We start from the raw sequence: 115,343 nt of genomic DNA, 5'->3' as shown, positions 1-115,343 counted from the left end.
GAGAGACAGGAACCTTTTTCGTAGAAGAACCAAAGAACACATTTGTTGACAGAATTGTTGATAAGTCTGTGGAAAATGTTGAAAACTATTCTGGTTTTTCTGAAGAAAACACCACTTATCCAGAAAAAACAGCGAAAACGGTGGATAAGTTTGGTGAAAATGTTGATAACTTTGTAGAAAAAACAGTGGAAAAATCTGAAAAGAAAGAATTTCCCATTGTGGATAACATGGAGAAAACAAATGAAGAACAAGCAGATAAATCCGTAGAAGAGGATGAACAGATTTACGAGGAAGAATTGACACTCCACCCTGAATTTGATTTCACTCAAGGAAACGACAAAACATTAGAACAAGCCATCAAGAAATTAGAAACGGAAAAACCAGTACAACGTTTTCCTCAGTTGGAATATTTTGGACAGATGCACGGAACGTATCTTTTTGCCCAAAGTAGCGATGGGTTGTACATCATTGATCAGCATGCTGCCCAAGAGCGCATTAAGTATGAATATTTCCGGGAAAAAATTGGGGAAGTATCTGATGATCTGCAAGAATTGCTTGTTCCATTTGTGTTAGACTATCCAAACAGTGATGCTTTGAAATTAAAAGAGCAAAAACACTTGCTAGAAGATGCAGGGATTTATTTAGAAGAATTTGGTCAAAACAGCTTTATTGTACGGGCCCATCCTACTTGGTATCCCAATGGAGAAGAAGAATCGATTATTCGGGAGATGATCGATATGCTGCTGACAACTGGAAATGTGAGTGTAAAAAAATTCCGTGAAGCAACAGCAATCATGATGAGTTGCAAACGATCGATTAAAGCCAACCATTATTTGAATGAAGCACAAGCACGTGTGCTGCTGAAGGATCTGGCACGATGCGAAAATCCTTTCAATTGTCCCCATGGCCGTCCAGTATTGATTCACTTTACCAATTCGGATATGGAAAGGATGTTCAAACGAATCCAAGACCCGCATTAAGTCAAAGAGAAGAGGGAAAACATGAAGATTGTATTAGCATCCCAATCACCAAGAAGAAAAGAGTTATTGGCTCATATCGTTTCAGAATTCGAGATTGAACCTGCTGATATCGATGAAACGCCATTTCCAGACGAACAGCCCGTCGATTATGTTCGTAGAATGGCTGAAGAAAAAGCACGAACTGTCTGGGAACAAGTTGAAAAAGAAGACCATTTAGTGATTGCCAGTGACACGACTGTTGTTCTCAATCAAGAGATCATGGGTAAACCAGAAGATCTGGCTGAGGCTGAATTCATGCTGAAAAAACTAAGCGGGGAAACACATACTGTATATACAGCTGTTGTTTTAAAAACAAAGGAACGAGAAGAACGGATACTAGCAGAAGCACATGTCACTTTTTATCCTTTGACAGACGAAGAGATCAAACGCTACTTGGAGACGGGGGATTATGCGGATAAGGCAGGGGCATACGGCATCCAAAATGCTGCGAGTGTATTCGTCAAAGAAATTTCTGGAGATTATTACAGTATCGTAGGATTTCCGATTGGCGCTGTCAATCAGGCACTGAAAACATTCATTTAAACAAAAAAGCGGACTATCTGATTTTCGATTGAAAATCCATGATAGCCCGTTTTTTTTATTGAAAAGATTACTTATCTACTCTGACTAAGATTTTACTTCAGCTTTACCGACTGCTTCGCTCGGGCGAACAAGTCCTGATTGGTCAAGAGAAAGTCCTGCAACTTTTTCATTATTGGTCAAAGCAACAATAATGTCAGTTTTCTTGCCAGCTTGTTCTATTTCTGGCAAATCCATTTCAGCAATCAGGGTCTCTGGTGTGACAAGGTCTCCTTCTTTCACGAATACATTGAAAGGAACACCCTTTAGTTCAACAGTATCTAATCCCATGTGAACAAGTACTTCCAGCCCCTCATTAGAAAGAATACCAATGGCATGTTTTGTTTCAAAGACACTCGTCACTTTACCGTTTACTGGTGCATAGACTTTGCCGTTTGACGGTTCGACAGCATAACCGTCACCCATCATTTTTTGTGAGAAAACTGGGTCATTTACTTCAGTTATTTCCTTGATGGTCCCTGCAGCGACTGCGAATAATGTTTCTTTTGTTGCAACTGCCGTACCAGTTGCTGAAACAGGTTCGAAAGACTGTGGCGTTGCTGTTGCGCCATTTGCTGTTTGAAGTTGTACATCAGCAGCATTTTCAGGAACAGCAGGATCAATCTTATTCAAAATTCCCTGACGTCTAAAGATGATCGTCAAGCCAAATGGAATGATGACAGCAATGATCATTGCGATGATGAAAGGTACCCATGTTTCTGCTTGGATAGCTAGTATTCCTGGCAAACCACCTACTCCGATCGCGTTAGCTCGAACACCCATCAAGTTAGCAAACATGCCAGCTAATCCAGAGCCGACCATTGCAGCGACGAAAGGATAGACGTATTTCAAATTGATTCCGAACATAGCAGGTTCAGTTACGCCTAAGTAACAAGAAATCATTGCTGGAATCGAGATTTGTTCTTCTTTTTTATTCCCACGATGTAAGAAGATGATGGCTAAGACTGCAGAGCCTTGGGCGATATTTGATAAAGCAATCATCGGCCATAAATTCGTTGATCCGAAATCTGCAATAAGCTGCATATCGATGGCATTGGTCATATGGTGGAGACCAGTAATCACTAAAGGAGCATACAGGAATCCGAATACGGCACTAAACAACCAGCTGATAGAAGACGTCAATCCAGTATTTACGATATTTGAGATCCAGCTTCCGACTGTCCAGCCGATAGGACCTAAAATAACGTGTGCAGCTAAAACAGTTGGTAACAATGAAAACAATGGAACAAAAATCATCGAGATCGACTGAGGGATATATTTGCGGAAGAAGATTTCTAGATACGCTAACATAAACCCTGCCAGCATGGCTGGAATAACTTGCGCTTGATAACCAATCATCTGGACTTGAGCAAAACCAAAATCCCAAAATGGAATATCTGCTGCGGCTGTGGAAGCTACACTATAAGCATTTAATAATTGCGGAGAAACTAACGTAATTCCTAAAACGATTCCTAATATTTGTGTAGTACCCATCTTTTTTGCAATACTCCAAGTGATACCTACTGGAAGAAAATGGAAAATTGCTTCACCCGGTAACCACAAAAAGGCATTGACACCATTCCAAAACTTCGAGTGTTCAACGATTGTTCCACCAAGACTTTCAAACTGGATACCTTCAAGTACATTTCTGAATCCAAGGATCAATCCACCGACAATGATTGCAGGAATCAGTGGTGTAAAGATTTCTGCTAAAACGGCAATAGCACGTTGAACGGGATGAAGGTTTTGTTTTGCAGCTGCTTTTCCTTGTTCTTTGGAAACCCCTTCAACTCCAGATACTGCAACGAAGTCGTTATAAAAAGTAGAAACATCGTTTCCTATGATGACTTGGAACTGTCCTGCATTCGTGAACATCCCTTTTACGCTAGGTATATCTTCGATCGCTTTTTCGTCCGCTTTTCCTGGATCATTCAGGACAAAACGCATACGAGTCGCACAATGACTAACTGCAGTAATATTTTCTTTTCCGCCGATATCATGTAACAGCTTCTCGGCATCTGCTTGATATTTTGCCATATCAATAAACCCCTTTCTCTTAACTTGTCTATGCAAGTTGTTTCTTCATTTACTATACTTTTTTTCGGAGAAAATTGCAAGCGTTTTATTAAAAAGTACGAGAGAAAATGATATCGTTTTAAAAAGCTTAAAATAAGCTTTTCTTAAAAATAGGAACATTGAAATACAAAAAGAGCTGTAGTATAGTGAAGAAATGATGGAAGAACGAGTGAGGGAAAAAACATGAATAAGTTCAATGAAATTTTTTTAGATTTGGAACAGAAAATTTTAGCGAAAGAATATCCTCCGCATTCGCTTTTACCCAGTGAGAACCAATTGATCAAAATTTATGGTGTTTCACGAGAAACAATTAGAAAAGCGCTGAATCTTTTGACTACGGAAGGTTATATTCAAAAAAAACAAGGAAAAGGTTCGATCGTACTGGATCGGAATCGCTTCGACTTTCCTATTTCTGGATTGACTAGCTATAAAGAGCTACAGGAGACCCAACGTATTCCAAGTGAAACGATCATCCATACGTTAGAAGAAACAGAAGTGACAAAAGCATTGAACGAGATCACTGGCTGGGAGATCGGTGCGCCTGTTTGGCATTTGATACGCGAAAGAAAAATCAATGGCGAAGTAGTTATATTAGACACCGATTATCTATTAAAGGAAATCGTTCCTATTTTAACTCCAGCACAAGCACAAGGATCGATCTATGAATATTTTGAAAATGAGCTTTCTTTGACGATTGCTTACGCGCAAAAGGAGATCACAGTAGAAGAAGTAACGGAAATCATGAAAACAGCGATGGATCTTCACGATGACACTTATGCAGTAGTAGTCAGAAGCCTCGTTCATCTGGAAGATACCCGCTGTTTCGAGTATTCTGAGTCGGTTCACCGATTAGATAAATTCCGTTTCGTTGAGTTTGCCCGACGCCGAAAAGTGTAAATAGTTCAAAAGAAAGCAAATTGTTGGCATCTGTCCACTTTGGCGCTATGATAGGATCACAAAGGGGGCATTTTTAATGGATAAACCAATAAGACCAGAAAAAGAAGAACTGAAAGAAAAGTTATCACCCATGGCTTATGCAGTCACACAAGAAAATGCAACAGAACGACCATTTAGCGGGAAATATGATGATTTTTACGAAAAGGGGATCTATGTAGATATCGTCAGCGGTGAACCGTTGTTCAGCTCTGCAGAAAAATATGATGCAGGTTGTGGCTGGCCATCATTCAGCAAACCAATAACGAAAAGACAAGTGCGCGAAAAAGCCGACTTTTCTCATGGCATGCATCGAATAGAAGTTCGAAGCAAAGAAGCAGATTCTCATCTCGGACATGTGTTTACCGATGGACCAGTAGATCAAGGTGGTCTACGTTACTGCATCAATTCTGCCTCACTGAAATTCATTCCATATGAAAAGATGGATGAATTAGGTTATGGGGAATTCAAATCACTTGTAGAATAATGGAAATACACAAAGAGCGGTACAATACGGGGATTTACTCGATCGTCCGCTCTTTTTTTATTCAAGCGATTGCTATTTGAAAGAAACGCTCCCCAGACTCCTTTTTTCACAAGGTGAAATGTGCTACAATAAAGGGAACGTATGTGTGCAAAAGAAAGAGGACTAGAATATGTATGAATATCTGACAGGTGTGGTTACCTTTATCAACCCCTATTACATAGTAGTAGAAACCAATGGTATCGGCTACCAAATCGCACTAGGAAATCCTTACCGCTACAGTAGCAAACTAAATCAAAAAATAAAAATTTATGTCCATCAGGTGATACGTGAAGATGCGCATCTTCTGTATGGATTTGATTCGCTAGAAGAAAAGCAACTGTTTTTGCGATTAGTAAGTGTTTCAGGAATCGGTCCGAAAAGTGCCCTTGCAATCATGGCAAGCGAAGACCACTCCGGTTTGATTCAAGCAGTAGAATCCAGTGATGTCACTTATTTGACGAAATTTCCAGGAGTAGGGAAAAAGACAGCACAACAAATGATCTTGGATCTAAAAGGAAAATTCGGTGAGCTGAGTATCGATACACCTTTTAGTCTATTTGATGAAGCAAACACAAAAGACGCTACAGCTCTATCTGAAGCAATGGAAGCTCTCTCGGCTCTTGGTTACAGTGATCGAGAAATCAAACGTGTAGAAAAACAATTAAAAGAAGTCGATAATCAGACAACGGATGAGTATCTACGCCAAGCACTCAAGCTAATGATGAAAAAATAAGGAGGAGACCAAATGACAGATGAATACTTGTTATCACCAGAATCTGGCGAAAATGAACTGAGTTTGGAAAAATCTCTTCGACCACAGCTGCTTTCTCAATATATCGGACAGAGAAAAGTCAAACAAGAACTTCAGATTTACATCGAAGCTGCCAGAAATCGGGAAGAACCTTTAGATCATGTTCTGTTGTACGGACCTCCTGGATTAGGAAAAACGACGATGGCCATGGTCATTGCTAATGAGATGACCGTAAATATTCGTACGACGAGTGGCCCTGCTATCGAACGTCCGGGTGACTTAGTAGCAATCTTGAATGAACTGGAAGCAGGGGATGTCCTGTTTATCGATGAGATCCATCGATTACCTAGAGTGGTAGAAGAGATGCTTTATTCAGCTATGGAAGATTTCTATGTAGATATCATGGTAGGACAAGGGCCAACCGCACATCCGGTTCATTTCCCTCTTCCTCCCTTTACTTTGATTGGCGCGACGACACGGGCAGGTATGCTTTCTGCACCTTTACGAGATCGATTTGGCATCATTTCTCATATGGAATATTATGACGAACAGGATCTGCAGGAGATCGTTTTACGTTCTTCGGATATTTTTCAAACAGAGATCATTGAAGAAGGGGCATTGGAAATTGCTCGCCGATCACGAGGAACGCCTAGAATCGCTAATCGCTTGCTCAAACGGGTTCGTGATTTTGCGCAAGTCCAAGGAGACGGGAAAATCGATCGTCCTATAGCGGATCAGGCACTTACTTTGCTACAGGTCGATCAGGCTGGATTGGATTATGTTGACCAGAAATTGTTGCGAACAATGATCGAGTTATATGGCGGCGGACCAGTAGGGTTAAGTACGCTTTCAGTAAACATAGGAGAAGAGCGTGAGACGGTAGAAGATATGTATGAACCGTATCTGATCCAAAAAGGATTTTTAAAGCGTACACCTAGAGGGCGAATTGCTACTGCTTATGCCTATGAACATTTTGGTTACGACTATCATATATGATTTTTGCTTTTAGATTGGAGGAAAATGAATGAGTGATACAACACGTACGAAACAATTGATCAAAAACGTATTGATTGATTTGTGCCAAACGCAATCTTTTCGAAAAATCAGCGTCCAAAAAATCGCAAATGAAGCAAAAATCAATCGACAAACATTTTATTATCATTTTACAGATAAATACGATTTGCTTCGTTGGGTCTATTGTGAGGATGCATTGCATTATTTAGATCCACAATGTCTTTCACTTGATAATTGGGAAGAGCAAGCATTGAAAATGCTGAAAGCAATTGCTGAGAAGAAAGAATTTTATGCAAATACTGTGCTTTCTGACCCAGAAATTTTACAAAAAGAGTTTTCTCAACTGATCCAAAAATCATTTATCAAGATTTTTGAACAAATGGATGAAGAAAGACAACTTTCTGCAAGAGACAAACTATTTTATGCTCGTTTTTTTTCTTACGGTTGCAGTGGTGTATTAGTCAATTGGATCACGAATGAATATGAAGAAACACCGATGGAAATCGCTATGCAGCTTTTCCGTTTAGCCAAGGATACGGAATTATATTCTTATCGTCTTTATGCAAAAGAAGAGTTGGAAGAACAGTAATAGAAAAATTTTTTGTTGGAAAAGCAATGATCGCTAAAAGGAGATGGGGAAATGACAAAAATTTTATTTGTTTGTTTGGGAAATATTTGCCGTTCACCGATGGCAGAAGGCTTGCTGAGAAAACGAATAGCATTAGAAGGAAGGGAAGCAGAATTTTTTGTGGATTCTGCTGCTACAAGCACGTATGAAGTTGGAAAGACACCGCACCCTGGAACGAAAAAAATATTAAACCAAGAAAAAGTAGATATGACGAATATGGTTGCTCGGCAAATCACACCCCACGATTTTGAAACTTTTGATTGGATCATTGGCATGGATCAAGAAAATGTAGAAGAACTGAAACGAAGAGCACCACGCTCAGCGCAGGGGAAAATCCATTTGTTTTTAAGTAGCATTCCTGGAAAAGAAAAAGAAAATGTTCCCGACCCATACTATACCAATAACTTTGATGAGACATATCACTTGATCACAGAAGGCCTGGATCATTGGTGGAATATTTGGATTGACGGAAATAAAATAACAAACAATTTGTAAAGTTAACGTTTTCTTTTTAAGGCGATGTTAGAGCATTTCCTTGTTTTTTTGTAAAATGTTAGGTAAAATAAAATTAATTAAGTAACACTTTCTTAGCTAAAGGAGGAGTGCATTCGATGAACGAAGAGACAGTATCACCAATGAAGAAGCTTACGAAGTTAGTTACTCATACCTCGTATCAACTTTTTGATTCTTTTGTAAATGACACTGAAGAACATGCTAAGAATGTACGATTGCAAGGAAAGTTTATTCTTGAGCTGCAAAAAGCTGCGACTGAACATAGTTTAGTTATCTTACAAGTAAGAGCGAATCGTTTGAGTAGCAAGTATGAAACAATCTCAGGTTGGGTGGCGACAAAAACGGTCGAAAAAGACCGAGTAATGATCCGCCTACAAAACGAAGAGCAGCAGATCCGCATGGTTCCCGTAGAACAAATTGAAAAAATAACAATCCTTTCACCAGCAGGGGAACAGGAACGTTTATCAAAATAATTTATACCAGATAGAAAAGCACGTATGAGCTTGTACCATCCATCATTACTAATCAAAAATAACCGAATGCTTTAAGCTGATATCAGTAAAACGGAACGTTTTAGGATGAGTATCACAGCATGACAGCATTGGGTTGATTAGTTGAATCGATTGGATGGTACAAGTTTTTTTGATAAAAAAAGGTCCTGCTAGCCGGGGAGCTAGCAGGATAAGGAGTTAAAAATGAAAAAGTGTTGTTAGGGTTGTTTGTTGGTATGCTTATATAATAGTCACTAGTTGTGAATATTTTGTGACGAAAGTTTTCGAAAGTTGTTAAGTTTTTTTGCGAAAACTATTTTTATATCATATATATGTCTAAAATCTATATTATAAAAGAAATGTTGTTCGATCAGCTACTCTTCGGTATTAGTTCAAAACAAAACGGCAAAGTATATGGAGCTACTTTGCCGTTTTGTTTCTCTAATACTCAGGTCAGTTTATAGACGCTCAATAAACGGTGTTCAAAAGCCAGTTTCTCGGTATTAAGTCAAATTTATGCAAAAATGTGAGAAGCCATTTTCACAAAATATTTCTTAATACTCGAAACTAAGCGGCTTTTTCACGACCTCTCAATAAACGGTGTTCAAAAGTCAGTTTCTCGGTATTAAGTCAAATTTATGCAAAAATGTGAGAAGCCATTTTCACAAAATATTTCTTAATACTCGAAACTAAGCGGCTTTTTCACGACCTCTCAATAAACAGTGTTCAAGAGACAGCCTATCGGCAATAAGGCACAATTTTGTAAAATATGAGAAGCTATTTTTCAAAATTACTTTTTATTGCTCAAGGCTGAACGTCTCTTTCACAACCTCTTTTATCAATCTGCTACTTCTTCTTTCTTAGCGAAACTCCAAATCAGTCCGATAACAAAACCGATAACTGCTGGTACGATCCACCCCATCCCCAATTTGAAAAACGGCAAGTAGCTTTCCGCAACATGTAAAAGATTTTGAACAATAGGTGTTTGTTTGATAGTTTCTGGGCAAGCGTTCAACCCATCAAAAATCGAAGCAATCAATGTAAAATAAGTAGTCATTCGATAAACAGCCGTACGCTGCTTAAACAAAGGACCAACTAACACTAGTAAAATCAGTGTCATTGCTAATGGATAGATGAACATCAAAACAGGCAACGAAAATTGAATGATATTCGTCAAGCCTACGTTTGCCGCTAAACAAGGAAGGATACTAGCAAGTGCAACAAAGAATGCGTAATTTCTTTGTGGAAACAAATCTGTGAATGTTTCTGCAAAAGCTGTAATCAAACCAATACCGGTCTTCAAACAAGCTAATATAACGATAAATGCTAATAAGATACTGCCATAAGTACCTAAATAATGATCAGCAATCTGAGCCAGCGTGATCCCGCCATTTTCACTTAGAGCAAAGCTACCTAAGCTCATAGCACCTAAATAAGCGAGCAAAGTATAAATGATTCCCATCAATATAATGCTGATCGCACCAGATTTGATCGTGTCTTTAGCGATTTCAGCAGGTTTTGTTACACCCATGTTTTGGATCGTCGTAACGATGATGATCCCAAATGCTAAAGCAGCAAGCGCATCTAATGTGTTATATCCTTGAGTAAATCCTGTGAAAAAAGCATGGTCTTGGTAATTTGGCTGAATAGGCGCTTGATCGACAGAGCCTAATGGATTCAAAAAAGCAAGGAGAAGCAAAGCACCTAATAAAACCAAAAATGCAGGATTCAGGAACTTTCCAACATAATCTAATATCTTTGTCGGTTTTCTTGAAAACCACCAAGCCAGCACAAAAAATACAATACTGAAAATTGCTAGATATAGCGTCTGTCTGCTAGGATCGATAAATGGTGCTAAACCAATCTCGAAAGATGTGGTTGCAAGGCGAGGTAAAGCAAAAAACGGTCCGATAACTAAGTAAAGCAAGATGGTAAAAACCATCGCATATGTTTGATTTATCCGTTTTGCTAATTCATATACACCTGAGCTTTTCGATACACCAATGGCAATCACCCCTAAGAAGGGAAGACCGATACCGGTAACCAAGAAACCTAGATTCGCCCAAAAGGTAGCAGCGCCTGCTTCTTGACCCAAATGAACGGGAAAGATAAGATTTCCAGCACCAAAAAATAGACCGAAAAGCATGGAGCCTATAAAAAGATAGTCTTTAAATGATAATTTTTTTGTCATACATAACTCCTTTACGGTTTTTTTAAAAGTAACAAAATTTCGAAAAATATGCAACAATTTTCAGAAAATTCCCTATATAAAACGATGGTTATTTAATAACGTAAGTGATAAAATAAAAGCGCTGAATCATCTGAGGAGGAATCATCGTGACAAAGTCGAGATTAGAAGCATTTACTGATGGAGTGGTAGCCATTGTTTTGACAGTTCTTGTATTAGAGATCAAGATCCCTAATCCATCTAGCTTTCATTCTTTATGGGTCATCCGAAATACATTATTAGCTTATACCATCAGCTTTATATTTGTTGCGGTGATCTGGGTGAACCATCATCGTATATTTCAGATGGCAGAACGAATTAATTACCGAGTGGTCTGGTCGAATATCTTTTGGCTCTTCTGGCTGACTTTATGTCCTTTTGTTACTAGTTGGGTCGGGCGTAACCCTGAAGCTTTTTGGCCTGAGATGGCTTATGTCTTAGTATATACGATGTGGAGTTTTTCTTTTGGTATCTTGATGAGGCAAATCATGAAAGCAAATAAACCAGATTCCCATGTCGTGAGAGTTTTGTCAAAGGACCGTCGAAGTCTTATCTCCATGATGATTAACTTATGCTTGATTGCCGGTGTCTTTTTTGTACCGTTGATCGGGTTATTCGGACGTTTTTTTGTATCTGGTATTTGGATTTTTTCCTATAAAAAAGCAGATGCCTATTATCAGCGGTTGTTTCCGGGGAAATAGAAAAGAGGCTGGGACAGAAGCTTTTAACTCTAAGAAATAAGAAGAAATTCACAAAAATTTAAGAAGCAATTTTCGTAAATTCCTTCTTATTTCTCGAAGCTGACCACTTCTGTCACAACTACTTTTTTACTTCTTACGTTCATATTTCATATGATAGATCAGTAATAGAAGCAAGAACCACACAGGTGTTAGTAATAAAGCGATTCTCGTATCTTTTCCTAGGAACAAGACGACACACACAAAGGCCATGTAAAGAAATACCAGATAATTACTAAATGGGTACAACGGCATTTTAAATGAATGAGCTTTTTTGCCGAGGATACTTTTACGATATTTCATGTGCGTGTAGACAAGCATACTCCAGATAAACAAGAAACAAGTAGTGGCAATACTGCTTACTAGTGTGAATACTTCACTAGGCATCACGTAATTCAAGATAACAGAAATGAAAATGACGATAGTAGAAAATGTCAAAGCATTCCCTGGCACATGATGTGTTGTTAACTTTTTGAATTTTTTAGGGGCACTGCCTTCTTGCGCTAAAGAACGAAGCATACGTCCTGTACTATATATTGCACTGTTGCAGGCAGAAGCTGCTGCACTTAATACGACTAAATTGATCAAGGAAGCAGCAATCGTGATCCCAATTTCCGAAAATACTTCTACAAATGGACTGTTATCTGGATTCAAGCTGTTCCATGGATAGATTGCCATAATGACAAAAAGAGATCCTAAGTAAAATAAGATGATCCTGATAGGAATATTATTGATAGCTTCCGGCAACACTTTTTCAGGATTTTCTGTTTCTCCAGCGACTAATCCAACTAATTCTATCCCAGCAAAAGCAAAGGTTACCATTTGGAAAGCTAAGATAAATCCTTTTGCACCAGTTGGAAAGAATCCGCCATGAGACCATAGATTCGTGATACTGGCTGTGCCAATATCTGTCGTATAGTGGGTGAGGATCATATAAGCTCCTACGAGGATAAAGGCAATGATCGCTACAACTTTGATCAATGCAAACCAAAACTCTAACTCACCAAACAATGAGACAGCCACCATATTCAAGCAAAGAAGAAGACCTAATGCAATCAGTTCAGGAAGCCACTGAGGAACACCAGGCGCCCAGTAGCGTACATACATTCCGATGGCTGTTAAATCGGCCATTGCAATCGATACCCAGCAGAACCAATACGTCCAGCCAGTGATGAAAGCCGCTTTTTTGCCAAGATATTCTGCAACAAAATCCAGAAAAGAATGGTTATTGGTGTTTGATAACAGAAGTTCGCCTAACGCACGCATAATGAAAAAACAGATGCATCCAGTAATAAGATAGGCGAGCAATATCGAAGGGCCAGCTAGCTGGATAGACTTTCCGGAACCTAAAAACAGCCCCGTTCCAATCGCTCCGCCAATAGAAATCAGTTGGACATGTCTATTTTTCAGTCCACGCTGCAGTTCTTGCTCTTCATTCATTTTTAAATCATCCTAACTAAAAAAGTTTAATTACTTCCATATTAAGAGAGTTTTCTGAAAAACACAACTAAGATTCCAAAATTTTCAGAAATTTACCTTTTATGAGTAAGTCATAAAAAAGAACTGCGGTAAATACCGCAGCTCCCTGTCCCAATCAGCTATTGATCCTAAGCATTTAAAATACGTGAAAGGAACTCTTTTGTACGTTCTTCTTTCGGATGGACAAAGATATCTTCTGGTGTACCTTCTTCTGCAATCACACCTTTATCCATAAAAATGACACGGTCAGATACATCTTTTGCAAATTCCATCTCATGCGTCACGATAAGCATTGTCAAGCCAGTATGTGCTAAGTCTTTGATCGTATTAAGCACTTCGCCAACCATTTCAGGGTCTAACGCCGAAGTAGGTTCGTCGAATAGCAATACATCTGGATTCATCGATAACGCCCGAGCAATTGCGACACGCTGTTTCTGTCCACCAGATAATTGTGCTGGTTTGGCTTCGATATAACGATCCATACCAACTTTTTCCAGATTTTCAATTGCTACTTTTTTAGCAGTTTCTTTATCACGTTTCAGGACAGTTGTTTGACCAGACATACAGTTTTCCAAGACGTTCATATTGTTGAACAGGTTGAAGGATTGGAAAACCATACCTAGATTCGTTCGATATTTAGGTAAATTATATTTAGGAGCTAATACATTTTCTCCATTATAAATGATCTCGCCGCCTGTTGGTTTTTCCAGTAAATTGATACAGCGCAAGAAAGTAGATTTACCAGAACCGGAAGAACCGATGATCGTCACAACTTCACCTTTGTTGACTGTCACGCTGATATCTTTCAATACTTCATTTTCACCGAAGCTTTTTCTTAGATGGTTGATTTCAATAATTTTTTCATTCATGATTCTTCCTCCTTATTCCTGCAAATTTGAATTGTCGATTTCTTCAAGCTTGGTATAAGCTGAAGGACCATCGATTTTCTTTTCTACCGCCCGCAGGATTCTGGTGATCGTAAAGGTCATGACTAAGTAGATGATCCCGACGATCGTAAATGTTTGGAAGAATTGGAAATTCGCACCGGAAGCAGAGTTTCCTTGGAAGAACAAATCAGCTACGCCGATTACACTTAAAACTGCTGTATCTTTGATATTGATAACAAACTCATTTCCTGTTGCTGGCAAGATATTCCGTAAAACTTGTGGAATAACAACTTTTCTCATCGTTTGGCCATGGGTCATACCAATGGCTTGCGCAGCTTCGAACTGCCCTTCATCTACTGCAAAAATCCCCCCACGAACGATCTCTGTCATGTAAGCTCCAGTATTGAGAGAGACAATAAACAAAGCGGCAATTGTTCGGTTCAATGAAATGCCAAAAGCGAGTGCCAGACCGTAGAAGATGACCATTGCTTGTACCATCATCGGTGTTCCGCGGAATACTTCGACATAGATAGAAAGAAGTGCATTTCCGATTTTTTGGAAGAAGCGAGTCAGTGCATTTCCTGATTCAGGTACCGAACGGAAGACACCAATCAGTAATCCAAGTGTAGTACCGACAACTGTCCCGATCAATGCGATGAACAAGGTAAGTCCAGCACCTCGTAAGAACATATTGCCGTATTGTTTCCAAATCGTAGTGAAATCAGAAATGATGCCAGGTTTTTCTTCACTATCAGTTGCAGCAGGCTGATCTTTGACTGCTTGGTCCATAATTTTGGTTCGTTCATCGTTAGAGATGCCAGAAAGAATCTGGTTTACTTTTTGGATATCCGGGTCGCCTTTACGCATACCAACAGAAATCTGAACATCTTCCGGGTTTGTCTGGAAGCCATCTGCACCGCTGAATTCAAGCATTTCCAAGTCTTTGTTCACACTAGTTGCCGTTACACCTTCCGGACGTTCGCTGACATAACCATCGATCATTCCAGAAGCTAAAGCTGTTCTCATTGCTGAGAAATTATCCATTGCTTGTTGTTTCTGCACATCTGGTATCTGATCGATCACAGTATAGTGGAATGTATTTAACTGAGCAGTGATCTTTGCTCCAGAAAGATCTGCTAAACTTTTTGCTTTTGCATATTTGCTATCTTTTTGAACTACTACTACTAATTGTGATTCGTAATAAGGATCGGTAAAATCAATTTCTTTTCGTCGTTCAGCAGTAGGGCTCATTCCGGCGATGATCGCGTCGATCTTGCCTGATTGAAGGGCAGGAGCCAGACCATCCCATTTCGTTTGGACGATGACTAATTTTTTCCCTAAACCATCTGCTACTTTTTTAGCGATTTGAACATCATAACCGCCGGCGTAACTATTTTGGCCTTGAATTGGCAAGGCATTATTCTCATCTGTTTGTTGAGACCAGTTGAAGGGTGCATACCCAGCCTCCATACCTACGCGAAACTCATCGCTCGGTGTTTTTTCATCTGCATTTGCCAGAGATCCCACACTGAATAGTGAGAAGACAAAAGCAAATAGTACGGCAACTGAAACCATATTTTTTTTCATTTTTTTCTCCCTTTCTGATTATATGATACACGAGCGGTCTAGATGAAATGCGGTAAAGCTTTATCTGAAAAAATAAAAAGCGACCGATTTATAGATATAAAAAGGCCGCTAAAATTCCATAAGGTGATAAACCTCTCACAAAACATAGCGCAACTTAGCATCACTGCTAAGACAGTCCGCAAGCTCTTAACTTGCGTCCCAACATACACTCCAAGCAAAAAAGTGCACATTTCGGCGATCCTCCCTATTCCTGCTTCTCCATGTTTGCTTCACTCCACAGGGTTAATGATTCTCGCGACCTCTACCTCATTGATTGAGGCATCTCGTATTCAGTTATTTATACAAAAAAAGTTTACGATACTCGAGAGGCTTTGTCAATCTATAACTGCTGTTTTTTGAAAAAATACTGATAAATATAGAAATCTTTACTTTTACCGAAAAAAGAATCAAAATGTGAATCATCTATCCATTGTAAACGATAGTATAATTATACACAAAAATGTATGTAATACAATAAAAAAAGAACTAGAACAGAAAATTTCCTGTGTCCAGTTCCATCTCGATCATTTAAGCTGCCGCTTTCTTTGGCTCGCGTCCTAGGATCGCTTGCAAAAGAACAACGACGCCATAAATGGCTAATATTAGATAAATCAAACTTGAGTATTGGGTGATTCCCCAGCCCCATGTTCGATATACGGCTAATGTAATGGCTAAAACAATTGCGGCAATCACGTTGAATAAAGCAAAAGCCCAAAGATTTCCATTTTCTTTGCGTACAAGATAAAAAACAGAGAAATAAACGCTTAACGCTAACCAGGCGATACAAGCCAGAATAACGCCCCAATAAATAAAGAATGGTAACATATCGATTCACCTCACTTTTATACAGCAGTATTGTAACACGTTTTCATTCTTTTGTCAGTGAACATTGTGATAAATTACTCAAATGCCCATAACACTTTTTTATTCCCATTTTTCTGACTTTTCAACAATAAATTTGTTCGAGTATGGGCTATAATGGAAAGTGAGGTGACAAAACATGAAACAATTAACAGTAGACGAAGCAGCAAAAGAGATATTAGCTTATCAGCAAATTACATTTTTGACCGGTGCAGGGGTATCCACACCTTCTGGAGTGCCAGACTATCGATCTTTGTCAGGAATCTACCACGGGATGGAGCAGCCGGAATACTTGCTGAGTCATCAAGCAATGGTGAATGAACCGGATAAATTCTATCAATTTGTCAAAAAGATTTATCATCCTGAAGCAAAACCCAATATCATTCATTTGGAAATGGCACATCTAGCGAAAGAAAAAAATGTCTGGGTCGTTTCCCAAAACATCGACGGGTTGCACGCAAAAGCTGAAAGCCCGCAACTCGTCAATTTTCATGGAAGTTTGTATCAATGTCATTGTCGAAAATGTCAACAAACGGTAGACTGGAAAGAATATCTTCACAGCGACAAACATCAAGCATGCGGAGGACAAATACGCCCAGACATCGTGTTATATGGTGAAGGGTTTCAAGATGGAGTCATGGAGCAGGCGGCTTATGCCGTCAGCCAAGCAGAGCTGATCGTCATTGTTGGAACGAGTTTTCAAGTTCATCCGTTTTGTGATCTGGTACAGTTTCGCCAGCCGTCAGCCAAAATCTTAGTAATCAATCAAACGCCTGTTTATTTAGCGGAGCCTTATACGTTTATTCAAGAAGACGGAGCGGTTGTTTTCAAAAAAATACAAGAATTAGGAGCAGATTATGACTGAATTCAAAACCGAAAAAGAAAAAATGATTGCAGGCGAGCTTTATTTTGCCAATGATCCTGAGCTGGTTGCCGACCGTATGTTTGCAAGAAGTCAAAGCCAAATCATCAACCAAGCAGAATCAGCGGAACTGCGATCCCAATTGTTGAAAGAGACTTTTGGCCGTACAGGGAAAAAAATCTATATGGAGCCAGTTATCAATTTTGATTACGGATATAATATATTTGTTGGGGAGAATTTTTATGCAAATTTCAATTGTACATTTTTAGATGTCAGCACGATTGAAATCGGTGATAACTGCATGTTCGCTCCGAATGTCCAGCTTTACACGGCAACGCATCCACTACATCCAGTGAAACGTAACAGCGGTCTGGAGTACGCAAAACCCATTAAAATCGGTAATAATGTTTGGTTAGGCGGAGGCGTTATCGTCACGCCGGGTGTCACTCTAGGGGACAACGTAGTAGTCGGCGCAGGTTCGGTTGTGACCAAATCTTTTCCCGACAATGTAGTGATTGCAGGAAATCCTGCTCGTATCATCAAGACAGTAGAGGAAGAACTAACAGAAGAGTCTCTTGAAACATTACGTCATAAGATCGATATGATCGATCGAGAGTTGGTTGCTTTATTAGAAAAAAGAATGGATACGGTAACTAAAATAGGACAAGTGAAAAAAGAAGAAAACCAAGCAGTTTATGATGCAAAAAGAGAGCATCAAGTATTGGATAAAGTTGCTAGTTTGCTGAAAAATAAGGGATATAAGGAAACAATAACAGACACGTATGTTGATTTGATGAAACACTCGCGCGAATACCAAAACAAAATGAAGGAGGAGTAAGTGTGATCGAAGGAGAGACACGTCGAAAACAAATCATGCAAACCTTGGCAAATACAGAAAAACCAGTGAGTGCTAGCAAGTTTGCGAAAACTTTTGGAGTCAGCCGTCAGATCATTGTAGGCGATATTGCTTTACTACGAGCTGCAGGTAAAAGTATCGTGGCAACAGCAAGAGGTTATATCCTCGAAACAGAAGAAACCAATACTGGGCACATCAGTAAAATCGCTGTCCAACATGGAAAAGATCAAACAGAAGAAGAACTGAGACTAATCGTTGAAAATGGTGGTGAAATCATTGATGTAATTGTGGAACATCCCCTTTACGGTGAGTTAGCAGGAACTTTGCACATCAAAACGCCACAAGATATCGATTCCTTTATGAGACGTTATCAAAAAAGTAATGCTACTTTGTTATCCGAATTAACAGGCGGCATCCATCTGCATACGATCCGCTACCCAGAAAAGCATATGCTGAAAAACATCAAACAAAAACTAGCTGAAGCAGGAATCCTCTACGAAGGATAACATCGTAGCTGCTACTTTTTATCCTAGAAACTATTCTATCATCTCTGAGATAAACACCCATATGGAAGAAATAAGAAAAAATAAGAAAAGATGCGTATCCAATACACAGAATTTTTTGGAATTGCGATTTCTAGATGTCTATCTAAATTTCGATTAGTGGAGAAACATAAAAAAGGGAAGTGCAGCTTTTGAGCACTCCCCTTTTTTATAAAGCTTTCTTGTAGCATAGTATCGAAGGAACCTGCCAATTCTCTACTCGATTACCAATACGCCTTCTTTTAGTGCAAATGGATTTTGATCGTTGATGTGGTCATAGAACATCACACCGTTGATATGGTCGATTTCATGTTGAACGACGATCGATTCATAATTCTTCAAACGAATCTTGTGTTTTTCACCATTCATATCATAATAAGACACAGTGATTTTGGCATGGCGAACAACATATCCTGGTACTTCTCGATCAACAGATAAACAGCCTTCACCTTCCCCTAAACAAGCATCTTGAACAGAATGGCTCAAAATTTTAGGATTATACATAACAGTACTTAGAGAAGGTCCATCTGCCTCTGGGTCAGGACTTGGTACGTGAACAGCAATGATTCTTTTAGAAATATCTAATTGAGGAGCAGCTAAGCCAACACCGCCTCGTAAGTGTAGTTCTTCAGCTTTGATTGGATCTTGGCTGTTTTTTAAGAACTCAAGCATCTCTTTTCCTAAAGAGATATCTTCTTCGCTTAATGGAAGAGAAACTTCTTTTGCAACTTCGCGTAAGGTCGGATTTCCTTCACGAATGATATCATCCATTGTAATCATGGAATATGTACCCCTTTCTTAAAAGACTGTGTTTCAAGTCTATTTTCGCATTATAGTTTACCACAAAAATGGAAAAGTAGTAGTAAGATTGTTTGAAAACTACCTTTTCTTAATGATTAACTACTTGATTTTCAACCCGGTTTCAGGTAAAGTATAGCTGTGTGCTCTAGGCACATGACCTGCCACTTGGTTAAGCGAATCACCAACGTTTTACTCAGTCGCAGGGGAATAATCGAAAGAGGTGAAAGAAATGGCAATTTCAAAAGAACGCAAGAATGAAATCATCAACGAATACGCTCGCCATGAAGGGGATACTGGTTCTCCAGAAGTACAAATCGCTGTATTAACTGAAGAAATCAACCACTTGAATGAACATGCACGCGTGCACAAAAAAGACCATCATTCATACCGCGGCCTAATGAAAAAAGTTGGTCACCGCCGTAACTTGTTAGCTTACTTACGTAAAACTGACGTTCAACGTTACCGCGAATTGATCAAACGTTTAGGCTTGCGTCGTTAATTTTAGTCAAAAAGAGTGGGATTCACATGAATCTCACTTTTTTTACTCGTATATCAATTAAGTAAAATTCCGTGATCAAGCTAGATGGACTCCTACTAACCAAATGAAAGCTGCTCAAAAGACGGCTTTCGGCAGTTTTCATTTGTTTAGTAGCGTCTTGCTTTCACGAGAAGGAAAAGGAGAAGTTATGTCAGAAAAACAAGTATTCAAAACGACATGGGGTGGCCGTCCCTTACAAATCGAAGTCGGTCAGCTAGCAAAACAAGCAAACGGAGCCGTTTTAGTCCGTTATGGAGATACAGTAGTCTTAAGTGCAGCTGTGGCCTCTAAAGAAGCAAAAGATACAGACTTTTTCCCATTAACGATCAATTATGAAGAAAAAATGTATGCAGCAGGGAAAATCCCTGGAGGTTTCATCAAACGAGAAGGCCGTCCAAGTACGGAAGCAACATTGACTGCCCGTTTGATCGACCGTCCAATTCGCCCGATGTTTGCAGAAGGCTTCCGTAATGAAGTCCAAGTAACGAACATCGTGATGAGTGTAGAAACAGACTGCTCGCCAGCTATGGCAGCAATGCTAGGTTCTTCTTTAGCACTATCAATCTCAGATATCCCATTTGACGGCCCAATCGCAGGCGTAGAAGTTGGTCGTGTAAATGGCGAGTACGTCTTGAATCCAACAGTAGAACAAGCAGAACAAACAGATATCGAATTGACTGTTGCCGGAACGAAACAAGCCATCAATATGGTTGAAAGCGGCGCGAAAGAAGTTTCAGAAGAAGACATGCTTGGTGCATTGCTGTTTGGTTTTGACGCTATCAAAGAGTTAGTTGCTTTCCAAGAAGAAATCGTTCAAGCAGTAGGGAAAGAAAAAATGGAAGTGACTTTACTGCAAGTTGATGAAGTATTGAAAAAAGAAATCTTTGATGCTTCTTACGCTACAATGAAAGCAGCAGTAATGACTGAAGAAAAACTTGCTCGCGAAGATAATATCGAGCAAGTGAAGATCGATATCCGCGAAGCTTATGCTGAGAAATTTGCAGGTCATGAAGATGAAGATCAGTTGTTGAAAGAAGTTAAACAAATCACAGAAGATCTTGAAAAAGATGTCGTACGTGAATTGATCACCATCGATAAGATCCGTCCTGACGGGCGTAAATTGGATGAAATCCGTCCATTGTCATCAGAGGTCAGCTTATTGCCACGTGTACATGGATCAGGTTTGTTCACACGAGGACAAACACAAGCTTTATCAGCTTGTACACTCGCACCTCTAGGAGAGCACCAAATCATTGATGGTTTAGGGGTGGAAGTCAGCAAACGATTCATCCACCACTACAATTTCCCTCAATTTTCTGTTGGTTCTACAGGACGTGCAGGCTCTCCAGGGCGTCGGGAAATCGGACATGGCGCATTAGGTGAACGTGCGTTAGCACAAGTAATCCCTTCAGAAGAAGAATTTCCTTATACGATCCGTTTAGTAGCAGAAGTATTGGAATCAAATGGTTCTTCTTCCCAAGCAAGTATCTGTGCTGGCACATTAGCATTGATGGATGCAGGTGTACCAATCAAAGCACCAGTCGCCGGCATTGCGATGGGACTTGTTTCTGATGGTGAAAACTATACGATCCTAACTGATATCCAAGGGCTGGAAGATCATCTTGGCGATATGGACTTTAAAGTTGCCGGTACAAAAGATGGTATCACTGCTTTACAGATGGATATCAAGATTCAAGGAATCACAGAACAAATCCTAACTGAAGCATTAACTCAAGCAAAACAAGCACGTATGGAAATCTTAGAAGAATTGACTTCAACGATTGCTGCACCACGTGAAGAATTAAGCCAATATGCACCAAAAATCGAAATGATCCAGATCGAACCTGCTAAAATCAAAGATGTTATCGGTAAAGGTGGCGATACGATCAACGGAATCATCGATGAAACTGGTGTGAAAATCGATATCGATCAAGATGGAAAAGTAAGTATTGCTTCAGCTGATGCAGAAATGATCAAAAAAGCTATCAAGATCATCGAAGATTTGACCAAAGAAGTCAAAGTTGGTGAAGTTTATCTAGGAAAAGTTGTCCGTATCGAAAAATTCGGTGCATTCGTCAACTTGATCAAAGGAAAAGATGGACTTGTCCATATTTCTCAATTGGCAAACGATCGTGTCAATAAAGTCGAAGATGTTGTTAAACTAGGTGATGAGATCCTTGTGAAAGTAACTGAAATCGATAAACAAGGACGCGTAAATCTGTCAAGAAAAGCAATGTTGAATGAAGATGGTTCAACGAAAAATGAAGAAAAATAATTTAATTCATAGGAATAATGTGACTTGTGATCGTGAAGGTGACAGGGGAACAATAATTATTCGAAAAAAGGGGACTGTGACAAAAGCCGTGTCACAGTCCTTTTTTTGTGAATAAACGGTGTTCAAAAGCTTGCATCTGCGGTAATAAGTCCAGCCAAGTTAAAAACATTAGGAGCTGTTTTTACTTGGCTGTTTTTATTACTTGATGCAGAACAGCTTTTTCACAACCTCTCCAATAAACGGTGTTCAATCAGCTGTCCCTCGATATTAGCTCAAAAAACGGCAAAATATGAGGAACTATTTTTCCGTTTGTTTCTCTAATACTCAGGTCAAACCGCTGATTTCACAACCTCTGATTCACGGTGTTCCAGAAGCAGCTTCTACGGAAATAAGCTGAACACTTTTGTCACAACTTCTTTTTTTCTGGAGTTTCTTTGCGCATATTTTTGGAGTCCTTCTGAATAAAGCGTAAAATAAAAGTGAGAAATATGGATAAAGGAGGGAAAGAAGATGCTGAATTTTTTATGGTCGTTATTTATCGGCGGTATATTAGGTTTGATAGCTGGCGCAATTTTAGGAAAGGAAGTCCCGGGAGGTGTATCTGGAAATATCATTATCGGTTTTTTAGGTAGTTGGCTCGGCGAATTTTTACTAGGACCACTGGGACCGGAACTCGGCGGTTTTTATTTGATACCAGCATTATTGGGTGCAATTTTTTGCCTTGCTCTTTATTCATTTGTGGCAAGACGTATCAGAGAACGTCCAAAGAAAGAATAATTTTATTCAAATAAGTTGACACTTCAGTGTGTTACTTGGATAATTAGAAGCAATTTAGGAAAGCGGGTGTCATGGATAAGAATATCATCTATCATTCAAGCTTACCTAAAGGATATCCATATAACAAGAAATGAGGGAAAAACGTGGCAACAACGCACAATACCAAAAAGATATCAATGGCTGGCCTGCTTGTAGCGATGGGAGTCGTCTACGGAGACATCGGGACAAGTCCGCTTTACGTTATGAAATCGATTGTTGAAGATAATGGCGGATTGTCAGGAATCAATCCTGATTTTGTTATCGGATCAGTCTCATTGATTTTTTGGACATTGACTCTACTGACAACAATCAAATATGTCGTGATTGCATTGAATGCAGATAACCATGGTGAAGGTGGAATTTTCTCACTCTACACACTTGTCCGAAAAGGTGGGAAATATTTGATCATTCCTGCAATGATCGGAGGAGCTGCCTTACTAGCAGATGGGGTATTGACCCCTGCTGTGACGGTAACGACTGCGATTGAAGGCTTGCGAGGAATTCCGCAGTTTTTTGACCGGTTCGGTAATAACCAGAACGTGATCGTCATTATCACTTTAGTTATTATTTTTGTTTTATTCATGGTCCAACGCTTTGGTACAGATATTGTCGGAAAAGCATTCGGACCAATCATGTTCGCTTGGTTTACTTTTTTAGGCGTAATGGGATTAATGAACTTCAGTCAAGACTGGACAGTTATCCGTGCACTGAATCCTTATTATGCTATCCAGCTGCTTTTTAGTGCAGATAACAAATTAGGCTTGTTCATTCTTGGAAATATTTTCCTGGCTACGACAGGTGCAGAGGCGCTTTATTCCGATCTTGGACATGTCGGCAAACGAAATATTCGTCTGAGCTGGCCTTACGTCAAAATTTGTTTGGTTATCAATTATTTTGGGCAGGCTGCGTGGTTGTTGAATGTTTATCAAAACCCTGAAGCACAGCAAATCAAGAACCTGAATCCATTCTTCCAAATGATGCCTCAAAGTTGGATCGTGATCGGCGTTGCTTTTGCAACAGTCGCTGCAGTCATTGCTTCGCAAGCATTGATTACAGGTTCGTTTACGCTAGTTTCAGAAGCAATCAAGTTGAAACTGCTGCCTCGGTTAAAGATCATGTATCCTGGGAACAGTATCGGGCAAATGTATATCCCAGCAGTCAATCTGATTTTATGGATCGCCTGTTCTCTAGTGGTTGTCACATTCCGAACGTCTCATCATATGGAAGCTGCTTACGGTCTATCGATCACTGTGACGATGTTGATGACAACAGCACTGCTTTACTTTTATCTTATCCAAAATGGGCATTCTCGTTGGCTTGCATATTTAGTTACCTTTTTCTTCGGTGCGATAGAAGTCGTTTTCTTTATCTCAAGTGTTGTCAAATTCTTCCGAGGCGGTTTTGTAGCCGTTCTGATTGGTTTGATCATCTTAGTCGTGATGTTTATTTGGGAACAAGGGAACATTATTCGCGAATCGTCAACCGAGGATGTGTCTTTGAGAGATTATATCCCGCAGCTTAGAGAATTACGTGATGATACTTCTTTACCAATCTATCAGACAAATGTGGTCTTCTTGGTTCCTGATATGGCTGAAGATAAAGTTGGCCGACAGTTCATCTATTCGATTTTAGATAAACGGCCTAAAAGAGCACGAGTCTATTGGTTTGTTCATGTGGAAGTGACGGATGAGCCATATACGAAAGAATATCAAGTAGATATGATGGGCACTGATTTTATTGTCCAAGTGAATCTGTTCTTAGGTTTCAGGGTCCAACAGGAAATCAACGTATATGTTCGCCAAGTCATCCATGATTTGATGAAACAAGGCCGTTTGCCAAAACAGCCACAAAGATACTCTCTGACACCAGGACGGGAAGTTGGTGATTTCCAATTTGTCCTGATTGATGAAGTAGTTTCCAATGTGACAACTCTAGGAAAATGGCAACGTCAAATCATGCAGGCAAAACTGGCAATCAAAAAAATCGCTACTTCGCCAGAAACATGGTTTGGGCTAGAGTACAGCGAAGTAAAACATGAAACTGTTCCGCTTATCATTGGAAATACTCGGAAAACATGGTTGAAAGAGCGGTTGTGAAAGTAGCGCTTTGACCTGAACTAATGCCGAATGTCAGCTACTTGAACACCGTTTATCAGAGGTCATGAAAAAGCTGTACTGCAACAAGCAGTAAGAACGAGCAGATAAAAACAGCTTCTCATGTTTTTCATCTGTTTGGGCTTAATGCCGCAGACGCAAGCTTTTGAATACCGTTTTTATCAGAGGTCATGAAAAAGCTATTTAGCAACAAGTAACGCAATGATTTTGAAGTGATAAGGAGATGTGGCTGAAAAATGCCGCATCTCCTTTTTTATTCCTAAATATGAATACGCATTATTTTCAATCTTTTTGTAGAAAAAGGGTACAATAGAAAAAGAGAAAGGCGGGAGAATATGGTTATCAATTTCATTATTTTATTTTTGATGATTGCAATTACTTCATTTTTTGTAGCAAGTGAATTTGCTTTAGTGAAAATCAGACGATCAAGATTAGAACAACTAGAAAAGGAAAATGTAAAGAACGCCAAGCTAGCTCTTCATGTTACACACCATTTAGATAACTATTTATCAGCTAGTCAATTAGGAATTACGCTAACCGGTTTGATCATCGGGTGGGTCGGTGAAGGATCTGTCGCGGCTTTACTAGAACCAGTGATCGGTAAACTACCTTTTAGTTCGGCTATTAGCAGTACAATCTCTGTGGCGCTGGGATTTATTTTAGTTACGTATATCGATGTGGTTATTGGCGAACTGCTTCCTAAGAGCTATAGTATCGTCAATACGGAGAAGGTCGTCTTGTTCGTAGTTAAACCACTTCATTATTTTTATAAAGTAATGTTTCCTTTTATTTGGGTATTGAATCATTCAGCTGCAGGGCTAGGGAAGCTATTAGGTGTGCGTCTCGTATCTGAAGGAGAAGAGACATTGTCTCAAGAAGAGCTGACATTAGTCGCATTGAATTCTTATGAAAAAGGAGAGTTGACCAAAGAAGAATATCATTATTTGGAAAACGTGTTTGAATTTGATGATACCTTGGCAAAAGATATACAAGTAGACCGTACGTCCATGCAAGTATTCGAAGCTTCAGAAACCGTCAAAGAAGCGATAAGAGCTTCGATTGAACAAGGACATACTCGCTATCCGGTTATCTTAGAATCAAAAGACAATGTTTTAGGTTATGTCACCTTGCCAGATTTGATCAAGCAATCTTATAAAGATGACCAGCTGACAGTAGAACATTTGATTGAAGAGCCGATCGTAACAACTGAAACGATCCCTATAAAAAAATTATTGACGATCATGCGAAAAAAGGGAAAGCATATTGCTATCTTAAAAGATGAATACGGAGGAACAAGCGGTTTAGTGACGATTGAAGATATTTTAGAAGAAATTGTCGGGGAAATCCGAGATGAGACAGATTTGGACGAAGCATTGATAGCGGAACAGTCAGATGGCTCTTATATCATCTCCGGCAAACTAACATTAGATGATTTCCAGCGTTATTTTCATGTAGAGATTCCAGAGTTTGAAGAAACGAATTTTACTACACTTGCGGGCTTTGCTTCTAGCCGATATAAAGAAATAAAAGCAGGAACAATCATTGAGATTGCATCATTTCGTTTCACGGTATTAGAATACCAGCATGCACATATCGATTATTTCAAAGTAGAGTCCACAGAAAGAAAAACAGAATAAAAGAAAAAAGGCTGTGACATTTTTTGTCACAGCCTTTTTGTTATCTAAAAAAACTGTTTTCGGTAAACGAAGAAGATATTTTCAATAAAAGTTTTCATTTTTAGCCGCAACGATTTCTTTTAATCAAGGCTATCTTGCTTCTGCATGTTCTAATGTGAAATGTTCCTCTTCACCCATGTGTTTCAATTGTTTCATCGAACGCATATAAGAGTAAAGCAACACGGCAACAGAACCGATCCAAGCTAAAGGAGAAGCTGCTGCTGCTCCTGGGTATCCCCACATTCCTGTAAGAACGATAGCTGCAAAAGAACGCATAAGCAATTCCATCATACCGGCGATCGTAGGGATCTTGCTTTGTCCAAGCCCTTGAAGTGTGTAGCGTAAAATGAACAGGACTGCTAAGATCCAGTAAAGAGACCCATTGATATTGAAGTAGGTTTGTGCTAATTCAAATACACGTGTTTCTGATGGGCTAACAAACAATTGAACAAAGAAATGACCGAAGAAAATGACGATAGCACCTGCTAAGAGACTAAATCCGACACTCATCAATAAAGTTTGACGTACCCCTTGCAAGATTCGGCCATATTCTTTCGCACCATAGTTTTGTGCAGTGAAAGTTGCCATTGCAATACCAAATGACATCATCGGCTGATTTGCAAATTGGTCGATACGACCAGCAGCGGCTTGAGCAGCTACGACATCTGTCCCTAGACTATTTAGTGCTGCTTGTAACACGATAGCACCAACAGCGATGATCGAAGATTGAAACGCCATTGGCAAAGCAGCGTTTAGGTGTACAGCAAACTCTTCTTTTTCAAATTTGAAATCTTTTTTGCGTAACTGTAACAAAGGCATTTTTTTCTTGATATACACTAGACACAGTACGCTGGAAGAAACTTGTGCGATTACTGTAGCAATAGCTGCACCTTCCACACCCATGCCAAAATAGATAATAAAGATCAAATCAAGTACGACGTTGATGATGACCGCAATGATCAGAAAGAATAGTGGTGTGCGGCTGTCACCAAGTGCGCGAATGACATTAGAAAGCAAATTGAAACTGACTGATGCAAAGATCCCTAATAAAATAATTGAAATAAATGTTTGTGCTTGATCAAGTATTTCAGGAGGAGTTTGCATCAATTGAAGCATCGGACGAATAAACAGGAGACTTAGGACAGTTAAAATCACAGTGACGACAAGACTAATGACAACACTAGCAGCAAAACTTTTCTTCAGACCCCGATAATCTTTTGCACCGTAACGTTGTGCGGTAATAATGGCTAAACCAGCTGTTAAACCTTGGGCAAAGCCAATGATCAAAAATGTCAGGCTTCCAGTTGCACCAACCGCTGCCAGCGCATTTTTACCTAGTGTCTGACCCACGATGATCATATCGATCATATTGTAGAACTGCTGAAAAACATTTCCGATCAGTAAAGGAACAGTGAACATCAAAATCAGTTTAGCGGGGCTTCCTTTTGTTAAATCGCGCATCTTTTAAACTCCTTATATCTTTAAAATTTAGTTAGTAGTATATAGCGTTTATCCTGAGAATACCAATTAGAAATCAATGATAATTTATGAAACTCCATAAAAAGAAGCCAAGAATTGAGTCAAAGAATCAACAACTTGGCCTGGTCTGTAAAATAAGGGACATCCACGTTTATCTATCACCTTAATATTGTCTAATCTCACTTGGTAAAAGGATCGTTTCTCTCGTACCGTCATCATAGGCGTATACTTGAGCAGGGAATTGGTTCGAATAGGCAAACGGCAAATCAATATCCATTTCCACATTGCTTCCTGCTTGAGAAAAATGCATCGTCACTTTTCCACGATTTTCGATCAAATCAAAGGTTAATATATTTTCTAATGGAATGACTCCCTTAAGATCTAGGTCAATAATAAACCATATACTGTCAATCAATTCATCTGGCAAACTTGATACTACACCAACTGAAGCGTAACGGTTGCGGCTGCTATCAAAACTTTCAAACATCTGGTTAACCTCCTTCGAATCAACGAATGTTTTTATTTTTATAATCAATCATAGGATAAACTAGAAATACTTACTTTAACGAGGGTTCATTCTAATAAAGAATCAGGAAAAATGCAACAATAATTGAATACTTTTTTTCAAAGTATAAATTTTTATAAAGGTACGATAAAAGTATGCGAGGAAAAGCTTGGTAAATTAGGATTTTTCGTTTGCAAAGCTATTTGTAAAAGTGGAAGCCTCATATGAAAATAAACGATTAGAAAGAAAAAAAGGCGTGTTAAAAGCTGCTGACCCGCCGCTTCTAACACCACCTGATTGTTTCAGTATTATTCTTCTGTTGAACCGATCACTTCTGGTTCGCCACCTTCACCTGTGCTTTCTTCTTCTTCACTTTGAGCGACTACAGCAGCGATTTGCTCTTCACTGTCGGTCACGAATTTGTAATCATCGTTTTTTGGAAGATCGGCTACTGTAATAGAATCACTTAATTCCAAGTTTGTCACGTCAACTTCAATTCGTTCAGGCAATTTGTCTGGTGTAGCAGATACGACTACTGTATACAAGTTTTGAGCTAACACTCCACCAGATTTAGCACCCACTGATTCGCCAACAAGAACGACTTCTGTTTCGACTTCTGTTTCTTCCGACATGTTTACAGATAGAAATTCTGCATGTTCGAAATGATTGGTAAAAGTGTTCGTTTGGATCTTGTGAACCAATGTATTGACTTTTTGTCCATCGATGTCCATCGTGATGACTGTGTTCGCTCCATGTTCACGCAACAATTTGCTTAGTGTCAAACCATCGAATGAGATAGGGGTACTTTCTACTTTATACCCATAAACAACAGCTGGAACTTTCCCTTCGTGACGAAGTTTGTTTCTTAATGAACGGGGACGTACTTCTCTTTTACTTACTTCTAATGATACTGACATAACCAAAATTCCTCCTTAAAATGTGACTGTCTGCTTTGGTAACGGACAGATTTTATTTAAGTGAATTCTAAAGGCTAATCTCGTGCACATCATCGAAGGCAGGGCGCTTAAAAAAGCGCAAAAGGAGAGATGCGCGCATCTCCCCTTAGAAAGTCAGGATTCAACTTTTCTCCACCAGGTCATTACGCTGTGTATGAGAAATCCAATTCACTTTACTATTTAACCGTAACGTGAACTGTTAATTAAGTCAAGGAATAACTATGATGATGTATTTGCAAGCAAGAATATTCAAGGTATAATTAATTAGTAGTAATAAGAAAGGAAACAGCATGCGTTTAGATAAATTAATAGAAGAAAAATTAGAAACGACACGCAAGGAAATGAAGCGGCTGTTTGCTTTGAAGCAAGTGATGATAGATGGCACAGTCGAATTTCGACAAAATCGAAATGTAGATAGTTTACTGCATCAAATCGAAGTAGCAGGTGAACGCTTAGAAACAAATGAGTCCTATTATCTTCTCAATAAACCTGAAAAAGCTGTTACAGCTGTATCAGATCCAGAAAAGACGACAGTAATCGATCTGATTGCAAGTGCCGATCGTTTCCAACCATTATATCCAGTGGGAAGACTAGATAGAGATACAACAGGACTATTGCTGATCACTTCGAATGGACAATTGGGATATGAAATGCTACTTCCAGAAAAAAAGGTTTCAAAGACTTATCAAGTAGTTGTGAACGAAAGGGTGACACCGGCAGACGTAACAGCATTTGAAAATGGAATCGTATTCGATGATGGGTATCAATGTAAGCCGGCTGATTTAAAAATACTCAAAGCAGACAAGCACCAAAGTACGGTTTTATTGACGATCCAAGAAGGAAAATTCCATCAAGTCAAAAAGATGTTCTTAGCCCAAGGAAAGAAAGTGACCGCATTGAAACGATTAAGCATGGGACCATTGGAATTAGATGAACAGCTGGGAGTAGGCGAGTATCGATCGTTGACATTAGCAGAGATGAAAAAGTTAAGTATTTATTTTAAATAGGAGGTCAAAAAGATGAAATATAAAACTTTATTGTTCGATGTAGATGATACATTGTTAGATTTTCAATTAACTGAAGCCAATGCTTTAAGTGCTTTGTTTGCAGAACAAGGAATCACGTTGACACCAGAAATCAAAACGAGCTATAAGGCTTTGAATCATCATTTATGGCAGGAATTTGAAAAAGGCAGACTATCACGAGAAGAAGTAATAGGCAGTCGTTTTGGGTTACTTTTCCAGCAATTTGGGAAAACAGTAGATAGTGATCAAATGGAAAAACGCTACCGCCACTACTTGAACCAAGGTCATGATCTTGTTCCAGGAAGTCTAGAAATCCTGAAAAAGGTCCATCCGCATGCTGAACTTTATATTGTGACGAACGGTGTGTCGCACACGCAACATCAGCGATTAACAGATGCAGGAATGCTTGATTACTTCAAGGATATCTTTGTCTCAGAAGCTGTCGGAGCGCAAAAGCCGATGAAAGAATTTTTTGATCATGTCTTTTCCCACATTCCTAATTTTGATAAAAAGCAAACTGTGATCATTGGTGATTCTTTGACTTCTGATATCAAAGGAGGAAATATGGCAGGGATCGATACGATTTGGTTCAATAGAAATAAATTACCAGAAATCGAAGAAATCCAGCCTACTTATCGAATCGATTCATTAGAGGAACTTTATTCATTATTGGAAATTGAAAAGGATTAATTTTCAGAAAAATATAGCATTTTCGTGTTTTTTCGCTATAATAGATTAGAATGAAAAAACGGATACGAAAGAGGTTTTAGTCAATGACAAAAAGCAAGCCAATTATCATTGGTGTGACGGGTGGATCCGGAAGCGGAAAGACAAGTGTCAGCCGTGCGATTTTCAACAACTTCCCGGACCATTCCATCATGATGCTTGAACAAGATTCTTATTACAAGGATCAGAGCCATTTGAGTTTTGAAGAACGATTGAACACAAATTACGATCACCCATTTGCCTTTGATAATGATCTGCTGATTCAGCATGTAGGCGACTTACTGAACTATAAAGCCATTGAAAAACCCGTGTATGACTATGTAGCGCATACAAGAAGTCAGGCAACGATCATTCAGGAACCAAAAGAAGTGATCATTCTAGAAGGAATCCTGATTTTAGAAGACGAACGTCTGCGTGACTTGATGGATATCAAAGTATACGTAGATACAGATGATGACATTCGTATCATTCGTCGTATCAAACGGGATATGGAAGAACGGGGACGCACATTGGACTCCGTGATCGAACAATATTTGACAGTTGTTAAACCGATGTATCATCAATTTATCGAACCAACGAAGCGCTATGCGGATATCATTGTTCCAGAAGGCGGAGAAAACCACGTTGCTATTGATTTGATTACAACAAAAGTAGCTAGTTTCTTAAACCATAAATAGTGCGCAGCGAAACAGTTGAACGGACTGCGACCGTTTGAAAAGCAAGGATTCTGCTTTTTGAACAGTCACCAGCCAACTGTTTTTTTATTTATAACAAGAGGTTGTGAAAACAGCATCTTGACCTGAGTATTAAAAAGAAGAAACGGAAAATAGCTGTTTATATTTTACCGTTTTTTGAGCTAATACCGAAGGTCAGCTGATTGAGCACCGTGAAGTAGAGGTTGTAAAAAAGCTGTCTTTGCATCAAGCGTTAAGAGCATCCAAATAAAACAGCTCCTCACGTTTTTTGTTGGGTTGGGCTTATTATCGTAGATGCAAGCTTTTGAACACCGTTTAACGAGAGGTTGTAACAGAAGTGGTCAGATGCAATAAATAAGAAGAAACTTACGAAAATTATTTCTCGAATTTGTGTGAGATTTCGACTTATTTTTTTGAAGAAGCTCTTTTGTAGCACCCCCTAAGGAGGCAGTTTTAATAAATGAAAAAAGATGTGGGGAATATAGATGTCTAAAAAAGGATCAGTTTTACAAAAATGTCTTCAGATCATGCCCATTATTGGTCTGTTTTTTTTCTTTGTGTTGATTCTTTATGCTTATCATCATGGGATTTTTCGATCGAGCACGTCTTTGCAAGCGTTTATCCAGCAATTTGGCAAGTATGCAGTGATGATATTTGTTCTGTTGCAAGTGATCCAAGTGATCATTCCTATTTTGCCGGGAGGGATCTCCTCAGTAGCGGGCATGCTGATGTTTGGCAATGGATTTGGGCTTTTATATAGTTGTATTGGCCTAGTGATTGGGGAAGCAATCGGATTTTTGCTTGTCCGTTACTATGGCGTAGCCTTTGTCCAGCTTATTTTATCGCCAAAAAAGTATCAGAAATTTGATGAATTGCTGACAAGAAAAACGAAAGATATTAAAAAAGTACTAGTTGTTACCTTGCTGCTTCCCTTTGCGCCAGACGACTTGATCTGTCTAGTAGCTGGTTTGACGAAATTATCTTTTAGGGAATTTATGCAGATTGTGATTTTCTTGAAACCATGGTCGGTGGGTGTGTATAGCATGATCATGCTCTTTTTATTCCATCAAGCGCAAGGTCATTTATAATGTAAAAAAGGACGTGGGTGTATGGAAAAAATAAAAGTAACAGAAAATGAACTGGATGAGCTGATGGCAGTCATACAAGAAGTATGGCCGGAAGCTTTTGTGCCGATCATTGGTCAAAAACAAGTGGATTACATGCTGAAAACTTATCAGTCAAAAAAACAGATTCAAAAAGAACTGACAGAAGGTGTGTCCTACTTTTTATTAAAAAGCGAAGAAAAGACGGTCGGTTACACTGCTTATGAAGAGATAAATGGAAAAATTTATTTAAGTAAATTATATTTGCTAAATAAAGTACGTGGTCAAGGATTGACTTCTTCAGTTTTTCGCTGGTATGAAGAACTTGCTGCGCAAACAAAGGAAAGAGAGATCTTTTTGCGAGTGAACCAGGGAAATCATCAAGCAATCGAGGTTTATAAGCATGAAGGATTTGAGATTACAGAAGAACTTGTTTCAGATATCGGTCAAGGATTTCAAATGGTCGATTATAAAATGAAAAAAGCTCTCGCATAAACATAGGAACTGTGTTAAAGTAAATTTATGCGACGGGTCGAGAAGGACTCTGGTTTACAGAGCTCCTAATTGATTTTGGAGGCACAGGATAATTGATTTCTATCTTTATCACCTGCCGGATGCAGGGGTGTCGGGCAAGACTTTTGTGGAGAAGGGCTTGTCTGCTTGAGTAATCAAGTACCGTAAAAATGCAGAAAGAAGCTTATGCTTCTTTCTGCATTTTTTTTTACAAGAATATATTCTGTAAAATTGGTTTATTTCCCCTTTAATGCTAAAATCGAAGAGCAGATTAGTTATAAGACTGTTTAAGGAGCCATTGTCATGTTCGAAAAACTCAAACGATTTGGGCGTAATTTTACACAAACAACGCCCTTTATCTTAAGTAACACGGTTATTTTTATTCCTTATCTTTTATTTCTGGGACTAACAGACTCGCATAATTGGCTGACGATTTTGCCATTTACGCTGTTTTATGCCTTTCGGATGACTGGACTATTTTTAGTCAACAGTCTACGATTTGGTCTAGATAGTTACACGTTGCTGATGATCGCTCTGCTGATTGGTGGTGCTGGTTCATTGCTTGGAATATTAGGCGTATTTTATTTTCCTTTATTTTATTTTTCAAGTGTTTTGCTAGGGCTGAGTGCAGCATGGCTTGTACCTGCTAATACCACGGTCAATTTTCACGAAAAGACGCAAGGTTTTATCAATATGGATGGGAAAAAGTACTTATTTGCAGCTATCTGGCTATTTCTCCTGTATCAAGCGATTGAGTTGCCTGCACCGACTCAGATTGCAGCAAGCTTTACTATTTATACACTTTTTTACGTCATGGCCTACCATACGGTTAGTCATTATCCGCGTTACGAACTGGATTTCAAAGACATCAAAAGAAATCTGGTAGCTACGCGAGAGCTTGTTTTATTTTTGATATTCTTTGGCTTATTGTTTCTTTTGAGAAATGCCCGATTGTTATTCGATGAAAGGCTTTTTGATCTTGCTATTTATGGTTTCTTGCTACTGTTCATCTTGTTCGTGTTTGTTTTAGGACACCAGAAGAAGGAATGGAAGTTGCCAAGCTGGCTAAATCTGTTTACTTTTCTAAATGGAATGCTAGGGAATTTCCTTTTTTTATTTAGCAGTTTTTATGTTGGCATACTGTACGGATTAGAAAAACTTTCGATTTTTATGTATTTGCCTTATGCAGCAGGCTTGATTGCAGCAAAAATAGTCGGACCATGGATTTTGAAACGTTTAACATGGTCTCCATTGGCTATGCAATTGCTTGGACTGAGTTCTTCTTTATTGGTCCTCTTGATTCCAAATGGTTTTGCGATAGGTGTCTTTCTGCTTAGTTTCTGGCACGTAGTAACAGGCAGCTGGCTAAATAAGGAATATTATCAAACTGATGCAGCTATTCCAATGGATCGCCGGATCGTTGTCAAGTATACTACTCAAAATAAAGGGAGTGTGATCCACCAGTTTTTATTGATGACGCTTTTGTTTGTTTTAGCAAAAGAAATGGGAGAGCCAATCCATCTATTATTGATCACGCTGAACCATGAATCAGTGCCGATAGAAAGTGTACAACTGCTTATCTTGGCAAAATGGATCAATGTTGGTCTCTTACTGAGCGGATTAGTAACTGTTTATCATTTATGGAAGAAGGCGAAAAAGAATGAGGCTATTCATTGATGGAGATGGTTCTCCAGTAAAAGAAGATGTCATAAAATTAGGAGAATCCTATGGTCTCGACGTGATTATCGTAACCAGTGTGGACCATTATACGACCAAAGAATACGCTAATCATGTCCAAATCGTCTACGTAGACCGCGGAGCTGATAGTGCGGATTATAAAATCGTCGGTATGGTTAAGAAGAATGACTTTTTGATCACGCAAGATTATGGTTTAGCTTCACTTGTATTGCCGAAGGGCGTCCGAGTGTTCCATCACTCTGGAAAAGAATTTGACGAAGCGAATATCGGCACGCTTCTAGAACAACGTTATCATAGTGGAAAGTTAAGAAAAGCTGGCATAAGGACAAAGGGTCCAAAACCCTTTACGGAGAAAGATCATATGTCTTTTCGTCAAGCGTTAAAAAAGGCAATTGACCAAGGTTTACCAAGTACAGAAGATAGTAGGTAACGAAGGTATTTTATTTATGCTCGAATACACCAAAAAAGGAACAGGGAAACAGGATAAATGTGCCCCATGTTCCTTTTTGATTGTTCTTATTACTGGGTGCAGAACAGCTTTTTCACATTTTTTATTCTCGGTGTTTCAGAAGTAGCCTCTTCGAAAAATAAGCCGAATTTTCACAAAAATTTGAGAAACAATTTATGCAAAATCCCTTCTTATTTCTTGAAGCTGATTCTTTCTGTCACAACCTTTTTCTACTTTTTCCTCTTCTTATACATTTGGATCAATGCATCGATTGCCAAAAAAATAATGACGAATGCGGCAATAGCATACGTAAATATCCCTAATAAGGAAACGACCTCTGCGTTTTCTACAGGTGCTGCTTGGACAAGCAGGGAGGACCCTACGATCAATGCAGCTAAAATCATACCGAAAACAAGCCGATTGATCATACTTTCGATCCTGCTCAATAATTTGTCTTGCTTTTTCAATTCCAAATTGACTTTTCCTTGTCCCGAAGTCCACATTTCTAATAGATGGTGGAGCTGTTGAGGGATCTTAGGCGCAGCCTTCATACCTTCCAATAAGTCTAATCCGCTTTGTTTCAATGTATCTTCTACATCCAGATGAGTGAGAAAATAATGTTGGGCAAAAGGCGAAGCGACTTCCATGAGGGAAACTTCAGGATCGAGGACGCGGATCACCCCTTCTAATGTCCCAAATGCTTTCAGCAAAAGCGTGATATCACGATCGAACTGCAGATTATTTTGATGACAAATCGTCACGACGTGTGTGAATACTTCTTGCAAGTTGATTTCATCAATAGGAGAATCATAATACTGTTCAAGAAAACTTGTCAGTTCTTGGTGGAACCGACTTTCATCAAACGAGCCTTCTTGCTGACAAAGTCGAAGGACCGCTTTTTCGATTCGATAAGCATCTTTCGTATACAGCGCTAAAACGGCTTGTGTGAGCTTTTGCCTAAGACCTGCAGAAAGATGCCCCATCATACCAAAATCGATGTAGTTGACGGTATATGGCGCAACAGGGTCTTCTGTAGAAGTAGAGGCTCGAAAAGTAAAGGAACCGAACTCTTTTTCATGGACTGTTTCAGTTTTTCGGCTAGCTTGTGTCTGTTCTTCTTTTGTTAGTACATGGAATAGCAGATTCCCTGGATGAGGATCAGCATGGAAAAAACCATCATCAAATACCTGTTTCATAAAGTTCTCAACTAAAAGCTTTGCAACTTCTTGTTTCAGCTGCTTGTTTTGAATTCCAGTGATAAAAGTTTCTGTTTTGTTTTCGGCGTTCATTAAATGATTCAAGTTTTCACCAGACATTTCTTCCATCACGATCACTTTTTTCGAACAAAAAGCGTCATAAATCTTGGGGCTGCGGATCTCTTTCCAACCATTGTTCTTTTGATAGAATTGTTCGCCATTTTGACTTTCTTTTAAGAAGTCCATTTCATTGATCAAGGAACGTTTCACTTCTTGGAGTACCCCTTTTAGATCAACTACGCTAGTTTCAGGAATGTATTTGATCAAAGGGATCGCTCGTTCAAATAGTTGAAGATCAAGTCGGATCTCTTCGGCGATGTTAGGGTGTTGGATCTTAACGACGACCGAGTCACCGTTCTTCAGCTTGGCACGATGAGCCTGCCCCATAGAAGCAGAGGCAAAAGGCGATTTGGAAAAATCATCGAATATATCTGATAATGAAAGAGAAAGTTCTGTTTCGATCGTCTTTTTGACTGTTGAAAATGTGTCGCTAGGTACACTATCTTGTAATGTTTTGAATGTTTGAGTGAAGGCAGAAGAAAGCAAATCTTCTCGAACAGAAAGCATTTGTCCTATCTTGATGAAGGTGGGGCCTAACTCTTCAAAGGCTTTTTTTACCTTTTCGGGATTTTTTTGCTGTACAAAGTTTGGCACTACATTGTAATTGATGAACACTCGAATGATTTCTGCCAAGCGGCTGCGTGGATTTGTTTGCGCCATCATCATCCCTCCTTTTCTTTATCATAACTTTTTATAAAAAACGGGACAAATAATCTAGCTGACAAAAAATAAATGACGTTTGTTCTTTTAGAAACCAACTCGTTTTTTTATAAATAAGTTATTCGTTTATTTTTGTTTTGTGCTAAAATATGAGAGTAAATCACTGAACGATTTAGAATACAGGAGGACAATCTTTTGAAGATTACTTTACTATATGGCGGACGCAGCGCAGAGCATGAAGTGTCCATTCTTTCCGCATTTTCAGTTTTAAATGCCATTTATTATAATTATTACCAAGTTCAACTCGTATTTATTACAAAAGAAGGACAATGGGTCAAAGGTCCATTGCTAACAGAAAAACCTGCCAGCAAAGATGTCTTGCATCTTTCATGGGACCCAAGTGGACAGACAGAGGAAGGCTTTACAGGAAAAGTGATCAATCCGGGCGAAATCAAAGAAGAAGGAGCCATCGTTTTTCCAGTTTTACATGGGCCAAACGGGGAAGATGGAACGATCCAAGGCTTCTTAGAGACATTGAATATGCCTTACGTCGGTGCAGGCGTATTGACCAGTGCATGTGCCATGGATAAAATCATGACCAAATATATTTTACAAGCTGCTGGTGTGCCGCAAGTTCCTTATGTACCAGTACTTAAAAATCAATGGAAAGAAAATCCTAAGAAAGTATTTGATCAATGTGAAGGTTCTTTGCTTTATCCGATGTTTGTCAAACCTGCGAATATGGGTTCTAGTGTCGGCATTACAAAGGCAGAAAACCGAGAAGAATTGCAAAATGCTTTAGCAACAGCCTATCAGTATGATTCTCGAGCAATCGTTGAACAAGGAATCGAAGCTCGCGAAATCGAAGTTGCTGTATTAGGAAATGAAGACGTTCGTACGACTTTGCCTGGTGAAGTCGTAAAAGACGTAGCATTCTATGATTATGAAGCAAAATATATCAATAATAAAATCGAAATGCAGATTCCAGCCGAAGTGCCAGAAGAAGTTTATCAAAAAGCACAAGAGTACGCGAAGTTAGCTTACACGATGTTAGGCGGAAGTGGATTGAGCCGGTGTGATTTCTTTTTGACAAATAAAAATGAATTATTCCTGAATGAATTAAACTCTATGCCAGGATTTACGGAGTTCAGTATGTACCCACTTTTATGGGAAAACATGGGCTTGAAATACGGCGATCTGATTGAAGAACTGATCCAGTTAGGAATGAATCGATACCATCAGCGTCAATCTTTTTTTGAAAAAAATGAATAAAGAAAAAATAAAGGAAGAAGCTGGAGTGAACGCGTAGCCGCGTTCATTCTAGCTTCTAAATACGAATAGAGAAATTTACTTGGAAGTGAGAGTCATGCGAACCCGCCGTTTAGGCCAAACGCTTTTTTCACAACCTTTTTTAGGAGAGATCTCAATGAATCTAACAATACAAGAAATTGCACAAGCCGTGGGCAGCGAATGCTCTGCACTGACAAAGATTACCAATGTCGAATTTGACAGCCGGAAGATAACCGAAGGAAGTTTATTCGTTCCTCTTGCCGGTATGAGAGATGGACATGAATTTATCCAGCAAGCGATCACAAACGGAGCATCTGCTTCATTTTGGAGTTTGCCCGTTGAACAAGCACCAAAAGATTTTCCAGTTATTCCTGTAGCTGATCCTTTGAAAGCCATGCAGCAATTGGCAACCTATTACTTGGAAAAAGTAGGTGCAGAAGTCGTTGCAATTACAGGAAGCAATGGTAAAACCACCACGAAAGATCTAACCGCGTCTGTCTTGTCTGAAAAATACAAAACATATAAGACGCAAGGAAATTACAACAATAATATTGGTCTTCCTTACACGATTTTGCACATGCCCCAAGATACAGAAAAGATCGTTTTGGAAATGGGCATGGATCACGCCAATGAAATCACGGAACTTTCACTGATGGCTCAACCAAAAGCTGCAGCAATCACAATGATCGGTGAAGCACACATAGAAAATCTTGGGTCGCGAGAAGGAATCGCCAAAGCAAAAATGGAAATCACTGACGGACTTGTACCAGACGGATTGCTCGTTGTGCCCGCAGATGAACCGTTGCTGCAACCTTTAACGGCAACATTAGAACAAAAAGTCACAACATTCGGTATTGGAAATGGCGATGTTCATGCGGAAGTGACAGCAAAAGGAAAAGCACAAACCGATTTTGTAGTAGAAGGAGAAACATTTACGATTCCGCTGCCTGGCAGTTATAATGTAACGAATGCCTTAATCGCGTACACGATCGGACGCTTCTTTGGACTGTCCATACCTGAGATACGCCAAGGGCTCGCCCATGTTTCTATCACTCAAAACAGAACCGAATGGCTAACGGCAGGAAATGGTGCAGCTATTTTGAGCGATGTCTACAATGCAAATCCAACAGCCATGGGACTGGTATTAGATACTTTTAAAAATCTGCCAACAAAAGGGCGCAGAATCGCTGTGTTAGCAGATATGCTGGAATTAGGGAAAGATTCTTTAAGCATGCATGCGCAAATGAGTGAACATATCGATCCTGAGAAATTTGCCATGATTTTCTTGTACGGGGAACAAATGCATGCATTAAAAGAAGACTTGAATCAAAAATACCCCCAACTACCTGTGTTCTATTTTGAAAAAGAAAAGAATAAATTGATTGATGCTGTAAAACAAAATCTTGAAGCAACAGATAGTATTATGCTAAAAGGCAGCAACAGCATGGGCTTATTTGAAGTGGTAGAACAGCTTCAGCAAATGAAATAAAAATCTGTAAACTTGCAGAAAACGAAAAACTATGTTAGAATAACCTATTGCCGAAAGATGAAGAGAAATTGGACTGGTTTTGCCATAGAAACAACTTGTTGAAGCCAGATGTCATAATAATGATAAAGCTGAACGCGACCCGTTTGGCTTTTCTAATGCCTAAACTTCGCAAAGTGATTTTTCGGTGGTGCCACAGGGGCTAAGAATGGATAAAAACGTGCGTGGCCACTGTCAAAAAGAAACAATACACTTTGACCGAACAAATCGACGGGGTAGCAAAAAAGCTACATCCTCAGTTAACAACCATATAGGAGGATTCATTTGAAATTTAAAGAACTAGAATTATCACCAGAATTGTTGAAATCAGTCGAACGCGCTGGTTTTGAAGAAGCAACGCCTATCCAAGCAGAAACGATTCCACTAGCATTAGCTGGAAAAGACGTTATTGGACAAGCACAGACAGGTACAGGGAAAACAGCTGCATTTGGATTACCAATGTTAGAAAAAATCGATCCAGATCGTCACGAATTACAAGGTTTAGTTATCGCACCAACACGTGAATTAGCTATCCAAACACAAGAAGAATTATATCGTTTAGGGCGCGACAAAAAAGTACGTGTACAAGCCGTTTACGGCGGAGCAGATATTGGCCGTCAGATCCGTGGCTTGAAAGATCGTCCACATATCGTTGTGGGTACACCAGGACGTATGCTTGACCACATTAACCGCCACACATTGAAACTTGGAACCGTTCAAACATTAGTTTTGGATGAAGCAGATGAAATGTTGAATATGGGCTTCTTGGAAGATATCGAAAAAATCATTTCACAAGTTCCTGATCAAAGACAAACATTACTTTTCTCAGCAACGATGCCGCCAGCTATCAAGAATATTGGCGTTAAATTCATGAAAAATCCACATCATGTGAAGATCAAAGCGAAAGAAATGACAGCTGACTTGATCGATCAATACTATGTCCGCGCAAAAGAATACGAAAAATTCGATATCATGACTCGCTTGTTTGATGTTCAAACACCTGAATTAACAATCGTCTTCGGACGTACAAAACGCCGTGTAGACGAATTGGCACGCGGATTAGAAGCACGCGGTTACCGTGCAGAAGGAATCCATGGCGATTTGTCTCAACAAAAACGAATGAGCGTATTGCGTTCATTTAAGAGCGGTCATTTAGATATCCTTGTAGCGACAGACGTTGCTGCACGTGGATTAGATATTTCAGGTGTCACTCATGTGTACAACTATGATATCCCTCAAGATCCAGAAAGCTACGTTCACCGTATCGGACGTACAGGCCGTGCCGGAAAAGGCGGTATGTCTGTGACTTTCGTTACACCAAATGAAATGGACTACTTGCATGTGATTGAAAACTTGACGAAAAAACGGATGACGACTTTACGTCCTCCAACCGAAAAAGAAGCATTCAAAGGTCAATTAGGTGCTGCAGTTGAACAAATCGAAACAAAACTTGCAGAAAATGGTCTAGATAAATACCTGCAAACAGCAGATAAATTATTAGAAGAATATTCTGCACAAGATTTAGTTGCACTTTTGCTAAAAACGACAGCAAAAGATCCAGCTGATGCAGTGCCAGTGAAGATCACACCAGAACGCCCATTGCCAATGCAGAAAAAAGGATACAATAAAAATGGCAAACGTGGTGGCGGAAACAACCGTAATCGTCGTGACGGCGGTAATTATCGTGGAAACAAATCAAAAGGCGGTTATAGCAAAAATAATAACAGCCAAAAAGATGGCGGTAAACGTCACAATGATAAAAAACGCGGATTTGTAATCCGTTCAAATAACGATTAAACATAAAATGAAAGTTTCTCTTTTTTAAGAGAAACTTTCATTTTTGTTATTTGTGGACTTATTTGTGGCAAAATGGTTATAATTTGGTAGAATGAGAGTGTTCTAAATTTATTGAAAAGAGAAAAGCATATGATAAAAGGAATTGGGATCGATGCAGTCGAACTTCCTAGGATCACTCGGCTGATCGAAGAAAAACCAAAATTCATTGCACGAATCTTGACCTCTGATGAAATGAAACTATTCCAGTCCTTGCCTTTTCATCGCCAAGTAGAATTTTTAGGCGGGCGTTACGCTTGCAAAGAGGCTTTCTCTAAAGCTTGGGGAACTGGGATCGGAAAAGTTACCTTTCAAGATGTTGAGATTTTAAAAAATGAAAATGGTCAGCCTGTTGTGACGCGTTCACCTCATGAAGGCAATGTATGGGTCAGTATTACTCATACAAATGAAACAGCTTTTGCACAAATTATTTTGGAAGACTAGAAAGAAGGAAAAACGATGGTTGTCGCTTGGCACCGCCCAACGAAAGCAGTGATACATAAAAAAGCTATAACTGAAAATGTAGCAAATGAAGTTGCAAGACTTCCGCAAGGAAAAGAATTGTTTGCAGTAGTAAAAGCAAACGGATACGGTCATGGAGCTATTGAAACAGCTGAGGCAGCAGTTGCAGGTGGAGCTTCGGGCTTTTGTGTTTCAAATTTAGATGAAGGAGTCGAGTTAAGAGAAGCTGGATTTACTCAGCCCATCCTTATCTTGAATATGGTTCCTTACGACGCACTGGCTGTAGCTGTTGCTCATGATTTATCAGTAACTGCAGGTACACGGGAATGGTTGCAGGTAGCAGCTGCTGTTTTAGAGAAAAGTAAGCTAGAGACGCCTCTTTCGATTCATCTAAAAGCAGACACTGGGATGGGTCGTATCGGATTTTGTACACCTGAAGAAGTAAAAGAGGCAGCTGCATTCATCAAAGAAAGTCGTGTATTAGAATGGGAAGGCTTATTTACCCATTTTTCTACAGCAGATCAGGCAGATGATACATATTGGAATCTGCAAAAAGAACGCTTTATAGAAGTGCTAAAAAAACTTCCCGAACTTCCTCGATATGTACATGTCAGCAATAGTGCAACGGCTTTATGGCATGATGAAACAATCGGCAATATGATTCGTTATGGAGTAGCAATGTACGGACTGAATCCCTCTGGGCACGCACTACCGGAAGTTTATCCATTGCAGCCAGCACTTGAGCTGGTTTCTGAATTGATTCAAGTCAAAAAACTCCCAGCAGGTGAAGGAATCGGCTATGGAGAAACATATATCACTCCTGAAGCAGAGTGGATCGGAACGATACCGATCGGTTATGCAGATGGCTGGCCACGAAAGATGCAGGGTTTTTCTCTATTGGTAGAAGGGAACTACTGTGAAACGATTGGGCGTGTATGTATGGATCAACTGATGATCCGATTGCCTCAAGAATTTCCTGTCGGAACAAAAGTGACGCTTATCGGCAAAAATGCAGACAAAGAAATCACTATGCAGGATATAGCAGATCAATTAGGTACGATCCACTATGAAGTGGCTTGCGGATTAGGACAGCGGATACCAAGAGAATATCAAGAATAAGGAGGATCCTATGGTAAAAAGAGGAGATATTTATTTTGCTGATCTTTCTCCAGTCGTGGGATCGGAGCAAGGCGGAACACGCCCAGTTTTGGTTATTCAAAATAATCTAGGTAACCATTTTAGCCCGACGATCATTGTTGCGGCCATAACGGCAAAAATGGCTAAACCTAAGCTTCCGACTCACATTGGGATCAAAGCTACTGGAACAGGAATAGAAAGAGACTCCGTTATCCTGTTGGAGCAGATCAGAACGATCGATAAATCAAGATTGAAAGAAAAGGTCTGCCATTTGGATCGACCCATTATGGCAGAAGTTGACCGAGCATTGAAAATTAGTGTGGGTATCGAAGCACTGACTCCTGTTACTAAATAAATATAGCGAAGTAACCATGCAGCCTTTACATATAAAAAAGGACCAACTGTGCGTAAAAAAAGATACGTCTGCTTCTAGTACCAGCATTTCTGCTAGAAGAAGCGAACGTATCTTTTTTGATGATCCAAGGAGTGGTCCATGCGCCCTCCTCCTTTACATTACAGCCAGACTTGGATTACCAGCTGGCTTTTTTTACTCCTGGAATCAAACCTTTATGTGCTAATTCACGGAATTTTATACGGGACATCCCGAATTTACGCATGTATCCGCGAGGGCGTCCATCGATCAAATCACGATTTTTCAATCGTTCTGGACGAGCATCTAAAGGAAGTTTGCGCAAGCCTTCGTAATCTTTTTGCGCTTTTAATTCCTGGCGTAAAGCAGCATAGCGTTCAATCGTTTCTTGCTGTTTTTTTGCTTTGGCAATCTTTGATTTTTTAGCCATCAACAAATTCCTCCAATTATTTTTTATTAGCGTAAATCGTAATCTTTACGCTTTTAGATAAATAATTTAACACGTTTCGCGAAAAAAGACAATTATTTTGTTTTGAATCATGCGCCAAAACGAAAAGACATTTTTTTTGTCAAAATAAAGGCATAAACGTAAACTTAAAGAAAAAGGGAGATGGTGACCATGCGAAGATTTGCAATTAACGGTTACGGAGAAGCACAAGATGTTTTTGAAGAAATCGATGCTCATCCCAGAGAAGTCGGTTCTGGACATGTTCGTGTAGAAATAAAAGCATTCAGTGTGAATCCTTATGATGTTGCCTTGCGTTTAGGAGAAATGAAAGAGATACGAACATTGAAATTCCCTTATGTACCAGGTAATGATGGCGCTGGTATTGTGACAGAGATTGGTTCAGATGTCACAACAGTTCATGTAGGTGATCGAGTAGCTGTCCATGCAGTCGGCGGGACTTACGGAGAAGAAGTCGTGTTGCCATCAGCAAAAGTAGCAAAAATTCCAGATAAAATGAGTTGGGAAGAAGCAGCCGGAATGGTCACGCCAGGAATTACGGCTTATAATCTAATCAACCATTTGACGGAAATCCAGCCGACAGATACTGTAATGATAATAGGAGCATCAGGTGCGGTCGGGTCAAGTCTGATCCAGCTTCTCCATGAAAAGGGAATCCGAATCTTAACCAGTGCATCCAGTAAAAGTGAGGAAAAGGTAAAAAAATTAGGAGCTTCAGCATTTGCTGCTTATGATAAAACAAATCCAGGTCTGCAATTTGCTGATCAGGCAGACCTTGTAATCGATGCGACGAAAGGAAGTATCAAAGGAGAAACCGGCATCCAGATCATGAAACCAGGCGGCAGGTATGTTGCATTAAATGACCTCCCAGATCTAGATTTGCGGCAAAAAAAGGAAGGCTTTTATGAATCGTTTGTTCCAAGAAAGGAATATCTAGATGCAGAAGCCTTTGCTGGCATAATCAAAGCCTACCAAAAAGGAGCTTTTCATGTTTTTATTTCAATGAATCTGTCTGCTTCACTTAAGCATGTCATCCAAGCACATCAGCTAGTTGAAGGACATCCTCCTGCTGGGAAAATCATCCTGTCATTCGAAAAATAAGAAATACAGGAATAAAAAACGAAAAAAGCTGAAACATTTTTGTAGGGGCAAAGACAAAAAAATGTTTCAGCTTTTTTGCGTATACGTATAATAGATAAAAACTTTGGCATAAAATTATCTTTCCCTTTTATTTCATGATAAAGTAGAGGCTGTAATCCTTAATTATTTCTCAATATGTAAGAGATTACAATGAGACAATTGCCGTGATATGTCCAAAAATTCGACTTTTTTGAAAAAAGCCGATTGAAAAAAGTATGAAATACATGGTAAAGTAATTCAGCTGAAAAAAGAAGAAGGGGGAGAACTATGCAGTCAATCAAAAATACGCTTCGATTATATTTGCTTGACTGGAAACGGATTTTCAAAAACCCGATTGCAACACTTCTGATCATCGCGATCATGATCATCCCTTCGCTATATGCGTGGTTTAACATCAAAGCATTATGGGATCCATATGGAAATACTGGAGAGCTGCCAATTGCTGTTTACAGTGCAGACAAGCCAGCAGAGTTTCAAGGTAAAGAAGTGGCCATTGGGGAGCAAGTCATCGAATCGCTTCATAAAAATAAACAATTAGGATGGCAATTCGTTGATTCAAAAGAACAATTAGAAGACGGAGTCCGTTCCGGAAAGTATTACGCAGGTATTTACTTGCCAAAGGATTTCTCAGAAGATCTGCTGAGTTTTACTAGTGGTGATATCAAGAAACCAAAAATCGAATATACAGTAAATGAAAAAATCAATGCGATTGCACCGAAAATCACCGATAAAGGAGCAAGTTCGATCCAATCGCAAATCACAAATGAATTTATCAAAACAGCCAGTTCGACTTTATTGAAAGTATTCAATGAGATAGGTTACGACATCGATACGAACCTAGTAAGTATCAATAAAGTCAAAGATATGATTTTATCAACAGATGAAAATTTGGACACGATCGACGGCTACACAAAACAAGTCCTCGAATTACAAAGTCAACTACCTGAAATCAAGGAAAAACTGAATAAAGCAAATGAATTCGTGGATTACATCCCTAAAGTAGATGAGATGGGTGAAAAAGTCGTTGCATTGAATGACAAAATGCCTGAGTTGAAAGACCAAGCAAAAATCATCCTTGATTTGCAAGAAAAAATCCCAGAGATCCAAAATGCCGGTAAACAACTAGCAGAGATCGACGGCGATTTTGCTTCGATCCAAGAGACAATGAACCAAGGAATCGATGAAGCAAAACAAGGCTTGACGATCATCCAACAAGTACAGGATATCTTGCCAGATGTGAAAAATTTAGAAAATCAGGCAAGTGATCTAGCAAACCAAACAAAATCAGGTGCCTCTCAGCTGAAAGATGCGATACCAAGCATCACAAACAGCGTAGATGTCACATTGAAGTCAATTGGACAAGTGGCAACAACGACAGGTTCGTTAATAGATACTGTAAGAACAGCTATTGAAGATGGTAAGCTGACTGATGATGAAAAGAAAAACATCAGCAATGTATTGAACGGCTTTATTGACGGAATATCTCAACAACAAAATGCAATCGATAAACTGGTCGAGTTCCTGACTAAATTGCAAACAAGTGCTGGAAATACGAAATTGCAGCCAATTATTGATCAGCTAAATCAATTAAAACCCTTGCTAAGCAATCTGCAAAACCGCCTATCTGCTTTGAACACAGCTGTTCAAAATGAAGACACGAAGGCTATTGATGAATTGCTAGATCAAATTGATGCCGTTGTTAATAATATCAATGGCATCATTGCTGGTATCAATACAGGTCAAATCAGTTCCACTGTCACTTCTCTATTAGACCAAGTCATCGATACGATTGGGACTGCACAAGGGGCGCTAAGCAAAGCGGACCAGATCGATTTTGAATCTCTGCTAAGCTCAACGAAAGCAACTGTAACGAATGCAGTGGCAATTTTAGAAAAATATCAAAAAGAAATGCCTGCAATTGGACAAGAAATCCATGATGCCAATACAATGCTGAATGGAAATATGGATACCATCGTCAATGGCATCAATGAAGGGGCAGACCTATACAACAATGAATTACCGATCCTTCAGCAAAAATTAGGATTGGCCGCTGATTTTATCCAAAATGATTGGCCAGCACTAAAAAATGAAATCACCGGTACATTGACAACAGTAAATGAAAAAATGCCAGAAGTCGAAACAGCTGTGAACGCTGCTGCGGACTTGATCAACAATGACTGGCCAAATATCAAAGCTGGTATCCAAAAAGCAGCAGACGCGATCCGAAAAGGCGAACAAGAAGTCGATCTAGGCGAAGTCATCAAATTATTGAAACTAGATGCAACAAAAGAAAGTGACTTCTTTACACAACCTGTTGAGCTACAAACCAATGCGCTTTATCCAATCGCAAATAACGGTTCAGCTAGCACCCCGTTTTATACTGCACTATGTCTGTGGGTCGGCGCTGTTCTTCTTTCAAGTGTTGCTACGACAGAATACTATTTAGGAAAGAAAGACCGAAACAATTTTACGAAACGAGAACAATTCGTTGCTCGTATGCTGACATTTTTGACAATGGCGATTGCGCAAAGCTTGATCGTTACATTAGGGAATATTTTCTTACTAGGAGTAGATGTCCAAAATCCGGTCTACAGCGTGTCATTTGCTGTCTTGATCGCCTTAGCGTTCATGATGATCGTCTATGTCTTGGCTGCATTATTCGATAATGTCGGTAAAGGGATCGCTATTATCATCTTAGTACTGTCGATCTCTGGCGGAGGCGGGAACTATCCGATCCAAGTCTCAGGGAAATTCTTCCAAATGATCAATCCGTTCTTGCCATTTACTCATGCGGTAAACTTGTTACGGGAATCTGCAGGAGGAATTTATTGGCCAAATGCTACGAAAGCAATCTGGATCATGATCGGTTTGTTTGTTGTCTTTGGAATCGTAGGAACGGCAATCTATCCATTCATCGAAGAAAAAATGACGAAATTCAAAGAAGCGGCGCATGAGAGCCATATTTTTCATTAAAAAAAGAGGTTGTGACAACTGCGCTATGCTTCGAGTAGTAAGAATGATGGGTAGAGAGCAGCCTTACATCTCTCTTTCAAAAGTTAAGATATCAAAAAGGATAGAACTTGATTTTCTAAGTCAAGTTCTATCCTTTTATTATAGAATTCAAAGAAAAAGCCCATAAAAAAATGTTAGATTTTTGCTGTATTAAAGCGTTTGAAAAAGCGCTTGATATTTTTCTGTTTTTTTCCAATTATTTTCTTAAAGTTTATTGACTTTTAAGGTCAGTGAGCGTACTATAACATCTTGTTTACTATAAATTTTCGACTATAAAACTTGAAGTAAAATTGTGTGTAAAGGAGTTTAGAAATTGGATTACTTAAAAAGGTTGTTAGTAGGTAAGCCTTTAAAATCTGCTGAAAATGATGAGCACAAATTAACCCGATTTGCTGCTTTGGCATTATTGTCGTCTGATGCGTTATCATCTATTGCATATGGTACGGAACAAATCGTTGTCGTTTTAGTCGCTTTGTCTGCTGCAGCCATCTGGTATTCGCTACCCATTGCCGCTTTTGTTATTATTTTATTGATTTCATTAACGCTATCATATCGTCAAATCATCCATGCTTATCCTCATGGCGGGGGAGCATATGTCGTCAGCAGTGAGAATCTTGGAAAGAATGCTGGCTTGATTTCCGGTGGCTCTTTATTGATCGACTACATGTTGACAGTAGCAGTATCTGTCTCAGCAGGTGCTGAAGCGATCACATCAGCGGTGCCAGCACTCTACGGTCATCAAGTCGCTATTTCTGTGACAATCGTTTTGCTACTGATGATGCTGAATCTTCGTGGGCTGAGGGAATCTGCATCGTTCCTATTATTTCCGGTGTACACATTTATCCTTGTGATCTCGTTACTGATCGTTGTTGGTTTATATAATATCGTGACAGGTGCTGTGCCATTGCAAGCTACTGCACTTCCAGGAGCGGCTGTGCCGGGTGTTTCTATCGCTTTGATTTTACGAGCATTTTCTTCTGGTTCTTCCTCTTTAACTGGGGTGGAGGCGATTAGTAATGCTGTACCATTCTTTAAGAAGCCAAGAGCAAAAAATGCCGCTGCTACGTTGACGATGATGGCATTGATCTTAGGTTTCTTCTTCGTGGGGATCACATTTATCAACTATTGGTATGGGATCGTTCCTGAAAAAGAAGTCACTGTTTTGTCTCAAATCGGTAAAGCTGTCTTTGGACATGGTATTTTGTATTACGTCCTTCAATTTGCTACAGCGCTGATTTTAGCAGTTGCTGCCAATACCGGTTTTTCTGCTTTTCCAGTTCTTGCATACAATCTGGCAAAAGATAAATTCATGCCTCACATGTATCAAGATCGTGGGGATCGACTAGGCTATTCCAATGGGATTATCACACTAGCGCTAGGTTCGATCGTATTGCTGTTTATTTTCCATGGCTCAACAGAACGCTTGATTCCGTTATACTCTATCGGCGTGTTCATTCCATTTGCTTTATCTCAAACAGGGATGGTCGTCAAATGGAAAAAAGAAGGAAAAAGATGGTTAAGCAAATCGATTGCCAATATTACAGGTGCGTTCATCTCATATGCAATCATTGCGATTTTGTTTGTCTATCGGTTAGGGGACATTTGGCCTTTCTTCATCATTATGCCAATCGTTATGTTCATTTTTTATAAGATCCATGATCATTATAAAAAAGTAGCAGAACAGCTTCGTTTAGAAAATGATGCAAAACTACATGATTATGACGGGAATACCGTTCTTGTATTAGTCGGGAATGTGACACGGGTAAATATCGGTGCGTTGAATTACGCACGTTCGATCGGTGATTATGTCGTTGCGATGCATGTTTCGCTAGACGAAGATGTCGAAAAAGAAAAAGAAATCGAAGCAGAATTTAAAAAGCATTTCCCAGATGTCCGTTTTTCAATCGTCCACTCTTCTTATCGCTCGATTGAAAATCCAATTATCCGTTATGTAGATATTGTAAGTAAAAATGCAGCGAAACAAAACTATACAACTACTGTGTTGATTCCTCAATTTGTACCAAACAGACGCTGGCAGAATATTCTCCATAACCAAACAAGTTTTCGGTTAAGATTGCGATTGTCTTGGCGTGAAAATATCGTTGTCAGCACCTATAGCTACCATTTGAAGAAATAAGTCCATCAAGAATCTGGGACACAAAGTAGTTTATTGAATATCATTTAAATAAAAAAGGTCGTAGCGCTCAAGCGCCACGACCTTTTTTTGTCTTGATTCATTCTGTCTGCGATTTTTTTGAAGCTGGATCTAGCCGTCTTTCCAAAATACCTAAAATCCAGTCCGTGATGATCGCCATTAATGCAGTTGGCAAAGCACCTGCTAAAATAATCGATGTGCCATCTGTTGCATTGGTTCCTCGGATAATGATATCTCCAAGACCACCAGCACCGACGAATGCACCGATCGCGGTTATCCCGATGGCAACAACTAACGCGTTTCTTATGCCTGCCATGATAACAGAAACAGAGAGTGGTAACTCTACCATGAATAGTCGTTGTCTAGCAGTCATCCCCATGCCTTTGCCGACATCAAGGATGTTTTTGTCTACTTGGATCATCCCGGTATACGTATTCTTGATGATCGGTAAGAGGGAATACAAAAATACAGTAACAATCACGACATTGACTCCCAGACCTAATCCGATGATTAAAATGGAGATCATGGCTAGAGAAGGGATCGTCTGGATGATATTCGCCAAACGAATCACCCAGTTTGCTAATTTACGTCTCCTAGAAATCATGATCCCGACCGGAATCCCGACAACTGCTGCAAAGAGGACACCATAGATAGAAATCAGGAAGTGACGGATAAATTGTGCAAAGATATAGGAGCCATTTTCCTGGAAATAATAGAAAAATTGTTGAAAGACATTCATTTTATCCAATTGCTTCACTTCCCTTCAAAATAGTGGTTTTCTTGTAAGAAACGTTGTGCTACTACTGATGGTTCCACTAGATTATTATCTGCTTCGTAGTTCAATTCCTGCATTTTTTCCGTACTGATGGTATGACCTAACTTATTTAAGGCTTCTTTTAATTGAGGCGTATCAGCTAATACCTTGTTGTCTACAACTGGAGCAGCATCATATGGTGGGAAGAATTGACGATCATCTTCCAACATGACTAGATCATAACTGGCGATCCGTCCATCCGTAGAGTAGCCAAGAACAATATCCATTTTTCCTGCTTCGACTGCGTCATAAACAAGTCCGATCTGCATAGGTAATATCGAATTGAAGGAGAAGCCATAAGTTTCTTGGAAGCCGTCATAACCGTCTCCTTTACGATTGATCCAAGAAGTATCTACACCAGCTACTAATTCATCCGCTACATTTTTCAGATCGCTGACTTTAGATAGATGGTATTTTTGTGCGGTGTCTTTTCGAACAAGAAAGACATACGTATTTTCAAAACCATAGGACGGGAACCACGTTTGATCGTATCTTTTCTCAAATTCATCTTTCACGGTAGCAAATGCTTTTTTCGGATCTTTTTCAGGAGGAAGGTTCAATGTAGTCGTTAAATCTGTTCCTGTGTAGCGAGCCGCTGAAATTGAAGCATCTCCGTTCATCATCGCTTGATGGTTGATAGTTGTGGTAGCCAGATTGTTGATGATTGCGGTATTTTTATCTGTATAATGTTCAACCATTCCGGCAACTAGGCTTGCTAAGATCTGTGCTTCTGAAGTGATTCCACCTGTGATCGAAATGGTGTCTTCATCTGTATTGCTAGCAAGTCCAGGGAAAGAACAACTCGCAAGTATAAGAAGGGAAAAAAGTATTATGGTCATTATTAATATACGTTTCATTCTTCATTCTCCTCTCTAAGTGCAATCGGTGTCAGGCGGTGTTCTAAAATACCTAAAAGCCAGTCAGACAAGAGTGCTAAAATCGTTACAGGAATGGTACCTGCCAAAATGAGATCTGGTTGGTAATTATTCAGTCCACTAAAAATCAAATCGCCTAAACCACCAGCGCCGATATAAGAGGCAAGTGTAGCCCATGCAATCACGTAAACGGCAGCTAAACGAATACCAGCCATGATCGTTGGCATAGCAATGGGCAATTCAACGGAAAAAATGGATTGGAACTCAGTCATCCCCATGCCTTTTGCCACATCCCGATAATTCCAATCGACATTTTTCATCCCAATGTACGTATTACGTAAAATCGGCAATAATGAATAAATAAAGAGTGCGATAATCGCAGGTAATTTACCTACGCCAAATAGCGGGATCATCAATGCCAATAAAGCAAGAGAAGGGATTGTCTGCAAGGCACTGGTTAAGCCAATCACAATCGTGGCAGCTTTTGGAAAACGTGTCAGTAAGACACCAAGCGGTACAGCAATGATGATACCAATGATCAAAGCAAGTCCCGAAATATAAAGATGTTCAAAACCTTTTGAGAGAATTTCTGAACCGTGCTGATGGAAAAACTGCTGCATAGGTCAGACCTCCTTAGATTCTTCAGGAGTAGCTGACTCTGCAACATCAGTAGTTGCGGGATCTTCTCCCCAAATCACATCGTAGACGATATCCACTAATGATGCACGAGTCAGGATACCTACGACTTTGTTCTGTTCATCAACGACCGGCACGTATTTCAGCCCGCGTTTTAAAATGCGTTGCAAGGTATCACGAAGATAGGCGGATTCTTTTACGTAAAAAACATGTTTATTCAAAATGTCGCCGACACTGGATACTTTTCCTCGTTTTTTATTCAACGTTTCTACATCGATAAATCCTTTTAATACATTCGAATTATCGGTAACTAACAACGTATCTACACGTTTTTCCCTCATCAGTTTGATTGCTTCTTGTAATGATTTTTCCGGTGTAATCGTGATTGCTGTATTTAGCATAACTTCGCCGACTCTTGTCGCATTTGGCTTGGCTTGTAGTAGGCGATCTTCTCCAATCAACTCTTCTACGAAATCGTTTGCAGGATGACGTAAAATATTTTCTGGTGTATCAAATTGGATCACACGGCCTTCACTCATGATGGCGATACGGCTTGCTAGCTTAATCGCTTCATCCATGTCATGGGTTACAAATACGATCGTTTTTCCCAAGCGCTCTTGTAAATCTTTGACAAGGTCTTGCAAAGAATCACGAGTGATGGGATCAAGCGCACCGAATGGCTCGTCCATCAAGATGATATCTTGATTCGCTGCAAGGGCACGAACGACTCCGATACGCTGCTGCTGCCCACCAGATAATTCATGTGGGTAGCGATCTAACATCTCACGGGGCAATTCCACAAGATCAATCATTTTTTCAGCTGTTTTATTCCGTTCTTCTTGACTGACTTTCAACAATTTTTGGACAAGAGTGATATTTTCACGGATCGTCATGTGAGGCATCAATCCAATACTTTGGATAACATAGCCGATCTGACGTCGCAATTCCACTGGATCAATTTCTTGGATGGATTTTCCATCAATCAAAATTTTCCCTTGTGTTGGATCAGTCATTCGGTTGATCATCCGCATCGTCGTCGTTTTTCCGCTTCCACTCGTACCGATAAAACAAATGAACTCACCCTTTTCAAATGAAAGATTGACGTCCTCTACAGCGACTTTTCCACCTTTATAAATTTTTGACACATTTTGAAATTCAATCATGGTGCCACCTCTTTTTCTATTTTCAATGAAGAACTATCTATTACTAGTATGCCTAAAACAATGAGAAAATACAAATAGGGTAGTTTTTTTATTTAGGAAAACAAAAAATAGAAGTGAAAAAGTGCTGATTTTGCCAACAGAACGAAAAACATGATAGAATGATGAAGCACATGATAGAAAGTGAGTGACGATATGTTAACAACAGAAGATTTTGATTTTGACTTGCCGGAAGAATTAATCGCACAAACACCATTAAAAGACCGCGATCATTCTCGTTTACTTGTTTTGGATCGGAAAACTGGAGAGATGGAAGATAAACATTTCCATGAAATCATTGAAGAATTACACCCTGGTGATGCGCTAGTTATGAATAATACACGAGTTCTGCCTGCTCGTTTATATGGAGAAAAACCAGATACTGGTGCGCATTTAGAAGTCCTTCTTCTAACGAATACACAAGGAGATACGTGGGAGACATTGATCAAACCTGCGAAACGTGCCAAAGTGGGGACAAGAATCTCTTTTGGTGATGGAAGATTGCAAGCAGTAGTGAAAGAAGAATTGGAACACGGCGGACGGATCATTGACTTTGAGTATGAAGGAATTTTTCTAGAGATTCTTGAATCATTGGGAGAAATGCCATTGCCTCCATACATCAAAGAACGTCTGGAAGACCCAGATCGCTATCAAACTGTCTATGCGAAAGAAAATGGTTCTGCTGCAGCGCCAACAGCTGGATTGCATTTTACGAAAGAATTACTTGATGAGATCGAAGCAAAGGGTGTTGAATTAGTCTATCTGACACTACATGTAGGGTTAGGTACATTCCGACCTGTCAGCGTAGATAAAATTGAAGAACACCATATGCATAGTGAATTCTACCGTTTGACGGAAGAAGCAGCTGAGCGATTGAACCAAGTACGTAAAAATGGCGGGAAAATCGTGGCTGTCGGAACAACTTCAATTCGAACATTAGAAACGATTGGAACGAAATTTAATGGAGAAATCAAAGCAGACAGCGGATGGACTGATATTTTCATTACGCCTGGCTATGAATTCAAAGTGGTAGAAGCTTTCTCAACTAATTTCCATTTGCCAAAATCAACTTTAGTCATGTTAGTTAGTGCCTTTGCAGGAAGAGAATTGACTTTATCTGCTTATCAGCATGCGATTGACGAGCGCTATCGTTTCTTTAGTTTTGGAGATGCGATGTTCGTGAAATAAGGTTATGAAAAGCCGCTAGTTTTGAATAACAAAAAAACTTTACAAAGATTTTATGACAAAGAAAAAGCCGAGCTCTCTATAAGCTCGGCTTTCTTGTACCTCGGAAGGATTCAAATAAACAGAAATGATTGTAACTTTCCATCATACATGCAAAGCACGGTGTTGAATTTCTTCATGTTAAACAAAAATTTTGTTTTCGTTACATCTTCAACATTTGAAACATCTCTTGTTCCTATTCAATTTTCAGACGTTTACGTTATTCAATTGTTACGTATCGCATTACTTCTTGTTTCGGATACTCCGTGATCCAAACATCCATACGCATTCACTATTTATAGGTTTGTACTCTACACGCATGTCTAGGTGAAACCTGTACTTCTAACAACTTTGTTTGCTTACACTGTTCTATCGAGAAATTCTTCTGTCTATTTGATGGTATCCTCCTTCCTTACATCTATATAATAGCATCCTTTGGTAGCGTTTGCAAATATAAACACTTTAGATTTTACGCTTTCTTAACAAATAATCGATAAGCCCTTTATTTGAAGTAAATAAAAAAAGGATGTTATAGTAAAATAAGTACCTTTTTTTGTACGAAGATTTTAAAGGAGGAATAGGATGGAAGAATACAAGCAGACAATAGAAGAAGTAAAGAAGGTAACAGAAGCAGATCCAGATACTGGGTTGTCTTCACAAGAAGTGGATGAACGGCGAAAAAAGCAGGGATTGAATAAATTCGATGAGGCGCCGAAAGAATCGATGATCAAAAAATTCTTTCGAAGCTTGTCGGATTTTACAACGATCATCCTTCTCGTAGCAGCGGTGATTTCCTTTTATACCGCATTTGCTACAGAACATGGGGATTTATTTGAAGGACTGCTGATCATCGCTATCGTTGTGATCAACTCGGTATTGGCGATTGTCCAAGAAGGAAACGCAGAAAAAGCACTGGAATCCTTGCAAGATATGAATAAACAAACGGCAACTGTCATACGAGACGGCAAAGTGACCACTGTTGAGTCAGAGCAACTGGTAGTGGGTGATATTCTTGTTTTAGAGTCCGGTGATGCTATTTCTGCCGATGCCCGTTTGATCGAAGCATCACAATTACGTGTAGAAGAATCGGCGTTGACTGGAGAAAGTGAAGCAGTTGAAAAAGATGCAGCGTTTATTGCTGAAGAAGATGAGCCATTAGGTGACCAATTTAATATGGTATTTAAAGGATGTACGGTTGCTGCAGGTCGTGGGAAAGCTATCGTCACTGCCATTGGTATGGCTACAGAAATGGGTAAGATCGCGGATCTTTTGAACGAAAATACTATGCAAAAAACACCTTTACAGGTCCGATTGAATCAGCTAGGCAAACGAATCAGTATGATCGCTTTAGCGGCTGCGGCTTTAGTATTTGTGATTGGTGAACTGCAAGGAGAACCACTCCTTGAGATGTTCATGACTTCGATTTCCTTGGCTGTTGCAGCTGTACCGGAAACCTTGACTGTTATTGTTACGTTGACACTTGCATACGGTGTGCAGAAGATGGCGAGGAAACATGCGATCATCCGACAGTTACCAGCAGTTGAAACGCTAGGAACCGCTAATGTTATCTGCTCAGACAAAACAGGAACGCTGACACAAAATGAAATGCGCGTCCGCCGGGTATGGAGCAAAGAAGATGAAGTAACGAATATCGAAGACTCAATGACGAACAGCGCGATGGAAATATTGAAAATGGCTGCACTATGTACAGATGTGACGGTCGAGCAAGAAGATGACGACCTTGTTATCAAAGGTAATCCAACAGAAGTAGCCATCGTTAGGGCTGTTGAAGAGAATTATCATACAAAAGCAGAATTAGAAGAAAAATATCCACGAGTAAACGAGCTTCCTTTTGATTCTGAACGAAAAATGATGACAACAGTTCATCAAATGGGTGAAAAATACATCTCAATCACCAAAGGAGCATTCGATGTTCTTGCTCCGCGCTTTAGTTCAGGCGATGTAGAACAAGCAGCGATCGTCAATGATCGCTTTGGTAAACGGGCGCTGAGAGTGATTGCTGTTGGTTATGCTACTTATGACGAAGAACCGCAAGATATTTCTTCTGAAGCACTGGAAAAAGACTTACGTTTGATTGGTCTGATCGGAATGATCGATCCACCACGTCCAGAAAGTAAAGGAGCAATCAAGCGAGCGAAAAAGGCTGGCATCAAAACAGTCATGATCACTGGAGATCATGTGGTAACTGCCAGTGCCATAGCGAAAGAATTAGGTATCTTAAATGATCCGTCAGAAGCACTTTCAGGATCAGAACTGCATCAATTATCAGACGAAGAATTAGATGAGCGTGTCAAAGCTCTCTCTGTCTATGCTCGGGTAACGCCAGAAGACAAGATCCGGATCGTCAAATCTTGGCAACGTACAGGTGCAGTCGTAGCGATGACTGGTGATGGTGTGAATGATGCACCAGCGTTGAAAGCAAGTAACGTCGGATGTGCTATGGGGATCACAGGAACAGACGTGGCGCAAAGTGCCGCAGATATGATTCTGACGGATGACAACTTTGCGACGATCGTAGACGCTGTCAGTCAAGGTCGTTCGGTTTATCAGAATATTCGTAAAGCTATCAACTTTTTGCTAAGCTGTAATATTTCGGAGATCTTTATTGTTTTGATTGCGATGCTGTTAGGCTGGGGAGCGCCATTCACAGCTGTGCAACTACTGTTTGTCAATGTAGTTGCCGATGGTCTTCCAGGATTTGCTTTGGGAAGAGAACCAGCAGAACACGGCATCATGGATCAGCCTCCTATTCCGAAAAACGAAGGGATCTTTGCTCGAGGTTTATTGCAAAAAATCGCCATAAACGCAGGAGTCTTCACCATCGTAACGCTGTTTGGTTACTATTTAGGTAGTTATGTCGATACTATTAGCCCATGGGTAGATGCAAGTCAGCATGTCGGTCAAACTGTTGCATTCTTGATCTTAGCTTATTCATCGATTTTGCATGTGTTCAATGTACGCAGCAGTCAATCGATCTTCAAAGTTAATTTAGCAACCAATAAAGCTTTGGTAGAAATGGCGTTACTGGCATTAGCTATTACAACGGCTGTTGCTTTGCTGCCATTTACGCAAGAACTATTCGGCCTAGTACACATCAGTTTGAATCACTGGTTCTTGGTAGGGATTTTGTCTATCGTACCAATCGCGGTCAATGAACTGATCAAGTTCCATCGATTACCGGAAGCAGAAGAAGAGGAATGATCAACTGTTTCTAAGTTGATTTTCTTTTTACTGGAACTATACAAAAAGGAGGTGTGACATAAATGTTGTCACACCTCCTTTTTGCTAATGGGCTGAATGTTTCTTTTACTACCTCTCGATAAACGGTGTTCTCCTGCCAACCCCTCGGTCACAAGTCACACTCTCTTTTAAATATCTTTTGGCAATTGTTCATAAAATGCTGCTTTTGTTGCGGAAATGTATGGGCTGAGCCATAGATAACCAATACCAGCAGTTGCTAATGCTAAGATATGCCAGCCGATAAATGAAAGATCTAACCAGAAAAGTTGTCCTTTATAACCATCCATCAATTTTCGACTTGCAGTGATTGTATCCAGTACTTTAGGTGTTTGTCCTGTTTCTTGGACGATATCGTAGTAGATAAAATAGCTTTGAGAATAAGAATAGCTTTTAATGATTCCAGGAATAACTAATAGCAAACCCCATAATGTTGTAAAGATCGAGATCAGCACAGCTAAGCCGATCACTCCGCCGATAAACAAACCTTTGAATCCACGAAATGCATCTTTGAATGGTTCGATCTGATCTTTTTGTCCACGTAAAATATCAAGATAAGTCCAAGAAATACCGCTCATGAACAAAGCGCTAATGATGCTGGAAATAATTCCGCCACCGCCTCCTGAACTACCGCCTCCTGAAGTTGTCGCATCTGAGACGCTCGCTGATCCATCATATATGGTGGTGGCAAACAAGATAATAGGAATCATAATAAGAAGAATAGCAGCAATACCAATCAATGTAGGGATTAGATTTAGTAAAACAGCTTGCCCCCAACGTCCTTTTAAACTCTCTTTTGCTTGGCGTTTTAGTTCTGCAGAAGATTGCATAATTTTTCCCTCCTTTTCTTTAATAACACCAATATACCATGTATAAAAAAATATTTCTGTCATAATGTTTTTCTTTTTTTTGTTATTCATAAAAAAAGGATAAAAAAAAGAATATTAAATAAAATAGAAGGAAGCCGAGGGAACTTGCAAAAAGCACTTGAAACGATTATGATGGTGGGAGTTGTCAAGATATTTTATATAGAAAGTAGGGAAATGAATGACGCAACCTGCCATTCGCTATCGTTTAATCAAGAAAGAAAAACATACTGGCGCGCGTTTAGGGGAATTGATCACGCCACACGGAACTTTCCCCACACCAATGTTCATGCCAGTAGGAACATTAGCAACAGTAAAAACAATGTCCCCAGAAGAGTTGAAAGAAATGGGTGCTGGCGTTATTTTAAGTAATACATATCATTTATGGCTGCGCCCTGGTGAAGACTTAGTAGAAGAAGCTGGCGGACTGCATAAATTTATGAACTGGGATCAACCGATTTTAACAGATTCAGGCGGCTTTCAAGTTTTTTCATTAAGTGATATGCGGAATATCGAAGAAGAAGGCGTGCATTTCAAAAATCACTTGAACGGTTCGCGGATGTTTTTATCACCAGAAAAAGCAATCAACATCCAAAATAAATTGGGCTCTGATATCATGATGAGTTTTGACGAATGTCCACCATTCGATGAAAGTTACGACTACGTGAAAAAATCGGTAGAACGTACGTCTCGATGGGCAGAACGAGGATTGAAAGCTCATGCTAATCCAGATCGTCAAGGATTGTTTGGAATCATCCAAGGAGCAGGATTTGAAGATCTTCGTCGTCAAAGTGCGAAAGATCTAGTCGGGATGGATTTCCCTGGTTACTCAATCGGCGGGTTATCTGTCGGGGAACCTAAATCAGAAATGAACCGTGTATTAGAATTCACTACACCGTTGATACCCGAAAACAAACCACGTTACTTGATGGGTGTCGGCGCTGCTGATTCATTGATCGATGGTGTTATCCGTGGAGTAGACATGTTTGACTGTGTCTTGCCTACTCGAATCGCTCGAAATGGCACATGTATGACTTCTCAAGGCCGTCTAGTAGTGAAAAATGCGAAATATGCCCATGATTTCCGTCCAATTGATGAGAAATGTGATTGTTACACATGTAAAAACTATACACGTGCATATATCCGCCATTTGATCAAATGTGATGAAACATTTGGCATTCGTTTGACTTCTTACCATAATTTATACTTCTTGTTGAATCTAATGAAACAAGTACGTCAAGCAATCATGGATGATAATTTGCTTGAATTTAGAGAAGCCTTTTTTGAAGAATACGGGTTCAATAAAGAAAACGCAAAAAGTTTCTAAAGGAAAATCTTTTAAAAATTAAGTAAAAAACTAGTGTTAACAGCATTTTTCTGCTAAAGTGTTTTTTGTAGATACAGAATTAGTGAGGTGAAAAAAATGGGATCATTACCAATGCTTGTGATGTTTATCGCGCTATTAGCAATGTGGTTTTTTATGTCACGTTCGCAAAAGAAACAACAGCAAGAACGTCAAAACTTGTTAGATAGCATGAAACCAGGTGATTCAGTCGTAACGATCGGCGGATTACACGGAGTTGTTTCAGAAATCGACAATGATAAACGGACAGTCGTTTTAGACTGCGAAGGGATCTTCCTTGAGTACGATCGTGCAGCAATCAAAACGGTCAAACCAGGGACTGTCGTAACAAATGATGCAACGACTACTGTTGAAACAACAGAAGAACCAGCTGAGACAGTTGAAGTAAAAACTGAAACAACAGAAACGCTGGAAGAGAAGAAAGAAAAATAAGTATCAAAGCTTATTTAAAGACGAGGTAGGGCAGAAAGATGTCCTACCTCATTTTTTATTCAAAAAAGAAAGAGATAAGAGTATAGGATATATTGCTCAATATTGAATAATCGGGTGTGTCATATAAATAATAATAAATAACTTTATATATTTTTCTATACAAACACCTGTAAATAAAGCAATTTTATATTTAAAAATAACTGTGAAAAAAATCACAAAAAAGTGTTTACATAGAAAAACAAATATTGTATGATATACATGTGAATGATTTAACAAATAACCATGACCCATTAGGAGGATAATGATGGCTAAAGTAATGGAAAAAGAAAAAACGAAGACAATTGACGTACAAGCAATGATTGATGATTTGGCAGAAAAAGCAAATGCAGCATTGAAAGAAATGGAAAGCTTTGATCAAGAAAAAGTGGACCATATCGTGCATGAAATGGCAATGGCAGCTTTAGATCAACATATGCCATTAGCGAAGATGGCTGTGGAAGAAACAGGCCGCGGTGTTTACGAAGATAAAGCAATCAAAAATATGTATGCGTCCGAATATATTTGGCATAATATCAAACATGATAAAACAGTTGGTGTGATCAATGAAGATGTCCAAAAAGGGCTGATTGAAATTGCTGAACCAGTCGGTGTGGTTTGCGGAGTAACTCCAACAACGAATCCGACTTCCACAACGATTTTCAAATCAATGATCGCGTTGAAAACAAGAAATCCGATCGTTTTTGCTTTCCATCCAAGTGCCCAAAAATCTTCTGCAGAAGCAGCACGAGTAGTACGTGATGCTGCTATCGCTGCCGGAGCTCCTGAAAATTGTATCCAATGGATCGAACATCCTTCGATCGAAGCGACTTCTATGCTAATGAACCATCCAGGTATCGCGATCGTCTTAGCGACAGGTGGAGCTGGAATGGTCAAGTCTGCTTACTCTACAGGAAAACCAGCTTTAGGTGTAGGTCCAGGTAACGTACCAGCTTATATTGAAAAAACAGCAAAAATTAAACGTGCAGTGAACGATTTGATCGTTTCGAAAACATTTGATAATGGAATGATCTGTGCTTCTGAACAAGCTGTGATCGTGGATAAAGAAATCTATGCAGCAGTAAAAGCAGAATTCCAAGCACACCAAGTTTATATCGTAAAACCAGATGAATTGCAAAAATTAGAAGATGCAGTGATGAACGAAGGAAAATATGCGGTCAATCCATCAATCGTTGGACATTCTGCGATGGAAATCGCAAAATTGGCAGGAATCAGTGTACCAAAAGGAACGAAAATGCTGATTGCTGAATTGGAAGGCGTAGGCCCATATTATCCGCTATCAAGAGAAAAACTTTCTCCAGTTCTTGCCATGATCAAAGCTAACAACACGGACCATGCGTTTGATTTGTGTGAAGGTATGTTGAATCTTGGAGGATTAGGACATACAGCAGTTATCCATTCAGAAAACGAAGAGTTGCATGTCAAATTCGGTCTTCGAATGAAAGCTTGTCGTATTTTAGTGAATACACCATCTGCAGAAGGCGGCATCGGTGATATCTATAACGAAATGATTCCGTCATTGACTTTGGGATGCGGTTCTTATGGTAAGAACTCTGTTTCTCGTAACGTCTCTGCTGTAAACTTAATCAATGTCAAAACTGTAGCGAAACGGAGAAATAACATGCAATGGTTCAAATTACCGCCAAAAATCTTCTTTGAAAAGAACTCTCTATTATACTTAGAGAAAATGGAAAACGTTGAACGTGTCATGATCGTTTGTGACCCTGGTATGGTCCAATTCGGTTACTGCGATACAGTTCGTGAAGTATTGGCACGACGTAAAAATGATGTGAAGATCGAAGTCTTCTCAGATGTTGAACCGAACCCATCGACAAATACCGTATACGCAGGAACGAAACTGATGGCAGACTTCAAGCCAGATACAGTAATCGCTCTTGGAGGCGGTTCTGCAATGGACGCAGCTAAGGGAATGTGGATGTTCTATGAACACCCAGACACATCTTTCTTTGGTGCAAAACAAAAATTCTTGGATATCCGTAAACGGACATATAAGATCGACAAACCAGAAAAAACACAATTCGTATGTATCCCGACAACATCAGGGACTGGTTCTGAAGTAACGCCATTTGCGGTCATCACTGACAGTGAAACACATGTGAAATATCCGTTAGCAGATTATGCATTGACGCCAGATGTCGCAATCGTCGATCCTCAATTCGTCATGTCAGTTCCAGCATCAGTCACAGCAGATACCGGGATGGATGTGTTAACACATGCAATCGAATCCTATGTTTCAGTCATGGCTTCAGATTATACACGTGGATTGAGCCTACAAGCAATCAAGTTAGTCTTTGACTATTTAGAAAAATCAGTAAAAACACCTGATATGGAATCACGTGAAAAAATGCACAACGCTTCTACAATGGCTGGTATGGCGTTTGCTAACGCATTCCTAGGTATTTGTCACTCAGTCGCACATAAAATCGGCGGGGAATACGGGATCCCTCATGGACGGACAAATGCGATTCTTTTACCGCATATTATCCGCTATAATGCAAAAGATCCACAAAAACATGCGATGTTCCCTAAATATGACTATTTCCGTGCAGATACAGATTACGCAGATATTGCAAAATTCTTAGGTCTGAAAGGCGAAACAACAGAGGAATTAGTCGAAGCTTTAGCAACGGCTGTTTATGAATTAGGAAAATCTGTCGGCATCAACATGAGTCTAAAAGCTCAAGGAGTCACACAAGAAACACTAGATACAACCGTAGACCGTATGGCTGAATTAGCTTACGAAGACCAATGTACGACAGCTAATCCGAAAGAACCATTGATCTCTGAATTGAAACAGATCATCATTGATGCTTACAACGGATAAGCAAAAGAAAGCGTAGAAAAAAGATAAGAAAATAGATGAAAAAGAACTTGGAAAACGTTGTTTCTCCAAGTTCTTTTTTTAATTTTCAAGTAACTGAAAGTTACTTTTGTTATTTAACATTTAGGTCAATTTTAGACAGTTTTTGTTCAAAAAGCGATATTTATAGTGGACGGTATTACTGCTATATTAAGGATATAAAATGAAAGCGTTTAAAAAGGTGGCGTAAAGATGATTATTAAAGAAGAGATTTTTGTACCTAAAGAATTAGTGAAAGAAAAAATTGACCTGCTCGTTGAAAACTTGACAACGATCAAAGACGATAATGGTGAATTTTTGTTGGACTTTGATGGACTGAAAGTAGATGACAAGAGCTGGACAGTGTGGAATTGGCCACAAGGTGTCGGTCTATATGGTATTTATAAAAATTACCAGATGACAAAAAATTCTCGCGCTTATCAAGTGGTCAATGAATGGTTTGAGGATCGTATGGAAGAAGGCGCTCCGCCCAAAAACGTTAATACAATGGCACCGCTATTGACTATGGCTTACTTGTATGAAGATACGAAAGATTCACGCTATTTGCCTTATTTAGAACAATGGGCAGAATGGGTCATGAATGACATGCCTCGGACAAATGAAGACGGGTTACAGCATGCCACATATGGACCGGAAAATAAGAATCAGTTGTGGGACGATACATTGATGATGACAGTGCTTCCTTTGGCAAAAATCGGGAAACTGTTGAATCGCCCAGAATATTTAGAAGAAGCTCGCTACCAGTTTATGATCCATATCAAATACTTGATGGATAAACGAACAGGATTGTGGTATCACGGCTGGACGTTTGAAGGAAATCATAACTATGCCGAAGCATTTTGGGCTCGTGGAAACTGCTGGTTGACGATTGCTATTCCAGAGATCATTGAAATCTTAGAATTATCGAAAGAAGATGCATTGCGCAAATTATTGATCGAAACACTTGAAGCACAAGTGCGTGCATTAAAAACTTATCAGTCTGAAAGCGGTTTATGGCATACGTTGTTGGATGATCCTTCTTCTTACGTAGAATCTTCTGCAACTGCAGGATTTGCTTATGGTATTTTGAAAGCGGTCCATAAACGTTATTTACCACAAGAATATAAAGAAGTCGCTTATCGTGCTATCCAAGGATTGCTTGAACAAATCGATGAAAAAGGAGAAGTTCAAAACGTTTCAATCGGGACAGGAATGGGGGACAGTTTAGATTTTTATCGGAATATCGGAATCACAGCAATGCCTTATGGACAGTCGTTAACGGTGCTTTGTTTGACAGAATTGCTCGTCTCTTATTGTTAAAAGAAAGGAAACCCATATGAAAAAAACATCACTGCTGTTTGCAGCAAGTTCGCTTAGCCTAGGTCTGCTAGGTCTAAGCGGCTGCGGAAATAATTCTAGTGTGGCAACTGTCGCAGATGCAGACGTAAATGAGATAGTTACCTTGCGCTTTGCTTATGCAAGCAACAGCCAGCCAGTAATTGATGCAATGAATGAATTTGGGCGTTTAGTAAAAGAAAAAACAGATGGTTCCGTACAGATCCAGTATTTCCCAGATGGACAACTGGGTGGAGAACGTGAACTGATCGAATTGACACAGTCAGGAGCAGTAGATTTCACAAAAGTAAGTGCCTCAGCGTTGGAAAGTTTCTCTAAAGATTATTCGATTTTTTCAGTTCCTTATCTATTCAATGATGAAGAACATTTCTTTAAGGTGATGGATAATGAAGAAATAATGGAACCAATCTACCAATCGACCAAAAATTTAGGATTTACCGGATTGACCTATTATGATTCTGGTCAGCGCAGCTTTTATATGGTAGACGGTCCGATCCATACGCCGGAAGATTTGAAGGGAAAGAAGATCCGTGTGATGCAAAGCGAAACCGCTATCAAAATGGTAGAGCTTTTAGGCGGTTCGCCCGTACCTATGGGAAGTGATGAAGTGTACACGTCTCTTCAATCCAATTTGATCAACGGATCAGAAAACAATGAATTTGTCTTGTATACAGCTGGACATGGTGGTGTGGCTAAATACTATTCCTATGATGAGCATACACGTGTGCCAGATATCATCATCATGAATGATGCCATCAAAGAACAGCTAACTGATGAGCAGGAAAAAGCCATTGAAGAAGCAGCAAAAGAATCAACGGTTTTTGAAATTGAAGCTTTTGCAAAAGCAATTGAAGAAGAAAAAGCTTTAGCACAAGAAGAACATGGAGTCCAATTCAATGATGTAGATAATACACCGTTTCGAGAGGCAGTTGCACCACTTCATGATATATTCAAAAACGATCCTACCTACAAAGACCTTTATCAAAAGATCCAAGAGCAAGGAGCGTAGCTGTGATGAAAATGATTTTAAACAAGGTATTAGAGATCCTGGGAGCTGTTTTGCTTGTTGGGATGGTCGCTGTTGTTTTATGGCAAGTATTTTCCAGAACGATTTTAGGAAATCCAAATACGGTCACGGAAGAGCTTGTTCGATTCGGTCTTGTCTGGTTTGCTATGTTGTCTTCCGCGTATGTTGTGGGACAAAAAGCACATTTAGCTGTAACGGTTTTAAGTGAAAAATTAACTGGCAAAAAAAGTAAAATTTTAGAAGTTGTTGTTCAAAGTTTATTTCTGGTATTTGCTGCGATGATCATGGTGTATGGCGGATGGAATGCTGTCACATTGACAATGGGGCAGATCTCGCCTTCTTTAAGTATTCCTATGGGATATGTTTATCTGTCAGTACCTGTATCGGGGGTACTCATCATTATCTATAGCCTGATCAATCTAATCGATACATTAAGCAACAAGCCAGCAATTCAAGAAAAAATATAAAAATGGAGGAATAAAATGGCAATAGAAGCCGGATTAGTGTTATTTTTTGTATTTGTTGTGTTGCTTGTATTAGGGATGCCGATTGCTATAAGTATTGCATTCTCATCAATGATGACTTTATTGTTAGTTATACCGTTTGATGTTTCTGCTTTTAGTTCAGCTCAAAAAATGGTGGGAAGTATCAATAGTTTTTCGCTGATCGCTATTCCGTTTTTCGTTCTCTCGGGCATTATCATGAATAATGGAGGGATAGCTAAGAAACTAGTGGATTTTGCGATGTTGTTCGTCGGGCGCGTGCCGGGGGCTTTGGCTCATACGAATGTGTTAGGGAATGCTTTATTTGGTTCCATCTCTAGCTCGGCCATTGCCGCTTCTACCGCGATTGGTGGAGTGTTGATCCCTCAGCAAGTGGAAGAAGGATATGACCGGAAGTTTGCGACAGCGGTCAATATCGCGTCAGCTCCGACAGGTATGGTCATTCCTCCAAGTACTGCTTTTATCATGTATTCACTTGTTGCTGGTGGTGCTTCGATCTCTGCTTTGTTTATGGGAGGTTATCTCGTAGGGGCTTTGTGGGCGCTAGGAATCATGCTAGTAGCATTCATCGTTGCTAAAAAGAATAAATACCCTGTTGTCGAAAAAGGACAGATGGCTCATGCTGGAAAAATAATAAAAGAGGCGATTCCTAGCCTTCTATTGATTGTCATCATTATCGGTGGTATCTTGACGGGGATATTTACAGCAGTAGAAGCTTCAGCGATAGCTGTCATTTACTCCCTGTTGATTGCTATGTTTTACTATAAAACGGTAAAACTAAAAGATATACCTAATATGTTGTTTCAATCAGTAGCAATGTCAGGGACGATCATGTTCTTATTGGCTACTTCTTCCATGATGTCTTTCGCCATGGCGTTTACCGGTATTCCTCAGGCAATTAGTTCGTTGATTATGGGCGTAACGGATAATAAATTTATTATTCTGTTATTAGTCAATCTTGTGTTATTACTGGTGGGTATGTTTATGGATGTGGCGCCTGCTATCTTGATTTTTACACCAATATTTTTACCAATCGTCACAAGTGTAGGGGTTGATCCTGTACATTACGGGTTGTTTTCAATCATGAATCTGTGTGTAGGCTCCATCACGCCGCCAGTAGGTACAGGACTATATGTCGGTGCAAGTGTAGGAGGCGTAAAAGCAGAGGCAATGCTGAAACCGCTTCTTCCTTTTTATGGGGTTATCTTAGTCGTCTTGTTTTTGATTACTTACTTCCCGCAAATCGTCATGTGGCTACCCAATATGCTGAGTTAGGAGAATAGTTATGTTGAACATTACAATTAGAGGACATGATCTTTCCGAAGTCCAAACGATAGAAGATCTTGCAGAAAAAACAAAAGAACAAGGGATTCATACACTGCAGCTCGCCTTAGGTCTTTCGTTTCCTGAAATACCTTCTGGCACAAATGAGATCAATTCTGGGATGGGAAATTATGTCAAACGAGTTTTAGAAAAGCAAGAAGTGACCGTAGGAATTTTAAGTTGCTATATCAATATGATTCATCCAGATTTAACGATACGAGAAGAGTTGCTGACAAAGTTCGAGCAGTATCTTCGCTATGCTTCTTCCTTTGGTGCGTCGATGGTTGCTTCGGAAACTGGATGTGTTTTGCCGGAAATCCAATATACGGAAGAAAATTTCACAGATGAAGCATTTGCTGAAGCAGTGTCCGTTATCCGTCGCTTGGTAAAAGCTGGAGAAAAATACCAAATGATGGTGGGGATAGAACCAGGTTTGAATCATCCGGTGTATTCTTTAGCAAGGGTAGAGCAGCTGATCCAAGCAGTAGATTCGGACTATCTAGGAATCATTTTAGATCCGACCAATTTGATCACAAGTAGTGATTATCAAGAACAAGTCCAATTGGTAGAAGAATCTTTTGAACGTTTTGGTGAAAAGATATGTGCGGTTCATTTGAAAGATTTTCGTGTCGAACAGGAAAAAATCGTGCCGGTAAATTTGGGAGACGGTGTGATCGAGTACACAAAAATCAAAGAAATCATCATGAAGAATCGTCCGTACCTGTATGTGGTTCTTGAAGAAACAAAAGATGATGGGATTCGTTATGGAAGAAGTCTTCTTGAATAATGTAAAGAAGACGTTGGTTAACTAATATTTAGAATGGAGGGGGCGGGGCTAGAAGATGCCACGTCTCTTCTTTTTTTATAAGAGTATATAAGAGCAGCTCTTTTTGATTACAAAAAACGTGGTATAATAAAATTGTGCATAAGTGAACAAAAGGAGGTGCGGCACATGCTCCAAAAGAAAATCAGCGGTGAACAAGTCAACACGATGGTTTCTGATCAGTATGAAATCTATCATGTCAAAGATGTCGTCAGCCAAAATAAAACGATCTATCATCATCATGATTTCTATGAGATCCATGCTACATTAAAGGGAGAAGCGACTTTTTATTTGAACGGACGACAATTTACGATCAAAGCAGGAAGTGTGCTGCTCATCCATTCCAATGATTTGCATCGTATCGTCCGCCAATCTTCAGATGTATTCGAGCGTGTCTATATCTTTGTCACCCCTTCTTTTCTGGAAAGTCGTTCCACGCCATGGTCTAATCTATCGGCTTGTTTTCAACCAATGGGAGAAAAGAGGAGTCGTGTATTGCAAATAGAACAGGAAGTATTGAAGCAAAAATTATCATTTATCGACCATCCTCCTGATAAAAAAATTTACGGTGAAGACATAAAATATGAACAAGCTCTGGTAGAATACTTGATTTTTCTTAATCAAGTTGTACAAAAAGAAGAGAGTGCGCAAGAACAGAATGCTGTAGTTCCTAATGAGCGTGTGGAACAAATGTTACAATATATCTCAAAAAATTTATCTCATCCGCTTTCTTTAGAGGAAATGGAAAAGCAATTTTTTGTCAGCAAATACCATATCACACGAGAATTCAAAAAGTACACTGGATTTACGTTTCATCAGTATGTAATGAAGAAAAAGCTGATCTATGCCAAGCACTTGTTGCGAGAGTACCGCAGCTCTAGTGCTGTATATAGTAAAAGTGGTTTTTCTTCTTATCCGCATTTTCTGAAAGCATTCAAGAGAGAGTTCGGCATAACGCCTAAAGAATTTTTGAAACGTGATACACAGAAACAGTTGGTTCATTATGAACATTTTGAAGATGAACAATGAGAATGATCACTAAAAAATAACCGCAGTAGCTGCTGTTGTTTACATAGAAGCAGAAACTGCGGTTATTTTATTTTTATCTATATATTTCAAAATATTTTGAAAAAATAACGTACATATTATATGAATCAGCTGAATTTACGAAAGTCTCTCGGCGATAGTCCTGTTTTTGCTTTGAACAGGCGGCTAAAGTAAGCAAAATTCTCAATCCCTATTTCTTCGGAAATCATTCGAACCGTAAATTCTGTATACCGAAGAAGGTCTTTAGCGTAAGAGAGTTTTTTGCTGATCAAATAATCGATTGGTGGAGAACCGATAAATTTGGAAAAATCTTTGCTCAGCTGATATTTATTCAATAAGAATTGTTGTTCTAATTGATCAAGTGTAATCGTTTCTTTGAAATGTTCGTCTAAGTATTGCTTCAGTTTGTAAACGTAGGCGGGAATATCCTCTTCTTCGAAATCTAGCTGATACTTTTGCAAAATCAGTTCATTCAGCAACTCGTGGATAGCTACAGAGGACTGGAAATCGGTACGGGCATTCGTGCCTTGTTGCATGTGGATCAATTCTGTGATCAAATGGTGGATCTTGTTTTCTGATGGATCCCCTGTTGAATGGAAGGTGTTATGGCCGTCTTTTGTGAACTCCTGATAAAATGATTGGACGTTCTGACCATTCAAATGGATCCAATCCATTTCCCATGGTTCTTCGCTGATCGTTTGATAACGCTGATATTCTTGGCAGTCAATAAAAAATAAGTCTCCAGCTTTTAGCTGTTGCTGATTATCATTATATGTAAGCGAACCTTCGCCAGACAAAGTAAACTTTATCAAGTAAGAAGGTAAATGTGCTCGTTCAGTATAGTAAGGGATTGGTGCTTTGAAGTAACCGATTTCTTGGATATAAAAAAATAAATTCCTGCTTCTTTGTGTAGGCGTCAAGATCACTCTTTTTGAGTCTTCCGACCATGAGTGGTTGGCTTTTTCCCAGTAATCCATGTAAACACTCCCAACTTGTCAAGATAATGCAATTATATACCAAAATAGTGTGAAGCAAAATATAAGATTCTGTATTATGATAGCATTGTTAATAAATGATAACGCTTTATTAATAAAGTGATAATCAACAATAAAGTAAAAGAGGTGGAGAAATGAATCCAACATTTGTTGCCATCGATATCGGTGCATCAAGCGGACGACTAATGAAAAGTACGAGGGATGCAAAAGGTTCTTTGATCTTGGAAGAAGTGCACCGGTTCAAAAACGGCTTTCGGAACAAAGACGGTCACGATCGCTGGAAGATCGATTATCTTATCAAAGAGATTTTGATTGGATTTGAAAAATTAAAGCAGACAGGGATTGATCGCCTTTTTGCGGGGATCGATACATGGGCAGTCGATTACTGTCTGATTGACGAACAAGGGGATCGGATAAATGATCCGATTGCTTATCGGGACAAGCGTACCAATGGAGCAGTAGAACAGTTTTCTGAAATCTATTCTCTAGATAAGTTGTATGAGCAGACAGGGATTCAGATCCAGCCTTTCAATACCTTGTTCCAATTGTTTGCTGAAGAAAAAGAAAATTTGGCAAAAGCACATAAATTGTTACTGATACCTGATTATTTAGGGTATGTCTTTACTGGTAACATGGTGACGGAGAAAACTAATGCATCTACTATGCAGCTGCTGAATGCAGGGACAAAAGAATGGGAAATAGAACTTCTTGAAAAAATCGGTGTCTCGAAGGAATTATTTCCACCATTGACAGAGCCGGGAACGATACTAGGAGATCTGCAAAAAGAACAATTTTCAAAATATGATTTGCCAGATGTGACCTTTATCACAGTAGCAAGTCATGATACGGCGTCAGCTGTATTAGGAACGCCAGGCCAAGGAGAACGTTGGGGTTATATCAGCAGTGGGACATGGTCGCTTTTAGGGATTGAAACAAAGATCGCCAATGTTTCTCGCAATGCTTTTTCTGAAAATTATACGAATGAATGGGGTGCCCATAACACGGTGCGTTTTTTGAAAAACATCATGGGGATGTGGTTGATCCAGGAAGTTGCCCGAATGCAAGAGTACGAGTACAGTTATGCGGAATTGGCAGAGCTTGCTGCAAAAGAAAAACCGCTGCAGCAAGTGATGGAAATCAATGACCCTCGATTTTTGAATCCCCCAAATATGATAGAAGAGATTCAGCAATACTGTTTTGAAACAGAGCAGCCAGTCCCTGTCTCATCGGGAGCTATCGCTCGTTGTGTGTATGATAATCTTGCTCTTTGTTACGCACAAGAGCTGATCAAAGTAGAACACTTAACTGGAACGAAATTGGAAAAGCTGCACATCGTAGGGGGCGGATCGAATAATCGTCTACTGAATCAATTGACAGCAGATTATGCCGGAATCATTGTAGAAGCAGGTCCTAGTGAAGCCACAGCAATCGGGAATGTTGCCATGCAAATGCTCAGTACAGGTCAGTTTTCGAATATAGAACAAGCAAGAAATGTAATCAAACAGTCGTTTCCATGTGAAACTTTTTACCCAGATGAAAATAAGCAAAACACGATGGAATGGTACGTGAATAAAATCAAAGGAGTAATCGTATGAACACGATTGAAAAAAATTACGAACAAGCAAAAGAAAAATATGCAACTATCGGTGTAGATACAGATGCTGTACTAGAAAAGATACAGGACATCAAAATTTCTATGCATTGCTGGCAAGGAGACGATGTCAAAGGTTTCTTGACACCGGATGGCGAATTGACCGGTGGAATCATGGCGACAGGGAATTTTCCAGGAGCCGCACGAACACCTGAAGAGCTTAGACAAGATCTGGAGAAAGCTTATTCGTTGATACCGGGCAAACACAAATTGAATCTTCATGCTATCTATTTGGATACAGAAGAATCTGTCGATCTAAATGAAATTGAGCCGAAACATTTTGAAAAATGGGTAGAGTGGGCAAAAAAAGAAGAAATCGGTCTTGATTTCAATCCGACTTTCTTTTCGCATCCAATGATGAAAGACGGCTTTACATTGGCTCATCCAGATAAAGAAATTCGTGAATACTGGATCGAACACGGGAAAAGAAGCCGCAAAATCGCGGAGTACTTTGGGAAAGAAACTGGACAAACAAGTATCAATAACTTTTGGGTACCTGATGGGATGAAAGATAATCCGATTGATCGTTTTACCCCACGGAAACGTTTAATGGAATCACTCGATGAAATTTTTACAGAAGAGTTAGATGAACGGTATGTACAAGATGCAGTAGAAAGCAAACTATTTGGTTTAGGCGCTGAAGCTTATACAGTCGGTTCCCATGAATTTTATATGGGTTACGGGTTGACTCGTGACAAACTTGTTTGTCTAGATGCTGGACATTTTCATCCAACAGAAGTGATTTCCAATAAATTATCTTCATTAGCTTTATTCAGCAAAGGAATCATGTTGCATGTTTCCCGTCCAGTGCGTTGGGATTCAGACCATGTGGTTTTGATGGATGATGAATTGCAGGAAATCGCTAAAGAATTAGTCCGTAACGAATTGTTGGAAAAAACAAATATCGGTCTGGATTTCTTTGATGCAACGATCAACCGTATCGCTGCTTGGGTCATCGGTACGAGAAATACACAAAAAGCACTGCTGAAAGCTATGCTGGAACCAGTTGAGCGATTGAAAGAAATGGAGCTGGCTTTTGACTTTACTTCAAGAATGGCTTATACGGAAGAATTGAAAGATTTCCCGTATGCCGATGTATGGAATTATTTCTGTTACAAAAATCAAGTTCCAGTTGGTTTGGATTGGCTGGAAGAAGTCCAGGAATATCAAAAAGACGTGTTGGAATTAAGAAAATAGGAGTGTGGCTATATTGAAAAAAATAGATATTTTACAAGCGCCTTATGTAAAAGAAATGATCGAAACGACGTCGAATCTTTATCGCTTGGGATGGGATGAAAGAAATGGCGGGAATATTTCTTATTTACTAAAAGAAGAAGAGATCACACCGTTCTTGGATCCTGAAAAAGTGATCCGCCGCATCTCGATGATTTTTGATGCCAGCCGTTTAGCAGGATGCTATTTTATTGTAACTGGTTCAGGAAGATATTTTAAAAATGTAGCGAGCGAACCTGCCGAGAATCTTGGAATCGTTCGAGTTGCTGAAGATGGCAAAACACTGGAACTTTTGTGGGGGCTGGAAAACGAATGCCTTCCTACAAGCGAGTTGCCAAGTCATTTCATGAGTCATATCGCCCGTTTAGAAGTAGACCCAGATAATCGGATCGTTATGCATTGCCATGCTAGTCATCTATTAGCGATGAGTTTTACGCATGAATTAGACGAACGTTCCTTTAGTCGTACGCTATGGCAAATGTGTACGGAATGCTTAGTTGTTTTTCCAGAAGGAATTTCCATCATTCCGTGGATGGTTCCGGGAACAAATGAGATTGGGGAAGCAACAGCTGAAAAAATGAAAGAAACTCGATTGGTTTTATGGCCACAACATGGAATCTACGGGTCAGGAAAAGACATGGATGAAGTCTTTGGTTTGATCGAGACAGCAGAAAAAGCAGCAGAAGTCTATACGTACGTCAAAGCGCAAGGACCAATCTTGCAAACAATCACGGACGAAAACCTGTGGCATTTAGCAGATGCGTTTGGTGTCACTCCAAAAGCAGGTTATTTGGAGGAAGTTCATACGAAAGCAGGTGTCTGACATGGTGAAAAAAGCTTTTTGCATGAAAGTTTACCCAGAAAAACAAGAAGAATACAAAAAAAGACATGATGAACTTTGGCCAGAGATGCGTACAGCACTTCGTGAACACGGGGTCATCGACTATTCGATCTATCTTGATCCGAGTACAAGTTTGTTATTTGGTTACTTAGTGATCGAAGATGAAAAGTTATGGGAAAAAATGGCAAATACATCTATCAATCAAAAATGGTGGAAGTACATGGAAAATATCATGGAGACAAATCCAGATGCCTCTCCAGTCAGTTGGGAATTGATGCCAGTCTTTGAACTGTAGTAACAAGCAACTGGGCAACCGGTTGCTTGAGGTTCTTTCGTTTTTATTGTGAAAAATAATACAAATCAGGAGGAATAGAAAATGAGTAATCGAATGATTTTAAATGAAACATCGTATTTTGGAAAAGGAGCGATTGAGTCGATCGTCCCTGAATTTCAGCAGCGAGGATTCAGCAAAGCAGCTGTCATTACTGACAAAGGATTGATCGAGCACGGTATAGCAACAAAAGTAACAGAACTTCTAGATAAAGCAGCAATCGATTATGCTTTATACGACGGGATCGTACCTAATCCAACGATCCAAAATGTAAAAGATGGAGTGGCTTTTGTTAAAGAGGCAGAGGCAGACTGTTTGATCGCAATCGGTGGAGGTTCGCCAATCGATACGGCAAAAGCCATTGGGATTATTTTGACGAATCCAGAGTTTTCAGACGTCATTAGTTTAGAAGGTGTTGCTGATACGAAAAATCCATGTTTACCTATATTAGCTATACCAACGACTTCTGGAACAGCAGCAGAAGTAACGATCAACTACGTCATCACAGATGAAGTAAATCACCGAAAATTTGTTTGTGTTGATCCTCATGATATCCCAATCGTCGCGTTCATCGACAGCGATATGATGATGGGAATGCCGAAAAAATTGGCTGCATCAACAGGTATGGATGCTATGACGCATGCTATTGAAGGGTTTATCACAAAAGGCGCTTGGGAAATGACTGATATGCTGCATTTAAAAGCAATCGAAATCATCGGTCATTCTTTGGAAGCTTCTGTAGATGGCGATCAAAATGGGCGAGAAAAAATGGCATTAGGACAGTATATTGCGGGAATGGGCTTCTCAAATGTCGGTTTAGGACTGGTACACGGGATGGCTCACCCGTTAAGTGCATGGTACAACATTCCTCATGGCGTAGCGTGTGCAGCACTTTTGCCAACTGTCATGAAATATAACAAAGAATATACTGGAGAAAAGTACCGTGAGATCGCTCTTGTGCTAGGGATTAAAGGAGCAGCTGAAATGTCTTTAGAAGATGTAAGAGAAGCGGCTTGTGGTGAGATCGATCGGTTGAGCAAAGCGGTTGGAATCCCAGAAACCATTTCTGAGTTAGGTGTAAAAGAAGCAGATATCCCAGAAATTGCAGAAGATGCTTTGCGAGATGTATGCACACCAGGAAATCCAAGAGAAACGACAGTAGAAGAAATCATTGCTTTATATCAAAGTTTGATGTCAAAACGAAGCGGATCTTCAACATTAAATTGCCTGTAAAGAGAAATGGTAGTTTATATCTGGATATCTCTTTTAAATTGATGGTATTTCCGCTATAATTTTTCTTATAAAGAAATAGGAGAATATTATATGGAAAATAAAAAGCCTTATGGAACTGTATTGATCAAAGCCTCTAAAATACTAGACTATTTAGCGGAAAACCAAGACGTCTCTTTGCAGACGATCGCAAAGGGTGTGGGAATGACCTCTTCTACAGTCTTGAAAATACTAGATACTTTGCTGATGATCGGCTACGTAAATAAAAATTCAGAGAAAAACTATCGTTTAGGTGCAAAGCTTATTCGCTACGCGAATAAAAACATTGAACAAATCGATTTGGTAGAGTTGACTTTACCGTTTTTAGAACAGCTGCAGCAAAAGATCGATGAGACTATCCACTTAGGGGTATTGGACAACAATGAGATCTTGTACGTGAACAAACTAGATCCAAAACATCAAACGATCCGCATGTCTTCAAAAATCGGAATCACCCGACCATTATACAATTCTGCGATGGGCAAAGCCGTATTAGCAGAATTCAGTGAAGAGCAGTACACTGATTATCTTGAAAAGCATCCGTTGATCCCTTACACAGAATATACGATCACCAATGCATTACGGTTGAAAAAGGAAATCCAAACGGTAAAAGAAACCCACATCGCATTTGACGATGAAGAAATCGAACGTGATATTTTTTGTATAGGAGCCTCAATCGTGAAAAACGAACAAATCATTGGTGCATTTAGTGTAAGTATGCCGAAATATCGTTTAACAGATGAGACAAAAGAACAAATAATCAGTGCCCTCAAGCAAACAAAAAGCGAAATCGAGCAAAGAATTCAAAAATAATTAAAAAAGCGTTTGCAATTTTTCTTTTCTGCCGTATAATATGGGTATAGATTTCCAAGTTATAAAATAGAATTTCTAAATAGGAAATAGGTGGAGAAGATGAAAAAAATTGATATTTTATCTCGATTGAAAAACGCCGGAGTGATTGCGGTGGTACGCGGAAAAAGCAAAGAAGAAGCTTTGAATGCTTGCCACGCAATCATCAAAGGTGGTCTAACTGGTATTGAGTTGACTTTTACAGTCCCTCAAGCAGATCAAGTAATCAAAGAACTTTTGTCATTCTACAAAGACCAACCAGAAATAGTGATTGGCGCAGGCACAGTATTAGACGCTGTCACAGCTCGCTTGGCTATCTTAGCTGGCGCAGAGTATATTGTTAGCCCTTCCTTTGATCAAGAAACGGCAGAGATGTGTAATCTGTATCAAATTCCTTACTTACCAGGATGTATGACTATTACCGAGATCAAAACAGCGCTGAAAAGCGGAGTAGATATCGTCAAACTATTTCCTGGAAGCGCTTATGGACCAAGTATCATTTCTGCCTTCAAGGCGCCGATGCCTCAAGTCAATATCATGCCAACTGGCGGTGTGAGTCTGGACAATATGAAAGAGTGGTTCGATGCTGGTGTCGTAACAGTCGGAGTAGGTGGGAACCTTTTAGCACCCGCAGCTACAGGAGATTTCGACAAAGTAACGGAAGTCGCGCAACAGTATGCAGCAAAAATGAAAGAAATCAAGAGGTAGCTGCTTATGGGAAAAGTAGTGACACTCGGAGAAATCATGTTGCGATTGTCCACAGAACAGGGAACCCGTATCGATTCAAGTGAACGATTCGCTGCCCATTATGGCGGAGGGGAAGCAAACGTAGCAATTTCTTTAGCTAATTACGGACATGGAGCGATTTTTGCTACAAAAGTACCTGATAACGCATTGGGAAAAGCAGTCAAAAAGCACTTGCAATGCTATGGAGTAGATACGAAACAGGTATTATCTGGCGGGCCAAGACTAGGTACTTATTATATGGAAACTGGTAGTGGCGAACGCGCCGCCTCAGTGATCTATGATCGTGCCGGATCAAGCTTTGCTGAAATGGATCATTTGGAATGGTCGCTAGAGGAGTTATTCCAAGGAATAGATATATTTCACGTTTCAGGAATCACCCCAGCTTTGTCTAAAAAATGGCAAAAAATGACGAAACAAGTGATAGAAGCTGCAAAAAAAGCTGGCTGCCTGATCAGCTTCGATATCAACTATCGTGGAAAATTATGGACACAGCAAGAAGCCAGCGAAGTAATCCATCAGCTTTTACCTTTAGTAGATATCTGCTCAGCTGGAAAAATGGATGCTCTTTATTTGTTAGGTATCGAGAAAGCGCCAGAAGCAGAAGAACAACCTCTAATTTATTATTATCAAAAAATGCAGGAAAAGTTCCCGAATATTCAGGTGTTTTATTCGACCAAGCGTACCGTTCATTCAGCAAGTGAAAATGAATTGAAGGGGACATTGTGGATGAACCATGAATATGTGGAATCCCAAGTCCATAGAATTACCCCAATCGTGGATCGAGTAGGTGGCGGAGATGCTTTTGCAGGTGGCGTGCTCCATGGGATTTTATCCAATATGTCTCCGCAAGAAATCATTGATTTTGCTACGGCAGCTTCTGCCTTGAAGCATACGATCCATGGGGACTGCAACCAATTTAGTCAAGAAGAAGTCGCACAATTTTTAGCATGCGGCTCTGGAAAAATCATTCGATAGAAGGAGTAGAAGAAAATGCAAGAAATGGAAACACGTTATACACACAGTCCAGAAGATATCCGTCATTATTCAACGGAACAATTGAGAAAAGAATTTTTAGTAGAAAAGGTATTTGAACCAGGGAAAATCAGTTTGACTTATACGCACAACGATCGAATGATCTTTGGTGGAGTGACACCTACTGAAAAAGAATTAGAAATCACATTAGACAAAGAACTAGGTGTTGATTACTTCTTAGAGCGTCGTGAACTAGGTGTGATCAATATCGGTGGACCAGGATTTATCGAGATCGATGGGCAAAAAGAAGAAATGAAAAAACAAGACGGATACTATATCGGAAAAGAAACACGACATGTTGTATTTTCTTCTCAAGATGCTGAAAACCCAGCTAAATTCTATATTAGTTCTGTTCCAGCTCATCATAAATATCCAAATGTAAAAATCAGTATCGACCAAGTAAAACCAATGGAAACTGGTGAAGACCTGACACTGAATGAACGTAAAATCTATCAATACATCCATCCAAATGTATGCGAAAGCTGTCAATTACAAATGGGTTATACGATTTTAGAACCAGGAAGTGCTTGGAATACGATGCCTTGTCATACACATGAACGTCGTATGGAAGCTTATGTCTACTTTGATTATGCCAATGAAGATACACGTGTGTTCCACATGATGGGCAAACCAGATGAAACAAAACATTTAGTTGTAGACAATGAACAAGCTGTTATTTCACCAAGCTGGTCGATCCATTCAGGTGTAGGTACAAGCAATTACTCATTCATCTGGGCAATGTGCGGAGAAAATATCACTTATACAGACATGGATATGGTGCAAATGGATCAATTAAAATAAGCATAAAGGAGAGAAAATGATGGAATTTAGTATGGATATGTTTCGTTTAGATGGAAAAGTAGCATTAGTCACCGGTGCTGTCTATGGTATTGGATTTGAGATTGCACGCTCTTTAGCTACAGCAGGAGCAAAAATCGTATTTAATAACTTGAATCAAGAATCAGTTGATGAAGGTATAGCGCATTATAAAGAAGCAGGCATCGATGCAAAAGGTTATGTCTGCGATGTGACCGATGAAGAAGCGGTTCAAGCGATGGTTCAACAGATCAAAGAAGATGTAGGTTCAGTTGATATTCTAGTCAACAATGCAGGGATCATCAAACGGACACCGATGATCGAAATGGATGCGGCAGACTTCCGCCAAGTAATCGACGTGGATTTAAATGCCCCATTCATCGTTTCAAAAGCAGTTATTCCGGATATGATCGAAAAAGGCGGCGGTAAAATCATCAATATCTGCTCCATGATGAGTGAATTAGGACGCGAAACGGTCAGTGCTTATGCTGCGGCAAAAGGCGGATTAAAAATGCTGACGAAAAACATCGCTTCTGAATACGGTCAATACAATATCCAATGTAATGGAATTGGACCAGGTTATATTGCTACACCGCAAACTGCTCCATTACGCGAAACACAAGAAAACGGTGAACGTCATCCATTCGATCAATTTATCGTTGGACGTACGCCAGCAGCACGCTGGGGCGAGCCAATCGATTTGGCTGGACCATCTGTCTTCTTGGCTTCTAGCGCATCTGATTTCGTTAACGGCCATGTCTTGTATGTGGACGGAGGCATACTTGCCTATATCGGGAAACAACCTTAAAAGAACTTTAGTACACCGTTTAGTGGAGAGGTTGTGAAATCAGCGGATTGAACGAATACCGAAGGATAGCTGATTAAACATCATTTATTCGAAAAAAGAGGCTGGGACAGAAGCGTTTAACTCCAAGAAATAAGAAGGAATTCACGAAAATTGCTTTTTAAATTTTTGTGAATTTCAGCTTATTTCCGAAGGAGTTGCTTTTGCTTCCGCCGTTTATACGTGTTTAGAGCGTGAGACAAAAGTATTCTTTACTTTTGTCCCACGCTCTTTTCTGTGCGTCTTCCATACTTCACTAAGTCGATCCCTCTTGCTTCGCACCAATCCTTCACTGGTCCGGAAAAGATCAGAGATTGTTGGTGTAGGGCCGCGGTATTCGTTGCGCCGACCATAGTATAAAGCAGACGAAGCTCTTCTTGCCATTGCTTCATCAGTATAATAGTTTCTTCTACGCCGTGATTCATCAGATGCGTCAGTACGGTTCCTGAAGTACCCACTGCATTTGCGCCGAGACAAAGGGCTTTAAATATGTCATAGGCATTGCGGATACCTCCGGAGGCTAGGATTTCCATAGAAGTGTCTGCTTCATTTGCTTCAAGCAATGAAGAGACTGTCGATTGCCCCCAGTCAGCTAAATAACTCAGTTCCCGCTTGGAGCGACGGGCGTTTTCGATCTGGGTGAAGCTTGTTCCGCTTCGACCGCTGATATCAACTGTATGAACTCCTAAAGCAGCTAGATCATTGAGCGTTTCTCTTGTCATGCCAAAACCGACTTCTTTTACGATGAGGGGGACGTCAATGGCTGTTTGAGTCTCTTGAATAAGTACTTTCCAATTGGTAAAATCACGGTCTCCCTCAGGCATAACCAACTCTTGAGGTGCATTCAAATGAATCTGTAAGGCATCTGCGTGAAACAATCGGATAGCTTCTTTGGCTCTTTCGACAGAAGTCCCTGCACCGATGTTGGCAATGATTTTCCCGTGAGGATATTCTTGTCGCATAATCGTATAAGTATCGGCTAAAGAAGGGTCTTTCAAGGCAGCGCTGACTGAACCAGTGGCAATCATCAAATCTGCTTCTCTTGCGACGATTGCAAGATCTTGGTTGATTTTTTTTGTTTTTTCGCTTCCGCCAGTCATCGCATTGATATAAAATGGGCTGCTTAGTGTAAACCCAACTGCCTGTGTACTTAGATCGACATCAGAAACTGCTATTTGCGGCAAAGGGTTATGGATGATCCGTACGAAGTCAAATTCGTTTTTTTGTTTATCATGAAAGGCTTTAGCTAGTGAAACATGTTCGTCTTTTCGATTCATCGGTTTTCCTTTCTTTGATCGCTATAGACATGTAACGGCAGTGGAGTGATTTCTGCTTTTTCCCATGCACTCATTAAAGGAAGGATGCCAGATTTCTGGTCAACAATTACGATTCCGCAATCGCCACCACCTGCACCAGAAGATTTTGCGGCTCCTTCATACTGTTCAGCTAAATTACACAATTTGTTCAAAGCAGGCGTTTCGATGACGACCCCAGTGATTGCAGATAAATCATGCAGTAATTGTCGGTTTTTTCGAATCATCTGTTGGATCAACGTTACATTATTTTCTTTAAACCCTTTGATCATTTCGTTGACACATTCTGTACTGTTTTTTAAGAAAAGCTGATAAGCCACCATTTTGTCTTCTCTCGAACGGTGAACTTGATCGACCAAATCAGAAGTAGAGGCAGGGCTACCCGTCCAACCAATCAATAAACGTAAATCTTCAGGAGCAATCAATGGCTCAATGGATAGACCTGGCCAATCCAGGGCAAGTAACTCACTGATAGAATGCTGAGTTTCTTGTTCTTGGAGCCAAGGATGGTCGAAGGTTGAGAAAGCGATCCAGCCACCATAACAGCTAGCAGCGATGTCGCCGCAGGAACCATTATCTTGAACTGCTAAATTGGCTAGTGCTGCAATCTTGAAAATCTCCAACTGAGATAAATTCAACGCGTAAAAAACATTCAAGGCTTTGACCGTTGCAACGGTCACGGCACCGCTAGAACCCAATCCATATTTCCGGCCATTTGAACTGTCTAACTCACTTGTTACTTTCAGATCATAAAAGGATAAAAGAATGTTTTTTTCTTGTGCATACTTTTCAGTCAAACGAATAGCAGCAAGGATATAATGAAAAGGATTTTCCCGAATATCTAAAACTAATTCTCCGTTGCGTCTTGTCCAACGTACAGGCATCCCACTATATTGTGCAGATTGGATACTTCCGACTTTTCGTGCGGATTCTACAGTGACTGTTACGAATTGATCGACTGCAGCGATAACTGCTGGATGGCCTGTTTCAACAACTGCATATTCTCCGGCAATATAGAGTTTGCCTGGTGCAGATACTTCAATCATAAAAATCTCCCTTTATTCAATAATCGCAATTCCTGGACCAGCATGGGCAGTAATTACTTGTTCTTTGCTAAATAATTTGGTAAAAGCTTCTTGTACCTCAGATAAATAGGTGTTTTCCACTAAAACTTTGACATTAGGGCCAGCATCCATCGTAAAGTAGCATGGAATGCCTTTTTTTCTCAATTGCCGCACTGCATCCATCGCTTTTAAGCTGTCAGGAGACCAGTAAGTGAATGGAGGCTGGGCAGCTAAAGTCGTTCCATGCATTTTTAGTCCGTTTCTTTCCATCGTTTCTCCGAGAAGTTGGAAATCTTTTGTTTTGATTGCTTGTTTCAATTGATATAGATCCCCTTCAACGGAATCTAACCAGCCTTGATAAAAACTGGATGTTTCGACTGTCCGACGCATCCCATTTCTGCTGGACACTTCTTTTTTCTGGTCGTTGATCAAAACGAAAACCATTGCTAAATCGTCTTCGAAAGCATCGGAAGGGACTGGCTTAGCGTAAGAACTTAAGTCGTCATGGCCTTTTTCCCATTCGACGAAACCACCGAAAATACTTCGGCAAGCTGAACCAGACCCGCGTCGAGCAAATCTTGAAAGAGAGAGATCGTCTAATCCAAGCTTAAGAGCAGTATTGCAAGCTCCTGCTAAAGCAGCTAGCCCGCTGGCAGAGGAGGCTAATCCAGCTGCGGTAGGAACGAAATTCTGACTGATTACTGAAGCTTTTAGTGAGAGGCCGGCTTCTTTACGAAAAAGGTCAAGAAACTGACTGACTTTTTTTGTTGCTTTTTCGTCTTGCAAGGTGCCATCTAGATAAAATTCATCTACCATATAGCTATCAGAAAAGATGACTTCTGTCTCTGTATAAAATGCATCCAATGTTAACGAAAGGCTGTTGTTCATTGGAAGGATGAGTTCTTCATTTTTCTTACCCCAATATTTGATTAGAGCAATGTTGGTATATGCGCGTGCTTTGCCTTTAAACATAGGTATGTACTCCTAATCCTTGTATCCAAGTTTCAGCAGCACCCGCATCTTCAAGTGCTTGACTGATTTCTTGGGCTTTTGTTTTTGTTTGTGCTAATGCAATCATACAGCCACCGCGTCCACCGCCAGTTAATTTGGCACCCAATGCCCCGGTATCTTTTGCTGTTTGGATCAATAGATCAAGAAAATCATTGCTGATTGTCAGCTTTTCCAGAAGTGATTGTGATTCATCCATTGTCTGTGCCAACATTTCTGGTGAATTTTCAATGATTGCTTGTTTTGCTTGCTTCGTCAAGTATCCTAATTTTTGGATCATTTGTCCAGTTTCATGAGGCTGGGTTTCAAAGAGGTGAGCGACATCTTTGACGGCTTCTCTTGTTTGTCCTTTGATTCCTGTATCAGCGACAATCAAAAAAGCATCGATGTTCAAAGAAAAGTAGTCGAAAGGATGCCCTTTTGTAAAATAAATCGGCTGCAAGCTGCTAGTAGCGGCTGCATCGATTCCACTAGGATTACCGTGGGCGATTTTTTCCGAAAGCTGGACATTTTCTAATAGTATTTCACGAGACAAAGGAAATGCTAAGTAATCATAAAAAGCACGAGTGACTGCTGTGGCGACTGCAGCACTTGATCCCATTCCACGTTCAGCAGGAATCGTGCTTTCAATGGTCAGTTGCAAGTTTTTTTGGATGTCATGCTGTTTTTTTAAGTGAATGAATAATTTTTTGATATTTTTTAATGCATGAGGAGCTTCGGCTAAATTTCCTGAATAGTAGGAAGAAACCAGTTGATCGTCCATTGCATCCAGCTCTTCAAGGAATGCGGTGACTTTTGTTGCATAGAAAGGAAAGGCAATCGCTGGTTCTCCATAAACAACCGCGTGCTCGCCCATCAATATGATCTTTCCGCTTGATTCTCCTTGGCCATAGTTTGCCATAATCTAACTCCTTCTCACGTAAAAGTGATTTTTAAGCAAAAAATAAAGCGCCCAAAACGAGTTGCGCTGCTTCACGAATTTTTTTGTCCACTAAGGGTCTCAAAAAACATTCCTCCTTTATTTTACTAAAACCATCTCAGAAGTAAAACTAAGAATACGTTTTCTAAAGAAAAAACACTTTTTTCTTAAGAATTTTTTGACTTTTTTTCTTCTTTGACTAGAAAAAAATACAATTGACACTACTAGATATTGGGGGTATATTTAAAAAGGTTGGAGTTAAACACAATATTTAGTGATGAAGTGAGCTGGAGGTAAATGAGCGTGATCGTTTTAGCAGGTACAATTGGTGCCGGAAAATCAAGTTTAACAGAAATGATGGCTGAACACTTTGATAGTCAGGCATTTTATGAATCGATTGATGATAATGAAGTCTTGCCCTTATTTTATGCAAACCCTGAACAATATGCTTTTTTGCTGCAAATTTATTTTTTGAATAAACGTTTTGCAAGCATCAAACAAGCAATGAAAGATGACAATAATGTATTGGACCGTTCGATTTATGAAGATTCACTGCTTTTCCATCTAAATGCAGATCTAGGAAGAGCAACAGAAACAGAAGTTCGTGTGTATGATGAACTGCTGGAAAACATGATGGAAGAACTTCCCTATGCTGCCCATAAAAAACATCCGGATTTATTAGTTCATATTCGTGTATCTTTTGATACGATGTTGGAGCGTATCGAAAAACGTGGTCGTTCGTATGAACAATTGTCCTTTGATCCAAGTCTATACGATTATTACAAAGAATTGAACAGACGTTACGATCAATGGTATGAAGAATACAAAGAAAGTCCAAAAATCCAAATCGATGGAGACCGCTATAATTTTGTGGAAGATCCTCAAGCAAAAGAAGAAGTCTTGAAAATGATCGAAGAAAAATTAGCAGAGATTCGCCAAACCAAAGTAGCCATTTGATTTACAGTTGCTCAAATAAAGGGTAAACCTTTATTTGAGCGACTATTTTCTTTATACTGGAAACAAATGTCAGGAGGATAGAGTATGCGGGAAAAACACTATTTTAATCAAGACCGTAATTTTTGGATCAATGTACAGCAAAACGATGTGCTAGCTGTTAAAAATTTAAAAGAAGAATATGGCATTAGTGACGAGATGCTGACTTATTCTCTAGATAAAAATGAACGGGCGCGCGTAGAGTACGATTCTTTTGATGAAGCGTTACTGCTTGTATCAAATGTTCCGCACCAGCAAAAAGTCGATAATCATTATGAAACTAGTCCTATCGCTTTTATTTTAAAAGAAGACGGTTTGTTTACATTTACCACGCCGAATACCGAGTACGTGATTCGACTAATTCGATCGCTTTTGGAACGGATGCCAGACATGAGTGTATACAGTTTATTGTTTCGTACATTGTTTTTGATTTCTGATTCCTTTTTTCCTTTAATCGAGGAAGTGAATAGTGAACGTCAGCGGCTTAATCTGAAATTAAGAGAAAAAACAACGAACAAGAATCTGCTGCAACTTTCAGATTTAGAGATCGGTTTGGTTTACTTAGTTACAGGAACAAAACAAAATGTAGTACTTTTAGAACAAATCAAGGCACTGGCTATTTATCGCAAGTTGTCAGAAAAGGAAAAAGAAGAGTTGGACGATGCACTGATCGAAGCACGACAAGCAGTTGAAATGACGAACTTAGCTTCGCAGATTTTAGACCAGCTCTCTGGCACTTATAATAATTTGCTGAATAACAACTTGAATGACACGATGAAATTTTTGACGGTCTGGTCGCTGATCTTGACCGTTCCAACTATTGTGACAGGATTCTTCGGAATGAATCTCCAGTTACCCTTTACCCATTCCGTTTTCGGATGGGGAATCGCCTTGATCATCAGTTTGGTCTTATCTATTTGGATGCTTATTGCACTGTGGCGGCGGATTCGTTGATCTAGTCTTTGATCTGCAAACCAAGGGCTTGGGCGATCACAAGTGCTTGCTCTTGATTGACGATTAGTCCCGCCAAAGAATCTTGAGATAAAGCGATTGTTGTGAAGAAATTAGTCGTAAAGTCTAATCCCTTCAGAGAAGTTCGAAACCAGTTCGAACCGGTTAACTGATTGTCAGACAAAAAAAGGTTTTTCCAAGTGACCTCATAAAATTCGCTGTCTTCTAATTGACAATGATCGAAGGAGACAGCTTTCAAGTTTGTACTACTAAAGGAAGCCATCGAAGCAATACAATCAGTGAAAGTACAGTCTCGAAGATAACTTTCGGCAAAATTCGTACCTGTTAATTTACATTGATGAAACACGACTTGGTGGAAACTGCCACCAATCCACTCCAGATTGGAAAAATCACATTTTTCAAAAATGACATTACTGCATTCAAAATGACGTAAACCTGTTTTTTGCATCGTAAGTTTTTGGATATGACTCTCTCTTAATACCATATTTTTGGCATCGAGATAGCTTTGGTCACCTCCGTTGATCAGAAGACCAGAGAAGATCTCCTCATCTTCTAAATAAAACTCTCCCTTTGTAAGAAGAGGAAGAGAAGGTGGAATAGGTTCGATTTTTTTCATGTGGGTTCACCTCGTTTTTCTTTAGTATAGCAAAGAAGCGGGAATCACTGCTAGAAAGTCTGCTAATCTAATCATTTTCAGAAAAGGAAGACAAACTGTATGAAAAACATTGACAAAAAGATTAGTTTTTGCTATACTATGATGGTTGAGAAATAAAAGCAGAAGCACCCGCTTCTCGCCTTAGTTGATAATGTCACTGGGCTAGATAGTTTTCACTGGTTCTATTAGGTGAAGTACGCGCGGGTTCTGTAAGAGAACTCGTTTTTTTATTGCCGTTTATTCGGTAAGCTTTTCTTTCTCTCATAATATTTGGAGGTGAATGACCATAGCAAAGGATATGATGGTTAACGACGGCATTCGTGCACGAGAGTTACGATTGATCGGTTCAGATGGTGAGCAATTAGGAGTTAAGACAAAAGCAGAAGCATTGAATATTGCAGAACAAGCAAACTTGGATCTTGTGTTAGTTGCCCCTGGTGCGAAACCACCAGTTGCGCGAATCATGGACTACGGTAAATACCGTTTCGAACAACAAAAGAAAGACCGCGAAGCGCGTAAAAAACAAAAAGTGATCAATGTAAAAGAAGTTCGCTTAAGTCCTACGATCGACTTGAATGACTTCAATACAAAACTTCGTAATGCACGTAAGTTCTTGGAAAAGGGCGATAAAGTGAAAGCTTCTATCCGTTTCAAAGGCCGTGCCATTACCCATAAAGAAATTGGTCAAAAAGTCTTGAATCGCTTAGCTGAAGAAACTGCGGATATTGCAACAGTGGAACAAAAAGCGAAAATGGACGGACGCAGCATGTTCTTGACGCTGGCACCGAAAAACGACAGTAAGTAATTTGAATGACTAACTGGCTGTTGGACAGCCGATAGTCGGATAACGAAAGATTTTGAGGAGGAAATATAGTCATGCCAAAACAAAAAACACACCGCGGATCAGCAAAACGTTTCAAACGTACTGGTAAAGGCGGATTGAAACGCTTCCGCGCGTTTACAAGTCACCGTTTCCACGGCAAAACAAAAAAACAACGCCGTCAATTGCGTAAAGCAAGCATGGTTTCTAGTGGCGACTTCAAACGTATTCGCCAACAACTAGCAAAAATGAAATAAGAAGTACAAATAACAGAATCTGAAGATTTATTTTTATTAGGAGGAATTATACATGGCACGTGTTAAAGGTGGAACAGTAACTCGTAAACGTCGTAAAAGAGTGCTAAAATTAGCAAAAGGTTACTACGGTTCAAAACACACTTTATTTAAAACAGCAAAAGAACAAGTAATGAATTCATACAACTACGCATATCGCGATCGTCGTCAAAAGAAACGCGACTTCCGTAAATTGTGGATTGCTCGTATCAACGCAGCAGCTCGTATGAATGGCTTGAGCTACTCAAAATTAATGCACGGTTTGAAAGTTGCTGAAATCGACATCAACCGTAAAATGTTAGCTGACTTGGCTGTTAACGATGCAGCAGCATTTACTGCATTGGCTGACCAAGCAAAAGACGCTTTGGCTAAATAATTAAATAAACGTTGTCGTATCAACGTATACCCCGCCTTTATTGAGCGGGGTTTTTATTATTGTTTTAAGACCTAATTGAGCTCGCAAAGCGAGTAAAACACAAAATTACCTGCTATGCGGATGGCAAAAGTGTCAAGGTCGTATGGATTGAACATAAAATGTGAAAGTCAGAGTCTTTAGGCGCTGTCCGGTATTGTGGCTTTTTATAGTTCTGAAACAAACCACCCTTTTGAAGCGTGGTTATGATTATTTCAGCTAGTTAAAAATCTGATGCTTGGTTAATCTAACTATGTTAGTATTGAATAAATAAGCTTTTTTGTGGAAAATTAAAAGAGCTAACAAGGAGTGGAAGCAAATGAGTGTTTACCGAATTACAGCGTGTATACAAGTGAAAGGGGACTATCAAGCTTGTTATGATTTTTATACGGAAAAAATAGGGCTGGTACCGATCTATGGTGATGGATCAGGTCCTTATACAAGTTTTGCATCAAAGAAAGAGGAATCTCCCTTTTTTGCGATGTTTCAAATAGGAGCTGTAGTTGAACAAATGGAGAGTTATCCTATTTCGGATAATCGGATCTCGTCTGACACCCTCTCAGCAACTTTTCATACCACAACCTTTGATGATGATTACAATAGAATGGTCAATGCTGGAGTAGTGTTTGAAGTTGGGAAAAAAGTATTAGGTGAAGGTGCAGAAGCTTTTCATATAGCTTACTTTCGTGATCCAGAAGGGAATTTGATGAGCTTGGAGGACGGTGGAGTATAGTCAGAACTGTGTTGCTAAGGACAGGTAAGTTTTTAATTCTCTTTTTTGTCTGTATAAGTTATATAGTCAAAACTACCGTTTCGGTACTTAAGGTGTAAATGGTCATGGTAAAACAGAGAGAAAAAACGTTCACACTTATAATTTACAGAAGGAGTGCTCCAAGTTACTCGAGAGACTAAAGATGTATTGATGAACTATAGGCGCTTAGTACGCGTCTTACAGGTTGTTCGTATTCTCTTGATGAAGGTTGTGTATCGTGTATCGAAGAAAGTTTCATGAACGAAGCAACAAAGCCGCAGTTTGTGGGTGAATGTGGGTTACAGAATCTGCTTGAATTTAGGAAATGCCCAAAATGGTTAGTCCTAAAGTAGCGCTTGCCGATATTAGAATGTAGCTGAGGGCAAAAATGCGCTGTCCACAGAAATGCGGTGAGCAGTACATAGCTATGGTTTTAACTCATAAAGAAAAAGAGTAACCCTCAATGCACATGAGTATGCTCTTTATTCCAGCATACAAAGGAAAGAAGATAACGAAAAGTTATGTTCTTACCTCTTTTTTGTTTACAATCTTCCATCAAATGAAACAGGACAATAACGTATAAGTCTAAAATAGCATAATTAAGGTTTTTTAATTGAAAACTGAACATTTATGGTCATCCTTTAATGAAAGCGCTAACTACATAAGTTAGAATGAGTTGACTGATATATTAGTTTGTTTATCAGAAAAACAAAATGGACGGAGGAATAACATGAGTGATATTATTATTGGTATTTTGTTAGTTATCTCATTCTTTTTCATGGTCTGGTACTGTGTAAAAGGCTACAACTTGATGGTCGGCTTTGCCATCATGGCTACTGTATGGATGGGATTAGCGTTAGTCGGAAACACGTTTTCACAAAACCCGGCGATGGAAGGGCAAGGAGTAATTGATGTGTTGACGCATATCTATACGACGGGACCAGCTGAGTACGCCAAATCGATCTTGGTAAATGTCTTCTTTGGTGCCTTTTTCGGGCGTGTTCTAGTAGATAGCGGAATCGCAGCTACCCTGATTCGTAAGGTAGTTGAACTTGGAGGGGACAAACCAAGAATCACGATGAGCTTACTATGTATTGTAACCGCTGTTATCTTCATGTCGATGACAGGAATCGGACCAGTGATTTCTATTGCAGTTATTGTATTGCCGATCTTGATGTCATTAGGTATCTCAGTACCGGTTGCACTGTTCTCGTTTATGGGCTCGATTATGGCTGGAATCTTTGCTAATATCGTTAATTTCAAACAATATCAAACGATTTATGCTGGTTTCAATCCAGCGGCTGAAAGCTATACTTATAATGACTATTTCCAAATTGGGATGATTGGGATGATTGTAAGTCTAGTTGTGGTACTAACGGTTGCTAATATATCAATGAACAAAAAAAAACGCTATGCAATGGCAGCAAACGTACCAGCTGAAGGTGGCGACGCACCAATGATCTCATGGTTAGCCGTATTATTACCAGTTTTAGGGGTCGTTCTTTTAGATCTTCCAATCATCTTAGGTTTTATTCTAGCAGGTATCTGGGCATTGCTGTTTACTGGAAAATTGCGCGGAGGTTATAAAGAAATCTGTCGTCAGTTTGCGAAATTATTTACAGATGGCGCAGTCGATGTTGCACCAATGGTTGGTTTCTTGATGACCTTAGCGATGTTCAATAATTCAGCTGCATATGCTTCTCCTTATTTTTCAGCTATTTTTGGAGATTGGATACCGCAATCACCATTAGTCTTGGCAATCGTATTTGCTATATTGACACCACTAGGATTTTTCCGCGGTCCAATGAATCTAGTCGGTTCAGGCTCAGCTATTTTAGCTGTCGTGTTAGCTGTTAATCCAACGATGTCGCCAGCCTTTTTGTTCCCGTTATTTGCAATCACAACGATTGCTCCTCAGCATTTAGATATTACACAATCTTGGGTTGCTTGGGGATTAGGTTATACAAAAGTAACTTCTCGAGAATATATGAAGAAATCCATCCCAACTGGTTGGATTATCGGTGCGATCTTATGCCTGATCACGTTCTTATTGTACGGGAACGCCTAGTAAACAAAACGTCGATAAAAACGATTAGATGAATGGAGGAAAAGAAAATGAAACGTTTTGTGCGAATGGGAATTGATGTTGGCGGTACACATACGAAAGCAGTCGCAATCGATAATGCGACGCACGAAATCATCGGAAAATCTTCAGTGAAAACAACCCACGATGATGTCCGTGGAGTAGCCGCAGGTGTCGTTCAGTCTTTTCAAAATTGTTTGCGGGAAAATAATATCAGTCCAGAAGATGTTGTGTTTGTTGCACATTCTACCACACAAGCGACTAATGCACTGATTGAAGGAGACGTAGCAAAAGTCGGCGTAATCGGGATGGCAAAAGGTGGATTAGAAGGTTTTTTAGCAAAACGACAAACTAGATTGAACGATATCGATTTAGGGAATAAGAAAAAAATAGAGATTGTCAATGCATTCTTACCTGTCAAACACTTAAATGTAGACCGTGTTTCAGAAACGATTTCTTCTTTAGAAAGAGAAAGAGCGGAAGTCTTGGTTTCTTCTATGGCATTTGGAGTAGATAATGGGGAACCAGAACGAGTTGTTTATGAAGCAGCATCTGTGAAAGCGATCCCTACAACGATGGCTTCTGACATTACGAAATTATATGGATTAACAAGAAGAACTCGGACAGCAGCGATCAACGCATCTATTTTACCAAAAATGCTAGATACGGCAACCTCGACAGAAGATTCCGTACGAGAAGCAGGGGTCAATGTTTCTTTGATGATTATGCGCGGAGACGGCGGAGTAATGGAAATCAATGAAATGAAAAAACGTCCTGTCTTAACCATGCTTTCCGGTCCTGCTGCATCAGTCATGGGCTCCTTGATGTATTTAAGAGCATCTAATGGTGTTTATTTTGAAGTAGGCGGAACAACAACCAATATCGGAGTCATAAAAAATGGACGTCCAGCAATTGATTATTCAATTGTAGGTGGCCATCCAACATATATCTCTTCATTAGATGTTCGGGTTCTAGGTGTGGCAGGCGGTTCGATGGTACGGGCTAATCAGTCAGGAATCATCGATGTCGGTCCACGTTCTGCACATATTGCCGGTCTAGATTATGCGGTATTTACGGAGACAGAAAAAATCAAAGGCCCTAAGGTTGAATTTTTCTCTCCTAAAGAAGGAGATCCTGCTGATTACGTCAAAGTAGTGATGGAAGACGGAGAAGAAGTGACTATTACAAATACATGTGCAGCCAATGTCTTAGGCTTAGTCCAAGAAGAACATTTTTCTTATGGAAATGTTCCGTCTGCACGTAAAGCCATCCAAGCATTAGCTGATTATTGTCATACGACGGTTGAAGACATTGCAGAACAGATCATGGAAAAATCCTATGCTAAGATTGAACCGGTGATTTTAGAATTGGCAGACAAGTATCACTTGGAGAAAGATCAGATTTCTCTTGTAGGTGTAGGGGGTGGCGCCGCCTCATTGATTACTTACTTTAGTAATAAAATGGGTGTGAAATATTCGATTCCTGAAAACGCCGAAGTGATTTCTTCTATTGGTGTAGCACTTGCAATGGTCCGAGATGTTGTAGAACGTATCATCCCTTCGCCAAGTAAAGAAGATATACGATCGTTGAAAAATGAAGCGATGAATAAAGCGATTGAATCAGGCGCTACACCAGAATCGATCGAAGTCCACGTAGAAATCGATCCACAGGCTTCAAAAGTAACGGCTATCGCTACTGGTTCTACGGAAGTGAGAGCAACTGATCTAACCAAGGAGATCACAACAGAAGAAGCACTAGAGCTTGCTGCAGAGGATATGCGATTAAATAAAAATGAAGTTTGCTTATTGGAAAATACACCTTTCTTTTATGTATGCGGCGAACAGAATCGTTCAAAAAATGCTGGAAGTCTTCGGATCATCGATCAAAAAGGATTTATCAAGGTCCAACGTGGACATGCTTCATGTATGAAAACAACTGCAGCCAATTATATGACAGCTGTCGAACAACTTTGGGAAGATATGGCAGTTTATCAAACTGAATTGATCGCCCGACCAGAATTTTATCTCTGTTTAGGAGCAAGAGTCTCTGATTTTACAGCGACGGATCTGGAACAACTACAGCTTTTGATGGATCTGGAAGTATCTACTATGGAACCAGAGGAAGAAGTGATCGTCGTTGCCGGAAATATCAAACAAACATAAGTTAGAAGAGTTACTAAACGAATTACAACAGATCCCCGAAGAAATTTGGGGATTCTACCAGTTTCGGCGAGATTTATTTTGGAAAAAGATTCCTTTGTCTAAGCAGAAAATTCTTATACAAAAATCAATCGATTGTGGTATCGAAACGGCATGTAGCATCAAAAAAAAGTACCCTTTTGCCGATGTAGGAGAAATTTGTGAACAAATGGCTGTTCCAATCGTTTCCTGTGAATCAGAGCAAATAAACGAACGAATCACTTTTGCAACTTATGCAGAAGATGAAGGGATCCGATTGATGACGGAGCCGTTAGAAAAATTAAAATGTTCAGGACTAGCTTCGATCTCTAAAGAAACAGCGCAAGCTTTGATTATTGGACATGAACTATTTCACCACATCGAAGCTTCTGTTAAGGGAATTTATACGCAAAGCGAAAAAATTGTGCTGTGGCGGTTGCCTTTTTATACACATCAATCAAACATTCGTGCATTGAGCGAGATAGCAGCGATGAGTTTTTCAAAAGAGATGAATCAAAGCGATTTTTCGCCTTATGTATTAGAGGCAGTCTTACTTTGGTCATATAATGAAATTCGTAGCCAAGGGATCTTAGAAGAAATAAAAGAAATAGAAAAAAGATGTACGGAGTATGATTTAGATTACAAATAAAGAGACTGTGACAAAAGTCGTGTCATAGTCCTTTTTTTCCGAATAAACGGTGTTCTCCTGTCAACTCCTCGGTCACAAGTCAAAATATTCAACAAACATGAGAAGCTGTTTTTTGAAATTGTTCCTTGTGACTCGGAGATGAACGGCAGGCTCACGACCTCTTGGAAAACGGTGTTCAAAAGCTTGCATCTGCGGTAATAAGTCCAGCCAAGTTAAAAACATAAGAAGCTATTTTTACTTGGCTGTTCTTATTACTTGATGCAGGGCAGCTTTTTCACAACCTCTCAATAAACGGTGTGCAATCAGCTGACCCTCGGTATTAGCTCAAAAAAAACGACAAAATATGTGGAACTATTTTGCCGTTTCTTTCTCTAATACTCAGGTCAAAACGCTGATTCCACAATCTCTTATTTGATGGGTCTGTCCTGAATATCTTCAAAATAATCGGGGTAATTATGAATCACGTATTCTTGCTCCTCGATAATCATATGTAAATGCATCGTGCAAAGAAATCCGACTTCATCAAAGTTATGATCAATCATTGATTGAAGCATTGTCTGATGTTCATCTAATACTCGACCCCAGTCTAATTCTGAAATCGTCAAACGTAACCATCTGAAACGGTTCAAGTGCGTACTATAACTTTCTAGCCAATCCCAAATTTCTCGTTTTCCAGCAATTTCATAACAAGTTCGGTGAAAATCAGTATCCAAATCAAAAAAAGCTTTTTTATTTTGAGCGATCACTGCCTGATCGGTTTGTTCTAGTATTTTTTCTAGTTTAGCTTGATCTTGCTTGGTCATTTTCGCGCTGCATTCTTGCAGGATCGGTTTTTCCAACTTTTCCCGCGTATAACGGGCTAATGAAGCAGATCGGATATCGATTTTTGAAACATAAGTGCCGGACTGTGGAATGGTTTTTACAAGCTCTTGATTGCGCAGTTGGATCAGTGCTTCTCGAATCGGTGTACGCCCGATAGCTAGTTGTTCTTCTAACACTTTATCGGAGATTTTACTTCCAGGTGCTAACTCGGAATAAATGATTTGTTTACGTATAGATTCATAAGCTTGCTGTTGCAAATTATTGATAACCATTTAACCTTCCTTTCTATGCAGATATAATCTATTATAACATAAATCGCTTACAAATCGTGTGGGCATAAAAACACAGTCTGCAAAAAAAGCCCTGATAGGCATGCCTATTAGAGCCTCGAAAAGAAAAATATTGAATCAATCTGGTCGTACCTCTTGGATCGGTTTGACACGACCGCCGATTCTTTTAGCAAAAGCTTCGGATTCTTTTTTGTCTTTGAAAATGAGCAGATTGTCTAAGTTTTTTTCCCGAGTGCGACAGCCAGTTTTATCGATGTAACCGTGCATTACTTTAACGACATACATGGGGATCACCTGCTTTTTTCTTTTCATTATACGAACTACTCGACACAATACAAGAAAAATGCTTAGACGGTCTTTATTAAGAATTTACATCATCCAAAGAAGCGTACGCTTGGAATAACTGATCTAACTCCGGATTGACTTTGCTCAGCTTCACTAATCGTTGCGAATCAGAAAGTAAAAAACAGTGTTTACTACTGCCAGTAGTTTTTAATTTTTTGTCTTCAGTTCCCACAATTTCGTAGCTAAAATCCAACCGTGTTCCCGTATACTTTTGGATAGTTGGATGGATGCTCACTTTTTCTCCGTAATGGATCATTTCTTTATAGCTGCAATTTACTTCCAGAACGGGGATGATGATCCCAGATTCTTCGATTTTTTTATAGGGAAACCCTAGATGTACCAATAAGGCTGCCCGAGCCTCTTCAAACCAGCGGATATAATTGCTGTGATGAATAATCCCCATTTGATCTGTTTCATAATAAAAAGGTTCTCGCACATAACCTGTAAATTTCTCCATGACTCATGCCTCGTTTTCCATTGATTTTTTACAAAAATAATTCATCCATTTCGGAAGTGCTTCGCTGATTTGTGTCGGCAAAACAATATATTGTTCTTTTGCCAGCTGGTCTCCAATGAAACTATGAAGATAAACAGCTGCTGCAATCGTTTGGTCATTTTGAGGAAACTGGGCTAAAAATCCTGTGATCATCCCAGCTAAAGTGTCACCCATGCCGCCTGTTGCCATAGCAGCAGAACCTAAAGGATTGGTGTAGAAGTGCTGGTGACCATAAATTTTTGTCTCATGACTTTTCAAAACGAGCACAGCACCGATTTCCTGTTGCTTCTTTTTGTTTTCTTTATCCCGTTGTTCTTGTATCGGTAGAGAACTCAACCGTTGCCACTCCATTTGATGAGGTGTAAGTACAGTTTGTTCGGGATAGGGTAGCAAAAGTTGATTAGCAGCAAGTAAACTTAAAGCAGAGCCATCAATCACCAGCCATTGTTCTTTTGATTGGTTTTCTAGTACTTGTTTGAAACGTTCCAAACTCTTAGAAGAAGTACCCAATCCGGGACCAATCAAGAGTACATCTGCTTGCTTTATTACGGAAAGAAACTGGTCAGTATCCGTCCAATCTACAATCATTGCTTCTGGCAGATGGCTGTGAAGAGCACTCCGATTTTTTTCATCAGTTACTACAGTCGTGAGACCCGTTCCACTGTGTACGGCAGCTAAAGCACTCATAATGATTGCTCCGCCATATTGTTCATTGCCACCAATCAAAACGATACGTCCAAATGTTCCTTTATGTGAAATTTTTGGACGAGGTGTGATGACTCTTTTCACTAGTTGTTCGTTTATCAGCATCGAAAAACCTCCTTTTACTCATTATAGCGTATATTTTTTTTAGAGAAAAACAGATAAGAAAAGGAATTGTCAGATTTTTTGAACTATTTTTTTCTGTAATTTGTGGTATCATGAACACGAAGACTTAAATAAGTGGAGGATTAACTTTATGACAATTGATTGGCAAAAAGAAGTAGAAGCACGTAAAGAAGACTTGCTTGAAGACTTGAAAAATCTTTTACGTGTCAACAGCGAGCGCGATGACTCAAAAGTAACACCAGATGCACCATTTGGACCTGGACCTCGCGACGCATTGAAACATATGTTAGCTTATGGCGAACGTGATGGATTTAAAGTAAAAAATGTCGATAACTATGCAGGGCATATTGATCTTGGCGAAGGAGACGAAACGCTAGGGATATTTGGACACATGGATGTCGTTCCTGCAGGAGATGGCTGGGACACAGATCCTTATGAACCAGTAATCAAGGATGGAAAGATCTTTGCACGCGGATCAAGCGATGACAAAGGCCCAAGTATGGCAGCTTATTATGCGATGAAGATCATTAAAGAACTTGACTTGAAACTATCAAAAAAAGTTCGCTTCGTAGTCGGCAGCGATGAAGAAAGCGGCTGGGGCGATATGGCTTATTATTTCGAACATGAAGAAGAACCAGATTTTGGTTTCTCACCAGATGCTGAATTTCCGATCATCAATGGTGAAAAAGGAAATGTTTCTTTAGCTTTACGATTCAAAGGCGACAATGCAGGAGATTATGTCTTGAAATCTTTTGTTTCCGGACTTCGCGAAAATATGGTGCCAGGAACAGCAACTGCAGCACTTCAAGTACCAAGTGTAGATGCAGCTATCGCGATGGAAGAAGCATTTTACCAATTCATCGAAGCAAATCCAGTAAGCGGAACGATTGAAGCGGACAATACGTATGTAAAAATCGAATTAGTTGGTAAAGGCGCACATGGTGCAAGCCCACAATCTGGTATCAATGCAGGTTCTTTCTTGGCATTGTTCTTAGATAACTATGAATTCCTAGGATCTGCTAAACAATTTATCCATGTAGCAGCTGCTTATGTCCATGAAGATTTTTATGGAGAAAAACTAGGAGTCGCTTATGAAGATGAAAAAATGGGCAAATTGACAATGAATGCTGGACTATTTGCTTTTGAAGAAAATGGTATAGAGGAAGCGAACTTCATCAATATGAATTTCCGTTTTCCAAAAGGTGTAACAGTAGACGGATTGCAAAGTGACATCGAACAAACAGTGGGGCAAGAAGGCGCAACAGTTACTCGTGGTGCTCGCGTAATGGAACCACATTACGTCCCAATGGATGATCCATTGGTGGCTACATTATTGCAAGTCTATGAAGACCACACTGGAGAAAAAGGCTACGAACAAATCATCGGTGGCGGAACTTACGGACGTTTGTTGAAACGTGGCGTTGCTTATGGAGCGATGTTCCCAGGATATACTGATACAATGCACCAAGCAAACGAATTTATGAGTCTTGATGACTTGTTCAGAGCAACAGCAATCTATGCAGATGCCATCTATCGTTTGGCGAAATAATTAATTAAAAAGAGGATCAAGAATTGCAAATTATTTTTGCAGTCTTGATCCTTTTTTTACTTTCTACTGTGGTATTCATGATAAACATGATATAGATTCAATTCATATTCTTTCTTAGCGTTCGTGACGACTGTATCCAAAATCAACCCTGTTACTAATGAAAGAAGTGCTAAAGTCATCAATCCAGTACTTAAAATCGCAGAAGGGATGCGTGTAATAAAGCTTGTCAGCATATATTCGCGAATCACAGGAATCCCCGTGACCAATCCAAATAAAAAGAAGAAGATGGTCCAAATCCCAAAGAAAAGCAAAGGCTTATAATCTTTAAACATTTTAATAATCATCATGATCACTTTGAATCCATCAGAGAATGTATTCAATTTTGATTCGCTGCCTTCAGGACGATCACGATAATCGATTGGGATCTCAACGAACTTGAATTTTTTATCTAAAGCATGGATCGTCAATTCCGTTTCGATTTGAAAACCAGAACTCATAATAGGAAAACTTTTGACAAAGATACGATTGAATCCTCGATAGCCGGTCATGACATCAAGAATTTTTGTTTTATACATTCTAGTAATTGTATTTCTAACAAGGTTATTTCCAAAATCGTGGAAAGGTCTCTTATTCTCATCAAAGTAGGTTCCATTTGATAGGCGATCACCAATGACCATATCTGCTTCACCAGAACGTAATTTCTCGAGCAAACCATGTACAGCTTCTGCAGGATAAGTATCATCGCCATCTACCATTAAATAATAGTCGGCATCGATATCAAAGAACATTTGGCGGATCACATTTCCTTTTCCTTGACGAGGTTCTTTTTTTACGATTGCTCCACCTTGAACGGCCAATTCGTATGTTCGATCGGTCGAATTATTATCATAGACATAAATATCTGCTTCTGGTAATTCTCGTTTAAAGTCTGCAATGACTGTTGAAATTGTTGCTTCCTCATTGTAACAAGGAATCAGAACAGCAATTTTTTCTTGTTGTTCCATTTTTCACTCTCCTTAACTATAGAAAACAAAAGCTAAATTAAAAATACCTCATAATCAAAGGAAATGCTAGTTTTTCCCGCTAAATATCATTTATTTAAAAAGAAAATACTGGTATATATGTTTGGAAAGCTCTATCTAAAAAACCACCCACTACAAAAGAAGGGCATGATACCTCTCTTTTGAATAGTGGGTGCGTATTCGTTCTCTCACTTTTTTGACGTATTAATCTGTTGCACCTTTTTTTCTTGAAATTTCTAATACGGTTCCTGTATGAGCATCTGCTAAAAATTCATAATAAACAGTTTCGCCATCTTCTATCCGAGAAAGACCTCCCCGATAAGCACTCGACCGAACGGCGAATTTCCTAATAGGTTCCTTTTCAAAAGAGATCCAAGAACCTTCGATTGCACCTTCTTTTAGAAAAGATGACTTGATATTTTCAAGTACTTGGTCTGCTGACAATACTTTTTTGCGATGATACCAAATCGTTGAAGCTACCCCGCTCAATAATCCTAGACCGATTCCAACTGCTAACCCGCCTTTAAAATAGCTTAGTTCGCTTTCTTCATACATGTGGACATACCTCCTTCTTCTCACTTGTTACTCCTTGTGCTTATTTTACCACACTCTCATATTTTCTTTGAAATAAATAACCGCTACCAGAAAAAATAAGCTATAATAAATACGATCGGTCTGCAGAAAAAATCATATTTTATCCGCAGATCAATATAAGTCTGAGAGGAGTTTAGTCTGAAATTTAGACGAATAGCATATGGAAGAAAAAACATTTCAACGAATCAAAGAGTTAACAGAATTACAAGGAACAAGCGGTTTTGAACAAGATGTTCGCGCTTATATGGAAAGTCATATGGAACCGCTGGTAGATGAGTTACAGTTAGATGGTTTGGGCGGCATTTTTGGTCTGCGCCATCATGAAGAAGCGGATGCACCCCGTGTAATGGTCGCAGCACATATGGATGAAGTCGGATTCATGCTGACACAAATCCAAGAAAACGGGCTTTTTAAAGTCGTACCTCTAGGCGGCTGGAATCCTTACGTTGTTTCTGCACAGCGTTTTACACTTAAAACCTCTACTGGTAAGAATTATCCATGTATTTCTTCTTCCGTTCCCCCGCATTTATTGCGAGGAACAAGCGGACAAAAATCAGTAGAAGTAACCGATATTTTGTTCGATGCTGGGTTTGAATCAAGAGAAGAGGCAATGAGTTACGGTGTCCTTCCAGGAGACACAATCGTTCCTTACGCTGAAACGATCAAAACAGCCAACGGAAAGAATATCATCAGCAAATCATGGGACAACCGCTATGGCTGTACAATGGTATTAGAAGCTTTAGAAGCGTTGCAAAATGAAACATTAGGTCATACATTGATTGCAGGCGCGAATGTCCAGGAAGAAGTAGGCTTGCGTGGTTCTAAAGCTTCTGTCAATAAATTCAAGCCAGATCTGTTCTTTGCAGTAGACTGCTCTGCAGCAGATGATACAGTGACGAAAAATGGCACATTCGGACATTTAGGAGAAGGTACATTGATGCGTATCCAAGATCCAGGTTTGATCATGCTTCCTCGTTTGCGCGAGTACTTGCTGGATATCGCTGAAACAAACAATATCCCTTATCAATACTTTGTTTCAAAAGGCGGTACAGATGCAGGTGCTGCTCATACACAAAACGAAGGAATCCCAAGTACAGTGATTGGCGTAGTGGGACGTTATATCCATACGCATCAAACGATGTTCAGTATTCGCGATTTTGAAGCTGCACGAGAAATGTTGATTCAAACACTGAAAGGTTTGGATAAATCAACAGTGAATACGATCGTATACGGAAAATAACGCGATAGTGAAACTATAAAATCTGGCAAAAGGTTGCTTTTGCCAGATTTTTTTTATAAAAAGAGGATCAATGTTTGTTAGTTCGAAAGAAAGGTGTATAATTTAATTGAAAAATACATAAACAGAAAGTAGAGGACAAAGAATGATTATCCCAAATAGTTTAGAAGAATTAGCAGGCTACGTAGAAACTGGAAAGAGTGTATTTTTCTTTACTGCCGGCTGGTGCGGAGACTGCCGTTTTATCAAACCGCAAATGCCTGAAATTGAAAATGACTTTTCTGATTGGCAATTTATTGAAGTAGACCGTGACAAGTACATAGATGTAGCCGCTGAATGGAACATTTTTGGTATCCCAAGTTTTGTCGTGATCCAAGACGGAAAAGAATTAGGTCGTCTAGTGAATAAAGATCGTAAAACAAAACAGGAAATCGAATCGTTCCTAGAAAGTGTAACGAAAGGCTGACATCTGTTAGGAGGGGTCAAGATGAATCAAGAATATAAGAATATTTTAGTAGGTATCGACGGTAGTGAACAAGCCCTTGCTGCTTTCAAAAAAGCAGTAGAAGTGGCTCGCCGTAATAATGGGAAAGTATATGTAGCAAACGTAATCGATCAGCAATTTTATAACTTTATGGGCTATGCACCTATTGATCAAAATCTAGTCGATCAGCAAACTGAAACAGCCAAGGAAATGATCGAAGAATGTAAAGAATATGGGAAATCTGTTGATTACACAAATATAGAAGGAATTATTGCATATGGTTCTGTTCGTGAATCCATGGCAGTCAAATTGCCAAAAAAATATGAGATCGATCTAATCATGGTTGGGCAGTCAGGTCTAAATGCAGTCGAACGCTTTATGACAGGAAGTGTAGCCAGCTACGTGATACGTCATTCACCTTGTGATGTCTTGATCGTTTCTGACGAAGAAGAACAGCCAAGTAATTAAGCAAGTGGAACTTGTATAATCTTTTTAATCAATTCACTAAAACAGTAAAGGGACTGTGACAAAAGTCTTGTCACAGTCCCTTGTTACGAATAAATGGTATTCCAGAAGAAGCTTCTTCGGAAATAAAGCATGAAAAAAATCTCATGCAGTGAATGCAATTTTTTGTTAAGATAAATCTCAGCAAAGGATAATGGAGGAAAGAACATGATTTTTGCTTATAACAAAGCACACGTCGGAGACACTTTGATGGTTATCATAGCCGACGATAAAGGAACAGAAAACACTGTTGAACGTAAATGGAATGTTGCTCGGATCAAAGATGAACAAGGTCAAGTTGTTGCTTGGAACTTTTTCCATATCTCCGATCATCTAACAATCGAAGGGAACGGCCAAGTAAGCTTAACAGATGAGGAATTAGCGAAATTGAATCGATTGATCAAAGAAGCAGGATTCGAAGAACAGCTTGAAGCTGATCATGAACCGAAGATCGTTGTCGGGTACGTAAAAACATGCGTCCCGCATCCTGACTCTGACCATTTATCGATTACTGAGACAGAAGTAGACAATGGTACAGTATTGCAAATCGTTTGCGGTGCACCCAATATCGAAGCTGGACAAAAAGTTGTCGTTGCAAAACCAGGAGCCATGATGCCGGATGGAATGATGATCTGGCCAGGAACTTTGCGAGGGGTAGACAGCTATGGAATGATTTGTTCCGCTCGTGAATTGCATTTGCCAAATGCTCCAGAAAAAAAAGGAATCTTAGTATTGCCTGAGGATGCCGTAGTCGGAGAAGCATTTCCAAAATAAAGAGGTTGTGACAAGTCTTTGTCACAACCTCTTTTTTATTAATTTTCACTATTTTGATTTTGTTTTAATGCCGATTGATCGATCGTCAATTCAACAGTAGTTGTTTTTTCTTTTGAGCCTTCATAGTAAGTGATTTTGACAGAATCTCCCACTTTTTTCTTATACAAAGCAGATTGAAGTTCTACACCAGAAGAAACTTCTTTGTCATCGATCTTAGTAATGACATCATATTGTTTCAATCCAGCTTTTTCAGCCGGTGTAGCTGTTTGGACATTTGTCACGATGACACCGTTAGTTACAGATGAAGGAATCTTCAAGATTTGTTCTTGCTGCTGAGTAGAAACAGCAGATAAGTCGACCATTGTGATACCTAGAGCTGGACGTGTCACTTTTCCGTCTTTTTCCAGTTGATTGATGATATTCACTACATCGTTACTTGGAATAGCAAATCCCATTCCTTCTACATTTACGTTAGAAGTAGATTCAGAAGTACTTGCGATCTTACTTGAGTTGATACCGATAACTTGACCTTCGATATTCACTAAAGGACCACCAGAATTTCCAGGGTTGATTGCTGCATCTGTTTGGATCGCATTGATATTGACTGTTTCGTTCGATTCATTCGTACTTGTCACTTGTCGGTTCAAGGAAGAAATGATTCCTGAAGTGACAGAATTTGCATATTCAGATCCTAGTGGGGAACCAATCGCAATCGCAGGCTCACCAACCTTCAGAGCACTTGAGTCACCAAAAGAGGCAACTGTTTCGACTTTGTCTGAATTGATCTTCAACACCGCTAAATCTGAATAAGCATCTGTTCCAACTAATTCAGCTTTTACCTTCGTACCGTCTTTCATCAAGACTTCAAGACCTTGCTGGCCATCTACTACGTGGTTGTTTGTGACTACATAAGCAGTATTCCCGTCTTTTTTGTAGATCACGCCGCTTCCTTCACTATAAGCTTCCAAATTACTATCATCTGAGCTGCTACTTTCTTCTTGCTGCCCGAATAGTCCGCCAAAACCGCTTGATTGGTTTTGACTTTGTAAGTTGATAACAGAAACGACAGCGTCTTGAACTTTATCTACTGCTTTGGTGATATCAGAATCTACATTGACTTTGACGTTTTCCACAACTGTTTCACCAGCAGAATTCTGATTGCCGCTTGTAGCAGTAGAACTATTGTTGCCAGTGCCTATCGCTGCATAAAAAATACCAGCTGTCAGTAATCCTCCAACGATCCCTCCAACAAGCCCTAGACCTAACTTACGCCAGAGGCTATTATTTTTATTTTTTTTCATCTTTGGTGTCACATTTTTTCTATCCATGTGTTCCTCCTCCAATTACATTCATTTATCTACTGTTAGTATAGTCTTATTTGTTGACTTTAGTCTACTTTGAGACTGTGAACTTTTTATGAAAAACTTTAGGAAAAACCATTGTTTTCAGATGAAAATATTTGATTTGCTTTTTTCCACAGAAACTGTGTAAAACTACGCGGATAGGATTGGAAAAATGAGGGATAAAACATATCCACAGCCTGTGTATAAAGTGGATAAATTTTTATAAAACGTATGTTTGCCTAATGAATGTGATGAAATAAGGTAAAATAACGCTGTTTTCTGTGGATAAACCTGTGGATGTTGTGCATAACTATTGGGGAAATCTTTTTAACAAAAATAGCCAAAATAAACATATAGACGAAAAAATTGATTATAATAAACAAAGTGAGCGTGAAGATCAAAGGAGAGAAAACATGAATATCAAAATTATTTCAGTAGGAAAATTAAAAGAAAAATACTTGATCCAAGGTATCAATGAGTATGTCAAACGGCTGAATGCCTATGCAAAAATCGAATTGATCGAAGTTCCTGACGAAAAAGCCCCGGAGAATTTAAGCGAAGCGCAAATGAGACAAGTAAAAGAAAAAGAAGGGGAACGGATCTTAGCGAAAATCAAAGAACAAGAATACGTCTATGCCTTAGCAATTGAAGGAAAAAATCCCACAAGCGAATCTTTTGCTAAACAAATCGACCAATTAGGTATCCAAGGAAAAAGCCACCTTGTTTTTGTTATCGGCGGCTCTTTAGGACTCAGCGAAGCCGTCATGAAAAGAAGCAATGCTCAGATCTCTTTTGGAAAAATGACGTATCCACATCAATTGATGCGTCTGATCCTTGTCGAGCAAATCTACCGTGCCTTCCGGATCAATGCGGGGGCTCCATACCACAAATAATGATATTTTTTAAGAGAAAAAATTATCCCTATTTTAAATAATAGCAATAGGTAGTGGTAGGGAGAAATTTATAAATAACTTTTTTATTTGCTTTGGTAGCCAAGTAAGTTGCAAAAGAAAAATAGATACTGTTAAAAAGATAATGTAGACATAGAAACAAATACGTAAAATTTTAGTTAGAATAATGGCAAGGAGAAAAAACATGATAGATGAAAAAAAGTGTTTAAAAAATCTATTGGAGGATATGGATGATATTGAAGAAAAACTATCTAAATGGACTGGGAAAACAAATATATTTCAGATACTTAAGCTATCTAAAAATGAAATAAGACATAGTAATTTTTTAGCTTTTTTGTTTGCTCCAAATGAAACCCACAATTTATCTGATGAGTTTTTTAAAATGTTTTTGAAAAGGTATATAGATTCTAATGATGATACCAAAGCTGCTATCAATTATTTTGATGCTTTACTTAATAGCTATGAAGATTTAATTGTTTACAGAGAAAATAAGAATATTGATATTTTATTGGTATCGGAAAAAAATAAAATAGTGGTGTGCATCGAAAATAAAATTCTGTCTTCGGAGTCTGGAGGGCAACTTAATAAATACCAAAGATATATAGAACGCAATTATTCTAACTATAAAAAAATTTTTGTTTTTTTAACTCCAGATGGAAATGAACCCACAAATCCTAGTTGGGGCATAATTACTTACAAGAATATCGTTGAAGAGAGTGTAAAATATTTTGTGTAAATAGAAAAAAGGAAGTCCCTTCTGTAGAATAGAGTTACCACAACACATTCACAGAAAAGAGGACTTCCATATGAACGATTTTACTACAGAAATTATGGAAACACTAATCAATAAAGGTGATTTAGATGAATTATTTCGATGTCATTTAGAATTAGCTGTTAATTCATTATTGCAGGCTGAATTAACAGCTTTTCTTGATTATGAAAAATATGATCGTGCTGGGTTCAATTCAGGTAATTCCCGTAATGGGAATTATTCACGTTCATTCAGAACAGAGTATGGAGAATTAAATTTGGTGATTCCTAGAGATAGAAATGGTAAGTTTTCTCAACAAACTTTACCTGCTTATAAAAGAACCAATGACTCTTTAGAAACCACTATTATTCAGCTATTTCAAAAAGGAATTACTATGTCTGAAATCTCTGAATTGATTGAAAAAATGTACGGGCATCACTATACGCCACAAACCATTTCAAATATGACTAAAATAGTTTCTGAAGATATTATTGCCTTTAAAGAAAGGTCCTTAGAATCCAGATACTCTGTCATTTTTATGGATGCTACTCATATTCCTTTAAAAAGACAAACTGTTTCAAAAGAAGCAGTTTATATTGTAATTGGCATTCGATTAGATGGAACCAAAGAGGTTCTTGGGTTTAGTCTTGCTCCAACTGAATCTGCTTATGTTTGGAAAGAGATTCTTCAAGACCTAAAAGACCGTGGTTTAAAAGAGGTTTTATTAGTCGTAACTGATGGTTTAAGTGGCATTAACGATAGTATTCATAGTGTTTATCCAAATGCTCAATTTCAACAATGTTGTGTCCATATATCTAGAAATATCGCTCATAAGGTTCGTGTTAGTGATCGACAAGAAATCTGTAGCGATTTCAAATTAGTTTATCAAGCAAGTTCAAAAGAAGAAGCAAATAATCAAATAAGGTTTATGATAGATAAATGGAAAAAGCAGTATCCACGAGTGGTTAAATTGCTCATGAATCCTGCTATATTAACCTTTTATAATTTCCCTCCGTCAATCAGAAGAACTATTTATTCAACTAATTTGATTGAAGGTTTTAACAAACAATTAAAGAAATATACCAAAAGAAAAGAGCAATTTCCTAATGAAGAATCTCTGGAGAGATTTCTAGTATCTCAATTCAACAACTATAATCAAAAGTTTCTATGCCGAGTTCATAAAGGTTTTAAAGAAATACATGATACATTAGAATCAATGTTTTAACTTGATCAACAGAATGGGCTTTTCCATTTACACATAATTCTTGACGCAACCCAAACAGGGAGCGTCAATAATTTTGTGTAAATAACTCGTCCTTCTGCAAAATAATGGGTTACTCAGTAAACATTGAAGCTAATGTATCCGTCACTTGTTGGAAGCCTTTATGGCTTCTATTTAAGAATTTTTGATTGTATATATCAAAGATGGATACTAGGAAACGCTCTAGTGATTCTTCATTTTGAAACTGCTCTTTTCTGCGGCTGTATTTCTTGATTTGTTTATTGAAAGATTCGATTAAATTAGTTGAGTAAATGCTTCGGCGGATACCAGGCGGAAACTCATAAAAAGTCAATAAATCTTGATTTTTTATCAGTGACTGCGTCACTTTAGGATAAGTTTTCTGCCACTTCTCAATCTTACTCCCTAAAAAGGTATTTGCCTCTTCCTTTGAGCTAGCTTGATAAACAGCCTTAAAATCATCACAGATTTCTTTTCGATCTTTGACACGTACTTTATGAGCAATATTACGGGAAACGTGAACACAGCAATGTTGGTATTTAGCTTTAGGATAAATCTGGTGAATCGTATCTTTCATGCCTTTTAAGCCATCGGTAATAAACAGTAAGACATCATGAACCCCTCTGGAGTAAATGTCCTGTAACAACTCATTCCAAACGTAGGTCGATTCAGTCGGAGCAATCGCATAACTTAGTACTTCTTTAGTGCCGTCTTCTCGTATACCAATGGCAATATAGATTGCTTCTTTGGAGACGGTTTGCCGTTTTAATGGAATATAAGTAGCATCCATGAAAATAGCGACATACTTATCATTTAGAGTTCTAACTTTAAATGCATTTACTTCTTCAGTCAGCACTTTAGTCATGTTGGACATGGTTTGGGGCGTGTAGTGATGCCCATACATTTTCTCAATCAAGTCTGCGATTTCCGACATGGTAATACCTTTTCGGAAGAGGTGAATGACGGTCTCCTCTAAGGTATCATTCGTCCGTCTATAAGCAGGAACAGTCTGTTGCTTGAACTCGCCGTTGCGGTCGCGCGGAATCTGGAGATGAAGTTCCCCGTACTCGGTCTTGACCGTACGGTCATAGGAGCCGTTACGAGAATTACCCGTGTTAAAACCAATGCGATCGTACTTTTCGTAATCGAGGAAAGCCGTTAACTCCGTTTTGAGAAGCGTATTGACAGCTTTTTCCAAATGGACACGGAATAATTCATTCAAATCGCCTTTGTTCGCTAGAGTCTTTAGAATTTCTGTAGTAAAATCGTTCATATGGAAGTCCTCTTTTCTGTGAATGTGTTGTGGTAACTCTATTCTACAGAAGGGACTTCCTTTTTTCTATTTACACAAAATATTTTACACTCTCAACAAAAGTATCTTCGATTAATACTTGCTCAAGTTATGTGCAGCTACGAAAAAGTAGGTACCGAGGTACTTTCTTTTTCGCAGCTTTTTTTGGACTTATGAGAAGTACATTCGCTGGAAGAATACGATATAAAACGAGCTTTTTCACTAAAGATATTAATAGAGTGAAAGAAACAAGCTTTTGTTGTCAGTTTTTTCACTTTTCTAAAAATGAAAATAAAAAATTCTGGAAGTGGAGAAGAATTTTGCTTGCTATACTTTGTCTTGTAGAAAAGAGGTGGACAAAATAATGCAAGCTCAAATAAGCGATTTTCCATAACCTTGGTAGGAATGACAAATTAAATAGGAAAGGGAAGTAATAATATGGATAAAAAAAAGTTATCTCTATTCGGTTTTTTTGCCCTGACAGCTTCCATGGTTTTGACTGTTTATGAGTATCCGACCTTTGCAACATCACAATTACATTTGGTTTTCTTTCTTCTTTTGGGAGGTATTTTATGGTTTCTACCAGTTGCTTTATGTGCTGCAGAAATGGCAACAGTTGAAGGATGGAAAGATGGTGGGATTTTCAGTTGGGTTAGTCAAACTTTAGGAGAACGTTTTGGTTTTGCAGCTATTTTTTTCCAATGGTTTCAAATTACAGTAGGTTTTATTACAATGATCTACTTCATACTAGGAGCGCTGTCGTATGTAATTAATTTTCCAGAGCTTAATACAGATCCATTTATCAAGTTTATTGGTGTATTAGTCATTTTCTGGGTACTGACTTTTTCACAGTTGGGCGGGACCAATCGTACCGCTAAAATTGCTAAAGCAGGATTTGTCATTGGAATTGTTATTCCTTCGATCATTCTCTTTGGTTTAGCAGCAGCCTACTTTATCGGCGGTAATCCGATTCAAATGGCTATTAATGCGAAAGCTTTTATTCCTGACTTTTCTCAGCTTTCAACTTTAGTAGTATTTGTATCTTTTATATTGGCTTATATGGGCGTAGAAGCTTCAGCATCACATATTAATGAGCTGGAAAATCCCCAAAGAAACTACCCATTGGCAATGTTTTTACTAGTGATTTTGGCCATCGCCTTAGATGCAATCGGCGGTTTCTCAGTAGCAGCGGTTATTCCACAACATGACTTGTCTCTCAGTGCTGGTGTAATCCAAACATTTGAAACGCTTATTTTACATTTTAACAGTCATTTGCATTGGTTGGTAAAAGTGATTGCTCTCATGATTGCCTTTGGCGTTATGGGTGAAGTTAGTTCTTGGGTAGTTGGTCCATCACGAGGGATGTTTGCAGCTGCTCAGCGAGGTCTGTTACCAGTTTTCTTCCGGAAAACTAATAAACAAGGCGTTCCAGTTCCGTTGATTATGATACAAGGAATTATCGTTACTATTTGGGCAGCAGTCTTAACTTTTGGTGGAGGAGGCAACAATTTATCATTCTTAGTAGCAATCTCCTTAACTGTTGTCATTTATCTCGTAGGATATTTACTATTTTTCCTAGGTTACTTTGTATTAGTTTTTAAGAAAAAAGACTTAAAACGAACTTACAATGTACCAGGAAAAACTGTTGGCAAAACGATTATCGGTGGAATTGGTTTTATTTTATCAGTGTTCGCATTGCTTATCTCTTTTGTACCACCAGCTTCAATTGCAGCTAGTGAGCACCGAACATACCAAATCATACTACTTATTAGCTTTGTAGTGACTGTTCTTTTACCTTTTATCATTTATGAAGTACATGATAAAAGTGCTCACACAACTATTGAGGAACCTACTCACGTGAAAGCTGAAGACGCTAATCCCGCTGTTTATCCAGCTGCTAGAGGAGAGCACCACGTTACAAAAAATGATGAACATATTTTAAAACATTAGGAGGAGTTCATTATGTTATACGGAAAAGATAATCAAGAAGAAAAAAACTATTTGGAACCAATTTTTGGCTCTGCAAGTGAGGATGTTGACTTGCCTAAATATAAGTTAAACAAAGAATCCATTGAACCACGAATTGCTTATCAATTAGTACAAGACGAGATGTTGGATGAAGGAAATGCGCGATTAAACTTAGCTACTTTTTGTCAAACGTATATGGAACCTGAAGCAGTGAAATTGATGACCCAAACGTTAGAAAAAAATGCAATTGATAAATCAGAATACCCACGAACAACGGAAATTGAAAACCGCTGTGTAAATATGATTGCTGATTTATGGCATGCTCCAAATAATGAAAAATTCATGGGAACTTCAACGATCGGCTCTTCAGAAGCCTGCATGCTGGGTGGTATGGCCATGAAATTTGCTTGGCGTAAACGTGCTGAAAAATTAGGTCTTGATATTCAAGCAAAAAAACCTAACCTGGTGATCTCTTCTGGTTACCAAGTTTGTTGGGAAAAATTCTGTGTATATTGGGATGTGGAACTGAGAGAAGTCCCAATGGATGAAAAACATATGTCAATTAATCTAGATACTGTCATGGATTATGTGGATGAGTACACAATTGGTATTGTAGGTATTATGGGTATTACTTACACTGGTCGTTATGATGATATCAAGGGTCTGAATGATTTAGTTGAAGCTCACAATAAACAAACTGACTATAAAGTATACATTCATGTTGACGCTGCATCGGGTGGCTTTTATGCACCATTTACTGAACCTGATCTAGTTTGGGATTTTCAATTGAAAAATGTTATCTCAATTAATTCTTCAGGTCACAAATATGGTTTGGTATATCCAGGTGTGGGTTGGGTCTTATGGCGTGACCAACAATACTTACCAGAAGAATTAGTATTTAAAGTTAGTTACTTAGGTGGAGAAATGCCAACTATGGCTATCAACTTCTCTCATAGTGCAGCACAACTAATTGGTCAATACTACAACTTTGTACGCTATGGCTTTGATGGTTATCGTGATATTCACCAAAGAACTCATGATGTTGCTGTTTATTTAGCCAAAGAGATCGAAAAAACTGGTATTTTTGAAATCATTAATGATGGATCAGAATTGCCAGTTGTGTGCTATAAGCTGAAAGAAGATCCCAATCGCGAATGGACACTATATGATTTATCTGATCGTCTGTTAATGAAGGGATGGCAAGTCCCAGCCTACCCATTACCTAAAGACTTGGATCAATTAATTATTCAACGCTTAGTTGTTCGAGCAGACTTTGGAATGAACATGGCTGGTGATTATGTACAAGATATGAACCAAGCAATTGAAGAGTTGAATAAAGCTCATATTGTTTATCATAAAAAACAGGATGTGAAAACGTACGGCTTTACTCACTAAAATTCTTCAGAGAAATATAAAAGAAGTTAATTAACTAATAAAAGGAGTTGTGATTACCACACAGCTCCTTAAATCTATTTGAATAAATATATGATATTCATTTGTTACACTCTCAATCTTAGCTGTTGTTCTATTCATCATTACTCTTATTGTAAGTAGTTCAGTCAAATTTGCTTGTTCAATTGATCGATAACAGTATGAATTGTTTGAAAAGTAATCGGATATATAATTGTTTTCTCACTACCTAAGCCTTCTTGGTATAAAGAACTATCGCAAAGTATAATCCGCTGAGTACAAAAGAAAGTGTCGTCTACTATTTCTCTAAGTTGTTTACAAATGATATTACTAATAGAAAAGTGTTCTCCCAAAATGTCTTCTAACTGTTGTCGATAGTATAAATACCTAAAGTCTGACGGAGCTACTATGAACACTTCAATTGGAGATTTCCGTTTATGCTCATTTAAAAGACTTAAACTAATGGTTAGTTTACGAATAGAATTCTCATTCCAACGCAGAAATAAATTGTTTTGTTTTCGCCATTGTTCAAGAATTTCATGAACTTCTAAGTACAAAGCGCGTTGCTCTTCATTTAACAAGTAAGTCTTATCAGGTTGAAATATCTGAATATCAGCCCAAAGTGAGCGGATAAACGGGAGAAATGCTTTATCAAAAAGTATCTGATTTTCTTCAGATATATTCAGAGATAAGATAAGTTTTTGACTGAGCTCAATCACCAAAGGGTTATCTGCTACATGGTTTTGATAAACAACGTTCAAGTCTTTTTGTAACAATTCAAAGTTATCGCATAGATAATTTCTAGAGTTGAATAGAAAGTAGATATAAAAGCATTCATCTTCGTCATGACATAAAGAGAAAGAAAGTTGCTCTAATCCTTTCTGTATTAGCTGAAACAAGGGAGTATGTCGGGCAACTCTTTTTTCTTCCTGACTAAAATATATTGGGTTAGTCTTAGATCTCTGCAAACCGATAGCGATACCTAACAAAATAAATTGTTTTTCAACTGTAGGGTAACTTCTTGAAAAAAAATGTTTTTCTACATAATCAATCAATTGTTGACCGCTTTGAATAATTGATTTATTTAGCTGGATCAACTCCGTCCGATTTGTCTCATAGATTATCGTTAGTAACAAACTTCGATAATCCTTTTCAGGAATTTCAAAATGGCCATCAGCATTTAAGTACTGCATTTGTTTAAAAAAATCAATCAACTCATTTCGTAAGTTGTAAACTTTGCTTAACGAAATGAAGGTAGTATTAGCTATATTACTCCAATTGTGTTCCCCTGATAAATAATGTCCTAATACATTGAAAAAGTCAGAGCGCTGATAGATGAGTTGAGTGAGTGACAACCTCGAAAACGAAGAGTCGAATGCGACTGTAAAGCTACTTCTAGCTTTCTCCACTGAAATAATTTGCTGATGGAGTATGTCGGTAATGCATTCCAAGTCGTTAGTGACAGTGAGTGGGCAAACGTTCAATTGATCTGCTATTTCGCGAATCTGAATGGTCCCTTTTTCGTGTAATTGCTCACAAATGTAAACTTGACGAAAAATACTTTTCTCCAGATAGGTTTCCAACATAGTACTCCTCCTAGTCATTTTATACATAACTATTATAACTCTACCAACATTGGGAGCGTCAATAATTTTGTGTAAATAAATTGTCCTCCTGCAAAATAATTAGTTACTCAGTAAACATTGAAACTAATGTATCGGTTACCTGTTGAAAACCTTTATGGCTTCTGTTTAGAAATTTTT

At 39.2% G+C, this 115,343-nt stretch carries 106 protein-coding genes, 1 riboswitch and 1 other annotated feature (1 of these 108 running past the window's edge); of the genes, 74 read left to right on the top strand and 32 right to left on the bottom strand.

The window, feature by feature from the left end; translation table 11 throughout:
• Together mutL and OS138_RS03390 are read left to right on the top strand one after the other, a co-directional pair.
• Nucleotides 1-980 carry the 3' portion of a DNA mismatch repair endonuclease MutL gene (gene mutL / locus OS138_RS03395; RefSeq protein WP_325069717.1) on the top strand. Its footprint begins 1,129 nt before the window's first position, so 980 of the gene's 2,109 nt are visible here — the last part of the coding sequence; the start codon falls outside the window, past its left edge; its stop codon occupies nt 978-980.
• A 21-nt stretch (nt 981-1,001) separates the two neighbouring features.
• Nucleotides 1,002-1,562 (top strand): Maf family protein, encoded by a 561-nt coding sequence (locus OS138_RS03390; RefSeq protein ID WP_002307359.1) that lies wholly within the window; start codon nt 1,002-1,004, stop codon nt 1,560-1,562.
• 84 nt (nt 1,563-1,646) lie between these two features.
• On the opposite strand, the gene treP is transcribed toward OS138_RS03390, so the two are convergent.
• Entirely contained in the window at nt 1,647-3,635 is a 1,989-nt protein-coding gene (treP, locus tag OS138_RS03385) for a PTS system trehalose-specific EIIBC component (RefSeq protein ID WP_325069716.1), read from the bottom strand.
• Between the two features lie 222 nt (nt 3,636-3,857).
• On the opposite strand from treP, the gene treR reads away from it, so the two are divergent.
• From treR to OS138_RS03350, 7 genes are all read left to right on the top strand, one after another.
• On the top strand, nt 3,858-4,571 hold the full coding sequence (treR, locus tag OS138_RS03380; RefSeq protein ID WP_002294254.1) for a trehalose operon repressor: 714 nt from the start codon (nt 3,858-3,860) through the stop codon (nt 4,569-4,571).
• 76 nt (nt 4,572-4,647) lie between these two features.
• Nucleotides 4,648-5,094 (top strand): peptide-methionine (R)-S-oxide reductase MsrB, encoded by a 447-nt coding sequence (gene msrB / locus OS138_RS03375; RefSeq protein ID WP_002294252.1) that lies wholly within the window; start codon nt 4,648-4,650, stop codon nt 5,092-5,094.
• 169 nt (nt 5,095-5,263) lie between these two features.
• Entirely contained in the window at nt 5,264-5,866 is a 603-nt protein-coding gene (ruvA, locus tag OS138_RS03370; protein ID WP_002290528.1) for a Holliday junction branch migration protein RuvA, read from the top strand.
• Nucleotides 5,867-5,878: 12 nt separating this feature from the next.
• Nucleotides 5,879-6,880: a Holliday junction branch migration DNA helicase RuvB gene (ruvB, locus tag OS138_RS03365; protein WP_002289812.1), complete on the top strand. Its 1,002-nt coding sequence runs from the start codon at nt 5,879-5,881 to the stop codon at nt 6,878-6,880.
• A gap of 28 nt (nt 6,881-6,908) precedes the next feature.
• Entirely contained in the window at nt 6,909-7,487 is a 579-nt protein-coding gene (locus OS138_RS03360; RefSeq protein ID WP_002289813.1) for a TetR/AcrR family transcriptional regulator, read from the top strand.
• Nucleotides 7,488-7,538: 51 nt separating this feature from the next.
• Nucleotides 7,539-8,021, top strand: coding sequence for a low molecular weight protein-tyrosine-phosphatase (locus tag OS138_RS03355; RefSeq protein ID WP_002307364.1), 483 nt, complete (start codon nt 7,539-7,541; stop codon nt 8,019-8,021).
• 116 nt (nt 8,022-8,137) lie between these two features.
• Nucleotides 8,138-8,512: a hypothetical protein gene (locus OS138_RS03350; RefSeq protein WP_002289815.1), complete on the top strand. Its 375-nt coding sequence runs from the start codon at nt 8,138-8,140 to the stop codon at nt 8,510-8,512.
• Between the two features lie 856 nt (nt 8,513-9,368).
• On the opposite strand, the gene brnQ is transcribed toward OS138_RS03350, so the two are convergent.
• Nucleotides 9,369-10,721 carry a branched-chain amino acid transport system II carrier protein gene (brnQ, locus tag OS138_RS03345; RefSeq protein ID WP_087626232.1) on the bottom strand — a complete coding sequence of 451 codons (1,353 nt, stop codon included), beginning with the start codon at nt 10,719-10,721 and terminating at the stop codon, nt 9,369-9,371.
• A 146-nt stretch (nt 10,722-10,867) separates the two neighbouring features.
• Between brnQ and OS138_RS03340 the strand changes: the two genes are divergently transcribed.
• Nucleotides 10,868-11,458, top strand: a complete 591-nt coding sequence (locus OS138_RS03340; RefSeq protein WP_325069714.1) for a TMEM175 family protein — start codon at nt 10,868-10,870, stop codon at nt 11,456-11,458.
• Nucleotides 11,459-11,584: 126 nt separating this feature from the next.
• Here the strand turns inward: OS138_RS03340 and OS138_RS03335 are convergent, their stop codons facing one another.
• The 4 genes from OS138_RS03335 to OS138_RS03320 form a co-directional block, all read right to left on the bottom strand.
• On the bottom strand, nt 11,585-12,934 hold the full coding sequence (locus OS138_RS03335; protein WP_002294242.1) for an amino acid permease: 1,350 nt from the start codon (nt 12,932-12,934) through the stop codon (nt 11,585-11,587).
• Between the two features lie 167 nt (nt 12,935-13,101).
• Nucleotides 13,102-13,842, bottom strand: a complete 741-nt coding sequence (locus OS138_RS03330) for an amino acid ABC transporter ATP-binding protein (protein ID WP_002317066.1) — start codon at nt 13,840-13,842, stop codon at nt 13,102-13,104.
• A gap of 12 nt (nt 13,843-13,854) precedes the next feature.
• The gene (locus tag OS138_RS03325) at nt 13,855-15,447 is read right to left on the bottom strand and encodes an ABC transporter permease subunit (RefSeq protein WP_002297081.1); all 1,593 of its coding nucleotides are present in this window, start codon (nt 15,445-15,447) and stop codon (nt 13,855-13,857) included.
• 137 nt (nt 15,448-15,584) lie between these two features.
• A riboswitch (Lysine riboswitch) is annotated at nt 15,585-15,759 on the bottom strand.
• 255 nt (nt 15,760-16,014) lie between these two features.
• Nucleotides 16,015-16,311 (bottom strand): hypothetical protein, encoded by a 297-nt coding sequence (locus OS138_RS03320; RefSeq protein WP_002293448.1) that lies wholly within the window; start codon nt 16,309-16,311, stop codon nt 16,015-16,017.
• Nucleotides 16,312-16,486: 175 nt separating this feature from the next.
• On the opposite strand from OS138_RS03320, the gene OS138_RS03315 reads away from it, so the two are divergent.
• From OS138_RS03315 to OS138_RS03305, 3 genes are read left to right on the top strand one after another with little or no spacing between them, the layout of a single operon-like run.
• The gene (locus OS138_RS03315; RefSeq protein ID WP_114634979.1) at nt 16,487-17,212 is read left to right on the top strand and encodes an NAD-dependent protein deacylase; all 726 of its coding nucleotides are present in this window, start codon (nt 16,487-16,489) and stop codon (nt 17,210-17,212) included.
• Nucleotides 17,205-18,047: a chorismate mutase gene (locus OS138_RS03310; RefSeq protein ID WP_325069712.1), complete on the top strand. Its 843-nt coding sequence runs from the start codon at nt 17,205-17,207 to the stop codon at nt 18,045-18,047. The genes OS138_RS03315 and OS138_RS03310 overlap by 8 nt, the downstream gene beginning before the upstream one ends.
• A 2-nt stretch (nt 18,048-18,049) precedes the next feature.
• Nucleotides 18,050-18,571 (top strand): transcription repressor NadR, encoded by a 522-nt coding sequence (locus OS138_RS03305; RefSeq protein WP_002294232.1) that lies wholly within the window; start codon nt 18,050-18,052, stop codon nt 18,569-18,571.
• 252 nt (nt 18,572-18,823) lie between these two features.
• Here the strand turns inward: OS138_RS03305 and def are convergent, their stop codons facing one another.
• Nucleotides 18,824-19,387, bottom strand: coding sequence for a peptide deformylase (gene def, locus OS138_RS03300; protein ID WP_002289284.1), 564 nt, complete (start codon nt 19,385-19,387; stop codon nt 18,824-18,826).
• Between the two features lie 250 nt (nt 19,388-19,637).
• On the opposite strand from def, the gene rpsO reads away from it, so the two are divergent.
• From rpsO to OS138_RS03275, 5 genes are all read left to right on the top strand, one after another.
• Nucleotides 19,638-19,907, top strand: a complete 270-nt coding sequence (gene rpsO / locus OS138_RS03295; protein ID WP_002289282.1) for a 30S ribosomal protein S15 — start codon at nt 19,638-19,640, stop codon at nt 19,905-19,907.
• 187 nt (nt 19,908-20,094) lie between these two features.
• On the top strand, nt 20,095-22,221 hold the full coding sequence (gene pnp / locus OS138_RS03290) for a polyribonucleotide nucleotidyltransferase (RefSeq protein ID WP_325069711.1): 2,127 nt from the start codon (nt 20,095-20,097) through the stop codon (nt 22,219-22,221).
• Nucleotides 22,222-22,731: 510 nt separating this feature from the next.
• Entirely contained in the window at nt 22,732-22,998 is a 267-nt protein-coding gene (locus OS138_RS03285) for a GlsB/YeaQ/YmgE family stress response membrane protein (protein WP_002289280.1), read from the top strand.
• Between the two features lie 143 nt (nt 22,999-23,141).
• Nucleotides 23,142-25,133: a KUP/HAK/KT family potassium transporter gene (locus OS138_RS03280; RefSeq protein ID WP_086324355.1), complete on the top strand. Its 1,992-nt coding sequence runs from the start codon at nt 23,142-23,144 to the stop codon at nt 25,131-25,133.
• Nucleotides 25,134-25,486: 353 nt separating this feature from the next.
• Nucleotides 25,487-26,788 (top strand): hemolysin family protein, encoded by a 1,302-nt coding sequence (locus OS138_RS03275; protein ID WP_104765272.1) that lies wholly within the window; start codon nt 25,487-25,489, stop codon nt 26,786-26,788.
• A 129-nt stretch (nt 26,789-26,917) separates the two neighbouring features.
• Here OS138_RS03275 and OS138_RS03270 read toward each other — a convergent pair whose 3' ends face one another.
• The 3 genes from OS138_RS03270 to OS138_RS03260 form a co-directional block, all read right to left on the bottom strand.
• Complete coding sequence (locus tag OS138_RS03270; RefSeq protein ID WP_002289277.1) at nt 26,918-28,288, bottom strand: MATE family efflux transporter; 1,371 nt, start codon at nt 28,286-28,288, stop codon at nt 26,918-26,920.
• Nucleotides 28,289-28,469: 181 nt separating this feature from the next.
• Nucleotides 28,470-28,793 carry a DUF960 domain-containing protein gene (locus OS138_RS03265; protein ID WP_002289744.1) on the bottom strand — a complete coding sequence of 108 codons (324 nt, stop codon included), beginning with the start codon at nt 28,791-28,793 and terminating at the stop codon, nt 28,470-28,472.
• 326 nt (nt 28,794-29,119) lie between these two features.
• A complete protein-coding gene (locus OS138_RS03260; RefSeq protein ID WP_325069710.1) occupies nt 29,120-29,728 on the bottom strand; it encodes a 50S ribosomal protein L25/general stress protein Ctc in 609 nt (202 codons plus the stop codon).
• A 329-nt stretch (nt 29,729-30,057) separates the two neighbouring features.
• On the opposite strand from OS138_RS03260, the gene OS138_RS03255 reads away from it, so the two are divergent.
• The 7 genes from OS138_RS03255 (at nt 30,058) to OS138_RS03225 (ending at nt 35,957) form a co-directional block, all read left to right on the top strand.
• Nucleotides 30,058-30,774, top strand: a complete 717-nt coding sequence (locus OS138_RS03255) for a 16S rRNA pseudouridine(516) synthase (protein ID WP_325069709.1) — start codon at nt 30,058-30,060, stop codon at nt 30,772-30,774.
• Between the two features lie 12 nt (nt 30,775-30,786).
• Nucleotides 30,787-31,482 (top strand): YjjG family noncanonical pyrimidine nucleotidase, encoded by a 696-nt coding sequence (locus tag OS138_RS03250; RefSeq protein ID WP_086324356.1) that lies wholly within the window; start codon nt 30,787-30,789, stop codon nt 31,480-31,482.
• 83 nt (nt 31,483-31,565) lie between these two features.
• Complete coding sequence (udk, locus tag OS138_RS03245) at nt 31,566-32,195, top strand: uridine kinase (RefSeq protein WP_002289751.1); 630 nt, start codon at nt 31,566-31,568, stop codon at nt 32,193-32,195.
• 503 nt (nt 32,196-32,698) lie between these two features.
• Nucleotides 32,699-33,301: a TVP38/TMEM64 family protein gene (locus tag OS138_RS03240; protein ID WP_002294220.1), complete on the top strand. Its 603-nt coding sequence runs from the start codon at nt 32,699-32,701 to the stop codon at nt 33,299-33,301.
• 21 nt (nt 33,302-33,322) lie between these two features.
• A complete protein-coding gene (locus tag OS138_RS03235) occupies nt 33,323-33,811 on the top strand; it encodes a GNAT family N-acetyltransferase (protein WP_002328042.1) in 489 nt (162 codons plus the stop codon).
• Nucleotides 33,812-34,132: 321 nt separating this feature from the next.
• Nucleotides 34,133-35,506 carry a hypothetical protein gene (locus tag OS138_RS03230; protein WP_002325206.1) on the top strand — a complete coding sequence of 458 codons (1,374 nt, stop codon included), beginning with the start codon at nt 34,133-34,135 and terminating at the stop codon, nt 35,504-35,506.
• Nucleotides 35,490-35,957 (top strand): YaiI/YqxD family protein, encoded by a 468-nt coding sequence (locus tag OS138_RS03225; RefSeq protein WP_002307386.1) that lies wholly within the window; start codon nt 35,490-35,492, stop codon nt 35,955-35,957. Before OS138_RS03230 ends, OS138_RS03225 begins: the two co-directional genes overlap by 17 nt.
• Nucleotides 35,958-36,205: 248 nt before the next feature.
• Here OS138_RS03225 and OS138_RS03220 read toward each other — a convergent pair whose 3' ends face one another.
• A complete protein-coding gene (locus tag OS138_RS03220) occupies nt 36,206-37,951 on the bottom strand; it encodes an ABC1 kinase family protein (protein WP_325069707.1) in 1,746 nt (581 codons plus the stop codon).
• 195 nt (nt 37,952-38,146) lie between these two features.
• Here OS138_RS03220 and OS138_RS03215 point away from each other — a divergent pair, with 195 nt between their 5' ends.
• From OS138_RS03215 to OS138_RS03190, 6 genes are all read left to right on the top strand, one after another.
• Nucleotides 38,147-39,223 carry a D-alanine--D-alanine ligase gene (locus tag OS138_RS03215; RefSeq protein WP_002293424.1) on the top strand — a complete coding sequence of 359 codons (1,077 nt, stop codon included), beginning with the start codon at nt 38,147-38,149 and terminating at the stop codon, nt 39,221-39,223.
• Nucleotides 39,224-39,377: 154 nt separating this feature from the next.
• Nucleotides 39,378-40,730 carry a UDP-N-acetylmuramoyl-tripeptide--D-alanyl-D-alanine ligase gene (locus tag OS138_RS03210; RefSeq protein WP_325069706.1) on the top strand — a complete coding sequence of 451 codons (1,353 nt, stop codon included), beginning with the start codon at nt 39,378-39,380 and terminating at the stop codon, nt 40,728-40,730.
• 321 nt (nt 40,731-41,051) lie between these two features.
• Nucleotides 41,052-42,563, top strand: coding sequence for a degradosome RNA helicase CshA (cshA, locus tag OS138_RS03205; RefSeq protein ID WP_002296553.1), 1,512 nt, complete (start codon nt 41,052-41,054; stop codon nt 42,561-42,563).
• A 129-nt stretch (nt 42,564-42,692) separates the two neighbouring features.
• On the top strand, nt 42,693-43,043 hold the full coding sequence (gene acpS / locus OS138_RS03200; protein ID WP_002296554.1) for a holo-ACP synthase: 351 nt from the start codon (nt 42,693-42,695) through the stop codon (nt 43,041-43,043).
• Nucleotides 43,044-43,058: 15 nt separating this feature from the next.
• Complete coding sequence (alr, locus tag OS138_RS03195) at nt 43,059-44,180, top strand: alanine racemase (RefSeq protein WP_325069705.1); 1,122 nt, start codon at nt 43,059-43,061, stop codon at nt 44,178-44,180.
• A 10-nt stretch (nt 44,181-44,190) separates the two neighbouring features.
• On the top strand, nt 44,191-44,553 hold the full coding sequence (locus OS138_RS03190) for a type II toxin-antitoxin system PemK/MazF family toxin (RefSeq protein ID WP_002289874.1): 363 nt from the start codon (nt 44,191-44,193) through the stop codon (nt 44,551-44,553).
• Nucleotides 44,554-44,728: 175 nt separating this feature from the next.
• Here the strand turns inward: OS138_RS03190 and rpsN are convergent, their stop codons facing one another.
• The gene (gene rpsN, locus OS138_RS03185; RefSeq protein WP_002293413.1) at nt 44,729-44,998 is read right to left on the bottom strand and encodes a 30S ribosomal protein S14; all 270 of its coding nucleotides are present in this window, start codon (nt 44,996-44,998) and stop codon (nt 44,729-44,731) included.
• A gap of 189 nt (nt 44,999-45,187) precedes the next feature.
• On the opposite strand from rpsN, the gene OS138_RS03180 reads away from it, so the two are divergent.
• The 3 genes from OS138_RS03180 to OS138_RS03170 all read left to right on the top strand — a co-directional run bounded on the left by OS138_RS03180 (nt 45,188) and on the right by OS138_RS03170 (nt 51,323).
• Nucleotides 45,188-46,135: an NADP-dependent oxidoreductase gene (locus OS138_RS03180; protein WP_325069704.1), complete on the top strand. Its 948-nt coding sequence runs from the start codon at nt 45,188-45,190 to the stop codon at nt 46,133-46,135.
• A gap of 306 nt (nt 46,136-46,441) precedes the next feature.
• Nucleotides 46,442-49,147 (top strand): YhgE/Pip domain-containing protein, encoded by a 2,706-nt coding sequence (locus OS138_RS03175; protein WP_010727997.1) that lies wholly within the window; start codon nt 46,442-46,444, stop codon nt 49,145-49,147.
• Between the two features lie 352 nt (nt 49,148-49,499).
• On the top strand, nt 49,500-51,323 hold the full coding sequence (locus OS138_RS03170; RefSeq protein ID WP_325069703.1) for an APC family permease: 1,824 nt from the start codon (nt 49,500-49,502) through the stop codon (nt 51,321-51,323).
• A gap of 97 nt (nt 51,324-51,420) precedes the next feature.
• Here OS138_RS03170 and OS138_RS03165 read toward each other — a convergent pair whose 3' ends face one another.
• Genes OS138_RS03165 through OS138_RS03150 form a run of 4 tightly spaced genes read right to left on the bottom strand, consistent with a single transcriptional unit; the run spans nt 51,421 to nt 54,829 of the window.
• Nucleotides 51,421-52,098: an ABC transporter permease gene (locus tag OS138_RS03165; RefSeq protein WP_325069702.1), complete on the bottom strand. Its 678-nt coding sequence runs from the start codon at nt 52,096-52,098 to the stop codon at nt 51,421-51,423.
• A complete protein-coding gene (locus OS138_RS03160; protein ID WP_086324362.1) occupies nt 52,095-53,012 on the bottom strand; it encodes an osmoprotectant ABC transporter substrate-binding protein in 918 nt (305 codons plus the stop codon). The genes OS138_RS03165 and OS138_RS03160 overlap by 4 nt, the downstream gene beginning before the upstream one ends.
• Nucleotides 53,009-53,650, bottom strand: a complete 642-nt coding sequence (locus tag OS138_RS03155; protein WP_086324363.1) for an ABC transporter permease — start codon at nt 53,648-53,650, stop codon at nt 53,009-53,011. The genes OS138_RS03160 and OS138_RS03155 overlap by 4 nt, the downstream gene beginning before the upstream one ends.
• A gap of 3 nt (nt 53,651-53,653) precedes the next feature.
• Nucleotides 53,654-54,829 (bottom strand): betaine/proline/choline family ABC transporter ATP-binding protein, encoded by a 1,176-nt coding sequence (locus OS138_RS03150; RefSeq protein WP_002294192.1) that lies wholly within the window; start codon nt 54,827-54,829, stop codon nt 53,654-53,656.
• A 192-nt stretch (nt 54,830-55,021) separates the two neighbouring features.
• Here OS138_RS03150 and queA point away from each other — a divergent pair, with 192 nt between their 5' ends.
• Together queA and OS138_RS03140 are read left to right on the top strand one after the other, a co-directional pair.
• Nucleotides 55,022-56,053, top strand: coding sequence for a tRNA preQ1(34) S-adenosylmethionine ribosyltransferase-isomerase QueA (queA, locus tag OS138_RS03145; protein ID WP_325069701.1), 1,032 nt, complete (start codon nt 55,022-55,024; stop codon nt 56,051-56,053).
• A gap of 618 nt (nt 56,054-56,671) precedes the next feature.
• Nucleotides 56,672-59,311: a cation-translocating P-type ATPase gene (locus OS138_RS03140; protein ID WP_104765311.1), complete on the top strand. Its 2,640-nt coding sequence runs from the start codon at nt 56,672-56,674 to the stop codon at nt 59,309-59,311.
• A 167-nt stretch (nt 59,312-59,478) separates the two neighbouring features.
• On the opposite strand, the gene OS138_RS03135 is transcribed toward OS138_RS03140, so the two are convergent.
• Nucleotides 59,479-60,177 (bottom strand): DUF975 family protein, encoded by a 699-nt coding sequence (locus OS138_RS03135; protein WP_002294185.1) that lies wholly within the window; start codon nt 60,175-60,177, stop codon nt 59,479-59,481.
• A 217-nt stretch (nt 60,178-60,394) separates the two neighbouring features.
• On the opposite strand from OS138_RS03135, the gene tgt reads away from it, so the two are divergent.
• The 9 genes from tgt (at nt 60,395) to OS138_RS03090 (ending at nt 70,986) form a co-directional block, all read left to right on the top strand.
• A complete protein-coding gene (tgt, locus tag OS138_RS03130) occupies nt 60,395-61,540 on the top strand; it encodes a tRNA guanosine(34) transglycosylase Tgt (RefSeq protein ID WP_002294183.1) in 1,146 nt (381 codons plus the stop codon).
• A 96-nt stretch (nt 61,541-61,636) separates the two neighbouring features.
• Nucleotides 61,637-62,008 carry a preprotein translocase subunit YajC gene (yajC, locus tag OS138_RS03125; protein ID WP_086324370.1) on the top strand — a complete coding sequence of 124 codons (372 nt, stop codon included), beginning with the start codon at nt 61,637-61,639 and terminating at the stop codon, nt 62,006-62,008.
• 304 nt (nt 62,009-62,312) lie between these two features.
• A complete protein-coding gene (adhE, locus tag OS138_RS03120; protein ID WP_325069700.1) occupies nt 62,313-64,910 on the top strand; it encodes a bifunctional acetaldehyde-CoA/alcohol dehydrogenase in 2,598 nt (865 codons plus the stop codon).
• A gap of 228 nt (nt 64,911-65,138) precedes the next feature.
• Complete coding sequence (bglB, locus tag OS138_RS03115; RefSeq protein ID WP_192205501.1) at nt 65,139-66,245, top strand: beta-galactosidase BglB; 1,107 nt, start codon at nt 65,139-65,141, stop codon at nt 66,243-66,245.
• Nucleotides 66,246-66,261: 16 nt separating this feature from the next.
• The gene (locus OS138_RS03110) at nt 66,262-67,290 is read left to right on the top strand and encodes a TRAP transporter substrate-binding protein (RefSeq protein ID WP_002294179.1); all 1,029 of its coding nucleotides are present in this window, start codon (nt 66,262-66,264) and stop codon (nt 67,288-67,290) included.
• A 5-nt stretch (nt 67,291-67,295) separates the two neighbouring features.
• Nucleotides 67,296-67,775 carry a TRAP transporter small permease gene (locus OS138_RS03105; protein ID WP_086325096.1) on the top strand — a complete coding sequence of 160 codons (480 nt, stop codon included), beginning with the start codon at nt 67,296-67,298 and terminating at the stop codon, nt 67,773-67,775.
• Between the two features lie 15 nt (nt 67,776-67,790).
• Entirely contained in the window at nt 67,791-69,086 is a 1,296-nt protein-coding gene (locus OS138_RS03100; RefSeq protein WP_002288256.1) for a TRAP transporter large permease, read from the top strand.
• Nucleotides 69,087-69,096: 10 nt separating this feature from the next.
• Complete coding sequence (locus tag OS138_RS03095; protein WP_325069699.1) at nt 69,097-69,921, top strand: sugar phosphate isomerase/epimerase family protein; 825 nt, start codon at nt 69,097-69,099, stop codon at nt 69,919-69,921.
• 165 nt (nt 69,922-70,086) lie between these two features.
• Nucleotides 70,087-70,986, top strand: coding sequence for an AraC family transcriptional regulator (locus tag OS138_RS03090; RefSeq protein WP_002288252.1), 900 nt, complete (start codon nt 70,087-70,089; stop codon nt 70,984-70,986).
• A 125-nt stretch (nt 70,987-71,111) separates the two neighbouring features.
• On the opposite strand, the gene OS138_RS03085 is transcribed toward OS138_RS03090, so the two are convergent.
• Nucleotides 71,112-71,981, bottom strand: coding sequence for an AraC family transcriptional regulator (locus OS138_RS03085; RefSeq protein ID WP_002298317.1), 870 nt, complete (start codon nt 71,979-71,981; stop codon nt 71,112-71,114).
• Nucleotides 71,982-72,133: 152 nt separating this feature from the next.
• Here OS138_RS03085 and rhaB point away from each other — a divergent pair, with 152 nt between their 5' ends.
• The 10 genes from rhaB to OS138_RS03035 all read left to right on the top strand — a co-directional run bounded on the left by rhaB (nt 72,134) and on the right by OS138_RS03035 (nt 81,576).
• Nucleotides 72,134-73,594: a rhamnulokinase gene (rhaB, locus tag OS138_RS03080; RefSeq protein WP_002288250.1), complete on the top strand. Its 1,461-nt coding sequence runs from the start codon at nt 72,134-72,136 to the stop codon at nt 73,592-73,594.
• Nucleotides 73,591-74,847, top strand: a complete 1,257-nt coding sequence (gene rhaA, locus OS138_RS03075) for an L-rhamnose isomerase (protein ID WP_086319625.1) — start codon at nt 73,591-73,593, stop codon at nt 74,845-74,847. Before rhaB ends, rhaA begins: the two co-directional genes overlap by 4 nt.
• Before the next feature lie 13 nt (nt 74,848-74,860).
• Nucleotides 74,861-75,706 (top strand): rhamnulose-1-phosphate aldolase, encoded by an 846-nt coding sequence (gene rhaD / locus OS138_RS03070; RefSeq protein WP_002288248.1) that lies wholly within the window; start codon nt 74,861-74,863, stop codon nt 75,704-75,706.
• Nucleotide 75,707: 1 nt separating this feature from the next.
• The gene (rhaM, locus tag OS138_RS03065; RefSeq protein ID WP_278014094.1) at nt 75,708-76,019 is read left to right on the top strand and encodes an L-rhamnose mutarotase; all 312 of its coding nucleotides are present in this window, start codon (nt 75,708-75,710) and stop codon (nt 76,017-76,019) included.
• A gap of 81 nt (nt 76,020-76,100) precedes the next feature.
• Nucleotides 76,101-77,288, top strand: a complete 1,188-nt coding sequence (fucO, locus tag OS138_RS03060; protein WP_325069697.1) for a lactaldehyde reductase — start codon at nt 76,101-76,103, stop codon at nt 77,286-77,288.
• A gap of 90 nt (nt 77,289-77,378) precedes the next feature.
• Nucleotides 77,379-78,137: an IclR family transcriptional regulator gene (locus tag OS138_RS03055; RefSeq protein ID WP_002294170.1), complete on the top strand. Its 759-nt coding sequence runs from the start codon at nt 77,379-77,381 to the stop codon at nt 78,135-78,137.
• Between the two features lie 99 nt (nt 78,138-78,236).
• A complete protein-coding gene (locus OS138_RS03050; RefSeq protein ID WP_002288242.1) occupies nt 78,237-78,881 on the top strand; it encodes a bifunctional 4-hydroxy-2-oxoglutarate aldolase/2-dehydro-3-deoxy-phosphogluconate aldolase in 645 nt (214 codons plus the stop codon).
• 6 nt (nt 78,882-78,887) lie between these two features.
• Nucleotides 78,888-79,895: a sugar kinase gene (locus OS138_RS03045; RefSeq protein WP_325069696.1), complete on the top strand. Its 1,008-nt coding sequence runs from the start codon at nt 78,888-78,890 to the stop codon at nt 79,893-79,895.
• A 15-nt stretch (nt 79,896-79,910) separates the two neighbouring features.
• Nucleotides 79,911-80,753: a 5-dehydro-4-deoxy-D-glucuronate isomerase gene (gene kduI / locus OS138_RS03040; protein ID WP_325069695.1), complete on the top strand. Its 843-nt coding sequence runs from the start codon at nt 79,911-79,913 to the stop codon at nt 80,751-80,753.
• 19 nt (nt 80,754-80,772) lie between these two features.
• Nucleotides 80,773-81,576, top strand: coding sequence for a gluconate 5-dehydrogenase (locus OS138_RS03035; protein WP_002294167.1), 804 nt, complete (start codon nt 80,773-80,775; stop codon nt 81,574-81,576).
• A gap of 248 nt (nt 81,577-81,824) precedes the next feature.
• On the opposite strand, the gene fni is transcribed toward OS138_RS03035, so the two are convergent.
• The 4 genes from fni to mvk are packed head-to-tail and all read right to left on the bottom strand — an operon-like array spanning nt 81,825 to nt 85,898.
• Nucleotides 81,825-82,889, bottom strand: coding sequence for a type 2 isopentenyl-diphosphate Delta-isomerase (fni, locus tag OS138_RS03030; protein WP_325069694.1), 1,065 nt, complete (start codon nt 82,887-82,889; stop codon nt 81,825-81,827).
• Nucleotides 82,886-83,971 carry a phosphomevalonate kinase gene (locus OS138_RS03025; RefSeq protein ID WP_002288233.1) on the bottom strand — a complete coding sequence of 362 codons (1,086 nt, stop codon included), beginning with the start codon at nt 83,969-83,971 and terminating at the stop codon, nt 82,886-82,888. The genes fni and OS138_RS03025 overlap by 4 nt, the downstream gene beginning before the upstream one ends.
• 12 nt (nt 83,972-83,983) lie before the next feature.
• Nucleotides 83,984-84,961, bottom strand: a complete 978-nt coding sequence (mvaD, locus tag OS138_RS03020; protein ID WP_325069693.1) for a diphosphomevalonate decarboxylase — start codon at nt 84,959-84,961, stop codon at nt 83,984-83,986.
• A complete protein-coding gene (gene mvk / locus OS138_RS03015; RefSeq protein ID WP_325069692.1) occupies nt 84,954-85,898 on the bottom strand; it encodes a mevalonate kinase in 945 nt (314 codons plus the stop codon). Before mvk ends, mvaD begins: the two co-directional genes overlap by 8 nt.
• Nucleotides 85,899-86,213: 315 nt before the next feature.
• Between mvk and OS138_RS03010 the strand changes: the two genes are divergently transcribed.
• Nucleotides 86,214-86,873 (top strand): deoxynucleoside kinase, encoded by a 660-nt coding sequence (locus OS138_RS03010; protein WP_002294164.1) that lies wholly within the window; start codon nt 86,214-86,216, stop codon nt 86,871-86,873.
• A gap of 84 nt (nt 86,874-86,957) precedes the next feature.
• Nucleotides 86,958-87,863 carry a magnesium transporter CorA family protein gene (locus OS138_RS03005; protein WP_002294163.1) on the top strand — a complete coding sequence of 302 codons (906 nt, stop codon included), beginning with the start codon at nt 86,958-86,960 and terminating at the stop codon, nt 87,861-87,863.
• Nucleotide 87,864: 1 nt separating this feature from the next.
• On the opposite strand, the gene OS138_RS03000 is transcribed toward OS138_RS03005, so the two are convergent.
• On the bottom strand, nt 87,865-88,497 hold the full coding sequence (locus OS138_RS03000) for a pentapeptide repeat-containing protein (protein WP_010776651.1): 633 nt from the start codon (nt 88,495-88,497) through the stop codon (nt 87,865-87,867).
• Nucleotides 88,498-88,647: 150 nt separating this feature from the next.
• Nucleotides 88,648-88,773: a sequence feature (ribosomal protein L20 leader region), on the top strand.
• A gap of 43 nt (nt 88,774-88,816) precedes the next feature.
• Between OS138_RS03000 and infC the strand changes: the two genes are divergently transcribed.
• The 7 genes from infC to OS138_RS02965 all read left to right on the top strand — a co-directional run bounded on the left by infC (nt 88,817) and on the right by OS138_RS02965 (nt 95,721).
• Entirely contained in the window at nt 88,817-89,341 is a 525-nt protein-coding gene (infC, locus tag OS138_RS02995) for a translation initiation factor IF-3 (protein WP_002293357.1), read from the top strand.
• Nucleotides 89,342-89,412: 71 nt separating this feature from the next.
• Entirely contained in the window at nt 89,413-89,613 is a 201-nt protein-coding gene (gene rpmI, locus OS138_RS02990) for a 50S ribosomal protein L35 (protein WP_002289309.1), read from the top strand.
• A gap of 52 nt (nt 89,614-89,665) precedes the next feature.
• Nucleotides 89,666-90,025 (top strand): 50S ribosomal protein L20, encoded by a 360-nt coding sequence (gene rplT / locus OS138_RS02985; protein ID WP_002293355.1) that lies wholly within the window; start codon nt 89,666-89,668, stop codon nt 90,023-90,025.
• Nucleotides 90,026-90,380: 355 nt separating this feature from the next.
• On the top strand, nt 90,381-90,794 hold the full coding sequence (locus OS138_RS02980) for a VOC family protein (RefSeq protein ID WP_325069690.1): 414 nt from the start codon (nt 90,381-90,383) through the stop codon (nt 90,792-90,794).
• A gap of 748 nt (nt 90,795-91,542) precedes the next feature.
• Nucleotides 91,543-92,880, top strand: a complete 1,338-nt coding sequence (locus tag OS138_RS02975; RefSeq protein WP_086324385.1) for a citrate transporter — start codon at nt 91,543-91,545, stop codon at nt 92,878-92,880.
• Between the two features lie 47 nt (nt 92,881-92,927).
• Nucleotides 92,928-95,057 (top strand): hydantoinase/oxoprolinase family protein, encoded by a 2,130-nt coding sequence (locus OS138_RS02970; RefSeq protein WP_325069689.1) that lies wholly within the window; start codon nt 92,928-92,930, stop codon nt 95,055-95,057.
• Nucleotides 95,032-95,721 carry a hypothetical protein gene (locus tag OS138_RS02965; RefSeq protein WP_325069688.1) on the top strand — a complete coding sequence of 230 codons (690 nt, stop codon included), beginning with the start codon at nt 95,032-95,034 and terminating at the stop codon, nt 95,719-95,721. The genes OS138_RS02970 and OS138_RS02965 overlap by 26 nt, the downstream gene beginning before the upstream one ends.
• Before the next feature lie 407 nt (nt 95,722-96,128).
• Here OS138_RS02965 and OS138_RS02960 read toward each other — a convergent pair whose 3' ends face one another.
• From OS138_RS02960 to OS138_RS02945, 4 genes are all read right to left on the bottom strand, one after another.
• Nucleotides 96,129-96,815, bottom strand: coding sequence for a GntR family transcriptional regulator (locus OS138_RS02960; RefSeq protein ID WP_002289316.1), 687 nt, complete (start codon nt 96,813-96,815; stop codon nt 96,129-96,131).
• A gap of 135 nt (nt 96,816-96,950) precedes the next feature.
• Nucleotides 96,951-97,145 (bottom strand): hypothetical protein, encoded by a 195-nt coding sequence (locus OS138_RS02955; protein WP_002315615.1) that lies wholly within the window; start codon nt 97,143-97,145, stop codon nt 96,951-96,953.
• Nucleotides 97,146-97,194: 49 nt separating this feature from the next.
• The gene (locus OS138_RS02950) at nt 97,195-97,635 is read right to left on the bottom strand and encodes an acyl-CoA thioesterase (protein WP_325069686.1); all 441 of its coding nucleotides are present in this window, start codon (nt 97,633-97,635) and stop codon (nt 97,195-97,197) included.
• Between the two features lie 3 nt (nt 97,636-97,638).
• Nucleotides 97,639-98,484, bottom strand: a complete 846-nt coding sequence (locus OS138_RS02945) for an NAD(P)H-hydrate dehydratase (protein ID WP_325069685.1) — start codon at nt 98,482-98,484, stop codon at nt 97,639-97,641.
• Nucleotides 98,485-98,632: 148 nt separating this feature from the next.
• Between OS138_RS02945 and pepV the strand changes: the two genes are divergently transcribed.
• The gene (pepV, locus tag OS138_RS02940) at nt 98,633-100,051 is read left to right on the top strand and encodes a dipeptidase PepV (RefSeq protein ID WP_325069684.1); all 1,419 of its coding nucleotides are present in this window, start codon (nt 98,633-98,635) and stop codon (nt 100,049-100,051) included.
• A gap of 56 nt (nt 100,052-100,107) precedes the next feature.
• Here the strand turns inward: pepV and OS138_RS02935 are convergent, their stop codons facing one another.
• Entirely contained in the window at nt 100,108-101,055 is a 948-nt protein-coding gene (locus OS138_RS02935) for a glycosyltransferase family 2 protein (RefSeq protein ID WP_002289860.1), read from the bottom strand.
• A 222-nt stretch (nt 101,056-101,277) separates the two neighbouring features.
• Entirely contained in the window at nt 101,278-101,628 is a 351-nt protein-coding gene (locus tag OS138_RS02930) for a PepSY domain-containing protein (protein ID WP_002289862.1), read from the bottom strand.
• 199 nt (nt 101,629-101,827) lie between these two features.
• Here OS138_RS02930 and pepA point away from each other — a divergent pair, with 199 nt between their 5' ends.
• The 4 genes from pepA (at nt 101,828) to ytpR (ending at nt 104,666) form a co-directional block, all read left to right on the top strand.
• Nucleotides 101,828-102,907 (top strand): glutamyl aminopeptidase, encoded by a 1,080-nt coding sequence (gene pepA / locus OS138_RS02925; protein WP_002294156.1) that lies wholly within the window; start codon nt 101,828-101,830, stop codon nt 102,905-102,907.
• 142 nt (nt 102,908-103,049) lie between these two features.
• Complete coding sequence (locus OS138_RS02920) at nt 103,050-103,370, top strand: thioredoxin family protein (RefSeq protein ID WP_002287837.1); 321 nt, start codon at nt 103,050-103,052, stop codon at nt 103,368-103,370.
• A 21-nt stretch (nt 103,371-103,391) separates the two neighbouring features.
• Nucleotides 103,392-103,856, top strand: coding sequence for a universal stress protein (locus OS138_RS02915; RefSeq protein WP_002287838.1), 465 nt, complete (start codon nt 103,392-103,394; stop codon nt 103,854-103,856).
• 204 nt (nt 103,857-104,060) lie between these two features.
• Nucleotides 104,061-104,666, top strand: coding sequence for a YtpR family tRNA-binding protein (gene ytpR / locus OS138_RS02910; RefSeq protein WP_002338603.1), 606 nt, complete (start codon nt 104,061-104,063; stop codon nt 104,664-104,666).
• A gap of 38 nt (nt 104,667-104,704) precedes the next feature.
• Here the strand turns inward: ytpR and OS138_RS02905 are convergent, their stop codons facing one another.
• Nucleotides 104,705-105,994 carry a S1C family serine protease gene (locus OS138_RS02905; RefSeq protein WP_325069683.1) on the bottom strand — a complete coding sequence of 430 codons (1,290 nt, stop codon included), beginning with the start codon at nt 105,992-105,994 and terminating at the stop codon, nt 104,705-104,707.
• Between the two features lie 428 nt (nt 105,995-106,422).
• Here OS138_RS02905 and rlmH point away from each other — a divergent pair, with 428 nt between their 5' ends.
• From rlmH to OS138_RS02890, 3 genes are all read left to right on the top strand, one after another.
• On the top strand, nt 106,423-106,902 hold the full coding sequence (gene rlmH / locus OS138_RS02900) for a 23S rRNA (pseudouridine(1915)-N(3))-methyltransferase RlmH (RefSeq protein ID WP_002287841.1): 480 nt from the start codon (nt 106,423-106,425) through the stop codon (nt 106,900-106,902).
• 202 nt (nt 106,903-107,104) lie between these two features.
• Nucleotides 107,105-107,656: a PDDEXK-like family protein gene (locus OS138_RS02895; RefSeq protein ID WP_002299296.1), complete on the top strand. Its 552-nt coding sequence runs from the start codon at nt 107,105-107,107 to the stop codon at nt 107,654-107,656.
• A gap of 70 nt (nt 107,657-107,726) precedes the next feature.
• Complete coding sequence (locus OS138_RS02890) at nt 107,727-108,896, top strand: IS256 family transposase (protein WP_002313998.1); 1,170 nt, start codon at nt 107,727-107,729, stop codon at nt 108,894-108,896.
• A 109-nt stretch (nt 108,897-109,005) separates the two neighbouring features.
• On the opposite strand, the gene OS138_RS02885 is transcribed toward OS138_RS02890, so the two are convergent.
• Nucleotides 109,006-110,184 (bottom strand): IS256-like element ISEfm2 family transposase, encoded by a 1,179-nt coding sequence (locus tag OS138_RS02885; protein ID WP_002330719.1) that lies wholly within the window; start codon nt 110,182-110,184, stop codon nt 109,006-109,008.
• Nucleotides 110,185-110,640: 456 nt separating this feature from the next.
• On the opposite strand from OS138_RS02885, the gene gadC reads away from it, so the two are divergent.
• Both gadC and OS138_RS02875 read left to right on the top strand, forming a co-directional pair.
• Entirely contained in the window at nt 110,641-112,152 is a 1,512-nt protein-coding gene (gene gadC / locus OS138_RS02880) for a glutamate:gamma-aminobutyrate antiporter (RefSeq protein WP_002323137.1), read from the top strand.
• Between the two features lie 12 nt (nt 112,153-112,164).
• Entirely contained in the window at nt 112,165-113,565 is a 1,401-nt protein-coding gene (locus OS138_RS02875) for a glutamate decarboxylase (protein ID WP_002287852.1), read from the top strand.
• Between the two features lie 164 nt (nt 113,566-113,729).
• Here OS138_RS02875 and OS138_RS02870 read toward each other — a convergent pair whose 3' ends face one another.
• Nucleotides 113,730-115,166: a DNA-binding protein gene (locus tag OS138_RS02870; RefSeq protein WP_080489827.1), complete on the bottom strand. Its 1,437-nt coding sequence runs from the start codon at nt 115,164-115,166 to the stop codon at nt 113,730-113,732.
• Nucleotides 115,167-115,343 lie beyond the last annotated feature (177 nt).

Source organism: Enterococcus sp. E5-37 (assembly GCF_035726925.1).
In the GTDB taxonomy this organism is placed as follows: domain Bacteria; phylum Bacillota; class Bacilli; order Lactobacillales; family Enterococcaceae; genus Enterococcus_B; species Enterococcus_B faecium.
The sequence above is the reverse complement of the archived record's forward strand: the minus strand, read 5'-3'. Positions and strand labels throughout refer to the sequence as shown.

Excerpts from the sequence above, each read along its gene's own strand:
- OS138_RS02895 (WP_002299296.1), top strand. The coding sequence starts at position 107,105 with ATGATAGATGAAAAAAAGTGTTTAAAAAATCTATTGGAGGATATGGAT.
- rpsO (WP_002289282.1), top strand. The coding sequence starts at position 19,638 with ATGGCAATTTCAAAAGAACGCAAGAATGAAATCATCAACGAATACGCT.
- OS138_RS02980 (WP_325069690.1), top strand. The coding sequence starts at position 90,381 with ATGAGTGTTTACCGAATTACAGCGTGTATACAAGTGAAAGGGGACTAT.
- kduI (WP_325069695.1), top strand. The coding sequence starts at position 79,911 with ATGCAAGAAATGGAAACACGTTATACACACAGTCCAGAAGATATCCGT.
- OS138_RS03180 (WP_325069704.1), top strand. The coding sequence starts at position 45,188 with ATGCGAAGATTTGCAATTAACGGTTACGGAGAAGCACAAGATGTTTTT.
- OS138_RS03175 (WP_010727997.1), top strand. The coding sequence starts at position 46,442 with ATGCAGTCAATCAAAAATACGCTTCGATTATATTTGCTTGACTGGAAA.
- OS138_RS02930 (WP_002289862.1), bottom strand. The coding sequence starts at position 101,628 with ATGTATGAAGAAAGCGAACTAAGCTATTTTAAAGGCGGGTTAGCAGTT.
- OS138_RS03190 (WP_002289874.1), top strand. The coding sequence starts at position 44,191 with ATGGTAAAAAGAGGAGATATTTATTTTGCTGATCTTTCTCCAGTCGTG.
- msrB (WP_002294252.1), top strand. The coding sequence starts at position 4,648 with ATGGATAAACCAATAAGACCAGAAAAAGAAGAACTGAAAGAAAAGTTA.
- OS138_RS02955 (WP_002315615.1), bottom strand. The coding sequence starts at position 97,145 with ATGAAAAGAAAAAAGCAGGTGATCCCCATGTATGTCGTTAAAGTAATG.
- udk (WP_002289751.1), top strand. The coding sequence starts at position 31,566 with ATGACAAAAAGCAAGCCAATTATCATTGGTGTGACGGGTGGATCCGGA.
- OS138_RS03355 (WP_002307364.1), top strand. The coding sequence starts at position 7,539 with ATGACAAAAATTTTATTTGTTTGTTTGGGAAATATTTGCCGTTCACCG.
- rpsN (WP_002293413.1), bottom strand. The coding sequence starts at position 44,998 with ATGGCTAAAAAATCAAAGATTGCCAAAGCAAAAAAACAGCAAGAAACG.
- brnQ (WP_087626232.1), bottom strand. The coding sequence starts at position 10,721 with ATGACAAAAAAATTATCATTTAAAGACTATCTTTTTATAGGCTCCATG.
- gadC (WP_002323137.1), top strand. The coding sequence starts at position 110,641 with ATGGATAAAAAAAAGTTATCTCTATTCGGTTTTTTTGCCCTGACAGCT.
- OS138_RS03235 (WP_002328042.1), top strand. The coding sequence starts at position 33,323 with ATGGAAAAAATAAAAGTAACAGAAAATGAACTGGATGAGCTGATGGCA.
- OS138_RS02960 (WP_002289316.1), bottom strand. The coding sequence starts at position 96,815 with ATGGTTATCAATAATTTGCAACAGCAAGCTTATGAATCTATACGTAAA.
- OS138_RS03260 (WP_325069710.1), bottom strand. The coding sequence starts at position 29,728 with ATGTCAGTATCATTAGAAGTAAGTAAAAGAGAAGTACGTCCCCGTTCA.
- def (WP_002289284.1), bottom strand. The coding sequence starts at position 19,387 with ATGATTACAATGGATGATATCATTCGTGAAGGAAATCCGACCTTACGC.
- OS138_RS03330 (WP_002317066.1), bottom strand. The coding sequence starts at position 13,842 with ATGAATGAAAAAATTATTGAAATCAACCATCTAAGAAAAAGCTTCGGT.
- OS138_RS03210 (WP_325069706.1), top strand. The coding sequence starts at position 39,378 with ATGAATCTAACAATACAAGAAATTGCACAAGCCGTGGGCAGCGAATGC.
- OS138_RS03320 (WP_002293448.1), bottom strand. The coding sequence starts at position 16,311 with ATGTTACCATTCTTTATTTATTGGGGCGTTATTCTGGCTTGTATCGCC.
- tgt (WP_002294183.1), top strand. The coding sequence starts at position 60,395 with ATGACGCAACCTGCCATTCGCTATCGTTTAATCAAGAAAGAAAAACAT.
- OS138_RS03225 (WP_002307386.1), top strand. The coding sequence starts at position 35,490 with ATGAGGCTATTCATTGATGGAGATGGTTCTCCAGTAAAAGAAGATGTC.
- OS138_RS03265 (WP_002289744.1), bottom strand. The coding sequence starts at position 28,793 with ATGTTTGAAAGTTTTGATAGCAGCCGCAACCGTTACGCTTCAGTTGGT.
- OS138_RS03050 (WP_002288242.1), top strand. The coding sequence starts at position 78,237 with ATGAAAAAAATTGATATTTTATCTCGATTGAAAAACGCCGGAGTGATT.
- OS138_RS03025 (WP_002288233.1), bottom strand. The coding sequence starts at position 83,971 with ATGATTGAAGTATCTGCACCAGGCAAACTCTATATTGCCGGAGAATAT.
- adhE (WP_325069700.1), top strand. The coding sequence starts at position 62,313 with ATGGCTAAAGTAATGGAAAAAGAAAAAACGAAGACAATTGACGTACAA.
- OS138_RS03160 (WP_086324362.1), bottom strand. The coding sequence starts at position 53,012 with ATGAAACGTATATTAATAATGACCATAATACTTTTTTCCCTTCTTATA.
- OS138_RS02970 (WP_325069689.1), top strand. The coding sequence starts at position 92,928 with ATGAAACGTTTTGTGCGAATGGGAATTGATGTTGGCGGTACACATACG.
- OS138_RS03085 (WP_002298317.1), bottom strand. The coding sequence starts at position 71,981 with ATGGATTACTGGGAAAAAGCCAACCACTCATGGTCGGAAGACTCAAAA.
- OS138_RS03270 (WP_002289277.1), bottom strand. The coding sequence starts at position 28,288 with ATGCGCGATTTAACAAAAGGAAGCCCCGCTAAACTGATTTTGATGTTC.
- rhaM (WP_278014094.1), top strand. The coding sequence starts at position 75,708 with ATGGTGAAAAAAGCTTTTTGCATGAAAGTTTACCCAGAAAAACAAGAA.
- OS138_RS03135 (WP_002294185.1), bottom strand. The coding sequence starts at position 60,177 with ATGCAATCTTCTGCAGAACTAAAACGCCAAGCAAAAGAGAGTTTAAAA.
- ruvA (WP_002290528.1), top strand. The coding sequence starts at position 5,264 with ATGTATGAATATCTGACAGGTGTGGTTACCTTTATCAACCCCTATTAC.
- OS138_RS03325 (WP_002297081.1), bottom strand. The coding sequence starts at position 15,447 with ATGAAAAAAAATATGGTTTCAGTTGCCGTACTATTTGCTTTTGTCTTC.
- mvaD (WP_325069693.1), bottom strand. The coding sequence starts at position 84,961 with ATGTTTAAAGGCAAAGCACGCGCATATACCAACATTGCTCTAATCAAA.
- ruvB (WP_002289812.1), top strand. The coding sequence starts at position 5,879 with ATGACAGATGAATACTTGTTATCACCAGAATCTGGCGAAAATGAACTG.
- OS138_RS02945 (WP_325069685.1), bottom strand. The coding sequence starts at position 98,484 with ATGCTGATAAACGAACAACTAGTGAAAAGAGTCATCACACCTCGTCCA.
- fucO (WP_325069697.1), top strand. The coding sequence starts at position 76,101 with ATGAGTAATCGAATGATTTTAAATGAAACATCGTATTTTGGAAAAGGA.
- OS138_RS02905 (WP_325069683.1), bottom strand. The coding sequence starts at position 105,994 with ATGGATAGAAAAAATGTGACACCAAAGATGAAAAAAAATAAAAATAAT.
- pepV (WP_325069684.1), top strand. The coding sequence starts at position 98,633 with ATGACAATTGATTGGCAAAAAGAAGTAGAAGCACGTAAAGAAGACTTG.
- OS138_RS03310 (WP_325069712.1), top strand. The coding sequence starts at position 17,205 with ATGACTGAATTCAAAACCGAAAAAGAAAAAATGATTGCAGGCGAGCTT.
- OS138_RS02870 (WP_080489827.1), bottom strand. The coding sequence starts at position 115,166 with ATGTTGGAAACCTATCTGGAGAAAAGTATTTTTCGTCAAGTTTACATT.
- OS138_RS03055 (WP_002294170.1), top strand. The coding sequence starts at position 77,379 with ATGGAAAATAAAAAGCCTTATGGAACTGTATTGATCAAAGCCTCTAAA.
- OS138_RS03035 (WP_002294167.1), top strand. The coding sequence starts at position 80,773 with ATGGAATTTAGTATGGATATGTTTCGTTTAGATGGAAAAGTAGCATTA.
- fni (WP_325069694.1), bottom strand. The coding sequence starts at position 82,889 with ATGAATCGAAAAGACGAACATGTTTCACTAGCTAAAGCCTTTCATGAT.
- OS138_RS03275 (WP_104765272.1), top strand. The coding sequence starts at position 25,487 with ATGGTTATCAATTTCATTATTTTATTTTTGATGATTGCAATTACTTCA.
- OS138_RS03155 (WP_086324363.1), bottom strand. The coding sequence starts at position 53,650 with ATGCAGCAGTTTTTCCATCAGCACGGTTCAGAAATTCTCTCAAAAGGT.
- OS138_RS03255 (WP_325069709.1), top strand. The coding sequence starts at position 30,058 with ATGCGTTTAGATAAATTAATAGAAGAAAAATTAGAAACGACACGCAAG.
- OS138_RS02920 (WP_002287837.1), top strand. The coding sequence starts at position 103,050 with ATGATTATCCCAAATAGTTTAGAAGAATTAGCAGGCTACGTAGAAACT.
- treP (WP_325069716.1), bottom strand. The coding sequence starts at position 3,635 with ATGGCAAAATATCAAGCAGATGCCGAGAAGCTGTTACATGATATCGGC.
- pnp (WP_325069711.1), top strand. The coding sequence starts at position 20,095 with ATGTCAGAAAAACAAGTATTCAAAACGACATGGGGTGGCCGTCCCTTA.
- OS138_RS03220 (WP_325069707.1), bottom strand. The coding sequence starts at position 37,951 with ATGGCGCAAACAAATCCACGCAGCCGCTTGGCAGAAATCATTCGAGTG.
- OS138_RS02915 (WP_002287838.1), top strand. The coding sequence starts at position 103,392 with ATGAATCAAGAATATAAGAATATTTTAGTAGGTATCGACGGTAGTGAA.
- OS138_RS03140 (WP_104765311.1), top strand. The coding sequence starts at position 56,672 with ATGGAAGAATACAAGCAGACAATAGAAGAAGTAAAGAAGGTAACAGAA.
- mvk (WP_325069692.1), bottom strand. The coding sequence starts at position 85,898 with ATGGCAAACTATGGCCAAGGAGAATCAAGCGGAAAGATCATATTGATG.
- ytpR (WP_002338603.1), top strand. The coding sequence starts at position 104,061 with ATGATTTTTGCTTATAACAAAGCACACGTCGGAGACACTTTGATGGTT.
- acpS (WP_002296554.1), top strand. The coding sequence starts at position 42,693 with ATGATAAAAGGAATTGGGATCGATGCAGTCGAACTTCCTAGGATCACT.
- treR (WP_002294254.1), top strand. The coding sequence starts at position 3,858 with ATGAATAAGTTCAATGAAATTTTTTTAGATTTGGAACAGAAAATTTTA.
- OS138_RS02875 (WP_002287852.1), top strand. The coding sequence starts at position 112,165 with ATGTTATACGGAAAAGATAATCAAGAAGAAAAAAACTATTTGGAACCA.
- OS138_RS03350 (WP_002289815.1), top strand. The coding sequence starts at position 8,138 with ATGAACGAAGAGACAGTATCACCAATGAAGAAGCTTACGAAGTTAGTT.
- OS138_RS03240 (WP_002294220.1), top strand. The coding sequence starts at position 32,699 with ATGTCTAAAAAAGGATCAGTTTTACAAAAATGTCTTCAGATCATGCCC.
- OS138_RS03250 (WP_086324356.1), top strand. The coding sequence starts at position 30,787 with ATGAAATATAAAACTTTATTGTTCGATGTAGATGATACATTGTTAGAT.
- OS138_RS03390 (WP_002307359.1), top strand. The coding sequence starts at position 1,002 with ATGAAGATTGTATTAGCATCCCAATCACCAAGAAGAAAAGAGTTATTG.
- OS138_RS03335 (WP_002294242.1), bottom strand. The coding sequence starts at position 12,934 with ATGAATGAAGAGCAAGAACTGCAGCGTGGACTGAAAAATAGACATGTC.
- rlmH (WP_002287841.1), top strand. The coding sequence starts at position 106,423 with ATGAATATCAAAATTATTTCAGTAGGAAAATTAAAAGAAAAATACTTG.
- OS138_RS03315 (WP_114634979.1), top strand. The coding sequence starts at position 16,487 with ATGAAACAATTAACAGTAGACGAAGCAGCAAAAGAGATATTAGCTTAT.
- OS138_RS02975 (WP_086324385.1), top strand. The coding sequence starts at position 91,543 with ATGAGTGATATTATTATTGGTATTTTGTTAGTTATCTCATTCTTTTTC.
- yajC (WP_086324370.1), top strand. The coding sequence starts at position 61,637 with ATGGGATCATTACCAATGCTTGTGATGTTTATCGCGCTATTAGCAATG.
- OS138_RS03100 (WP_002288256.1), top strand. The coding sequence starts at position 67,791 with ATGGCAATAGAAGCCGGATTAGTGTTATTTTTTGTATTTGTTGTGTTG.
- rpmI (WP_002289309.1), top strand. The coding sequence starts at position 89,413 with ATGCCAAAACAAAAAACACACCGCGGATCAGCAAAACGTTTCAAACGT.
- pepA (WP_002294156.1), top strand. The coding sequence starts at position 101,828 with ATGGAAGAAAAAACATTTCAACGAATCAAAGAGTTAACAGAATTACAA.
- OS138_RS03000 (WP_010776651.1), bottom strand. The coding sequence starts at position 88,497 with ATGAAAAAAATCGAACCTATTCCACCTTCTCTTCCTCTTCTTACAAAG.
- rhaA (WP_086319625.1), top strand. The coding sequence starts at position 73,591 with ATGAACACGATTGAAAAAAATTACGAACAAGCAAAAGAAAAATATGCA.
- OS138_RS03360 (WP_002289813.1), top strand. The coding sequence starts at position 6,909 with ATGAGTGATACAACACGTACGAAACAATTGATCAAAAACGTATTGATT.
- OS138_RS03285 (WP_002289280.1), top strand. The coding sequence starts at position 22,732 with ATGCTGAATTTTTTATGGTCGTTATTTATCGGCGGTATATTAGGTTTG.
- OS138_RS03150 (WP_002294192.1), bottom strand. The coding sequence starts at position 54,829 with ATGATTGAATTTCAAAATGTGTCAAAAATTTATAAAGGTGGAAAAGTC.
- OS138_RS03045 (WP_325069696.1), top strand. The coding sequence starts at position 78,888 with ATGGGAAAAGTAGTGACACTCGGAGAAATCATGTTGCGATTGTCCACA.
- rhaB (WP_002288250.1), top strand. The coding sequence starts at position 72,134 with ATGAATCCAACATTTGTTGCCATCGATATCGGTGCATCAAGCGGACGA.
- OS138_RS03090 (WP_002288252.1), top strand. The coding sequence starts at position 70,087 with ATGCTCCAAAAGAAAATCAGCGGTGAACAAGTCAACACGATGGTTTCT.
- alr (WP_325069705.1), top strand. The coding sequence starts at position 43,059 with ATGGTTGTCGCTTGGCACCGCCCAACGAAAGCAGTGATACATAAAAAA.
- rplT (WP_002293355.1), top strand. The coding sequence starts at position 89,666 with ATGGCACGTGTTAAAGGTGGAACAGTAACTCGTAAACGTCGTAAAAGA.
- OS138_RS03095 (WP_325069699.1), top strand. The coding sequence starts at position 69,097 with ATGTTGAACATTACAATTAGAGGACATGATCTTTCCGAAGTCCAAACG.
- OS138_RS02950 (WP_325069686.1), bottom strand. The coding sequence starts at position 97,635 with ATGGAGAAATTTACAGGTTATGTGCGAGAACCTTTTTATTATGAAACA.
- OS138_RS02890 (WP_002313998.1), top strand. The coding sequence starts at position 107,727 with ATGAACGATTTTACTACAGAAATTATGGAAACACTAATCAATAAAGGT.
- queA (WP_325069701.1), top strand. The coding sequence starts at position 55,022 with ATGTTAACAACAGAAGATTTTGATTTTGACTTGCCGGAAGAATTAATC.
- OS138_RS03110 (WP_002294179.1), top strand. The coding sequence starts at position 66,262 with ATGAAAAAAACATCACTGCTGTTTGCAGCAAGTTCGCTTAGCCTAGGT.
- OS138_RS03230 (WP_002325206.1), top strand. The coding sequence starts at position 34,133 with ATGTTCGAAAAACTCAAACGATTTGGGCGTAATTTTACACAAACAACG.
- OS138_RS03005 (WP_002294163.1), top strand. The coding sequence starts at position 86,958 with ATGCGGGAAAAACACTATTTTAATCAAGACCGTAATTTTTGGATCAAT.
- OS138_RS02935 (WP_002289860.1), bottom strand. The coding sequence starts at position 101,055 with ATGGAACAACAAGAAAAAATTGCTGTTCTGATTCCTTGTTACAATGAG.
- infC (WP_002293357.1), top strand. The coding sequence starts at position 88,817 with ATGACCATAGCAAAGGATATGATGGTTAACGACGGCATTCGTGCACGA.
- OS138_RS02885 (WP_002330719.1), bottom strand. The coding sequence starts at position 110,184 with ATGAACGATTTTACTACAGAAATTCTAAAGACTCTAGCGAACAAAGGC.
- bglB (WP_192205501.1), top strand. The coding sequence starts at position 65,139 with ATGATTATTAAAGAAGAGATTTTTGTACCTAAAGAATTAGTGAAAGAA.
- OS138_RS03010 (WP_002294164.1), top strand. The coding sequence starts at position 86,214 with ATGAGCGTGATCGTTTTAGCAGGTACAATTGGTGCCGGAAAATCAAGT.
- OS138_RS03105 (WP_086325096.1), top strand. The coding sequence starts at position 67,296 with ATGAAAATGATTTTAAACAAGGTATTAGAGATCCTGGGAGCTGTTTTG.